This is a genomic window from Thioalkalivibrio sp. ALRh (assembly GCF_000381425.1).
In the GTDB taxonomy this organism is placed as follows: domain Bacteria; phylum Pseudomonadota; class Gammaproteobacteria; order Ectothiorhodospirales; family Ectothiorhodospiraceae; genus Thioalkalivibrio.
The window spans coordinates 627,440-716,257 of sequence record NZ_KB906519.1 but is presented as its reverse complement, the minus strand read 5'-3'; the positions used below and the strand labels follow the sequence as shown (position 1 = coordinate 716,257).

General features: G+C 67.2%; 80 protein-coding genes (1 of these 80 running past the window's edge). 42 read left to right on the top strand and 38 right to left on the bottom strand.

Annotation, left to right across the window (positions count from 1 at the left end; translation table 11 throughout):
• Positions 1–210 precede the first annotated feature (210 nt).
• The 6 genes from F791_RS0103395 (at position 211) to F791_RS0103370 (ending at position 4,523) form a co-directional block, all read left to right on the top strand.
• On the top strand, positions 211–462 hold the full coding sequence (locus tag F791_RS0103395; protein WP_051075330.1) for an energy transducer TonB: 252 nt from the start codon (positions 211–213) through the stop codon (positions 460–462).
• Between the two features lie 57 nt (positions 463–519).
• The gene (locus tag F791_RS0103390; protein WP_018993785.1) at positions 520–1,278 is read left to right on the top strand and encodes a MotA/TolQ/ExbB proton channel family protein; all 759 of its coding nucleotides are present in this window, start codon (positions 520–522) and stop codon (positions 1,276–1,278) included.
• A 2-nt stretch (positions 1,279–1,280) separates the two neighbouring features.
• Complete coding sequence (locus F791_RS0103385) at positions 1,281–1,697, top strand: biopolymer transporter ExbD (RefSeq protein ID WP_018993784.1); 417 nt, start codon at positions 1,281–1,283, stop codon at positions 1,695–1,697.
• The gene (hemP, locus tag F791_RS13410) at positions 1,694–1,867 is read left to right on the top strand and encodes a hemin uptake protein HemP (RefSeq protein WP_018993783.1); all 174 of its coding nucleotides are present in this window, start codon (positions 1,694–1,696) and stop codon (positions 1,865–1,867) included. The genes F791_RS0103385 and hemP overlap by 4 nt, the downstream gene beginning before the upstream one ends.
• Positions 1,868–1,969: 102 nt before the next feature.
• A complete protein-coding gene (locus F791_RS0103375; RefSeq protein ID WP_019592178.1) occupies positions 1,970–4,141 on the top strand; it encodes a TonB-dependent receptor domain-containing protein in 2,172 nt (723 codons plus the stop codon).
• 190 nt (positions 4,142–4,331) lie between these two features.
• Positions 4,332–4,523, top strand: a complete 192-nt coding sequence (locus F791_RS0103370; protein WP_018137664.1) for a hypothetical protein — start codon at positions 4,332–4,334, stop codon at positions 4,521–4,523.
• Between the two features lie 144 nt (positions 4,524–4,667).
• Here F791_RS0103370 and F791_RS0103365 read toward each other — a convergent pair whose 3' ends face one another.
• Entirely contained in the window at positions 4,668–4,931 is a 264-nt protein-coding gene (locus F791_RS0103365; RefSeq protein WP_018137665.1) for a hypothetical protein, read from the bottom strand.
• Between the two features lie 237 nt (positions 4,932–5,168).
• Between F791_RS0103365 and F791_RS0103360 the strand changes: the two genes are divergently transcribed.
• The gene (locus tag F791_RS0103360) at positions 5,169–5,840 is read left to right on the top strand and encodes a tetratricopeptide repeat protein (protein WP_018137666.1); all 672 of its coding nucleotides are present in this window, start codon (positions 5,169–5,171) and stop codon (positions 5,838–5,840) included.
• Positions 5,841–5,870: 30 nt separating this feature from the next.
• Here F791_RS0103360 and F791_RS0103355 read toward each other — a convergent pair whose 3' ends face one another.
• The 3 genes from F791_RS0103355 to F791_RS0103345 are packed head-to-tail and all read right to left on the bottom strand — an operon-like array spanning position 5,871 to position 7,739.
• A complete protein-coding gene (locus F791_RS0103355; protein WP_018137667.1) occupies positions 5,871–6,314 on the bottom strand; it encodes a hypothetical protein in 444 nt (147 codons plus the stop codon).
• Positions 6,315–6,339: 25 nt separating this feature from the next.
• Positions 6,340–6,555, bottom strand: coding sequence for a hypothetical protein (locus tag F791_RS0103350; RefSeq protein WP_018137668.1), 216 nt, complete (start codon positions 6,553–6,555; stop codon positions 6,340–6,342).
• 59 nt (positions 6,556–6,614) lie between these two features.
• Entirely contained in the window at positions 6,615–7,739 is a 1,125-nt protein-coding gene (locus tag F791_RS0103345; protein WP_019592177.1) for a hypothetical protein, read from the bottom strand.
• An 89-nt stretch (positions 7,740–7,828) separates the two neighbouring features.
• On the opposite strand from F791_RS0103345, the gene F791_RS0103340 reads away from it, so the two are divergent.
• From F791_RS0103340 to F791_RS0103330, 3 genes are read left to right on the top strand one after another with little or no spacing between them, the layout of a single operon-like run.
• Positions 7,829–8,521 carry a hypothetical protein gene (locus F791_RS0103340; RefSeq protein ID WP_018137670.1) on the top strand — a complete coding sequence of 231 codons (693 nt, stop codon included), beginning with the start codon at positions 7,829–7,831 and terminating at the stop codon, positions 8,519–8,521.
• On the top strand, positions 8,514–9,026 hold the full coding sequence (locus F791_RS0103335; RefSeq protein ID WP_018137671.1) for a YcgN family cysteine cluster protein: 513 nt from the start codon (positions 8,514–8,516) through the stop codon (positions 9,024–9,026). Before F791_RS0103340 ends, F791_RS0103335 begins: the two co-directional genes overlap by 8 nt.
• Before the next feature lie 8 nt (positions 9,027–9,034).
• On the top strand, positions 9,035–9,517 hold the full coding sequence (locus F791_RS0103330) for a gamma-glutamylcyclotransferase (RefSeq protein WP_018137672.1): 483 nt from the start codon (positions 9,035–9,037) through the stop codon (positions 9,515–9,517).
• Positions 9,518–9,695: 178 nt separating this feature from the next.
• Here the strand turns inward: F791_RS0103330 and recN are convergent, their stop codons facing one another.
• Positions 9,696–11,357 (bottom strand): DNA repair protein RecN, encoded by a 1,662-nt coding sequence (recN, locus tag F791_RS0103325; RefSeq protein WP_019592176.1) that lies wholly within the window; start codon positions 11,355–11,357, stop codon positions 9,696–9,698.
• 7 nt (positions 11,358–11,364) lie between these two features.
• A complete protein-coding gene (locus F791_RS0103320) occupies positions 11,365–12,243 on the bottom strand; it encodes an NAD(+) kinase (RefSeq protein ID WP_019592175.1) in 879 nt (292 codons plus the stop codon).
• Positions 12,244–12,355: 112 nt separating this feature from the next.
• On the opposite strand from F791_RS0103320, the gene hrcA reads away from it, so the two are divergent.
• From hrcA to dnaJ, 4 genes are all read left to right on the top strand, one after another.
• Positions 12,356–13,411 (top strand): heat-inducible transcriptional repressor HrcA, encoded by a 1,056-nt coding sequence (hrcA, locus tag F791_RS0103315; protein ID WP_018137675.1) that lies wholly within the window; start codon positions 12,356–12,358, stop codon positions 13,409–13,411.
• Positions 13,412–13,536: 125 nt separating this feature from the next.
• Complete coding sequence (gene grpE, locus F791_RS0103310) at positions 13,537–14,118, top strand: nucleotide exchange factor GrpE (protein ID WP_018137676.1); 582 nt, start codon at positions 13,537–13,539, stop codon at positions 14,116–14,118.
• A gap of 139 nt (positions 14,119–14,257) precedes the next feature.
• The gene (gene dnaK, locus F791_RS0103305) at positions 14,258–16,189 is read left to right on the top strand and encodes a molecular chaperone DnaK (RefSeq protein WP_018137677.1); all 1,932 of its coding nucleotides are present in this window, start codon (positions 14,258–14,260) and stop codon (positions 16,187–16,189) included.
• A 121-nt stretch (positions 16,190–16,310) separates the two neighbouring features.
• Positions 16,311–17,462 (top strand): molecular chaperone DnaJ, encoded by a 1,152-nt coding sequence (dnaJ, locus tag F791_RS0103300; RefSeq protein WP_018137678.1) that lies wholly within the window; start codon positions 16,311–16,313, stop codon positions 17,460–17,462.
• A 320-nt stretch (positions 17,463–17,782) separates the two neighbouring features.
• Here the strand turns inward: dnaJ and F791_RS0103295 are convergent, their stop codons facing one another.
• The 3 genes from F791_RS0103295 to epmB form a co-directional block, all read right to left on the bottom strand.
• Positions 17,783–19,855, bottom strand: a complete 2,073-nt coding sequence (locus F791_RS0103295) for an EAL domain-containing protein (RefSeq protein WP_018137745.1) — start codon at positions 19,853–19,855, stop codon at positions 17,783–17,785.
• Entirely contained in the window at positions 19,852–21,699 is a 1,848-nt protein-coding gene (locus tag F791_RS0103290; RefSeq protein WP_018174587.1) for a hypothetical protein, read from the bottom strand. The genes F791_RS0103295 and F791_RS0103290 overlap by 4 nt, the downstream gene beginning before the upstream one ends.
• 94 nt (positions 21,700–21,793) lie before the next feature.
• On the bottom strand, positions 21,794–22,858 hold the full coding sequence (gene epmB, locus F791_RS0103285; RefSeq protein WP_019592174.1) for an EF-P beta-lysylation protein EpmB: 1,065 nt from the start codon (positions 22,856–22,858) through the stop codon (positions 21,794–21,796).
• Between the two features lie 61 nt (positions 22,859–22,919).
• Between epmB and efp the strand changes: the two genes are divergently transcribed.
• The 3 genes from efp to dacB all read left to right on the top strand — a co-directional run bounded on the left by efp (position 22,920) and on the right by dacB (position 26,055).
• Positions 22,920–23,483, top strand: a complete 564-nt coding sequence (efp, locus tag F791_RS0103280) for an elongation factor P (protein ID WP_018137742.1) — start codon at positions 22,920–22,922, stop codon at positions 23,481–23,483.
• 19 nt (positions 23,484–23,502) lie between these two features.
• Positions 23,503–24,468, top strand: a complete 966-nt coding sequence (epmA, locus tag F791_RS0103275; protein WP_019592173.1) for an EF-P lysine aminoacylase EpmA — start codon at positions 23,503–23,505, stop codon at positions 24,466–24,468.
• Positions 24,469–24,588: 120 nt separating this feature from the next.
• Positions 24,589–26,055: a D-alanyl-D-alanine carboxypeptidase/D-alanyl-D-alanine-endopeptidase gene (gene dacB, locus F791_RS0103270; RefSeq protein ID WP_019592172.1), complete on the top strand. Its 1,467-nt coding sequence runs from the start codon at positions 24,589–24,591 to the stop codon at positions 26,053–26,055.
• 29 nt (positions 26,056–26,084) lie between these two features.
• Here dacB and F791_RS0103265 read toward each other — a convergent pair whose 3' ends face one another.
• Positions 26,085–26,690: a DUF2459 domain-containing protein gene (locus F791_RS0103265; protein WP_018993774.1), complete on the bottom strand. Its 606-nt coding sequence runs from the start codon at positions 26,688–26,690 to the stop codon at positions 26,085–26,087.
• A gap of 195 nt (positions 26,691–26,885) precedes the next feature.
• On the opposite strand from F791_RS0103265, the gene F791_RS0103260 reads away from it, so the two are divergent.
• Positions 26,886–27,377 (top strand): YhcB family protein, encoded by a 492-nt coding sequence (locus F791_RS0103260; protein ID WP_019592171.1) that lies wholly within the window; start codon positions 26,886–26,888, stop codon positions 27,375–27,377.
• Between the two features lie 114 nt (positions 27,378–27,491).
• Here F791_RS0103260 and F791_RS0103255 read toward each other — a convergent pair whose 3' ends face one another.
• The 13 genes from F791_RS0103255 to F791_RS0103195 all read right to left on the bottom strand — a co-directional run bounded on the left by F791_RS0103255 (position 27,492) and on the right by F791_RS0103195 (position 38,405).
• Complete coding sequence (locus F791_RS0103255; protein ID WP_018174591.1) at positions 27,492–27,887, bottom strand: hypothetical protein; 396 nt, start codon at positions 27,885–27,887, stop codon at positions 27,492–27,494.
• A gap of 110 nt (positions 27,888–27,997) precedes the next feature.
• A complete protein-coding gene (locus tag F791_RS0103250; protein WP_018174592.1) occupies positions 27,998–28,738 on the bottom strand; it encodes a glycosyltransferase family 2 protein in 741 nt (246 codons plus the stop codon).
• 9 nt (positions 28,739–28,747) lie between these two features.
• Positions 28,748–29,470 (bottom strand): 3-oxoacyl-ACP reductase FabG, encoded by a 723-nt coding sequence (gene fabG, locus F791_RS0103245; RefSeq protein ID WP_019592170.1) that lies wholly within the window; start codon positions 29,468–29,470, stop codon positions 28,748–28,750.
• Positions 29,467–29,922, bottom strand: coding sequence for a hypothetical protein (locus F791_RS0103240; RefSeq protein WP_018993773.1), 456 nt, complete (start codon positions 29,920–29,922; stop codon positions 29,467–29,469). The genes fabG and F791_RS0103240 overlap by 4 nt, the downstream gene beginning before the upstream one ends.
• Before the next feature lie 48 nt (positions 29,923–29,970).
• On the bottom strand, positions 29,971–30,747 hold the full coding sequence (locus F791_RS0103235) for a beta-ketoacyl synthase chain length factor (RefSeq protein ID WP_019592169.1): 777 nt from the start codon (positions 30,745–30,747) through the stop codon (positions 29,971–29,973).
• A complete protein-coding gene (locus F791_RS0103230) occupies positions 30,744–31,928 on the bottom strand; it encodes a beta-ketoacyl-[acyl-carrier-protein] synthase family protein (protein ID WP_019592168.1) in 1,185 nt (394 codons plus the stop codon). The genes F791_RS0103235 and F791_RS0103230 overlap by 4 nt, the downstream gene beginning before the upstream one ends.
• Positions 31,929–31,966: 38 nt before the next feature.
• Positions 31,967–34,357: an MMPL family transporter gene (locus tag F791_RS0103225; RefSeq protein WP_019592167.1), complete on the bottom strand. Its 2,391-nt coding sequence runs from the start codon at positions 34,355–34,357 to the stop codon at positions 31,967–31,969.
• The gene (locus tag F791_RS0103220) at positions 34,358–34,912 is read right to left on the bottom strand and encodes a LolA-related protein (protein WP_018137730.1); all 555 of its coding nucleotides are present in this window, start codon (positions 34,910–34,912) and stop codon (positions 34,358–34,360) included. It lies immediately after the preceding gene.
• A 46-nt stretch (positions 34,913–34,958) separates the two neighbouring features.
• The gene (locus F791_RS0103215; protein WP_019592166.1) at positions 34,959–35,858 is read right to left on the bottom strand and encodes a lipid A biosynthesis acyltransferase; all 900 of its coding nucleotides are present in this window, start codon (positions 35,856–35,858) and stop codon (positions 34,959–34,961) included.
• Positions 35,855–36,181 carry a hypothetical protein gene (locus F791_RS0103210; RefSeq protein WP_018174596.1) on the bottom strand — a complete coding sequence of 109 codons (327 nt, stop codon included), beginning with the start codon at positions 36,179–36,181 and terminating at the stop codon, positions 35,855–35,857. Before F791_RS0103210 ends, F791_RS0103215 begins: the two co-directional genes overlap by 4 nt.
• A gap of 3 nt (positions 36,182–36,184) precedes the next feature.
• Positions 36,185–37,525, bottom strand: a complete 1,341-nt coding sequence (locus F791_RS0103205) for an AMP-binding protein (RefSeq protein ID WP_019592165.1) — start codon at positions 37,523–37,525, stop codon at positions 36,185–36,187.
• Positions 37,522–38,136: a hypothetical protein gene (locus F791_RS0103200; RefSeq protein ID WP_018137726.1), complete on the bottom strand. Its 615-nt coding sequence runs from the start codon at positions 38,134–38,136 to the stop codon at positions 37,522–37,524. Before F791_RS0103200 ends, F791_RS0103205 begins: the two co-directional genes overlap by 4 nt.
• Positions 38,133–38,405 carry a phosphopantetheine-binding protein gene (locus tag F791_RS0103195; RefSeq protein WP_012981895.1) on the bottom strand — a complete coding sequence of 91 codons (273 nt, stop codon included), beginning with the start codon at positions 38,403–38,405 and terminating at the stop codon, positions 38,133–38,135. The genes F791_RS0103200 and F791_RS0103195 overlap by 4 nt, the downstream gene beginning before the upstream one ends.
• A 236-nt stretch (positions 38,406–38,641) precedes the next feature.
• Here F791_RS0103195 and F791_RS0103190 point away from each other — a divergent pair, with 236 nt between their 5' ends.
• Complete coding sequence (locus F791_RS0103190; protein ID WP_018137725.1) at positions 38,642–39,316, top strand: YdcF family protein; 675 nt, start codon at positions 38,642–38,644, stop codon at positions 39,314–39,316.
• A gap of 29 nt (positions 39,317–39,345) precedes the next feature.
• Here the strand turns inward: F791_RS0103190 and F791_RS0103185 are convergent, their stop codons facing one another.
• Together F791_RS0103185 and F791_RS0103180 are read right to left on the bottom strand one after the other, a co-directional pair.
• Positions 39,346–42,123, bottom strand: coding sequence for a valine--tRNA ligase (locus F791_RS0103185; protein WP_019592164.1), 2,778 nt, complete (start codon positions 42,121–42,123; stop codon positions 39,346–39,348).
• Between the two features lie 929 nt (positions 42,124–43,052).
• Positions 43,053–43,898, bottom strand: coding sequence for an SDR family oxidoreductase (locus F791_RS0103180; RefSeq protein ID WP_018138603.1), 846 nt, complete (start codon positions 43,896–43,898; stop codon positions 43,053–43,055).
• Between the two features lie 132 nt (positions 43,899–44,030).
• Between F791_RS0103180 and F791_RS0103175 the strand changes: the two genes are divergently transcribed.
• Both F791_RS0103175 and F791_RS0103170 read left to right on the top strand, forming a co-directional pair.
• Positions 44,031–44,438: a YchJ family protein gene (locus F791_RS0103175; RefSeq protein ID WP_018174601.1), complete on the top strand. Its 408-nt coding sequence runs from the start codon at positions 44,031–44,033 to the stop codon at positions 44,436–44,438.
• Positions 44,435–45,043 (top strand): DNA-J related domain-containing protein, encoded by a 609-nt coding sequence (locus F791_RS0103170; RefSeq protein WP_019592163.1) that lies wholly within the window; start codon positions 44,435–44,437, stop codon positions 45,041–45,043. The genes F791_RS0103175 and F791_RS0103170 overlap by 4 nt, the downstream gene beginning before the upstream one ends.
• On the opposite strand, the gene F791_RS0103165 is transcribed toward F791_RS0103170, so the two are convergent.
• The 3 genes from F791_RS0103165 to queG all read right to left on the bottom strand — a co-directional run bounded on the left by F791_RS0103165 (position 45,040) and on the right by queG (position 49,623).
• Entirely contained in the window at positions 45,040–45,831 is a 792-nt protein-coding gene (locus tag F791_RS0103165) for a ferredoxin--NADP reductase (RefSeq protein WP_019592162.1), read from the bottom strand. The genes F791_RS0103170 and F791_RS0103165 overlap by 4 nt on opposite strands.
• 115 nt (positions 45,832–45,946) lie before the next feature.
• A complete protein-coding gene (locus F791_RS0103160; protein ID WP_018138599.1) occupies positions 45,947–48,379 on the bottom strand; it encodes an EAL domain-containing protein in 2,433 nt (810 codons plus the stop codon).
• A gap of 101 nt (positions 48,380–48,480) precedes the next feature.
• Positions 48,481–49,623, bottom strand: coding sequence for a tRNA epoxyqueuosine(34) reductase QueG (gene queG, locus F791_RS0103155; protein ID WP_019592161.1), 1,143 nt, complete (start codon positions 49,621–49,623; stop codon positions 48,481–48,483).
• An 18-nt stretch (positions 49,624–49,641) separates the two neighbouring features.
• Here queG and F791_RS0103150 point away from each other — a divergent pair, with 18 nt between their 5' ends.
• From F791_RS0103150 to hflX, 7 genes are all read left to right on the top strand, one after another.
• The gene (locus F791_RS0103150) at positions 49,642–51,168 is read left to right on the top strand and encodes a bifunctional ADP-dependent NAD(P)H-hydrate dehydratase/NAD(P)H-hydrate epimerase (protein WP_019592160.1); all 1,527 of its coding nucleotides are present in this window, start codon (positions 49,642–49,644) and stop codon (positions 51,166–51,168) included.
• A complete protein-coding gene (gene tsaE / locus F791_RS0103145; RefSeq protein ID WP_020146341.1) occupies positions 51,165–51,629 on the top strand; it encodes a tRNA (adenosine(37)-N6)-threonylcarbamoyltransferase complex ATPase subunit type 1 TsaE in 465 nt (154 codons plus the stop codon). The genes F791_RS0103150 and tsaE overlap by 4 nt, the downstream gene beginning before the upstream one ends.
• Before the next feature lie 214 nt (positions 51,630–51,843).
• Positions 51,844–53,187: an N-acetylmuramoyl-L-alanine amidase gene (locus F791_RS0103140; protein WP_018138595.1), complete on the top strand. Its 1,344-nt coding sequence runs from the start codon at positions 51,844–51,846 to the stop codon at positions 53,185–53,187.
• A 153-nt stretch (positions 53,188–53,340) separates the two neighbouring features.
• A complete protein-coding gene (gene mutL / locus F791_RS0103135) occupies positions 53,341–55,221 on the top strand; it encodes a DNA mismatch repair endonuclease MutL (RefSeq protein WP_019592158.1) in 1,881 nt (626 codons plus the stop codon).
• Between the two features lie 6 nt (positions 55,222–55,227).
• Positions 55,228–56,172: a tRNA (adenosine(37)-N6)-dimethylallyltransferase MiaA gene (miaA, locus tag F791_RS0103130; RefSeq protein WP_018174606.1), complete on the top strand. Its 945-nt coding sequence runs from the start codon at positions 55,228–55,230 to the stop codon at positions 56,170–56,172.
• Between the two features lie 94 nt (positions 56,173–56,266).
• Positions 56,267–56,521 carry an RNA chaperone Hfq gene (gene hfq / locus F791_RS0103125; RefSeq protein ID WP_018138592.1) on the top strand — a complete coding sequence of 85 codons (255 nt, stop codon included), beginning with the start codon at positions 56,267–56,269 and terminating at the stop codon, positions 56,519–56,521.
• 24 nt (positions 56,522–56,545) lie between these two features.
• Positions 56,546–57,871, top strand: coding sequence for a ribosome rescue GTPase HflX (gene hflX, locus F791_RS0103120; protein ID WP_018174607.1), 1,326 nt, complete (start codon positions 56,546–56,548; stop codon positions 57,869–57,871).
• 46 nt (positions 57,872–57,917) lie between these two features.
• Here the strand turns inward: hflX and F791_RS0103115 are convergent, their stop codons facing one another.
• A complete protein-coding gene (locus F791_RS0103115) occupies positions 57,918–59,504 on the bottom strand; it encodes a LysM peptidoglycan-binding domain-containing protein (RefSeq protein ID WP_018138590.1) in 1,587 nt (528 codons plus the stop codon).
• Here F791_RS0103115 and F791_RS0103110 point away from each other — a divergent pair.
• The 3 genes from F791_RS0103110 to dnaQ are packed head-to-tail and all read left to right on the top strand — an operon-like array spanning position 59,503 to position 61,436.
• The gene (locus F791_RS0103110) at positions 59,503–60,264 is read left to right on the top strand and encodes a hypothetical protein (RefSeq protein WP_018138589.1); all 762 of its coding nucleotides are present in this window, start codon (positions 59,503–59,505) and stop codon (positions 60,262–60,264) included. The two genes, F791_RS0103115 and F791_RS0103110, sit on opposite strands and share 2 nt — an antisense overlap.
• Complete coding sequence (gene rnhA / locus F791_RS0103105; protein WP_018138588.1) at positions 60,257–60,718, top strand: ribonuclease HI; 462 nt, start codon at positions 60,257–60,259, stop codon at positions 60,716–60,718. The genes F791_RS0103110 and rnhA overlap by 8 nt, the downstream gene beginning before the upstream one ends.
• Position 60,719: 1 nt before the next feature.
• On the top strand, positions 60,720–61,436 hold the full coding sequence (gene dnaQ, locus F791_RS0103100) for a DNA polymerase III subunit epsilon (protein ID WP_018138587.1): 717 nt from the start codon (positions 60,720–60,722) through the stop codon (positions 61,434–61,436).
• A gap of 315 nt (positions 61,437–61,751) precedes the next feature.
• Here dnaQ and F791_RS0103095 read toward each other — a convergent pair whose 3' ends face one another.
• Genes F791_RS0103095 through F791_RS0103085 form a run of 3 tightly spaced genes read right to left on the bottom strand, consistent with a single transcriptional unit; the run spans position 61,752 to position 65,742 of the window.
• Complete coding sequence (locus F791_RS0103095; protein WP_019592157.1) at positions 61,752–63,614, bottom strand: SLC13 family permease; 1,863 nt, start codon at positions 63,612–63,614, stop codon at positions 61,752–61,754.
• A 15-nt stretch (positions 63,615–63,629) separates the two neighbouring features.
• Positions 63,630–65,342 (bottom strand): proline--tRNA ligase, encoded by a 1,713-nt coding sequence (locus tag F791_RS0103090; protein ID WP_018993760.1) that lies wholly within the window; start codon positions 65,340–65,342, stop codon positions 63,630–63,632.
• A gap of 58 nt (positions 65,343–65,400) precedes the next feature.
• Positions 65,401–65,742, bottom strand: a complete 342-nt coding sequence (locus F791_RS0103085) for a phenylpyruvate tautomerase MIF-related protein (protein WP_018138584.1) — start codon at positions 65,740–65,742, stop codon at positions 65,401–65,403.
• A gap of 229 nt (positions 65,743–65,971) precedes the next feature.
• Here F791_RS0103085 and F791_RS0103080 point away from each other — a divergent pair, with 229 nt between their 5' ends.
• The 5 genes from F791_RS0103080 to F791_RS0103060 all read left to right on the top strand — a co-directional run bounded on the left by F791_RS0103080 (position 65,972) and on the right by F791_RS0103060 (position 74,965).
• The gene (locus tag F791_RS0103080) at positions 65,972–67,021 is read left to right on the top strand and encodes an efflux RND transporter periplasmic adaptor subunit (RefSeq protein ID WP_018138583.1); all 1,050 of its coding nucleotides are present in this window, start codon (positions 65,972–65,974) and stop codon (positions 67,019–67,021) included.
• Complete coding sequence (locus F791_RS0103075; protein WP_018138582.1) at positions 67,014–70,319, top strand: efflux RND transporter permease subunit; 3,306 nt, start codon at positions 67,014–67,016, stop codon at positions 70,317–70,319. Before F791_RS0103080 ends, F791_RS0103075 begins: the two co-directional genes overlap by 8 nt.
• Before the next feature lie 245 nt (positions 70,320–70,564).
• Positions 70,565–70,783: a hypothetical protein gene (locus F791_RS0103070; protein WP_012981920.1), complete on the top strand. Its 219-nt coding sequence runs from the start codon at positions 70,565–70,567 to the stop codon at positions 70,781–70,783.
• A gap of 32 nt (positions 70,784–70,815) precedes the next feature.
• Entirely contained in the window at positions 70,816–71,022 is a 207-nt protein-coding gene (locus tag F791_RS0103065; RefSeq protein WP_012981921.1) for a hypothetical protein, read from the top strand.
• A 163-nt stretch (positions 71,023–71,185) separates the two neighbouring features.
• On the top strand, positions 71,186–74,965 hold the full coding sequence (locus F791_RS0103060; protein ID WP_018138580.1) for a PAS domain-containing protein: 3,780 nt from the start codon (positions 71,186–71,188) through the stop codon (positions 74,963–74,965).
• Here F791_RS0103060 and F791_RS0103055 read toward each other — a convergent pair.
• From F791_RS0103055 to F791_RS0103045, 3 genes are read right to left on the bottom strand one after another with little or no spacing between them, the layout of a single operon-like run.
• On the bottom strand, positions 74,956–76,329 hold the full coding sequence (locus F791_RS0103055) for a nucleoside recognition domain-containing protein (RefSeq protein WP_018138579.1): 1,374 nt from the start codon (positions 76,327–76,329) through the stop codon (positions 74,956–74,958). The genes F791_RS0103060 and F791_RS0103055 overlap by 10 nt on opposite strands.
• Before the next feature lie 28 nt (positions 76,330–76,357).
• Positions 76,358–77,212, bottom strand: coding sequence for an SDR family oxidoreductase (locus F791_RS0103050; protein WP_019592156.1), 855 nt, complete (start codon positions 77,210–77,212; stop codon positions 76,358–76,360).
• A 10-nt stretch (positions 77,213–77,222) separates the two neighbouring features.
• The gene (locus tag F791_RS0103045) at positions 77,223–77,600 is read right to left on the bottom strand and encodes a DsrE family protein (protein ID WP_018138577.1); all 378 of its coding nucleotides are present in this window, start codon (positions 77,598–77,600) and stop codon (positions 77,223–77,225) included.
• A gap of 181 nt (positions 77,601–77,781) precedes the next feature.
• Between F791_RS0103045 and F791_RS0103040 the strand changes: the two genes are divergently transcribed.
• The 4 genes from F791_RS0103040 (at position 77,782) to F791_RS0103025 (ending at position 81,250) form a co-directional block, all read left to right on the top strand.
• Entirely contained in the window at positions 77,782–78,060 is a 279-nt protein-coding gene (locus tag F791_RS0103040) for an FmdB family zinc ribbon protein (RefSeq protein WP_018138576.1), read from the top strand.
• A 3-nt stretch (positions 78,061–78,063) separates the two neighbouring features.
• A complete protein-coding gene (locus F791_RS0103035) occupies positions 78,064–78,714 on the top strand; it encodes a DUF502 domain-containing protein (RefSeq protein WP_018138575.1) in 651 nt (216 codons plus the stop codon).
• Positions 78,715–78,814: 100 nt separating this feature from the next.
• Complete coding sequence (gene aspS, locus F791_RS0103030) at positions 78,815–80,599, top strand: aspartate--tRNA ligase (protein WP_018174613.1); 1,785 nt, start codon at positions 78,815–78,817, stop codon at positions 80,597–80,599.
• Between the two features lie 21 nt (positions 80,600–80,620).
• On the top strand, positions 80,621–81,250 hold the full coding sequence (locus tag F791_RS0103025; RefSeq protein WP_019592155.1) for a triacylglycerol lipase: 630 nt from the start codon (positions 80,621–80,623) through the stop codon (positions 81,248–81,250).
• A 22-nt stretch (positions 81,251–81,272) separates the two neighbouring features.
• Here the strand turns inward: F791_RS0103025 and F791_RS0103020 are convergent, their stop codons facing one another.
• From F791_RS0103020 to F791_RS0103010, 3 genes are all read right to left on the bottom strand, one after another.
• Positions 81,273–82,355 carry a DUF3524 domain-containing protein gene (locus tag F791_RS0103020; RefSeq protein WP_019592154.1) on the bottom strand — a complete coding sequence of 361 codons (1,083 nt, stop codon included), beginning with the start codon at positions 82,353–82,355 and terminating at the stop codon, positions 81,273–81,275.
• Positions 82,356–82,357: 2 nt separating this feature from the next.
• On the bottom strand, positions 82,358–85,576 hold the full coding sequence (locus F791_RS0103015) for an EAL domain-containing protein (protein WP_019592153.1): 3,219 nt from the start codon (positions 85,574–85,576) through the stop codon (positions 82,358–82,360).
• Positions 85,577–85,838: 262 nt separating this feature from the next.
• Positions 85,839–86,162, bottom strand: coding sequence for a high-potential iron-sulfur protein (locus F791_RS0103010; protein ID WP_018138570.1), 324 nt, complete (start codon positions 86,160–86,162; stop codon positions 85,839–85,841).
• Between the two features lie 327 nt (positions 86,163–86,489).
• Here F791_RS0103010 and F791_RS0103005 point away from each other — a divergent pair, with 327 nt between their 5' ends.
• Complete coding sequence (locus tag F791_RS0103005) at positions 86,490–87,041, top strand: outer membrane beta-barrel protein (RefSeq protein ID WP_038038639.1); 552 nt, start codon at positions 86,490–86,492, stop codon at positions 87,039–87,041.
• A 115-nt stretch (positions 87,042–87,156) separates the two neighbouring features.
• Positions 87,157–88,818, top strand: partial view of a cation-transporting P-type ATPase gene (locus tag F791_RS0103000; protein WP_019592152.1) — the 5' portion only. 1,089 nt of this gene lie beyond the right edge of the window; 1,662 of the gene's 2,751 nt are visible here — the first part of the coding sequence; the start codon lies at positions 87,157–87,159; its stop codon lies beyond the right edge, outside the window.

Below are 88,818 nucleotides of genomic sequence, written 5' to 3'. Positions count from 1 at the left end.
CCAGAACCAGAACCAGAACCAGAACCAGAACCAGAACCAGAACCAGAACCAGAACCAGAACCAGAACCAGAACAGACCAAGGATTCGGGAGCGGACTCTCGCGAGGACACGGACTTTGAAGATGCGGCGGACGCCGCCTCAGAGGGCGCGGCGGGTGAGCTCGACGCAGAGGATGAGCCGTTCGAGGAGCCTGGGTTCGGAGCGGATTATCTGGATAACCCGCCGCCCGACTATCCGCGTATCTCGCAGCGTCGTCGCGAGGAGGGGACTGTGATGCTGAGGGTTACGGTGTCCCCCGAAGGCGAACCGGTCCGCTGGGAGGTCGAGGAGTCCAGTGGTTACGACCGCCTGGACGAGGCCGCGCTGTCGGCCGTCGAGCGCTGGCGATTCGAGCCGGCGCGCCGGGGTGGTCGTGCCGTCGAGGCCGAGGTGGTGGTCCCGATGGAATTCCAGCTGCGCTAAGGCGGCCTGCCTCTTTTCAGCCGCACCCATCAAACGCAATGCCGAGTGCCAAGAGCCATGAGTGATTTCGACGTCTTTTATGTATTCCGTCACGGCGACCCGCTGCTGGTCGGGGTGTTCCTGACCCTGCTGGTGATGTCCATCGCCACCTGGGCGATCGCGGCCGGCAAGTTCTTCACATTGCTGGGCGTGCGCCGGCAAAACCGCCGGACGCTGGCCGCGTTCGAGGAGAGCCAGAGCGCTCGGCGCTTTCGCAACGTCGCGGGCGATTGCCGGGGGCCGCTCGCCTCGATTGCGCAGGATGGTTACCACGCGTTCGACCATTATCGCGGCGTGCGCGACGGCAGCGACAAGGCCGAGCAGCAGCTGGACGATCACGTGGTGCGCATGATCCGCCAGTCGATGGATCGCGAAAACCTGCGCATGCAGGCGGGCAATACGATTCTGGCCTCGGTCGGCAGTCTGGCACCGTTCGTGGGGCTGCTGGGTACGGTCTGGGGTATCCACGCGGCCCTGATCGATATCTCGACGGAGGCCAGTGTCTCCATGGACCTGGTCGCCGGCCCGCTTGGCGAGGCGCTGATTGCGACGGCGGCGGGCCTGGCGGCCGCGATCCCCGCCGTGGCGTTTTTCAATGTATTCAACCGCGCCCAGAGGCTGCAGCACCAGACGCTGGAGGCCTTCGCCCACGATCTGCATGCGCTGCTGATGCATTCGGATCTGCAGCCGGGACAGGCGCGCCGCTCAGATACGGCACCTGACCACCATGCCCAGGCTGGCACGTCCGCCGGGGCCGGGCTGCCCCAGGGGGTATAAGCGTGGCCTTCGGACGTCTGGGCGACAGCAACGAGCCGATGTCGGATATGAACGTGATCCCGCTCGTGGACGTGATGCTGGTGCTGCTGGTGATCTTCATCATTACCGCGCCGGTAATTACCCACTCGGTGGAGCTGGAGCTGCCCCAGGCGACCAGCGAGCCCGCAGACGAGCTGCCGGACAGCGTTACGCTCTCGCTGGACGGGGATGGCGAGATCTACTGGAACAATAGTCCGGTCTCGTTGAGCCGCCTGCCGGAACGCCTGCGCGAGACGGTCGATCAGCAGCCCGATGTCGCGATCTATCTGCGCGCGGACCAGGACACGCGCTACGAGCGGCTGGCTCGGGTGATGGCCGAGGTGCGCCAGTCGGGCGTGACCCGCATGGCCTTTGTCTCCGAACCGGAGGCTGAGCGGTGAACACACGAGACGGAACCATCGGCTCATCATCCTCGCGCCTGGCCGCCGGCCCGCGCGAGGTGGCCAGCGAGGACCTGCTCGGTGCCGCGCGTCAGATCCGTATCCGGCACCGGGGCGAGTGGTACACCCTACGCCAGACCGCCAACGACAAGCTGATTCTGACCAAATAGGTCTTTTCACAACCCGAACGCCAGCCAGCGAGAACCCGGTTCGAGCCAGCCAGCCTCCCGGCCCCGCGAAGGGGTCGACCTTGATACCAGGGAGACTGCGTCATGCTCGAAACCACCCGCAAGACACCGCTGCTGGCCGGGATCGCCAGTGCCGCCCTCGGCTTTCCGTTCGTTGTTTCGGCTGTCCACGCCCAGGAGGCGGTGCAGGCCAGCCCGCCAGAGGAAGAACAACGCCTGGCACCGGTCGTCATCACGGCGGGCGGTTTCGAGCAGGATCTCGAACAGGCGCCGGCCAGCATCTCCGTGGTGACGCGCGAAGAGCTGGAGCGCCGCGAGGTCACCAGCCTCGCGGATGCACTGCGCGGGGTCGAAGGGGTGAACGTGCGCTCGCTGGATGCCCGCAGCGGCAAGACCGGCAATCAGACGATCAGCCTGCGCGGCCTGCCCGAGGAATACACCCTGGTGCTGATCGACGGTGTGCGCCAGAACGTCTCCGGCACCGTGGCCCCGAATGCATTTACGGATGCCTCCAGCGTGTTCATTCCGCCGGTCGCAGCCATTGAGCGGATCGAGGTGATTCGCGGCCCGATGTCCACCCTGTATGGCTCCGACGCGATCGGGGGCGTGGTCAACATCATCACCCGCCAGCCGGGTGACGAGTGGGAGGGCTCCGCAACGCTGGGGCATACGTTCCAGTCGGATTCCGACTTTGGCGGCTACTCCACCCTGGAAGGCTATCTTGCCGGCCCGCTGGTGGACGAACGCCTGTCCATGCAGCTGTATACGCGTCTGTACGAGCGCTCGGCCTCCAGCATCGACATCCCCGGCACCGAGCCCAGCCTGACCGACAACCGCACCATGGGGCAGAACCCGACGAGCGCGAATGTCGAGACCTTTGGCGGTCGCCTGCTGTTCACACCCAATGCGCAGGATGAATTCTCCCTGCGGCTGGATACCACGCGACAAAGCTATGACAACTCGCGCGGACAGCTCGGGCGCCTGACGGGCACGGGCGATTCACGCGAGGACTTCCTGCGCGGCTATTCGCGCGACCTCGAGTTCCAGCGGGATCAGGTGCGTCTCGGCCATCGGGGCGATTACGACTTCGGGACCTGGGAGACCACCCTGACCCAGGATCGGGTGGAGACGCTCGGGCGTACGATCAACGAGGGGGCCGTTCCGGATGCCTCGCGCGAAGGCGCGCCGCGAACGCTCCGGCTGGACACCACGATCCTGGATACTCAGGTGGTCACGTATCTGGATGACCACGTGCTGACGGTCGGGGGGCAGTATCTGCGTCCGAAGCTGGAAGACGGCATCCTGCCGGATTCGCTGTCTTTCTGGCAGTACAGCCTGTTCGTCGAAGACGAGTGGTTCATGACCGACCGGTTCACCCTGACCGGTGGTCTGCGGTTTGACGACAATGAAAACTTCAGCAGTCAGATCACGCCGCGCCTGTACGGGGTGTTCAGTGCGACGGACACCGTCACGCTCAAGGGTGGGATCGGTCAGGGCTTTCGCGCCCCGTATATCGAGCAGATCACCGGCGGGGTGATCGGCTATGGCGACGGTGGCTCCACGCCGCTGTTCGGCAACCCGGACCTGGAGCCCGAGCGCAGCACCAACGTCGAGTTCACTGTCGCCTATGACAACCGCCAGGATTTCTCGGCCCAGGCGACCGTGTTCCGCAACGAGCTCAAGGACAAGATCGAACGTGGCACCGGGGCCAATGAAGGCATCGACGTAAACATTGGCGAGTCCGTAGTGCGGGGGCTCGAGCTCTCGACGCGCTACCGCTTCGCACCCGACTGGGCGTTCTCGGCCAACTACACCTGGACGGACAGCGAGGTAAAACGGGGCGGGACCGCCGCCAGCAACGTCGGCGACCCGCTGGCCAGCGTGCCCGAGCACATGCTCAATGCCCGACTGGACTGGCAGGCGACCCCGCGGGTCGAGGCCTTCGCCGAGGCCGAGTACCGCTCCAGCGCCTTCCGCCCGCGCAATTATCACGAGCCGCAGGACGGTGGCAGCGCGCAAGGCGCCTACGATGCCCTGGGAGATTTCCACGGGTTCACGATGGTGAACGTCGGTGCGGCCTACCACATCTCCGAGAACGTCACGCTGAACGCGACGATCTACAACCTCTTCGACAAGGACTTCAAGGACTACCGGCCGTATGCCCGGGAGGACACCGGAGAAACCACCTTCAGCAATGTCTACAACAACATCTACGAGCCCCGGCGGCTGTTCGTTTCGCTGAATGCCCGTTTCTGATCGGTTGCCACCGGGCCCGCCGAAAAACCGGACGTCGATCACAGTGTGGCAGGGCAGGTGCCTGGAGCGGCGATCATTCCGGTTTGCCGATGGTCCCAACGCCCGAGTCCAGCAAGCGGCGGTCCTCGACAGAGGTCGCCGATTGGACTATCTACGAGAAGGATCCATTTTCCGGTAAAGGAGCGAACCGATGCTCAACAAGTCTCGACTGACGATTTTCTTCCTGGCGCTGATGCTGGCGCTGGGCGGTGCCAGCCTCGCCGGCTGTGACAACCAGGGCCCGGCCGAAGAGGCGGGCGAAGACATTGATGACGCCATGGATGATGCCGGCGATTCGATGGAAGATGCTGGCGAAGAGATGGAAGACACCTTCGACAACTGATCGTTAGTTGTCAGGTTTTCTGATCCAGAAGGGCAGCGGCCATTGTCGCTGCCCTTTTTGTTTGCGGTGTTCGATGCAGTCGGTCGGACATAAAAAAGGAGGGGCCTGGCCCCTCCTTTTGCGTGCTTCAGGCAGGTGACAGGACTAGAAGTCCTGTTCGCCACCCTCGTCCGCGGGCGGTTCCATGCTGCCTTCTTCATCCGGCATCTGGCCGCCTTCCTGCGGGGGTTGCTGCTGTTGCATGCCCTCATCCGCCGGCGGTTGCATCGGCTCGCCACCACCTTGTTCCTGCTGCTCCATTTGTTGCTGCTCGAACTCTTCCATGTCCATGTCGCCTTCGCCGCAGCCGACCAGCAGGGCGAACGGGGCGATTGCGAGCGTCGCCAGAATTCCAGTGGATCGTTTCATAATGCCTCTCCTCGTTGTCCGAAGGCTTTGGGTGAGTCGTGCGTGAAAACACTCTGCTTTCCGTGCAGGGGACAACAACCGTTTTTATGAGTTCGACCCGATTTTTCGGCGCGTCCCTGGCTGTGCCGGCCGTCACGAAAGACTGTGTGCCAAATCGCCCTCTACATGAGGGGGCGTTAAAGTGAACTCACTACTACCCGGAGGGTCCCGGACAATACCGGGTTCGCAGGACAGACGATGGCTGATACTCCAGAACTGGAAAACCTCGTGGAGCAGGCCCGCAAGGCCTGGGGGCGCGGCGATATCGAGGCCGCGATCGACGGCTGGCGCGCCGGTGCCGCAGCTGGCGATGCCCGCTGCGCCTATAACCTGGGCGTCCTGGCCGACGAGGGGCAATATCAGCCGCGCGATCCGGAAGCGGCCGCGCGCTGGTACCGCCGGGCAGCGGAGGCCGGCTTTCCGGATGCGGCCTTCAATCTCGCCGTCCTCTACGAGCAGGGCGATGGCGTCGCCCCCGATGCCAACGAGGCCGCCCGCTGGTTTCACGTAGCGGCCGAGCGCGGCAATGCCCAGGCGATGTTCAATCTCGGGCTCAAATTCGACGAGGGGCGCGGGCTGCCTCAGGACGCCGAGCAGGCCGCGCAGTGGTATCTGCTGGCAGCCGAGGGCGGCGAGGGCCGGGGTGCTGCGAATCTGGGGCGGCTGTTCGCGATGGGCGAGGGCGTGGAGCGCTCGGACGTATCGGCGTTCAAGTGGTACGCGATCGCCGCCGAGATGGGTGTGGCCAACGCAGCCCGCTATCGCGAGCGCGTGGCCCGGGAGCTGTCTCCCGACGAGCGTTTGCATGCGGGCGAGAAGGCTCGCGAGTGGTTACAAAGCCAGGGGCAGCCGGTGACGCGGCTGCAATAATCGGCGGGGTTGGTGCTTCAGGTGGCGTTACTAGACCACCACGTTAAGTTCGCGCCGTGGCTCCTCGGTGGGGCCTGCCAGGCGCACGGCCAGTTCCACCCGGCGGCGCAAGGCCTCGACGCCGTCCTGTCCCAGCGAACTGCCATCACGAATCGCTGAATCGTCCTGCGTGTCGCCATCGCGGCGCATGCGGGCCGCCTCCTGCTCGGCGCTGATGCGCGCTCGGCTCGACAGTTCCTGTTCGGAACGCGCGCCGAACTCCAGTGAGCGGTCACTCTGATCGCCACCGCGGCGATCGCTATCCTGCTCCGCATCGTCCTCGATCGGGCGGCGGGCCTCGCCGGCCTCGGGGTCGTTCAGCGGGCGGTCAAACTCCGCGGGTGCCGAGGTCTGGCCGAGTCCCAGGCGATCGGAACCGGTCGGCCGCGTGCCGAGCGGGACTGCCGCCGAAGGATTGCTGACTGGGACTTCCATCGTCCGCCTCCCGGATTCCGCCGTCTCAGGCGCGCACGTCCAGCAGCGAGCCGATCATGCGATCTTCGGCCTGAAGGGTTTTCACCGAGGCCTCGACCTGATTCTGGCTCGCGATCATGCCGACCTGTGCGGTTGTGCTTTCGCGCCCGCCGGCCGGTTCGGTGGCCACCGTATGCGCCTGCTGGCGCAGGCTGGTGACACCGTTCTGGATGCCCGTCAGGGACGCGCTGCCATCGATCATCGGGTGAATCCGTTAAATGAACGTCTTGAAGATTATAGATCAATTACTTGGAAGACGCTTCATGCGTTGGCGAGACTGCCGGTCAGGGCATCGCGAACGGTGGAGCGGGCATTGGCCTGGCGCTGCTGCCATTGCGTCAGATCATCGCGTCGATCCTGTGCGGTCCGGCCCTCGGCCAGGCGTGCGAGTACCTCGTCGGCCACCTCTTCCGGCGTGCTGCCGCGCGAGACCAGGCCGGTGTGCTCGGCGGCCATCCGCAGGCGGGTGGCGGCATCCGGCCGAGCCGGGTCGTCCGCCGGGCCGCAGACGACGGCACTGCCGTGGGCCAGGGGCAGCCCGAGGTCCGGCGGCGTCTCGCTGGCGGCCAGTGTGCCGCCAGGCAGGGTGATGTGCGCGCAGCCATAGGCCGAGTGCAGGGTCTCGGGATCCTCGATGTAGTACACCCGGTTCTTGCGCGGCACAAAGGAGGTCATGAAGCGGTTGTGGCGGATGATCGGGAGTGAGTACTTGATCGCGTCGCGGTACACCGGCTCGTGGCGTTCGCGGTCTGCCGGCGCCAGCAGCAGGATCGCGGCGGTCTTGCGCAGCACGGCGAACAGCACCGCGAACGCAAAGGCCTCTTCGCCGGGCCCCGTGTTGGGGGCGAGCAGGATGGGGTGCCCCTTCTCGTGGTATTCGCGAAAGCGTTCGCAGAAGTCCGTGTCGGGCGCCGGGGCCGGGGGCAGCTCGACAGCCCCCGCGATCGGGTCGCCGATCACCTGTGTCCCGGGCGCGTTACAGGCCTGATCGCGCGCGGCGAAGATCCCGGCCCACTCGACGCCGGCAGGTGCGTCGCCCTCGGCGTTCATCCAGAGGCGAGGCGCGGTGATCGCGGCGAGTGGCGAGCCCAGTTTGCCAACCGGGCCGATGACGACCACGGCCCGTGGTTGCAGACGTGCCAGGCGCTCCCGGGCCAGGTCCGGTGGCAGCGCCACTGCGGGCCGGTCATCACCCGGGTCGGACAAGTCTCCATCGCGTTCGGCATCGGTTACGCCGAGCGTTAGCGGGCCCGCCTTGCTGGCCAGGTCGTCCAGCCAGTCGCCGGCGGCCAGCAGGGTCTGTTTCGGGGCCAGCACGACGATGCGACCGGCACTGCCGGCAGGCACGGAGCGGGCGGTGATCCAGGCGGACAAACGTGAGAACATGGCGGGCTGTCATCCGGTGGTCAACGGGAGGGCCGGCATTATACGAGAGCCGGCGCGTCGGGGCCGCCTCGCGTCGGGGAGTGCAAGGCATGCAGATACGCTGGATCGTGGGACTGATCGCGATGGCCGTGATCATGGCGCTGGCGATGTGGGTCTATTCCAACCCGGGCGGTCAGCGTACCCAGCAGTTCACCGACCTGCCCTGGCAGGTACAGGTGATCGACGAACAGCGCACCCGCGTGCTGGGCATTACGCTGGGTGAATCCACCATGGCGGACCAGATGGGCCGTCTGCCGGTGCCGGATATCCGCCTGTTCGTGGACCCGGACGGCAGTCGGTCAGTCGAGGCCTATTACGTGAACGCGCGCATCCCGCCATTCGAGACGAACCTGGTGCTGCGCCCGGATCTGGACGAGGCCGACCTCGATCGCATCGAGTCCCAGACGACCTCCGATCGGCCGATGCCCAGCGGGGCATGGCGCTACGGGCTGAGCGACGAGGCACTCAGTTCACTGGGCAATGTGCCGATCGTCGAGATGAGCTACATCCCCCGCGCGCGCTGGACCCACGACGTCCTGGAGGAACGCTTTGGCGAGCCGGCCGAGCGCATGCAGATCGATTCCGACCACAGCTACTGGCTTTATCCGGATCGTGGCCTGGCCATCATGGTGCCGCGCCGAGGACGTGTATTGATGCACTTCGTGACCCAGGAGCGCTGGGCCCAGACGGTGAGTCGCTTGCGTGATGAAGGACGGCGCATGCTCGGCGAGGATCATGAGTGATCCAGTCGACGGGGCCCCGGTCCCGTTCTGGGAGCGCCCGCTCGAGACGCTGAGCCACGCCGAGTGGGAGGCCCTGTGCGATGGCTGCGGCCGCTGCTGCCTGCACAAATTGGAAGACGAGGACTCGGGCGAACTGGCCTTTACCTGGCTGGCCTGCGATCTGCTCGACTGCGAGACCGGCGCCTGTTCGGACTACGTGAACCGGCGCAACTTCGTGCCCGACTGTATCCAGCTCACCCTGGAAGACCTGCCCAACTACCACTGGCTGCCGCCCACCTGCGCCTACCGGCTGCGCTTCGAGGGCCAGCCGCTGCCCACCTGGCACCCTCTGCTGACCGGCGATCCGGAGACGGTCAAGCGCGCCCGCGTCTCGGTGGCCGGAAGGGTCATCCGAGAGTGTGATGCCCCGGATCTCCCCCTGATCGACTACGTGGTCGACTGGCCCGGCCAGGTGCCGGAGTCCGCGCGCCTGTGGCGCCCGGTGGTACGGCTCTCGCAGGAGTAGGCATCGGTATGGCGGCGTTTGTTGACCTGTTCGTGTACGGGACGCTGAAGCAGGGCTTCGCCAACCACCGCGCATTCTGCGCGCGGGCCCTCCGGATTCGTACGGCCAGCATCGCGGGGTCGATCTATGACCTGCCCGTGGGCTATCCCGCCGTGCAGGTCCCTGGCAGCAGCATTCTCCTGAAGGCCGGTCAGGACCCGGCCCGTGACGCGGGGCGTCAGCACCGCTTTCGGGGTCTGACGCAGCCAGTCCCGGAGGGGACGCAGGGGCTTGTGCACGGCGAGTGGATTCGCCTGCCCGATCCGCCACGGACCCTGCCACACATCGATGCCCTCGAGGGCGTGCGCGCGGACGGCCGCGGGGAGTATCGCCGTGCCCTGGTGCCCGCCTGGACCGAGGAAGGCCCGGCGGCCCTCTGGGTCTACTGGATGCCACGCCTGCCGCCCGGCGCGCGCCATCTGGCGGACGGCACCTGGCCGGCGCGGCCCTGAACCGTATGGCCCACTCACTGGTGGTGATTCTGTAGCGTCCGCTCCACGATCCGCGCGGGGTGTAGGATGCGGATGAGCGCAGCGAATCGCATCATTGGGGCTGAAGCAGGTTCCACGCTTGAAGCGATTCGCTGCGCTCATCGCATCCTACGCTTTGCCTTGTGGTCTGAGTGCCGGATTATCCAGCAGCGGCGAGGAGTTCGCGGGCGTGGGTGCGGGTGGTCTCGGTGAGCTGGGTGCCGCCGATCAGGCGGGCCAGGGCCTCCACGCGGCGCTCGTCGTCCAGGGGCTGGATGGCGGTGCGGGTGCCGTCCTGGCCGTGCGACTTCTGCACCTCCAGCTGCTGGTGGGCCTGGGCGGCGACCTGCGCCAGGTGCGTCACGCACAGCACCTGATGGCGCTCGCCCAGGGTGCGCAGCTTGCGCCCGACGACCTCGGCGACCGCGCCGCTGATGCCGCTGTCGACCTCGTCGAAGATCAGCGTGGGCACGGTCTGCTGCTGGCTGGCCAGCACCTGTAGCGCGAGCCCGATACGCGAGAGCTCGCCGCCGGAGGCGACCTTTGCCATCGGCTGGGGGGCAGCGCCGGGGTTCGCGGCGACTCGGAACTCGATGTGATCCACGCCGTGCGCCTGCGGCTTGTCGGCGGGCTCGATCGCGATCTCGAAGTGGCCGCCGGCCATGCCCAGCTCCTGCATGGTGTCGGTGACTGCCTGACCGATGCGGCTGGCGGTCTGCTGGCGGGCCTGGCTCAGCGCCTTGGCGGCCGCATCAAAGGCGGTACGGGTCTCCTGTTCGCGCGCCTCCAGGGCCTCGAGGGTCTGGTCGCCGTTCTCCAGGGCGTCCCGCTCGGTCTGCAGTTCGTCGTGCAGGCCCGGTAGGGCCTCGGGATCGACGCGGTGCTTGCGCGCCAGGCGCAGGTACTCGCCGACGCGCTGGTCCAGCTCGGCCAGGCGCTCCGGGTCCAGTTCGATGCCGTCGGCCAGCCGGCGCAGGGTGTCGCCAGCCTCGTCGATCTGGATGCGCGCGGATTCCAGTAACTCGACAGCCGGGTTGACCCGTTCGTCGTGCTGCGCGGCGTCCTGCAGTGCGTGCAGCACATGGCCGATCTGGGCATCGAGTCCGGCGTCGTCCTCGATCTGCTGGCTGGCGGCCTGCAGCGCGCTCAGCACCTCGGTGCCGTGGGCGAGCTGGTTCTGCTCGACCAGCAGTTGTGGGTACTCGTCCTGTACCGGGGCCAGTTCGGCCAGCTCGGTGGTCTGGAAGCGCAGCAGATCGAGGCGGTCGGAGGTGTCGGCCTGGCTCTCGCGGGCCTGCTCCAGCGCCCGGGCGGCCTCGCGCCAGGCTTGATGGGCCTCGCGCACGCGGGGCACGCGGTCGCCTTCGAGGAAGCCGTCCAGCCAGTGGCGCTGGGTGTCGCGCTGCAGCAGCTGCTGATGGGCGTGCTGGCCGTGGATGTCCACCAGCCACTCGCCCAGCGTGCGCAGCTGGCCGACCGCGACCGGGCGGCCGTTGATCCAGGCGCGACTCTTGCCCTGGCGGGTCAGGACCCGCCGCAGGAGCACCGCGTCGTCATCGGGGTCCGCCAGATCCTGTTCCGCCAGCCACGTGCTGGCCGGGCCCGTGTCGGGCAGGGCGAACTCCGCGGACAGGTCGGCCTGCTCGGCCCCCTCGCGCACCATGCCCGCATCCGCACGGTCGCCCAGCAGCTGGCCGATCACGTCGATCAGGATGGATTTGCCGGCCCCGGTCTCGCCGGTCAGGGCGCTCAGGCCCGTGTCCAGCTCCAGTTCCAGCCGGTCGATGATCGCGAAGTCGCGGATGCTGATCAGTCGCAGCATGGCGGGATCAGGGCTGCTCGCCCCAGCGCAGCTTGGTGCGCAGGACGCGCAGGAAGTAGTGCTCGCGCGGGTGGATCAGGGTCAGGTTGCGCTCGCGGCGGCGGATGCGCACCAGATCGCCGGGGGCAAAGTCGATGTTCTCCTGGCCATCCAGCGCAATCTGGGCCGGCGACCGGCTCCCGCTGGACAGGCGAATCTCCACCGTGGAACGGCCGCTGACCACCAGCGGGCGGTGGTTCAGGCTGTGCGGGCAGACGGGGACCATGACCATCGCGTCCAGCTGCGGGGTCAGGATCGGGCCGCCAGCGGAAAGGGCGTAGGCAGTGGAGCCGGTGGGGGTGGCCACGACCAGCCCGTCGGCCCGCAGGCGGCCGATGTCCATGCCGTCGATCGCGGTGTCGAATTCGATGATGCGCACCACGCTCAGCACGTGCAGCACCACGTCGTTGAGCGCGATGCCTTCGTGGATGGTGACACCGTCGCGGATCAGCTCGGCCTCGAGCATCGCGCGCGGTTCCAGCTCGTACGCGCCATCAAGGACCTCGCCCAGCTCCTCGCAGGCCGTCTCCGGCGAGACGTCCACCAGGAAGCCCAGCCGCCCGAGGTTGATGCCGAGTACTGGGGTCTCGTTGTCGGCAATCCGCCGGGCCGTGGCCAGCAACGTGCCGTCGCCGCCGATTACGACCAGCAGATCGGCGGCCTCGGCGAGTTCGACCAGGGGGAGCAGGGCGATGTCGTCCGGACGGTCGAAGCCGGGGATGTCCTGCTCCATGTGGACCTGGCGGCCGCGCGAGCGCAGCAGCTCCACTAGCCGTGCCACCAGTGGGCCCGTGCGCGAGTCGCTGGTCTTGCCCACCAGCCCGATCGTCTTGAATTCCGGCATCATGGCGGCATTATCCGGAAAAGGGCGGGGGACTGCATCCGCGGTTTCTTGACGTCTCCCGGTGCGGATCGAACACTGGGCATTGTTACTCGCCCCCATGGAGCGCTGATCACCGATGGAAAACGCCGCGATCAATCTGGATGCCAGGGCCCGTACCCTGCTGCGGACCCTGATCGAGAGCTATATCCGCGACGGTCAGCCGGTCGGCTCGCGCACCCTCGCGCGCACCTCCGGGCTCAAGGTCAGCGCGGCCACGGTGCGCAATGTGATGGCCGATCTCGAGGACCTGGGCCTGATCCAGGCGCCGCATACCTCCGCCGGGCGGATCCCGACCGCGAGCGGCTACCGCCTGTTCGTCGACAGCCTGCTCGAGGTGCGCGAACCAACGGTCGAGGAGATCCGCGCGATCCAGTCGGGTTTCGACCCGAACGCGACCACCCAGGACTTGATGGGCGCGACCTCCAACCTGCTGTCGCAGGTGACGCGCATGGCGGGCATGGTGCGTCTGCCGCGCCACCGTAACGTGGCGCTCAGCCAGCTCGAGTTCCTGCGCCTGGGCGAGCGCCGGGTGCTGGCGATCCTGGTGATCGACGGCAAGGAGGTGCAGAACCGCGTACTGGAGCTCGAGCGCGACTTCGATCAGGACGACCTCCAGCGCATGGCCAACTACCTGAACGCACACCTGGCTGGCAAGAGCCTGCACGCGGTGCGCGATGCCCTGCTGCGCGAGATGCGCGACGTGCGCGAGAACCTCGATGCGATGATGCTGGCGGCCATTGATCTGGGCGAGAAGGCCGTGGCCGGCGAAGACCCGGACGATGTCGTGGTGGCGGGCCAGACCCACCTGCTCAGCTACGAGGAACTGGCGGACATCGATCGCCTGCGCCAGTTGCTGGAGGCATTCAACGAGAAGCGCGAGATCCTCGGGATTCTGGATCAGTGCATCCGCAGCGACCGGGTACAGATCTTCATCGGGCGCGAGTCCGGGCTCGACTGGTTCGAGAACTGTTCGGTGGTCACCGCCCCCTACAGTGTCGACGGGGAAGTGGTCGGCGTGCTCGGGGTGATCGGGCCTACGCGCATGTCCTACGATCGCGTGATTCCGATTGTGGATGTGACCGCGCGCCTGCTGGGTTCGGCGCTTGGCGACCCGGTCCACGACACGAAATAGTCGGACGCCCTTGAAACCGCGCAGGGTGCCCCCAGAGTCCCGATAGTAAAACCGAATTGATCCGCGTGTGCCGCCCGTAGGGTCCGGCATGCGTTTTACTTTTTCACCGATTCTACGAGGCAGACATGTCCGATCAGCGTGAACCCCAGGAACCGGCGGAAGCATTCGAGGCCGCGGATTCGGAGCACACCCAGCCCGAGGGCGACGAGGCCGTTGAGGGTGTCGATGCCCGCCTCCAGGAGCTCGAGGCCCTGGCCGAGGAACGCCGCGACCAGGCCCTGCGCGCTCAGGCGGAGCTGGAGAACCAGCGCCGGCGCTTCGAGCGCGAGCTGGAGAACGCGCACAAGTACGCGATGGAAAAGTTTGCCTCCGAGATGCTGGAGGTGGGTGACTCCCTGGAGATGGGCCTGCAGGCCGCCCGCGAGTCCAAGGATGTCGAGCGCATCATCGAGGGCGCCGAGCTGACCTTGAAAAACCTGAACCGGGTGTTCGAGAAGTTCGGCATCCAGGCCGAGGACCCGACCGGCGAGCGTTTCGACCCGGAACGCCACCAGGCGATGTCCATGCAGGAAGATCCGGAGAACCCGCCGAATACCGTGGTGGCGACCATGCAGAAGGGCTACCTGTTGCAGGACCGTGTGCTGCGCCCGGCGATGGTCGTGGTCTCCAAGGCGCCCACCTCGCCCAACATCGACGAGAGCGCCTGACCCGGTCTCTCCGGGCCGTTTTCGGGGCGCGTGACACGGCGTCCCTTGAAAACGCGGCCCGGGGCCCCAGATTCCCGTACAAGTTGGCAGAGAGTCGTTCTCTGCCGAGCAAAAATTTTCGCATCAGGAGAATTCAGCCATGGGCAAGATCATCGGTATCGACCTCGGGACCACCAACTCCTGCGTCGCCGTCATGGAAGGCGACCAGGCCAAGGTCATCGAGAACGCGGAAGGCACCCGCACCACCCCGTCCATCGTCGCGTTCAGTGAAGATGGCGAGGTGCTGGTCGGCCAGTCCGCCAAGCGCCAGGCGGTTACCAATCCGCAGAACACCATCTTTGCGGCCAAACGCCTGATCGGGCGCAAGTTCGATGAAGGCGAGGTCCAGAAGGACATCAAGCTCGTCTCCTACAACATCGTGAAGGCCGACAACGGTGATGCGTGGATCGAGGTGCAGGGCAAGAAGATGGCCCCGCCGGAGATCTCCGCGCGTGTGCTGCAGAAGATGAAGAAGACCGCCGAGGACTACCTGGGCGAGACGGTGACCGAGGCGGTGATCACCGTCCCGGCCTACTTCAACGACTCCCAGCGTCAGGCGACCAAGGATGCCGGCAAGATCGCCGGGCTCGAGGTCAAGCGCATCATCAACGAGCCGACCGCGGCCGCGCTGGCTTACGGCATGGACAAGCAGCGCGGGGATCGCAAGATCGCCGTGTATGACCTGGGTGGCGGTACCTTCGACGTCTCGATCATCGAGATCGCCGAGGTGGACGGCGAGCACCAGTTCGAGGTGCTGGCGACCAACGGCGATACCTTCCTGGGTGGCGAGGACTTCGACAACCGCCTGATCGACTACCTGGTCGAGGAATTCAAGAAGGACCAGGGCATCGACATCAAGGGCGACCCGCTGGCGATGCAGCGCGTGAAGGAGGCCGCCGAGAAGGCCAAGATCGAGCTGTCCTCCAGCCAGCAGACCGAGGTCAACCTGCCGTACATCACGGCCGACAACACCGGGCCGAAGCACCTGGCGCTGAAGATTACCCGCGCCAAGCTGGAAAGCCTGGTCGACGACCTGGTCAAGCGCTCCATCGAGCCGTGCAAGGTCGCGCTGAAGGATGCCGGCCTGTCCGCCTCCGAGGTGGATGACGTGATCCTGGTCGGCGGTCAGACCCGCATGCCCAAGGTGCAGGAAGCGGTGCAGTCCTTCTTCGGCAAGGAGCCGCGCAAGGACGTGAACCCGGACGAGGCCGTTGCGGTGGGTGCCGCGGTGCAGGCTGGCGTGCTGGGTGGTGACGTCAAGGACGTGCTGCTGCTGGATGTGACCCCGCTGTCGCTCGGGATCGAGACCATGGGCGGCGTGATGACCAAGCTGATCGAGAAGAACACCACCATCCCGACCCGGGCCAACCAGGTGTTCTCCACCGCCGACGACAACCAGACCGCGGTGACCGTGCACGTGCTGCAGGGCGAGCGCGACATGGCCAGCGCCAACAAGTCGCTGGGCCGCTTTGACCTGCAGGACATCCCGGCCGCGCCGCGCGGTGTGCCGCAGATCGAGGTCACCTTCGATATCGACTCCAACGGTATCCTGAACGTCTCGGCCAAGGACAAGGCGACCGGCAAGGAGAACAAGATCGTGATCAAGGCCTCCTCCGGCCTGTCCGATGAGGAAGTCGAACAGATGGTCAAGGATGCCGAGGCCCACGCCGAGGAAGACAAGAAGTTCCAGCAGCTGGTCGGCGCGCGCAATCAGGCCGATGCCCTGGTGCACTCGGCCGAGAAGTCGCTGAAGGACCTGAGTGACCAGGTCTCCGACGACGAGCGTTCCGCGATCGAGGCGGCCGTCGCCGAGGTGAAGAAGGCCATGGAGGGTGACGACGTCGAGGCCATCGAACAGTCCACCCAGAAGCTGGCCGAGGCCTCCGGCAAACTGGCCGAGAAGGCCTATGCCCAGGGCGCAGATGCCGCAGGCGAGGCCGGGGCCGAGCAGGCCGGTGGCGAACAGCAGGCCGACGACGTCGTGGACGCCGAGTTCGAGGAAGTCGACGACGACCAGAAGAAGCAGGGCTGATGCCGCAGCCGGCGGGGCTTCGCGTCCTTCCGGTCCTGTTTGAACGCCGCGCCCGGGGTACTCGTGACTCCGGGCGTTTGCGTGAAGGCATTCCGCGTTCGCGCGAACGATCTACCTGGAAATGACCATGTCACAACGCGACTATTACGAGGTGCTGGGCGTCGCCAAGGACGCCTCGGCCGCCGACATCAAGAAGGCCTTTCGCCGCCTGGCGATGAAGTACCACCCCGATCGCAATCCGGGGGACGAGGAGGCCGAGGCCAAGTTCAAGGAGGCGCGCGCTGCCTATGACGTCCTCAGTGACGACCAGAAGCGTGCAGCCTACGACCGCTACGGACATGCCGGCGTCGATGGTGGGGCCGGGGGCTTTGGTGGTGGTGCCGGGGCCTCCAATTTCTCGGACATCTTCGAGGATATCTTTGGCGACATCTTCGGGGGTGGCGGTGGCCGCGCGCGCGGTTCGCGCGCATTCCGCGGCTCCGACCTGCAGTACAACCTGGACCTGACCCTGGAGGAGGCCGTATTTGGCACCGAGGTCAAGATCCGCATCCCGACCACCGTCTCCTGCGAGGCCTGTGACGGCTCGGGTGCCGAACCGGGTACTTCGCCGGAGACCTGTCCGACCTGTAACGGCGTGGGCCAGGTGCGCATCCAGCAGGGCTTTTTCTCGGTGCAGCAGACCTGCCCGCGCTGCGAGGGCTCGGGCAAGATCGTCGCCAGCCCCTGCAAGGCCTGTAATGGCAACGGCCGGGTGCAGGAGCAGAACACGCTGGACGTGAAGATCCCCGCCGGGGTCGACAGCGGTGACCGCATTCGCCTGGCCGGTCAGGGCGAGGCCGGGGTCAACGGCGGCCCGCCGGGGGATCTCTACGTGCAGGTGCGGGTCAAGCCGCACAAGCTGTTCCGCCGCGACGGATCGGATCTGCACATCGAGGTGCCGATCTCGTTCGCCACCGCCGCACTCGGTGGCGAACTGGAGGTCCCCTGCCTGGACGGCCGGGTGAAGCTGAAGGTGCCGGCCGAGACGCAGACCGGCAAGCAGTTCCGCGTCGGTGGCAAGGGCGTGCAGTCCGTGCACGGGGGGGGTGTCGGCGATCTGATCTGCCGGGTGACCGTGGAGACCCCGATCAACCTGACCAAGGAACAAAAAGCGCTGCTGCGCCAGTTCGAGGACTCGACTCAGGCGGGCGGCACCAAGCACAGCCCGCAGGCGCACTCCTGGCTGGATGGCGTGAAGGGCTTTTTCGAGGACCTGAACTTCTGGTCGAAATAGGCTAGGGAAACACTGATTTAATCGCACGTCCGCGCTCGAGTCGCTTTTGCGTGCGAACAAGGCGCGGTGACTGCGGTGCAGTCGTTCTGCACAAGGGAACCGCAACGCCGTGCGCGCGCCCGTTTTTGATAACAACGGGCGGCCGAGCCCCTGCCTTCAATGGCTTGTGGGGTTGGTGCCCCCTGTTCCCCGATCCTGCGTTGCGCCCCGCATTCATCAAAAACGGGCGGGTAGAACCACTACCCGCTGCACGACGCGCCTTGTCTCGGAAAACAGGGGGCACCAACGCGGACGTGCGATTGAATCAGCGTCTCCCTAGGTCAGGTCGCCTCGAAGTCGAACGTCGGTTTGGCCAGGGGCGACTGGATGAAGTACCCCTGCACCAGGTTGACGTTCAGCCCGTACAGTACGGCGAGCACGCTGGCATCCTCGACGTGCGGCACGATCACCTGCTTGCCCTTGGCGTGCGCCGCGTCGACGTACTCGCGGATCGCCTCCTGGTTTTCCTCGTTCTCCGCCAGCCCCTCGACGAACGAGGGGTCGAGCTTGATGTGATCGGCCTCCAGGTGCTGCAGCAACTGGAAAGGGTTCAGGCCATTGCCGAAGTCGTCGATGCACAGGTGGCTGTGCATCTCGACCAGGCCGCGCGATACTTTCATCGCCGGCTTCAGGTTGGTGACCACGGTCGGCTCCTTGAGCTCGACCACGACGTTGTCGGCCGGGATGCGCAGGGCGTGCAGGTCATCGTTGAGCCAGCTGACCACAGTCGGGTCGCCCATTGAGCCGGTGCCCAGCTTCAGGAAAAACTGGGTCTTGGGCTGAGCCTTCAGGCACCCGGCGAGTTCGCCCAGCGCGGTCTTGACGATCCAGCGATCCACCGCCGGGGCCATGCCCGTGCGTTCGGCCGCAGGCAGGAAGGCAGATGGCTCGTGCAGGTGGCCGTCGGCGTCGCGCAGGCGCACGAACACCGAATAGCGCGGCCGGTCGTTGCCGTGCAGATGCACGATCGGCTGGAAGCGAAGCTCCAGGCGGTCATGGTCCAGGGCGTCCTGGATGCGCAGCTTCCACTGCTGGTCGGCCTGGCCCTGGGTCAGCTCGCCTTCGGCCGGGTGGTAGAAGCGATGGACGCCGCCGCCGGCCTCGACCGCCTCCTCCAGCGCCCGGTGGGCCTGGTCGAGCAGATCCTCCGTGCTGGGGGCGCTTTCGTCGGCGATCACGGCGCCGGCCGACAGGGTGCAGTTGGTCGACGACTGGTTGAGTTCGAAGACATGCCCGGTGACGGCCTGCATCAGGCTGTGGATGCGCTCCTCGACCTCCTGGCGGCGGGTCTCCGGCGCCAGGACACCGAAGTGTTCGCCCTCCAGACGTGCGGCAATGGCGGGTTCGGGGAAATGATCCTCGATGACTTTGCCCATGTCGGCCAGGAGCAGGTCGGCGGCCGACATCCCGACCTTCGCGCGGATCTCCGCGAAGCGGTCGACTGCCAAGGTCAGCAGGGCGAAGGGTTTCTCCGTCTCCTCGGCCCGGGTCTGAGCGCTCTCGATTGTGGACAGGAAGTGCTGGCGGTTGTACAGACCGGTGACCAGATCGCGCTGCGATAGGAAGTCGATTCGCTCCGCCAGCTCGGGGTCTTCCTGGCTGGCTTCCAGCTGGAGCTGGGTGCAGGCCTCGCCCTCCACGCTTGCGGCGGACAGGCGCAGGTCGGCCTCGAATGGCAGGCCATCGATACTCTGCAGGTGGAAGTGGGCGCGAGCCGTATCGCCTTCCTCGCCATTCTGGAAGCGGCGCAGCAGCGCCTTCATCTCGCCGCGGTTATCGGCCGTGACCAGGTCCATCAGTGGCAGCCCGTCGACCTCGTCCGGATCCTCGATACCGAAGCGTTCGCGCCAGGAGGCGTTGGCGTACAGGTGCATGCCCTCGTGGACATACGCGATCGCGTCGCGCGAGTTATCGAGCAGCAACTGGCAGCGGTTCTCCGACTCGTGCAGGGAGGCCTCAAGACGCTGGACACGCTGGCGCAGGCGCCGTTGTTCGGCCGCGCGGATGGCCATCAGGCTCGCCAGTTCCACCTGTTCGTGATCGACCACGGCGAAACTCCCGGCCTCGTAGTCCAGGACACGCTCGGGCTCCGGACGCTCGGTCAGCAGGACCAGCGGGATGCGGCGCCCACTGTCGCGCAGGGCCGTATCGACCACCTCTCGCGAGAGCACGAGACCGGGCTCGATCAATACGACCACGTCGTGTCGCGTGTTCTCCAGCGCGTTGATCAGGTCGTCCTGGGTCTCGACCTGCTCCGGGCGTACCGCGCTACCCCGCGTACGAATGCTGCTGATGACTTGCTCGGCGAGGTTCGGATTCGCCGTGACAAAGAGGATTCGGATGGTTTCGCTCATGCGGGTCCATTATTGCGTTCGCGCGGTGTGAGCGACAGCCCGGGCTGGGCCTGGTCAGTCACCGCTTCATTGGCTTCCATGTCATCGGGAGGCGGTTCTCCCAGCGTCAGATCGGTCATCCGGCAGCCAGTTTCGGTAAACAGTGTCGTACCGGTACGCTCGCTGTCCAGTGCCAGGACACGCGGGCGGCCCGCCAGCCAGCATACGACGCGGCTCTCGTGGTCGAACACCTGGGCCGGCATGAACAGCGCCGCCCCGCCACGATCCCTGCGCAGCGAGGCAAACAGACCCGGGTGCGCCGGGCCGGCCGCGCGGCCATTGCGGTACTCCTGCAGTTGCACCGGCAGGCCGCGCTCGGCGAGAAATTCCACCCCGATGCTGATCTCGATGTCGCTTTCGTAGCGGATCCAGCGCAGGACCCCGATGGTCCAGTAGTGGTCGTCGGGGTGGCGCAGGGCGGCCAGGTCGCCAATCAGTAGTGACTGGCGGGGCTGGGCCAGCCGCAGGCGCAGTCCGCCCGCCCCGATGTCGTCCACGGTCCATTGCTCGGGGGGGTGCCGCTTGGTGATCGGGGTGCGGGGTTCGTCCGGACGGTCACTCTCCAGCCCGCGGCCGACGTTTTCCCAGGCGGCTGCGGCCGTATCGGGCGGTCCCTCAGCCAGTTTGCGCAGTTCCGACGGTGGCCGGTGTGGGCTCGCGGCATCCACCAGGGCGAAGTCCGAGCCGCGCTCGGCGGCGGTGGACATGTGGTAAACGCCCACCCGATCCGTGTCCCGGGTGACCCCGCTGGGGAGGGGCGTATGCGATGTGTCGCGCTTTCGTTCCTCCAGTTCCTCGCACAGGAAGTGCTGGATGCGCTTGATCCCCAACAGGCACAGGCGGTGCTGGCCCTCGGTGGTTTCGCGCGAATGCTGGCGGGTGGGCAGCTGCGACCAGAGCCGCAGCAGGCGTTCGGTCAGGCTGCGCTCGTCCGGGCGCCGGTGCGGTTCCAGGCGGCGAGGCGCCTCTCGCAGCTGCTCCAGCACCGGCCCGAGTTCGACACAACAGTCACCGTGCAGCCGCGCGTGCTCGCGCAGTGTCAGCCCCGGAGGGTGGGCGCTGTCGAGGGCCGCACACAGGACCGGGAGGTCGGGGTGCGGGGTCGCGGACAGCCCTTCGGCGCAGGACAGCGGCAGACGGTCCAGCCAGCGAGCCAGCAGGTCGACCTCGCCCACCTCCAGGGCATTGGGGTCGCTGCCGCCCAGCAGCATCAGACGTGCCGCCAGGGTCTCGACCGGGGACATGGACAGGGGCCCATAGCGAGGCTCGTCGCGCGGCTGTGCCTGCGCGAGGTTCTGTGCGCGTGCCCATGACAGGAGGGCGTAGGTACGCTGCCAGAAGTCATCCGGGAGCGGTTGATACAGGCGCCAGTGGTGTACGGCCTGGGCGGCGCTCAAGGCCAGGGCGGCCTGCAGCGCACGCGCACTGCGTTCGCTCTGCCCGTGGTGTTCACGGGCAATCAGGAGCCAGGCGGTAAGCAGGCTGTCCAGTGCCTCGGCCTGTTCGCGCGCGCGCTTCAGGCTGCGCGCTCCCAGGGGGAGCATGCGCTGGGAAAGGGATTTCCCGGTCCGCTGTAGCAAGGGCAGCAGGGGCTCCTCCAGCAGGGTGATCAGCGAGTAACGAACCCCGGGTTGCAGCGCGAAACTGTTCAGTTCTCTCAGGGCCTGACGCAGATGGGAAAAGGCCGAGTCCGGGTCGGCCGACGGGAGCGCTCGACACCACTGGCGCAGGCTGCGCGGCTGGCGATGCGGGAAGCTCTCGGGGCCGGCCGTGCGGGTGGGCAGTTTGGGCAGGGTGTCGGTCATGAGTGGGTCTGGAGGTTGCACCGTTAGTGGCCGGGCATCCGTTCACTGTAGCACCTCCCGAGGGGGCTGCTAATCAAGGCCTCTGTGCGCGCCTTCATAGCCCGGCCCAACGGGGCGTCTTGCCGGGCTCGCCCGGGACCTCGCGGACCAGGCGGGGCACCAGGTAGCCGGGCAGCCGGGCATGCAGGGCCTGGTGCAGCTCCAGCGCGCGCTGTTCCGTGACCTCGAAGTGGGCGGTGCCCCGTGTGCGGTCTAACAGGTGGAGGTAGTAGGGCAGGATACCGTGGCGAAAACCGTCCTCCTGGAGCTCGCACAGGGTGTCCGGGTCATCGTTGATCCCGGCCAGCAGTACCGCCTGGTTCAGCAGTGTGATGCCGCGCGCGCGCAGACGCGCAAGGGCGGCGGCGGCCGGGTCGGCAAACTCCCTGGGGTGGTTGGCGTGCAAGACCAGTACATGATGCAGGCGTCCCTTGCCCAGCCAGTTGAGCAGCTGGTTGTCCACCCGCTCCGGCAGGACGACCGGCAGCCGCGTGTGGATGCGCAGGCGCTCGAGGTGGGGGATGGCCTCCAGCCGCCGGACCAGATCGGCGAGGCGGGGATCCGACAGCGACAGGGGGTCACCGCCGCTCAGGATCACCTCGCGGATGGAGCTGTCGGCGTGGATGTAGGCAAGCGCTGGCGCCCAGTCCTCCTGGGACGCGTTGTGCTCGGCATACGGAAACTCGCGGCGGAAACAGTAGCGACAGTGCACCGCGCAGGCCCCGGTCGTCAGCAACAGCACGCGACCGTGGTACTTGTGCACGAGACCCGGGGCGGCCAGGGCGTCGTGGTCGCCCACCGGGTCCGCCACGAAGCCCGGGTGTTCCTCGCTCTCCTGCTGCTGCGGGAGGACTTGCAGCAGCAGCGGGTCTTGCGGGTCCGCCTTGCGCATGCGTGCGAGGTAGCTCCTCGGCACGCGCACCCGAAACAGGGTATGGCCCGCGTGCAGGCCGGGCAGGTGAGCCGGGTCCAGTTCCAGTTCGCGGGCCAGGGTGTCGGGGTCGCGGATCGCGCGGGCGAGCGCCTGCTGCCAGGCCGGGGTGGTGTCCCCCGTGTGGGTTCGGTCGCTCGGCTGGGTTCCCCGCGGCGGGCGCGTTATCATGATGGGCTTTGTGGGCATGGCGGACTCGTTAGTGGGCGGTCATGTCCGCGCCACGCAATCGCTTGAGGACTGACGCGCAATGGCAACCTACAGTACCAACGAATTCAAGGCCGGTCTCAAACTCCTGCTGGATGGCGACCCGCAGGCCATCGTCGAGAACGAATTCGTCAAGCCGGGCAAGGGCCAGGCCTTCAACCGCGTCAAGCTGCGCAACCTGCGCACGGGGCGGGTGCTGGAAAAGACCTTCAAGTCCGGTGAGTCGGTCGAGGCGGCCGATGTCATGGATACCGAGATGCAGTACCTCTACAACGATGGCGAGTTCTGGCATTTCATGGTGCCGGACACCTTCGAGCAGTACGCGGTCGGCGAGGCCGCGCTCGGTGGCTGCGGTCAATGGCTGAAGGAGCAGGACGTCTGCACCGTAACCCTGTGGAACGGCGAACCGCTGTCGGTGGTGCCGCCGTCCTTTGTCGAGATGAAGATTACCCAGTGCGACCCGGGCGTGCGCGGTGATACCGCCCAGGGCGGCACCAAGCCCGCAACGCTCGAGAGCGGTGCGGTGGTCAAGGTCCCGCTGTTCGTCGAGGAAGGCGAGACGGTCAAGGTCGACACCCGCTCCGGCGAGTACGTCTCGCGCGTCTGATTGCCGCGGGCGGCCGGGCATGACTGACTGGCGACCGGGCGCCGCGGCGGCCCGGGAGGCGCGCGCGCGGCTGCTGGCCGGCCTGCGCGGGTTCTTTGCCGCACGCAATGTGCTCGAGGTGGAGACCCCGATCCTGAGCTGCGGCGCGCCTCTGGATCCGATGGTCGAGAGCTGGACTGCAACCAGCCCGGACGGCGCCAGTGGCTATCTGCAGACCTCGCCGGAATACCCGATGAAACGCCTGCTGGCGGATGGCGCACCGGACATCTACCAGCTCGCGCGCGTCTTTCGCGGTGGCGAATCGGGGCCCCGTCACAATCCCGAATTCACACTGCTGGAATGGTACCGCCACGGGATGGATCATCACCGTCTGGCGCGCGAGGTGGTGGCCCTGATCATGAACCAGGCGGCGCTGGATACGCGCTGGAGGCGTCCGGCCCGCCTGCGCGAGATCTCGTATCAGGCGTTGTTTCAGGAGCATCTGGGTGTGGATCCGCTGGTGGCGGATGCCGACGAACTGCAGGCCGTCGCGGCACGGCAGGGGCTGGATATCGAGGGCGAGCTGGATCGTGATGCCTGGCTGGATCTCCTGATCAGTCTGGCGATTGCACCGGCGTTTCCGGGCGACCGGCTCACCGTGGTGCACGACTACCCGGAGAGCCAGGCGGTGCTGGCACGTCCCTGCGAACATGATGCCCGGCTCGCGGCGCGCTTCGAGGTGTACTGGGGTGCGCTGGAACTGGCCAACGGCTACCACGAGTTGAGCGACCTCGCCCAGTTTCGCGAACGTCGCGATCGCGACCAGGCGCTGCGCAGGCAGCGTGGCCAGGTCCTGCCCCAGCCCGATGCCCATCTGGAGGCCGCGCTGGCGTCGGGGCTGCCCGAGTGTGCCGGGGTGGCACTGGGGGTCGATCGTCTGCTGATGCGGCTGCTGGGGGTGGAGCGTATCGAGCAGGTGATCGATTTCCCGTTCGAGTCCGCCTGAGGCGGTTTGCGGGTTTGTCCGGCAGGGCCGGCGTTGCGCCGATCCGGGGCTTGTCAGCCCCCCCGTTGCGGGTGACTATTGTGGCGTCGATCCGGTGTCTGCTTCGGGATGGTAGCTTCGATGCGCAAGTGTTTTTTCTGGTTCTCCCGACGGTCGTTCCGCCGGGCCTTGTCTCCCTGGACGCTGTGTGTCGCGCTGTTGCTGGCCGTGCAGCCGGCGCAGGCGCAGTTCGAACACCTGCCTGCGCCACTACAGCGGGCAATCCAGGCCCAGGGGCTGTCCCCCGACTCGGTGGGTCTCTGGGTGCAGCGGGTCCCGGACGGGGCCGTGCTGGCCCGGCTGAATGCCGATACCCCCTATAACCCGGCCTCCACGGTCAAGCTGGCCACCTCGCTGGCGGCCCTGCACGAACTCGGCCCCAACTACACATGGACGACCGAGATCTGGGCCACCCGCCCGATCCGGGACGGTGTACTGCGTGGGGACCTGGTGATCCGCGGGACTGGCGATCCGGGTATGGTGAGCGAGGAGTACTGGCGCATGATCGGCGAGCTGCGCCGAACCGGGCTCAAGCGCATCGAGGGCGATGTGATCCTGGATGCAAGCCACTTCCAGCTCCCGAATGGGAACCCTGGAGACTTCAACCGTCAGCCACTGCGGGCGTACAACCAGCTGCCGTATGCCCTGCACGTGAATTCCAATTCCCAGCGCTTCCACGTGCGTCCCGAGCGCCGCGGCAACGGCATCGACGTGGTGGTCGATCCGCCGCTGCCCGGGCTCGAGGTCGTCAACCGTCTGCAGCCGACCCGAGGGGGGTGTGGCGAGTGGCAGCGGGGTATCCAGTTCAATGTCGATCAGGACGCCCAGCGGGTGACCTTTTCCGGTCAGTACCCGGTGAATTGTGGCAACTACGAGATGTTGCGCTCGGTACTCTCGCCGGAGGCCAATCATGCCGAGATGTTTCGCATGGCCTGGGATCAATGGGGCGGCGAACTGACGGGCAGGGTGCGTACCGGCGTGCTGCCCGTGCTGCATGACGAGCCGATTGTGCGCCATCGCTCGCGGCCCCTGTCCGATCTGATCCGGGTGTCCAACAAGTGGAGCTCGAATGTCATGAGCGATCACTTGCTGCTGACCCTGGGGGCGCGCAAGAACGGCCCGCCCGCGACGATGGACAAGGGGCGCGAGGCCCTGGTCGACTCACTGCGCGATCTGGGGGTGGATGTCGGCGGTATGGTGGTCGACAACGGTTCGGGCCTCAGCCGCGATGCCCGCATGACCGCGCGCCAGCTCGGCGAGATCCTCGAGGCGGGCTGGAAGCACCCGCATCGGCCCGAGTTCCAGTCGTCCCTGGCCCTGTCGGGGCTGGACGGTACCCTGCGCAACCGTTTCCGCAATGGCGACCTGCGCGGGCAGATGCACCTGAAGACCGGGCACATCAACGAGGTCTCGGCGGTGGCGGGCTATGTCCGCACGTCCAGCGGCGATGACGTGATCGTCACAGTGCTGGTGAATGGGCCGCGTGCGCATATCGGGCATGGGCGCAATCTCCAGGATGCGGTCCTGGAGTGGGCGCACGGGCTCTAGGGAAACACCGATCTCAGGGTTTCCCTGGTTTAGCGGGTTTCGACCTGCCAGTTCGAGAGCACCGGTTTCTTCGATACCTCGACGTCGAGGCTCTCCAGCCACTGGGCGACCACGCGGTTCGAGTTGTGGCGCAGGGTGTAGGCATCCGGATGGTGGACGAAGCTCATGCCCCAGGCCGCGGAGTCGACGCGCTCGTCGGCCCCTTCTTCCCATATGGCCTCCAGCTTTTCGATCAGCGCCTGCGCCCGCGAGGCGGGGACCTCGATGTGGTGGATGTCCTCCAGCGGGACCCGCAGACCCCCGCGCACGGCAGTGTTCAGGTCGGCGCCCTCAAGTTCCTGGCGCCCCAGTGCTGCACGGGTCGAGGCGAAGACGGCCGCGAGCATCGCGCCCGGTCCGGTATTGCGTTCGACATAGAACGACCAGTCGCCATAGGAATAGCGCAGCCAGTGCCCGGGCGGTTCGGTCGGCAGCACCAGGCTGGAGTGGCGGCCGTGGTCGAGCACGGCCACGGTCACCGGGTCTTCGGGCTCCGCCGGGGCCTTGAGGGTGGTCGGGGCGCAGCCGGACAGCAGCCCGGCCAGGCCGATGCCCAGGATCAGGTATAGCCAGTGTGTGGTCTGCCTTGGGCGCATGGTTCGGGGGCCTTTGGCTGTGTGTGTCGACGATCGCGACAGCCGATCGCATCGTTGTCCGTCACCCGTTCGGGCGGGTTCCATTGACGCGGTTCGCGTTGAGCGAGATTAGCATGGCCGGGAATGGGGACGGCGAGTGCGTTCGCGACGGTCGTACGGCACAATGGCGGCCGTGTTTCCTCGCGGAAGGTGACAGTGGAAGATCAAACGGCAGTCGGGCTGTGGACGGCCCTCGGGATTCTGGCAATCGTGGTGGCCGGTCTGGTGGGCTTCTGGGTCGGCCGCGTGACCAGTGACGAACGCAAACTGATCCGCGAGCTGGAGGAAGAGCTGGATCGGCGCATGCAGGAGCTGACGCGCTATCGCGGTCAGGTCAACGATCACTTCGATCGCACCGCTACCCTGTTCGCCACCATGGCCGGTTCCTATCGCGACCTCTACCACCACCTCGCCCAGAGTGCGGAGGAGTTGGCGGACAAGCCGACCCGGGACCGTCTGGAGGATCGTGCAGGACGTCTGTTGTCGAACGTGCCGAATCGTGATTACGGCGACAGTCCGAGTGAGAGCCGCGGTCACCGTGAACGCGACTCGGAGCCGGAGGGCGATGCACCCGACCGGCGCTACGAGAGCGACTACCGCGAGTCCTCCGACACCGAGCAGTCGCCGTCGCGTCCGCGGGTCGATTAGGCGGGCGAATACTCCTTCCGCTGGCGAGGTGTAATCGCGGGAGCGGACGAAAGAAAGGCCGGGCGTATGCCCGGCCTTTCTGTTTGTCGGGGTGGCTATACGGGGGTAACGGGATTAGAGCGCCGAGATTTCCGCGCGGATCTGGTTGTCCAGATTCTGCACCCAGTTGTTGTAGTTCGGGTGAATGCGGCCATCCTCGTAGTCGAGGTTCGAGCTGTCCTTGTAGCGGATGCTGTACGCCCCGTCGCTGTAGGGGATCTCGACCACTGCAATATGGTCGCGCAGCGACAGCCGACCTTCGAGCAGGCCGGGCTCGGTTTCGCTCATCTGCCAGCCCAGTGCCGCGCCGGCATTGCGGATCGCCTGTTGCATCTGCTCAGCGTTCGGGCGCTCGCCGTGCACATCGGTGACTGTGGTGTCGCTGACATCATGCACCGGTGCGGTACCGCGGCAGCCCGCGAGTACGAGTACGCTGGCTATGAGCAGGATCAGCAGGAGTCTTGCAGACATTGGTGTCGTCCTTGATGGTGGATGATCACCTCGCAGTGTAGGCAGCGTGACCGCGAATTGCTATGCCCGTCCTGGAAAAAGGTTTGTGAATCCGACCCTTGCGGTGATTTTCAGGGTCTGCGCAGCAGTCCCAGATGCCTCAATAGACCGAGCGGGTGCAGGCCACGTGCCAGCAGGCGCAGGGCGACCATCTGGATAATGCGCAGGGTGTCGGTGGCGGCCCGAAAATGGCTGGCGCGGTGCTGGTCCGGATAGATGCAGCGCACGGGCACCAGGGTGACCGGGAAGCCCAGGCGTTCGGCCTCGATCAGGGCCTCGCTCTCGAATACGAAGCTGCGGCGCGCGCCATGGGGTAGTTGCAGTTGCTGCAGCAGTGCTGCCGGATACAGACGAAAGCCGGACTGCGAATCGCGCAGGGGTTGCCCCGAGGCCCAGCCTATCCAGAAGTCGGCGGTGCGGTTGCCGAACAGGCGCAGAGGGGGCGTTGTTTCCCGGCCCTTGAGCCGTGCCCCGATCACCAGATGATGGGGATGAGCGTGCCCGGCGGCGATCAGGTTCGGGATCTCCGAGGCATCGTGCTGGCCGTCCGCATCCAGCGTGATGATGGCATCCGCTCCCTGTTCCAGGGCGTACTGCATGCCCGTCCACAGCGCGTTCGCCTTGCCACGGTTTTCCGGCAGCCGCAGGACTTCAATCACCCCGGGTTCGGTTGGGACGCGGTCGGCAGTGCCGTCTCGCGAGCCGTCGTCGACCACGATTACCCGGTCGACATGGGCTCGCGTGGCCGCGACGACCGCGGCGATCGTGGGGGCCTCGTTATGGGCCGGTATCAGTGCGTGGACGGCCGCCATCGTCTCGGGTCAGGCCAGCGCGCCATTGATGCCGATCACCTGGCCGGAGACATAGCCGGCCTGCTCGGAGGCCAGATACGCCACCAGTCCGGCGACCTCCTCGGGGCGTCCGGCGCGCTGCGCGGGCACCATGCGCCTGATCGTCTCGGCGTCGAAGCTGGACTCGCTCATCGCGGTCTCGATAATCCCCGGCGCGACCGCATTGGCCGTGATGCCGCGCGACCCGACCTCCTGCGCCAGCGAGCGGATGGCCCCGTGCAGTCCCGACTTGGCCGCGGCGTAGTTGGCCTGGCCGCGGTTGCCGACCACGCCGGCCACCGAGGAGATCGCGATCACGCGCCCCCAGCGGGTCGTGATCATCGGCAGCAGCAGTGGCTGGGCCACGTTATAGAACCCGTTCAGCGCGACATCGATCGGGCGGGCCCATTGTTCCGGGCTCATGCCGGCCAGCGGGGCGTCGTCGTGCACGCCCGCGTTGTGCACCAGGACCTGCACCGGCTGCGCAGCCGCGACGGGCTCCAGCTGCGCCCGCGCGGCATCGGCGTCGGTGATGTCGAAGACCAGGACATCCGCCTGACCGCCGTCGGAGTGAATCTGTTCGGCCAGATCCCAGGCGGGGCCCGGGTTGCGGTGTGCGTGCAGCAGGACCTCGCAGCCGCTATCGGCCAGAGCCCGCGCGATGGCCTGGCCGATGGCGCCGCTGGCGCCGGTGATCAGTGCGCGATGGCTCATGTCGGGGTGTCCTCGGTTTGCAGGATCACGGTCGCGCGCGCGGACAGGACGGGCTCGCCGTCGGCCGATACCTCGAGATCATAGATGGAGCTGTTGCGATCCGACATCACGCTGTGGGCTGTGATGTCGAGGTCCGCGTTCAGGTCGTCCAGCAGAGTCCGGTGCACGCGCAGGTTGCGGACCGCGGCCAGGAAGCCGGCCTTGGGTGGTCCGGCATCGGCCAGCAGGGCTCCATGCACGGCCATCGCCTGGGCGCCGTACTCCAGCGCCGACAGGGCCGGGAGCCCGGTGGTGTTGCGCAAGGGATTTTCGGGAGCGCGGTGGCTGATGGCGCGGCAACGGATCGCCTGTTCGTCCCATTCGACCACGGCCTCCAGCAGGCACATCGCGCCTGCATGCGGCAGCAGGCGGCAGATTGCCTCGTGGTTCAGTTGGGGGCTGGCGGCCTTCATGCGGGATCGTCCTGATCCGTTGTTAATGAGAGGCGAACCACCGGGAGATCAGGGCGTGACGCGGATCTCCAGTGATCGTCCCAGCGGCGCGGCAAGCGTAACATGACCGCCTTCGCCGCGCGCGAGCACCTCCAGCAGGGGCAGGGCGCGGGCGGCGGGGTTGGTGCCGCGCAGGGCCTCGAGTGAATCCTGGCGGCAGGGGGTGGGATCGCCGCCTTCTCCCAGCGCCAGCTCGAGTGTGGGCCGCCCGGCGCCCGCGGGACTCAGGCGCAGGCCGACGGCAAACGGCTCGGTGATGGGGCGTACACGCCGGAATGTGACCATGGATGCGACATCGTAGGCGGCCAGCAGGACGTCGCCACCCTCGGCCTGCAGTAGCGTGGCGGCCTCCAGCAGCCCTGCCGCCAGCGTCGCATTAAACCCGGAGATGGCCGTTGCCGGGGCCGGATTCGCGGTCGCGATCGACCAGTTGCCGGCCGGTGCGTTGTGGACTGAGTTATGGAACTGCACGGGCGAGACCATGGGCTCCGCCTGTGTCAGGGCCTCGCAGATACGGTCGATGATATCCATATCTCCAGAGGACGAGGCGAACACCGAGCGCAGCTGGCTGCGGTCGCAGTCGGCCGTGGCCTCCTCCGCGACCTTCAGCGCCAGGCGAATCGTGTCCGTCGTGCGGCGGCGCTCGTTGGCCGGCAGCAGGGTGGTCGGCGGGATGGCCACCGGCGCCCGCTTATGGGGTTCCTGCCCGGCGAGGATGTGGCGCGCCGAGGCGAAATCGGCCAGCCCCGGGCCCAGCAGGCCGATGGCCGCAATACCAACCTTCATACGGCCTCCAGCAGCAGGCTGCAGTTGTTGCCGCCAAAGCCGAATGCGTTCACCAGTACGTGCCGGATGTCGCGTTCCTCCGCGGCCCCTCGGGCGTCCAGTTCAAGCCCCGGGTCCAGGTGGTCGAGCCCCGCCGTAGCGGGCACGAAGCCCCGCTCCAGGCTGGCCAGTGCCTGCGCGACCCCGACGGCGCCGGCCGCCCCGAGGGTATGGCCGGTCAGGCCCTTGGTGCCGGTGGCGCGGCTCTTTGCGCCAAACAGGCGCGCCAGGGCGCGCGCCTCGGAGCGGTCGTTGGCCGGGGTCGCGGTGGCATGCATGAGCACATAGTCGATGGCCTCGGCGGACCGCTGTGCCCGCGCGAGGGCCTGCTCCATCGCGCGCGCTGCACCGAGTCCTTCCGGATGCGGGGCAGACATATGGTGGGCATCGCTGGATTCGCCGTGGCCGACCAGTCGAGGGCCGGCGGCGTGGCTGTCGGCCCTCTCCAGCAGGAAGAATCCGGCGGCCTCGCCGATCGAGATGCCGGCGCGTTCGGCATGCAGCGGGCGGCAGGGTCCCGGTGCCACGAGTTGCAGCGCGTTGAACCCGTGCAGCGTCATCCCGCAGAGGGTGTCGACACCGCCGACCACCGCGGCATCGCAGAGCCCGGCCGCAATAAAGCGTTCGGCATCGGCAAAGACCTTGGCGCTGGACGAGCAGGCCGTGGAGACCACCATCGCTGGTCCCCGCAGTCCGAGCCGGGTGCCGACGAAATCGGCCAGCGAGAACATATTCTGGGTGTGCTGGTAGTCGTAGTCCGGTGGCAGGTCCCCGGTGTCCGGGTCGCGGCGGTGGTAGGCCTGCTCCGTCGCGGCGATCCCCGAGGTGCTGGTCCCCATCAAGACCGCAATGCGTCCGGCACCGTAGCGTTCGCGCGCGATCTCGACGGCCTCGATGAAGCCATCCTGGCGCAGCCCCAGCTCGGCCAGCTGGTGGTTGCGGCACTGGAATGGGGCCAGGTGATCCGTCAGCACGATGTCCTCCACACCCGCCACGCGCCCGATGTGGGTGTCCAGCTGTACGGAGTTCAGGTCGCAGGCGCGCAGCCCGCTATGCCCTTTTTGCAGTGCGTCGGCATTGGCCTGGCGGCCAGTTCCGGTGGCGGCGGTCAGGGTGTGGGCGGAGATTACGAGTGGATTCATTCGGCGGGCTGCGATTGGCGGGACTGTTGGCGGTGGGGTCAGGGATTGTTAGTGCCTACTGTACGGCGCGACAGGGGGGGCTGCGCCAGAAGCGCGGCTGCGAGAAAGGAAAATACCACGCCCAACACCACGGTGAGCCCCATGGCCCGCAATACCGGAAGACTGGAAAGGGCCAGCAGGCCAAACACGGCCACGGTGGACAATGCGCAGATGCTGACCGAAGCGGCCGTGTTCTGCCGTGCCTTCAGGTCTCTCAGCGGACGGCTGAAAAAAACGGCGTAGTCCAGGCACAGGCCAACGATCAGCAGCAGCGCGATCAGATGGAAAAGGGACAAGGGAATCCCGAGCAGGATCAGCGCAGCCACGGTCAGGACCAGCCCGCTCCCTACCGCGGTCAGGATGCGCAGGCTGCGCCCGGGGGCGCGGGTGACCAGCAGTAGCAACAGGGCGACGGCCACCACGCCGAGGGCCAGCCGCTCCAGTGCCTGATCGCGGAATCCGCTGACCAGGTCCTCCGAGGCGCGCAGGAAATCCACGTGCTGCACGCCCACATCGGCCAGGGCGGGCAGATCCGTCAGCGGTTCCCGCTGCAGCCATTGCCTCACCGCGGTCGCATCCTCCACGCCGCTCAGCCGCACCCAGGCCATCCAGTCGCCGCGGGCCTCGTCCGGCATCAGCAGGGTGCCTGTCGTCTGACGCAGCGGGCCTTCCGGCAGCGTCGCCGGTGTGAGCGGCTCCAGGTCGCGGGTCCGGGCCACATCTTCCAGAAAGGGTTCGAAGGCATCCGCGCGGAAACCCAGCCCGTTGACCGCGGTGTCCAGCCGCTCGCGCAGGGTGTCCGTGGCGGGCAGGGAACCCTGGCGTGCGCGCTGCAGTGCCTGGCTCGGCAGGGCCTGGGCCGCATGGTCGTAGGCGGTCAGCGCCCCCTGGTTGCGCAGATCTTCAAGGCCCGGGGTCAGTGCCTCGGCGGCCTGCAGCGCCCGTTCGGGGTCGGGTGCGGTGATCAGCAGGGCATGGCGGATATCCGGAAGCCCCAGGGCGTGGCGCAGTTCGCGGTCGCGGTCGATGTGTTCCTGCGGCACCGGGTGCAGTGCGCCCAGGTTGTCCTCCCAGGGGAACGGGTCGGCGCTGGCGATGACCACCAGCGCCCCCAGCACGGAGGCGGCCAGGATCCAGCGCGCCGTCACCGGAGGCTGTGTCAGGGCGGACGGTACCGGCAGGCGGGCCGGGGGTGCCCCGTCACGCTGCAGCGCCTGCGGCATCAGGCGGGGCAGTACCCAGCGCGTGGTGATCGCGGCCACGCCGACGCCGGTCAGCACGAACAGCCCGAGCTGGGCCATGCCGGAAAACCCCGTGATCGCCATCAGCGCGTAGACCAGTACCGTGCTCCCGGCACCCAGGCCAATCGCCGGCCACAGCTCGCGTGCCACGCCGCGCATCCCGTCACTCGGGGGCTGCCGGCTGTGCGCGAACAGGTGCAATGGGTAGTCGAGCGCGATGCCCAGCACGGTAATGCCGAACGCCAGTGCGATCCCGTGCAGGTGGCCGAAAACCACGGTCACGACCGCCGCCCCGGCCAGGATGCCGGTGGCCAGCGGAACGGCCGCGAGCCAGACCGGGTGGGGGTGGCGGAATACGACCAGCAGGAGTGTGGCCAGGGCCAGGCTGGCGGCCAGGCTGAAGGTGGTGATCTCGCCGCGGATGCGCCCGCGTGATTCGACCGCAATCACCGCGGGCCCCGCGACGAGCAGGTCCAGATCGTCCGTGTAGTCGGCAAAGGCCTCGTCAAGTGCCTTCAGGAGCGACTCCTGACCGTCCAGGTCCATGCCTTCGGCCGCGCTGTGCAGGACCAGCAGGGCCCGATCGCGCTCGGGGTCGACCCAGACGCCGTGGCTGTCGCGTTCGCCCCCGCCATCGGCCTGTCCCAACTGCTCGAGCACCACCAGTGATTCGCCCGTGGGGTCGCGGCCGATCAGTTCCCGGGGCATCAGCGGGGCGGCACTACTGAGGTCCTCCCGGCGTTCCCCGAGCCGGTCGCGCAGGGTGTCGACCGAGAAGCGCTCCGGGGTGACCTCGGGGCTCAGGAGATAGCGGTGCTCAAGCAGGAAATCCAGGGCGGGGTCATCCGGGTCGAGACGCCCGTTACGGATCTCCGCGACCGCGGGGTGGTCGCGCAGCGCCTGGACCAGATGGTCGCTGGCATCCGCGCGTGCCTGGCTGTTCCCGCCTTCGATGCCCAGCAGCAGGACCTGTCCGGCCGGGCCGCCCCCGGGGTCCAGCGCAATCCCGGTCTCGGTGACCGGCTCCGGGGTGAAGCCCTGGAGGTCGGTGACCAGTTCGCCCCGCCACAGCAGGATGCTGGCTGCCACCAGCAGCCCGATCAGCCAGAGTGCCGGTCCCGGTGACAGGGGGAAGCGATTCGGCACCAATCAGTCGCCGTCTTGCGGATCGAGCTGCATGCGGCTGTGGCGCCCTCCGGATTCCTCGGTGTCCAGACGCAGGAGGGCACCGCCCTCGCCCTGGAGGTCGAGTCCGAGGATCATGCGACGAAGGGCGCGGTCACGCGGGGTGAGTTCCAGCCTCCAGGCCTCCAGGTCGCCTTCGGTCTCGACCTCGAAGTGTTCTTCCAGTCCCTCGCGTTCCCCCTTGGCGAGGGAGCGGAACAAGGCGGCAAACGCGGCCAGGCCCGGCTGCTCGTCCAGGTCCACCTCGCGGCTGGAGCCTCGGCGCTCCACGATCACTTCGCGCCCCTCGATCCGCACGCGTTCGCCGCCGTCGCCATCCATCCGGCGCTCCAGGGTGTCCGGTGGCTCGAACACCAGCGTGCCGGTCCGGGTCTCCGGGAATTCGAGCAGGGGGTCCTGGCGGGTTTCGCGAAAGTCGATACGTGAAGGCGGATTGTCGGCCAGTGCCTCCAGGATCTGGTCCAGTGTGTCGCCGGAGGTCTCCGCCTGTGCGAACAGCGGGCAAGTCAGCAGGAGCACCGCCAGGGCCAGTGCCCGGACCCCGGGCAGTTGCCGGAAGCAAGGCTTAGCGGGACGAGTCATTCCAGAAATCATAGAAGTTGAACCAGTTGTACGGGGCCTCGCGCACGCGTGCCTCGAGGCGATCGGCGTAGCGTTGCACCCATTCGGCCAGGGCCTCTTCGCGTCGGCCGCGGGGCGCCTCGATGACGTCGGCAAAGCGTTCAAAGACGATATCGTAGCGATTGCCGCCGCGATAGAGGCCGAAGCACAGGATGACCGGGACCTTCAGAACGGCGGCCATTAGCAGGGGGCCCTGGGGAAAAAAGGCCCGTCCCCCGAGGAAACGACATTCGACCATCTTGTCGCTCTCGGCCACGCGATCGGCCAGGGTGGCCACAATCCCCCCTTGTTCCAGGCAGTCGCGTGCGTGCAGCAGGGTCTCGGTATCGCCCAGGGGGATGACCGTCGCGGCGATCTCGGGGTTGAGCGCCTCCAGCAGTTGGGTGATGCGCTGATTGTGATTGCGGTACATCAGCACGCGAACGGGAAAGTCGTTTTTGCCGACCGCGAGTACCCGCAGGGCTTCGAAACTGCCCAGGTGTGCCCCCAGCAGCAGGGCCCCGTGGCCACTTTCGACATGTTCGAGGAAGATCTCGCGATCGTGAACCTGAAGATCCAGGCACTCGTCCTTGCCGGCCAGCAGGAAGACGCGGTCCAGGATCACGGCCGCGAAGCTGTGGAAGTGCCGGGCAATCTCGCGCAGGCGCGGTTCGCGTCCGAGCACGCGGCGCAGGTAGTCCCGGCTGGACCCCCGGGACTTGGGAGCGAACAGAAGAAAATAGGCGGTTATCGGGTACAGCAGTACGCGCCCGGCCGGTCGCCCGAGATGCAAGGCAACCCACAAGATGATGCGCAGCGCCAGGGGGGGCCCTCGCTCCCCCTGGCTGAACCACCCCCGGCTCACGCCGGTTGTCCGGCGTCGTGCAGTTTCAGTTGCCCGCTACACAGGAGTTCGGGGGGCTCCGTACCGTCGCGGATAACGCGGAATGCGCGCAGGCCGCTGGTACCAGGGGGGTCAATCTCCACCCGGAAATCGACCTCCGGGAGCAATGGCGCCAGGAACTTGGCCCGTGGCAGGGCGGCCACCGGCCCCAGGCCGCTTGCGCGCGCGACGGCGACCACTGTGTCCAGGATGACCACGCCCGGTACGACCGGCTGACCGGGGAAATGCCCGGGCAGTGAGGGGTGGCTGGCCGGGATGCGGCGCGTGGCAATGATTGGGGCCATTGTTCAGGCGCACTGACCGTGCTGATCCAGCAGGTCCAGCAGGACCTGGCGCGGGAGCTTGCCCGTCGCGCTGCGGGGGAGGGCATCCACCATCACCAGGGGGCGCGGAAGGAACAGCGGGTCCGTGGTTTCGGCCAGGGCCGCCAGGATCTCGGCCTCGGAGCGCTCCGGGGCGACCACGATCGCAGCCAGACGGGCAGTCCCGCTGTCCTGTCCGGGGTTGGGCGGGATGAACACGCCGTCCAGTACGCCGGGGATGGCGTTCAGGCGCCGGTTCAGCTCGGCAAGAGAGGCGCGCTTGCCGGCGATATTAAGCTGATCCGCCAGGCGCCCGCGCATGCGGAAGCGCCGGGCATCTTCCCGTTCGATGCGGTCGGGCAGGGGGACTGGTGCCGGGTGCTGGGGCCCCTGTACTGCCACCCGGTCGCTGTCCTGGGTTGTCAGGGCAATCCCGTCATAGACCGTCCACAGGAGCTCCCGGGCCGTCTCGCGGCTGGCGATGGCCCCGGCCTCGGTGCAGCCGTAGATCTCGCGGACGGTCGTGCCAAACAGTGTTTCCGCGGCCCGTGCCCGGTCTTGTTCCAGTGGGGCGGTGGCGCTGAGGATGCGCGCCGCTCTGGGCCAGGTCAGCCCCGCCCGCAGGCAGGCGTCCAGGTGAAACGGGGTCGTGACGAGGTTTGCCGGGGCATGCTCGGCCAGGGCCTGGCGGATATCGTCCGGGAAGAACGGGCGCTCGGCCAGCAGCGTGCAGGGGCCGAGCAGGGCATACAGCACCGTGGACTCCAGGCCGTACATGTGTTGTGCGGGGACCGTTCCCACCAGTGTTCCCCCGTCGGCATCCAGCCCGAAGCGGCGCAGGGCCTGTGCGGTCACGACGTGAAGGCTGTTCCAGCTCCTGCTGTGGGCAGTGGGCTGTCCGGTGCTGCCCGAGGTATAGGCATGCACCGCCATCTGATCCGACGGGATCTCGGGGGTCGCACCCGCATTGTGGGCGTGCCCTGTCCCGTCCGCGGTGACGGGAATGACGGGGATGGTGACACTGAGGTCGCGCTCGTCCACCAGTGCGTGCGCGCCGGGATGATGCTCGGCGATCTCGCTCAGGGTCGTCCGGGCGCGGTTCGGGGGGAGGATGTTAGTGCCCCCGCGCAGCAGGATCGCGGCAAACGCGACGGCAAAGCGATAGCGATCCTCGCACAGGTTGAAGTGGGCTCCACCGGCCGGGATTCGCCGGGCGAGGGTGCGGACATCCGCCAGAAACGCGGTCCGCGAGACACAGCGTCCTGCCACCCAGGCCAGTGGCGTTGGGTGGTCGGCAATCAGCGCTTGCGTGTTCGAGTCCCTCATCGTTGTCTCAGGATGTGGCGGTGGTCGGCGCGTGCCAGCGCGGCGAGGTAGGGCAGGAAACCCGCCCGTGGTTCGTCGCACAGGAGCCAGCGCCGTAACGGATATTCCAGCATGAACAGCGCCGCCAGGAACAGATAGTTGATCCCATTTGCGAACAAGGCCCAGGTGGTGGTGGATACCGCCACCGCCAGTACCGCCGACAACAGGGCGAGTCCACCGCACAGCAGGGCCCAGGCGGCCGTCAGCCGCCGCGTATAGCGATGCACCGGCGTGCTGTCGGAGGCGCCCATGGCCAGCGCATACCGGGTAATCAGGGGTGTGGAACCCGGGCGCAGAGAGCGGGCAAACAGCCATGCCAGGCCCCCCTGGATAAGCACCGGTACTGCATAGATCAGCCATTTCCCGGCCGGCTCGGTACCCAGAAGCAACACTAGCACGGCCAGCACCAGGGCTATCACCCCCCGGCCGAGCACGGGCAGGGCCGGCCAGGCGAGGACCAGTATGAGCAGCGCCAGCCACGCCAGTGGCAGTCGCGGCAGCTCCAGGAAGCTGCCCGCGATCACGGCCACCGGGTAGCCCAGGGCTACCACAGCGGCGATCCGGGTACTCACGACGTGGCTCGGTGCGCCTCGATATGGGCGGTCAGGGCCCGCAAGGATGCGAAGATCTGGCGGTTGTTCTCGTCATCGGAGCGGATCTGCACGCCATAGGCACGCGAGATGGCCAGCGCCAGCTCCAGTGCATCGATCGAGTCCAGCCCAAGCCCCTCGCGGAACAAGGGGGCCTCCGGCTCGATGTCCTCGGGGCTGACCTCTTCGAGATTCAGACTGTCGACGATCAGCCTGGCGACTTCCTGTTCCATTGCGGTTTGTGCTGCCACGTCTCTCCCCTAAATAGCGGCGTAATCCGAAATCGGCTCTCCCTGTGCGAAGGTGCTGGGCTTCCCGCGCACCTTCCAGCCCGGGGCCGATGATACGCAACCCCAAGGGGGCGTGGTACCCTCCAAATGCAGGGAACAAGCGGTTTTGCGGGGCGGGCCGGCAGAGTGGGCGCTCTCATGGGATGAGACGACTCGGCCGCCAGCGAGCCGCCAGGGGGGGATATGGAGGGCAAGTCGTGATCGGCGGCCGAGTAGGACTGCGGCGCGTCGGGCCGGATGGGCTGCTGACGTTTGGGTTGTCCAATCTGGTCATTGTGCTGACGGCGGGGCTTAGCTGGCTCGCGCTGTGGGGTCGCATGCAGCTCTGGGTGCGCGGTCTGCACTGTCCGGGGCGGGCACCCTGGATCATTGTCCTGGGGCAGCAGTTACAAGAGGGGCGTCCTGGGCCGGGTTACCGGCTGCGCCTGTTGCGGGCCCTGCGCTTGCTGCGGCGTGACCCGGAGGCCCGCGTTCTGCTGTTGGGGGGGTATACCTCGCCGGAGGGGCCCAGCGAGTCAGCCGCAGGGGCGGCCTTCCTGCGCCAGCGCGGCATCCGGGCCTCTCGCATCTTCTGTGAAGAGGACTCGCGGCACACCCTGGAGAACCTGCAAAACGCCCGCGACCTGCTCGCCCAGCGTACCGGCGGCAGCCTGCCGAGCTGCGTGCTCGTGACCAGTCGCTTCCATCTGCCCCGGGCGGTGGCCATCGCGCGCGGGGTGGGACTCGAGGTCTGTCCCTGCCCTGCCGAGCACTCGCCGCGAGTGCCGCAGCTGCGGCTGGCACGCGAGATCTGGATGTTGCACTGGTACCACACCGGGCGGCTGTTCGCCCGGCTGATCCGCCATCAGGGGATGCTCGACCGGATCAGCTGACCCGCCCTTTGCAGTAGCGGTCGCAGCCGCTACATCGCGCGGATGCGTTCGCGCTGGGCGGCGAGCTGGTCGCGGGTGGCCTGCATCTCGGCGACGCGGTCGCGTTCCTTCTGCACCACCTCGGCCGGGGCGCGGTCCACGAAGCTCGCGTTGGCAAGGCGCTTTTCGCTCTGCTCGAGGTTCTTGTCGAGCTTGCCGATCTCCTTGTCCAGGCGGGCCAGCTCGGCATCCTTGTCGATCAGCCCGGCCAGCGGGATCAGCAGCTGCATCTCGTCGACTAGGGCCATCGCCGATTCCGGGGCCTCGTCGGCGGCGTCCAGCCAGGTGACGCTCTCGGGTTTCGCGAGGAACTCCAGCAGGCCGCGGTGGCGCGTGTAGCGCTCCTGGTCGGCCTCGCTCCAGTTCTTCACCAGCACCGGCAGCGGCTTGCCCGGGGCGATGTCCATCTCCGCGCGGATGCGGCGCAGCCCGGTGATGAAGTCCTTGACCCAGTCGAGCTCGGCGGTGGCGGTGGCGTCATTCGGGAAGCCGTCCTGCGCCGGCCAGCGGCACTGCACCAGGAACTCGATGTCATCGCCGATCCCCGCATGCGGCTTTACATTGGTCCAGATCGACTCGGTGATGAACGGCATCACCGGGTGCAGCAGGCGCAACAGGGCCTCGAGCACAGTGGCCAGCGTATTGCGCGTGGCGCGCTTGACTGCATCCGGGGTGGTGTCGTCGTTCAGTACCGGCTTGGTCAGCTCCAGGTACCAGTCGCAGTAGTCGTGCCAGGTGAATTCGTACAGCGTCTGCGCGGCGAGGTCGAAGCGGTAGGCATCGAGCTGCTGCGTGGCGGTCGCGGCGGTGGCGGCCAGGCGGTCGAGGATCCAGCGATCGGCCAGGGTGCGGTGTTCCGCCGTGTCGGTGGCCGCCGAGCAGTCGTGGCCCTCGACGTTCATCAGCACGAAGCGCGAGGCGTTCCACAGCTTGTTGCAGAAGTTGCGGTAGCCCTCGATGCGGCCGAGGTCGAACTTGATGTCGCGCCCGGTGGTGGCCAGTGCCGCCAGGGTGAAACGCAGGGCGTCGGTGCCGAAGGCGGGGAAGCCGTCGGGGAAGGCCTTGCGCGTGGTCTTCTCGATCTTCGCGGCCATCTGCGGCTGCATCAGGCCCCGGGTGCGCTTGGCCACCAGGTCGTCGGCGCTGATGCCGTCGATCAGGTCAATCGGGTCGATCACGTTACCCTTGGACTTGGACATCTTCTGGCCTTCCGAGTCACGGATCAGGCCGGTGACGTAGACCTCGCGGAAGGGCACGTCGCCCATGAAGTGCTCGCCCATCATGATCATGCGGGCGACCCAGAAGAAGATGATGTCGAAGCCGGTAACCAGCACGCTGGTCGGGTAGAAGTCGCGCAGTTCCGGCGTCTGCTCCGGCCAGCCGAGGGTAGAGAACGGCCACAGCGCGGAGGAGAACCAGGTGTCCAGCACGTCCTCGTCCTGGGTCAGCACCACATCGGCCGCCAGGACGTGCTTCTCGCGCACCTCGTCCTCGGAACGGCCCACAAAGACATTGCCATCGCTGTCGTACCAGGCCGGGATGCGGTGGCCCCACCAGATCTGGCGCGAGATGCACCAGTCCTCGATGTTGCGCATCCACTCGAAGTAGGTCTTCGACCAGTTCTCCGGCACGAAGCGGATGCGCCCGTCTTCCACCGCCTTGATCGCCGGCGCGGCCAGCGGGCCGGCCTTCACGTACCACTGGTCGGTCAGATAGGGCTCGACCACGGTGCCGGAGCGGTCGCCGCGCGGGACCATCAGCTTGTGGTCGTCGATCTTCTCCAGCAGCCCCAGGGCGTCCAGGTCGTCGACGACCTTCTGCCGCGCCTGGTAGCGGTCCAGGCCGCGATAGGCCTCGGGTACGTTGTCGTTCAGGCAGGCGTCGATGGTCAGGATGTTGATCACCGGCAGGTCGTGGCGCTGGCCCATCGCGTAGTCGTTGAAGTCATGCGCCGGGGTGATCTTTACGCAGCCGGAGCCGAACTCGGCCTCGACGTAGTCATCGGCGATGATCGGGATCTCGCGCCCGACCAGCGGCAGCTTGATCGTCTGGCCGATCAGGTGGCGGTAGCGCTCGTCCTCCGGGTGCACCGCGACGGCGGTATCGCCCAGCATCGTCTCGGGGCGCGTGGTCGCGACGGTCAGGTGCCCGGAGCCGTCGGCCAGCGGGTAGCGGAAGTGCCACAGGTGGCCGTTTTCCTCCTCCGACAGCACCTCGAGGTCGGACAGCGCGGTGTGCAGCACCGGGTCCCAGTTGACCAGGCGCTTGCCGCGGTAGATCAGGCCCTCTTCATGCAGGCGCACGAAGACCTCGCGCACCGCCGCGGACAGCCCGTCGTCCATGGTGAAGCGCTCGCGCGACCAGTCCACCGAGTCGCCCAGGCGACGCATCTGGCGGGTGATGGTGCCGCCGGACTGGTCCTTCCAGTCCCAAACCGCCTCGAGAAACTTCTCGCGTCCGAGGTCGTGGCGGCCCTTGCCGTCGGCGGAGAGCTGGCGCTCGACCACCATCTGGGTGGCGATCCCGGCGTGGTCGGTGCCGCCCTGCCACAGGGTGCGGTCGCCGTGCATGCGCCGATAGCGGATCAGGGTGTCCATCAGGGTGTGCTGGAACGCATGCCCCATGTGCAGGGTGCCAGTCACGTTCGGCGGCGGCAGCAGGATGCAGTAGCTGGCTTCGCCCGATTCCGGCGGCGCGAAGATGTTCGCGGCCTCCCAGCGTTCGTACTGGGTCTGCTCGATGCTTTTGGGGTCGAAGCTCTTGTCCATGATCGCGGGCGCGCTCGGGTCGGAATGGGCGAAAGCCGCGCATTATAACGGCGCGGCGCGCGCGCCGCCCGGTGCCCGCTCATGTGTTTACATTGGTTTTGTCTGGCCGCCTGCCCAGTAGTGGCTGGGCCTGGTTCGGCCTCGGGTGTTCCGAGTGCCTTCGTCCGGCCGCCTGCCTGCGCTGTCTCGGCAGCGCGCCCCGAGTTACTTCTTTGCTCGTGCAAAGAAGGAACCAAGAAACACGCCCGGGATTCGCCCGGGGACCTTGCTCCGGACGCGCCAGGCCGGCGGCGCTGAAACTCGCTACGCCTTTGGCTTCGCTCAGACAGTCAGCGCCTTTTCCCGGCCTGTCGCGCCCTCCACAATGGGCTCATATCGGGAGGGTAGGTCAAAACCGACGGTGTTCCCGCACCTGTCATGAGCCCAAGGCTGTAGGGTGCGTTGAGCGCAGCGAAACGCACCAGCCAACGTCGGGGCAACCCTGATGCGATTCGCTGCGCTCATCAGCATCCTACCTGCCCCCTGGCGCCCGCTCGCGGGCGCGGCACGCCAGGGCCGTAGGCCGCGCGTGCCAAGATGTTGGAACATCTTGCCTCCATCCACTCGCACGAACCTCTGGGTCGCCGTTGTCTTGACCTTCTCCCCCCGTATGAAGCCCCTTGCGGAAGGGTCCTCGGGACGGACGATTCAAAATAGAAACGGGGGCGCTGACTGTCTGAGCGAAGCGAGTTTCAGCGCCGCCGGCCCGAGGGCCCTGGAGCAAGGTCCCCGGGCGGAATCCGGGTGCGCCTCGACGGGTACTTTCTTGGGCAAGCAAGAAAGTACCTCGGGGTGCGCTGCCGAGACAGCGCTTGGCAGGCGGCCGGACGAAGGCACTCGGAACACCCGAGGGCGAACCAGGCCCAGCCTGAAAGCGGTGAGAGCTTGGCTCAGGTGGTGGCGAGCCGGTGGAGCAGCTCGCGATAGCCGGTGCGGTAGTCGGGGTAGCGCAGGCGATACCCGCTGGCATGCAGTCGCCCGTTGCGGCAGCGCTTGCCGCGGACGTCGCCGGCCGGCATCGGCGGCGTCCCCGGCGGATCGAGCTCCATCTCCTGCGCCAGCCAGCCGAGCAGCTCGTGGCGCAGGGCCGGTTCGTCATCGACGCCCAGATAAAGCGGCTCGGGGTCGTCCAGATGAAACAGGTGGGTCAGCAGGCCCACGCAGTCCTCACGGTGGATGCGGTTGGTCCAGACCGGTGCTTCGTGCTGGCCACGCACGCCCTCGCGGACCTTGCGCAGGTGGTACTCGCGCCCCGGACCATAGATGCCGCCAAAGCGCACGACCACGCCGGCAAACGGGCTGTCGGCCAGCAACTGCTCGGCCTCCAGCAGGCAGTGCCCGGAGAAACGGGTGGGCTCGGCCGGGCTGGTCTCGTCCACCCAGCGCCCGTCGTCGGCGCCAAAGACCGAGGTGCTGGAGACGAACGCGATGCGGCGCGGATTTTGTTTGGCCTGCTCCAGAGCGGCCAGAGTGTTGCGCAGGCCGTCGACATAGGCGCGGCGGTACGCGGCCTCGGTGAACTCGCCCGGGGTGGCGATGAAATAGACGGTGTCCAGAGCCGCGGGGAGCGGCGGCAGCGCGTCCGCGCGGGCGAAGTCGCCGGCCAGCGGCTGGATCGGTTCCGGGATGCGCTCTGGCTGACGGCGCAGGCCCCAGACCGCGTGCCCGGCTGCGGCGAGCTGTTCTCCGACGCCGACGCCGAGATCGCCGCAGCCCATGATCAGGATGTTGGCCATGAATCAGTATCTCTCTGGGTGCTTTCGCAACCTAACGTTTCGGCGTACGGAAGACCAGTCCCAAAGTATGGGTTCGACCCGGGGCAATGGCTCGGGCATGCTGGCGGCGACGTCGATCAGGGGAGGTATCGCTTGGGCAAGGCCAGCCGCAGGAAGGGGAATATATGCGCCTGTGGATCCGGGCTGGACCGGGCGGCCTGCTGCGGGCAGTACCTGGACGGCGCGGCTGCGGCCCCGACGGCGCAGGCGCTGATGCGCTCGCGCTATGCCGCCTTCGTGGAGGGGCGCGAGGACTATCTGCTGGCCACCTGGGCCGCCGCGACGCGACCGGAATCCCTGGTGCTGGAGCCGGGCCAGCGCTGGCTCGGTCTGGCGATCCGCGCGACCGAGGCGGGCGGGCCGGAGGATCAGGAGGGCTGGGTCGAGTTCGTCGCCCGCTCGCGGGTACGCGGCCAGGGGGTGCGCCTGCACGAGCGCAGCCGCTTTCGCCGCGAGGACGGGCGCTGGGTCTATGTGGACGGCGAGTTCCCGGGCGCATGATCGATGGGGATCGCCCAGCCGGTTCGCCGGTGGATACGGCACTGCTGGAGCGGGTGCTGGAGGCGCTGCGCGGACATCCGTGCGGATGTACGGAGCATGCGCTGATTGCGCAGCTGCGCGATCTGGAAGTGGAGCCGTTCGCCGCGGCGCGCCTGCAGGAGCCGTTGAGCCTGTTCCAGACCCACTTTGTGCTGTTCCACTGTCTTTACCGGCTGCGCGACATGCTCGCGGGGCAGGGCGAGTGGCTGCGTATCCATTGCCTGGATATCGGGATCGAGCCGCTACAGGCGGCGGACATGGGGTCGGACCTGCCGGCGCGGGGTGATCCACTGCGGGCCTACTACCTGGATCTGACGCGGCTGGAGGGGATGGATGCGGCCGCGGTGGAGGCGCTACTGGGCGAGTTCTGGGCGCATCTGGCGCGTGACGAGCGGCGCGAGCAGGCGCTCGAGGTGCTGGGGCTGGAGGATCCGGTTGATGCGGCGGCGATCCGGCAGCAGTACCGGCGTCTGGCGCAGCGTCACCACCCCGACCGGGGTGGTGACACAGCCGTCCTGCAGCGGATCAACGCGGCCCGCTGGGTGCTGCTGGCTCAGGGCAGTTAGTCGTCCGAGTCGGACATCGTGGTCACGAAGGCCTGTTCCACGGTGAAGTTGCCGACCCCCTTGTAGTTGGTCTGGGTCCAGCCGTGGTCGACCAGCCACTCGCTCATCTCGCGGTTCATCGCCGGATTGCCGCAGAGCATCACGCGGTCGTGCTCCGGATCCGCCGGGGGCAGGTTCAGGATCTGAAACAGCTCGCCGGAGCGGAACATGTCGGCGCCGCGCTGGTTGTTGTCGTACGGCTGCTGCGCGATCGGGCAGGCGAAGTCGTGGTTCTCGCGGGTCACCGTCGGCACGTAGCGCAAGCGATTGCTGATGCGCGACTCGATCTCCTGGCGGTAGGCCAGCTCCTCGACGGTGCGCACGCTGTGCACCAGTACCGCGCTCTCGAAGTGCTCGAACAGCTCCGGGCTGCGGATCAGCGAGATGAACGGGGCCAGACCCGTGCCGGTGGCCAGCATGTACAGGGTCCGCCCGGGCTGCACGTAGTCGAAGGTCAGTGAACCGGTGACCTTGGTGTTGATCCAGATCGAGTCGCCGGGGCCGACCTGGGCCAGGCGACTGGTCAGCGCGCCGTCGGGAACGTGGATGCTCAGGAACTCCAGTTCCTCGGCCTCGGGTTCGGAGACGATCGAGTAGGCGCGCGGGATCAGTTTGCCCTCGGGGCGCAGACCCAGCGTGACGAACTGCCCGTTCTTGAACTGCAGGCCTTCGGGGCGCGTGGTCTTGAAGCTAAAGGTCTTGTCCGACCAGCGATGGGTCGAGGTGATCTGTTCTTCCGAATACGGCATGGGGTCCCACGGTTGATCAGTTGAGATGGGCCGCACGCTAACAGCTTGCCGCTGGCAAGGCGAAAGCGTCGGCTATCTCAAGGGTTGAGGCGCGCGAGCCGGGATTCAAGCCTGATCAGCGGCCGGCAATTTCCGCGAGGTAGTCGGCCAGCGGAATCGGCCTGGCCAGGTGATAGCCCTGGACGAAGTCGAGCCCGATCTCGCGCAGGTGGTGCATGGTCTCCTCGGATTCCACGCACTCGGCGATGGTGCGCAGCCCGAGCACATGGCCGACGCGGTGGATCGCGGTGACCATCGCCGCATCGACCGCGTTGGTCGCGATGTCGCGCACGAAACTGCCGTCCACCTTGAGGAAGTCGACCGGCAGGTTCTTCAGGTAGCCGAACGAGGACAGCCCGCTGCCGAAGTCGTCCAGGGAGAAGCGGCAGCCCATGTAGCGCAGCGCGCGGATCAGGCCCTGTGCGCGGTCGTGATGACTGATCGCGGCGGTCTCGGTGATCTCGAAAATGATCTGCTGCGCCTGAATGCGGAACTGGCTCATGCGGCTGGTGATGAATTCGAGCATCCCGTCCTGCGCCAGCGACTGCCCGGACAGATTGATCGACACCACGACTGGGGCATGATCCGGGTTCTGGTCCCGGTGATCGGCCAGCTGGCGGAACACGAGTTCGACCACATGGCGATCGATCTCGGGCATCAGGTGGTAGCGTTCGGCAGCCGGGATAAAGGCGCCCGGGGTGATCAGGGTTCCGTCTTCCCCGTGCAGGCGCAGCAGGATCTCGACATGGTCCAGCGGCAGATCGGCGCCGTTCAGGGGCTTGACCGGCTGGGCATAGGCGACAAAACGGGCATCCTCCAGGGCCGCACGCAGACGGCCGACCCATTCCATCTCGCCATGGCGTCGGCGCAGGATCTGGTCGGAGGGCTTCCAGGTATAGAGCCGGTTGCGCCCGAGATCCTTGGCCACGTAGCAAGCGGAATCCGCCTGGCTGAGGACCTCCGGAAGGTTCCGGCCGGGGCCCTCGATCGGGACCAGGCCGATGCTCATGCCCACATCAAAGCGGCGGCCCTCCCAGGAGAAGCGCAGACCCTGCGCGGTCGCCAGCAGTTTTTTGCCGATGGCCTCCGCGCGTTCCACCGGGCAATGCGTCAGTAGCAGGCCGAACTCGTCACCACCGAGACGCGCCAGGGTGTCGCTGTCGCGAATATGGGCGGGCAGCAGGTCGGCCAGTTCGCGCAGTAGCGCGTCCCCGGCCTGATGGCCGCAGGTATCGTTGATGATCTTGAACTGGTCCAGGTCCATATAGAACAGCGCGTGGGGCGTGTCGCCCTCCTCCAGGGTGCGCAGGGCCTCGTCCAGGCGCCGTTCGAACTCGCGGCGGTTGCACAGGCCGGTGAGCTCGTCGTGGGTGGCCTGGTGGTTCAGTTGCTGGGTCATGCGCCACAGCTCGGTGTGGTCATGCAGCACGACCACGACCCCCTCGCTATGGTGGTCCGGTCGCCGCAGGGGCGAGACCAGCAGGCGGACCACGCGGGCCGCACCGTCCGGGCGGCGCAGCACGCGCTCCGGCGACTCCAGCGTCATACCCGTCTCCAGGCACTGCGTGACCGGGTTCATGACCCGGTGGCCGGTATGCGTGTCCTCGAGCTCCAGCACCTCGTCGAGACGCTGGCCCTGGACCGCCGTGGCGTCCACGCCCAGCAGGTCGCGCGCCGACGGGTTGAGATAGGTCAGGCGCCCGGTGGTGTCCGCGGTCAGCACGCCGTCGCTGATGGAGTGCAGCGTGGTCAGGAGTCGGTCGCGCTCCGAGGCCGTGGTCGCCTCGGCCGCGCGCAGCGATGTGATGTCCCAGGCGACGCCGAGCACGCCCGGCTGAAGTGACTGGGCAATCTCCGACGGCATCCATGAGATGGAGAAGTGGCTGTCGCCGACCTTGACCTCGGTTTGAAAGCGCTCTCCGGCGAGTGCGCGATCGATTGCAGACAGGATGGCCGGGTGGTCGGCGTACAGCCGGCGTGCGTCCTGCCCGACGACCTCGCCGGGTTGCAGCCCCAGGCTGTGCAGTGCAGCCCCCTCGGACAGAGTGAAAACACCATCCGGCCCCAGCCCGAACAGGATCAGCGGCGCGTGGCGGATCGTGGCCGAGAGCTGGGTCTCCAGCTCGTGCAGGGCCTGCTCGGATTGCTGCTGTCGGGTGATGTCGCGGACCGTAGTCAGGACCTCGATATCCTCCCCGGTATGAATCGCGTTGATATTGATCTCGGCCGGAAATTCGCCCCCGTCTCGTCGGCGGTAGCGCGTTTCAAAGCGGGCCGGCAGGCGCTCGTCGGGCTGGCCGTGCGCATGGTCGACGTCGGCTTGCGTGGCCTCGAGGTCGATCGCGGTGATGTGGATGCCGTCGGTCAGTTCGCCTTGGGCGTAGCCGAGCAGGCGCGATGCGGCCTGGTTTGCCGCGACGACATGGCCCGCTCGATTGAGCACCAGCTGCGCCTCCGGTGCCTGGTCAAACAGGCGCTGAAAGCGGGTGCTGTCCGGGTGATCGGGCATGGCGACAGGATGAATCCTTTCGTAGGGTGCTGGGGTCGCAAAGTGGATCCCGCTCCCGAGTGTCACCTGTCGTGCGGGTGCTGGCAAGCGTTAGTCGCTGGTTATTGTCCGGGCGCCTGGGTGAGACGGGAGAGGTGGTCTGCGGTCGGCGCTGGCGAAGGGTTGCGCAATCGTTCGAGTGCCCAGCCGACGTGTTCGCGTACCAGGGCGGAGGGGTGGTCGGCGCGGGCACGAAGGGCCGCCTCGGCCTCGGCGGAGGCCGGACCATTGCCCAGGGCGACTGCCAGATTGCGCAACCACTGCTCGTGGCCGATGCGGCGGATGGCCATGCCCTCGGTGCGGTGCAGGAAGGTGGTCTCGTCCCAGCCGAACAGCTCCACCAGGCTGGCGGCATCCAGCCCGTGGCGGGCGACGAAGTCGGGCTCCGCGGAGACCTCGGCAAAGCGGTTCCACGGGCAGACCAGTTGGCAGTCGTCGCAGCCGTAGATGCGGTTGCCGATCAGCGGGCGCAACTCTTCGGGGATCGACCCCTTCAGCTCGATGGTCAGGTACGAGATGCAGCGTCGGGCATCCAGATCGTAGGGCCCGCGGAAGGCCTGAGTCGGACAGATGTCGAGGCAGGCGGTACATGCCCCGCAGTGTTCGCCAACCGGGTCGTCCATCGGTAGCGGCAGGTCCGTAAACAGCTCGCCCAGAAAGAACCAGGATCCACTCTCGCGGGCGAGCAGGTTGGTGTTCTTGCCGATCCAGCCGAGCCCGGCACGGGCGGCCAGGGCCTTTTCCAGAATGGGTGCGCTGTCGGTGAAGGCACGATAGCCGTGCGGTCCTGCTGCGGCCTCGATGCGCCGGCCCAGTTCGGTCAGGCGCTTGCGGATCAGCTTGTGGTAGTCGCGGCCGAGGGCGTAGCGGGAGACATAGGCGCGGTCCCGTTCGGCCAGCTGGATCGCCGGGCGCCGGGTGCGCGGAGGAAAGTAGTCCATGCGCACGCTGATCACGCGTTGTACGCCCGGCATCAGTTGTGCGGGATCGTGGCGCAGTGCGGCGCGTTCGGCCATCCAGCCCATCTCGCCGTGCGAGCCTTTCTGCAGCCAGCGGTCCAGGTGCTGGCGGTCCGCCTCCGGGACTGTGGCCGGCGCGATGCGCAGGGCCTGGAAGCCCAGCTCGCGGCCCCAGGCCCGAATCTGTTCGGCCAGTGCGTCACATTGGCGTGGATCGAGAGGCTCAGGCACGATTTCGGCAATCATACGATCGGGGCAAGAAACGTGAATGATGGACCCGGGGCGATCCCCCTGACCAGCGCGCTCTACGACAGCGAGGGCATGCGGGCCCTGGATGCGGCCGGCATGGCCCTGCCGGAGATCGCGCCCGGGGAATTGATGGAGCGCGCCGGGGCGGCCCTGCTGGCGGCTGTCAGGGCCCACTGGCCCGAGGTGCGCCGGCTCGGCATCCTCTGCGGCCCCGGCAACAACGGGGGCGACGGCTATGTGCTGGCGCGACTGGCGGCACAGGCCGGCCTCGATGTGCGGCTCCACGGCGGCCCGTCGCGCGCGCGCCCGCAGTCGGACGGCCGTCAGGCGCATCGACGCTGGATTGAGCACGGGGGGGCGATGGCGCCGCTCGAGGCCTTCGACCCGGCGGACGCCGAGCTGTGGGTCGACTGCCTGTTCGGTATCGGGCTGGAGCGCCCGCTGCACGATGCCTATGGCGAGGTGGTTGAACGCCTGAATGCCTCCGGGCGGCGCGTGCTGGCCGCGGACATCCCCTCGGGCGTCAATGCCGATTCCGGCGCGGTGCCGGGACCCGCGGTGCGCGCCCGGCATACCGTGACCATGATTGCCGACAAGCTGGGGCTGCACACCGGCGCGGGCGTGGACTACGCGGGCACCGTCGAGGTGGCGCGGCTGGATTTGCCCGAGCAGATTGCCCGGGGCGTGATGCCGCGGGCCCGGCATCTGGGCCCGGAGGACTGGCAGGATCGTCTTCCGGCCCGCCGGCCGGGGGCGCACAAGGGTAACGCCGGACATGTGCTGGTCGTCGGGGGCGCGCCGGGATTCTCCGGGGCGGCCCGCCTGACGGCGCTCGCGGCCCTGCGTGCCGGGGCCGGGCGGGTGACGCTGGCCACGCACGAGGACCATGCGGCCTGGGCCAATGCCGACCGGCCCGAGATCATGGTGCGGGCGGTGCGCGAGCCGACCGATCTGTTACGCCTGGCCCGTCAGGTGGATGTGATCGCGGCAGGCCCGGGTCTGGGCACGGAGGAGTGGGGGCGCCGCCTGTGGCACGCGGTCGCGGATGCGGGGGTGCCCCTGGTGGTGGATGCCGATGCCCTCAACCTGCTGGCCGCGACACCCCGTCAGATGGATTCCTGGATCCTGACTCCGCATCCAGGCGAGGCCGGCCGCCTGCTGAATCGTCCGGCGGCGGAGGTGGAGGCAAATCGACCGGCGGCCGTGCTCGAGCTGGCGCAGCGTTTCGGCGGCGTGTCGCTGCTCAAGGGGGCCGGGACGCTGGTCGCCGACGCCGATCCCGGTGTTGAGGTCGGGCCACTGACCTGTGTGACCGGGGGCCACGCCGGCATGGCGGTCCCCGGGAGCGGGGACGTGCTTACGGGGATTATCGTCGCGCTGCGGGCGCAGGGGCTCGAGGCACGCGCCGCGGCCGAGATCGGGGCAGCCTGGCATTGTGCCGCTGGTCGGGTCCTGCGCGCGCGGCTCGGCAGCTGGCGCGGGCTGCTGGCGGGCGAGCTGGCGGATGCGCTGCCGGCCGCCGCCGGGGAGGAGGGGGTGTGAACGAGGGGATCCGGCTACCGGACGCCGCGGCTACAGAGCGGGCCGGTGCGGCCCTTGCGGGGATGGAAGGCCTGCAGATCGTCTCCCTGGAGGGGGATCTCGGCGCGGGCAAGACGACCTGGGCGCGTGGCCTCCTGCAGGCGCTGGGGCATGCGGGCAACGTGCGCAGCCCCACCTACACGCTGGTGGAGTCCTACGAACTCCAGGGACGCAGCGTGCTGCACTTCGATCTGTATCGCCTGGCGGACCCGGAGGAGCTGGAGTATCTGGGGGTGCGCGAGGCCTTTGACGGGCAAGCGCTCTGGCTGGTGGAGTGGCCGGAGCGCGGGGCCGGCTGGCTGCCGGAGCCGGATCTTCGGGTGCGGCTGGAGCCGTGCGAGCCGGACGGGCGCATGCTTTACGTGTCCGGGCCGGCCGCCGGCGACTATCGCACGCGCCTCCAGCGAAACGCCCCACCCTGATAACCCAATGAAAAGCCGGAATAAATCCAGCCCCCAAGAGGGATTGCGGTTCTTGTGGGGCGAGGTATCAGTTGCAATGCCACACACAAAAACCTCGATATCTCGCTCATAAAGAAAGAATTTTGCTATTGCTTTTCCAGAAAAAGCGTCCACAATGGAGTCAGACCCCCTGAATTAAAAGGGATTCGCCGTGGGCCAAAGCACGATTCCGGATATGCGCCGCCGCCAGGTGCTGCGCGCTCTGACTGCCCTGGGGCTGGTCGGGCTGCCGCTGCCCGCACTGGCGCGCACGGGTGTCGAGCGGGTGCGCATGTCCGTGGATGGTGACACCACGCGCCTGGTCTTCGACATGGATGGCGATGCCGAGTACTCGATGTTCAAGCTCGAGTCGCCCGATCGCCTGGTGGTGGATATCAAGAACGCTCGCGCGGTGGACGAGCTGAAGCTCAGCTCCAATCCGCGTTCGGTCGTGGAGTCGATCCGTCACGCCCCGCGCGACGGCGGTGATCTGCGCGTGGTGTTCGACCTGCGCAAGCCGATCGAGCCGCGCAGCTTCAAGTTGATGCCGGCCCAGGATTCCCCGCATCGTCTGGTGCTCGACCTGACCAGCCGCGAGGGTGCCCCCACGCAGTCGGCCCGGGAGGAATCCCGCGACAACGGCGAACCTCGCCGAGGCCGCTCGCAGGAGGATCTGCGTGATGTGGTGGTGGCCATCGACGCTGGCCATGGCGGGCATGACCCGGGCGCGATTGGCCCTGGTGGTACCCGCGAGAAGGACGTGGTCCTGCAGATCTCCAAGCGGCTGGCCGAGCGCGTCGACAACGAGCGCGGCATGAAGGCGGTGATGATCCGCACCGGCGATTATTTCCTGCCCCTGCGCGAGCGCATCGAGCGTGCCCGCGAGGCGGACGCTGACGTCTTTGTGTCGATTCACGCCGACGCGATCGCCAACCGCAACGTGCAGGGTTCCTCGGTATACATGCTCTCCGAACGCGGGGCCTCCAGCGAGGCCGCCCGTTTTCTGGCGCAGCGCGAGAACCAGGCCGACCTGCGGCTGGGCGGTGTACCGATCAACGGCAAGGATGACTCCCTGACCAACGTGCTGCTGGATCTGGCTCAGAGCGGCAGTCTCGAGGCGAGCAACACCCTGGCCGAGCGCATGATTTCCGAACTGCACCGGGTGGGCAAGGTGCGCAAGCCGGAGGTCGAGCGGGCGAACTTCGCGGTGCTGCGCTCGCCCGATGTCCCGTCCATCCTGGTCGAGGCCGCGTTCATCTCCAACCCGTCCGAGGAGCGCAAACTGCGCAGCACGGACTTCCAGAATTCTCTTGCGGATGCCCTGCTGACCGGGCTGCGGTCCTATTTCTCGACGCATGCCCGCCCGGGCACGCTGATCGCCGATGGTCAGCCGGACCAGCACATTATTCGCCCCGGCGAGACCTTGTCCGGGATCGCCGATCGTTACAGCCTGTCGCTGGCCGATCTGCGCTCGGCGAACGATGTCAGCGACGATCGCATATACGCCGGCCAAGTCCTGCGCATCCCGCGCGATTCCTGACGCCCATCGGCGCCTGTCCGTCCCGGAACGGGTGCCCGTCACGGATTCGGACTTTGTACCCACCGCGGTCTGTGCAGGGGCGCCCACCGGCGCGTGCAAATCGAGCTGCGTTTCCCTAGGCTTGTGGGCCCATTCCGGCCCATGGATTCGCGTGTGTCCATCGAGAAACTCTCCGAGCAACTGATCAACCAGATCGCAGCAGGCGAGGTGGTCGAGCGCCCGGCCTCGGTGGTCAAGGAGCTGGTGGAGAATGCCCTGGACGCGGGTTCGACCCGCATCGAGATCCGTCTGGAGCAGGGCGGCATCCGTCTGATCCAGATCAGCGACAATGGTTGCGGCATCCATCGCGACGAGCTCCCGCTGGCACTGTCACGCCACGCGACCAGCAAGATCCGCTCGATGGAGGACCTCGAGGCCCTGCACACCCTCGGCTTTCGTGGCGAGGCACTGCCGTCGATCGCATCCGTCTCGCGCCTGTCCATGACCTCGGCGGTGGAGGGCGAGCGCAATGGGTGGCGTCTGACCGGGGATGGTTCGGATGTCTTTCGCGAGGCGGCCCCTGCCGCGCACCCGGTGGGCACGACGGTCGAGGTGCGGGACCTGTTCTTCAATGTCCCCGCAAGGCGCAAGTTCGTGCGCACCGAGCGCACCGAGTTCAACCACTGCGAGACCGTCATCCGTACCCAGGCGGCGGCCTGCCCGGAGGTCGCCTTCATCCTGCGCCACAACGATCGTGTGGTGTTGGACCTGCCCGCCGCAGCGGACCCTGCCCAGCGCGTGCGTGCCCTGCTGGGCGAGGCCTTTATGGACGCGGCGACGCCGGTGGACGAGCAGCGCGCCGGCCTCAAGCTTTCGGGCTGGCTGGGCGCCCCGACCCAGTCCCGGGCCCAGCCCGATCAGCAGTTCTTCTTCGTTAATGGCCGCGCGATTCGCGACCGCGTGCTGGCGGCAGCCGTGCGCAAGGCCTATCAGGATGTGCTCTACCACGGGCGTCACCCGATGTTCGTGCTGGAGCTCGAACTGGACCCCGTGCAGGTCGACGTGAACGCCCACCCCACCAAGCAGGAGGTGCGTTTTCGCGAGTCGCGGATGGTGCACGACTTCATCTTTCATGCCCTGCACAAGGCGCTGGCGGATGTGCGTCCCGGGGATGGCGGGATGCCCGGGCATCTGCCGCCCGTGACCGGGGCCGCGCGGCCGTCACAGGAGCAGGCTGCGCCGGGGTTCCCACGCGAGCGGGCGCTGAGCGGACTGGGGGTGCCCGAGTACCGCGCCGAAGCCCGGTCGCCTGCGGCCGGGTCGGGTGACCGCCGCGAGTATGCGTCTGGAACATCATCGGAGTATGCGGCAGCCTGGGCCGAGTTCCGCGGGCCAGCCGCGGTGGCCGAGCCCGCGCCCCGGGCATTCGAGGCGGCCGCCCGCGCGGATGAGGACGCTGGCACGGAAGGCACGCCCCCGCTGGGCTTCGCGCTGGGGCAGGTCGCGGAGACCTTCGTCCTGGCGGAGAATGCAAGCGGCCTGATCGTGGTCGACATGCATGCGGCCCACGAGCGCATTACCTACGAGCGGCTCAAGCGCGAATGGGGTTCGCAGGGCATTACCTCGCAGCCCCTGCTGGTGCCAGAGACACTGGACGTGACGCCTGCCGAGGCCGCGCTGGCCGAGGAGCATGCCGGTGTGCTGGGCGCCCTGGGGTTCGAGCTGGATCGCGCGGGACCCGAGACGCTGACCTTGCGCGCGGCCCCGGCGCTGCTGCGCGGGCGTGACACGGCCCAGCTGGTGCGCGATGTGCTCGCGGATCTGGCGGCCGTGGGCTACAGCCACCGCGCCGAGGGCGAGATGAATGCCGTGCTCGGCACCATGGCCTGCCACGGCTCGGTGCGCGCCGGGCGTCGTCTGACGCTCCCGGAGATGAACCAGCTGCTGCGCGACATGGAGGCGACCGAACGCTCCGGGCAATGCAATCATGGCCGCCCGACCTGGGTGGAGCTCGATCACCAGGCGCTGGATCGCTTGTTTCTGCGAGGCCGCTAGCGATCAATGGACGCATTCGGACCCGGCCGCCCGCCGGTGGTGATCCTGGCCGGACCGACGGCCTCGGGCAAGACCGCGTTGTCGCTGGCGCTTGCCGAGGCGCTGGAGGGCGAGATCGTCAGCGTCGACTCCGCGCTGGTCTATCGCGGCATGGATATCGGCACCGCGAAACCGACTGCGGAGGAGCGCGCCCGCGTGCCGCACCATCTGCTGGATATCCGCGATCCGGAGGACACTTACAGTGCCGCCGACTTCGCGCGCGACGCCCGGGAGGCGATCGCCGGGATCCACGCGCGTGGCCGGGTGGCGCTGCTGGTGGGTGGCACGCTGTTGTACCTGCGTGCCCTGCTGGATGGTTTCGACGAGATCCCCGAGGTACCGGATGCGGTGCGCGAACGGGTGCGGGCGCGCCTGGACGTGGAGGGTGGCCTGGCCTTGCATCGCGAACTCGTCAAGGTGGATCCCGAGGCGGCGGCGCGTATTCACCCGAACGACCCGCAGCGCATCCTGCGGGCACTGGAGGTCTTTGAGGCGACCGGGCGGCCGTTGTCCAGCTTCCAGCAGGGTGCGGCGGCCCGCGTGCCGGAGGGCTGGGTATCGCTGGCCCTGTGGCCGGAGGATCGCGACGTCCTGCGCGACCGGATCGCCCGTCGCTTCGACGCGATGCTGGAGGCCGGGTTTGTCGACGAACTGATGGCCCTGCAGCAGCGCCCCGGGCTGACGGCGGAGCATCCCTCCCAGCGCGCGGTGGGCTACCGTCAGGGCTGGCAGTGGCTGGCGGGAGAGCTCGACTTTGCGCAGTTCCGCGAGCGGGCGATCGCTGCGACGCGGCAACTGGCCAAGCGCCAGCTGACGGGCTTGCGGCGATTCCCGCTGCATGCGCGATTGAACGCGGCCACGATCGATCGGTCGGAAGTGTTGAACGTGATTCGCCGCGCAGACTTCCAGTAGTGATGTGCTACTCTCTGAGAGCGCGCCGCCGGGGCTTGGTGGAGGAGCTTTTGGCGTGTGGCGAGATGAAGAATAACAACCAAGGAACGCACTGATGGCCAAAGGGCAAATGCTGCAGGAACCCTTCCTGAACGCGCTGCGTCGGGACCGTGTGCCGGTCTCGATCTATCTGGTCAACGGCATCAAGCTGCAGGGGCAGATCGAGTCCTTCGATCAGTTCGTGGTGCTGCTGCGCAGTACCGTTTCGCAGATGGTGTACAAGCATGCGATCTCGACCATCGTCCCGTCCCGCCAGGTGCGCATGAATACCGAGGGCGAAGAGGTCACCACCGCTGAGGCGGAGGCTTGAGCGTGCGCGGGAGGTTCGTCTTTTTTGTTTGAGCGTCCCGACAGCGCCGGCGATCGCGCCGTGCTGGTGGCACTGGCCATCGGCGAAAACCCCGATATCGAGGCCCAGGTCCAGGAGTTCGACGAACTGGTCCGCTCCGCCGGCGCGGATGTCCTGGAACTCGTCCGTGGTTCACGCGACCGCCCGCATCCCCGCTTGTTCGTAGGCGCCGGCAAGGCCGACGAGATTCGTGCCGCGGTCGAGGCCCATGGCGCCGATGTGGTGATCTTCAACCACGCCCTCTCGCCCAGTCAGGAACGCAACCTCGAACGTCAGCTGCAATGCCGTGTGCTGGACCGTGCGGGGCTGATCCTCGACATCTTCGCCCAGCGCGCGCGTTCGCACGAAGGCAAGCTGCAGGTCGAGCTGGCCCAGTTGCGGCACATGGCCACGCGGCTGGTGCGCGGCTGGACTCACCTGGAACGGCAGAAGGGCGGGATTGGTCTGCGCGGCCCGGGGGAAACCCAGCTCGAAACCGACCGCCGCTTGCTGGCGGCGCGCATCAAGCACATCGAACGGCGTCTGGAGAAGGTCGAGCGCACCCGCGAGCAGGGGCGTCAGGCGCGCCTGCGCAACGAGATCCCGACCGTGTCCCTGGTGGGCTATACCAACGCCGGCAAGTCCACGCTGTTTAACCGCCTGACGCACTCGGATGTGTACGAGGCGGATCAGCTGTTCGCGACCCTGGACCCGACCCTGCGGCGGCTGGACCTGGCCCCGCACCAGTCGCTGATCCTGGCGGACACGGTCGGGTTCGTGCGCGACCTGCCGCACGAACTGGTGGCGGCCTTCAAGGCGACCCTGACCGAGACCCGCGAGGCCGCGCTGCTGCTGCACGTGATCGACGCCGCCGATCCCGAACGCGAGGCGCGCATCCGCCAGGTCGATGCGGTGCTGGAGGAGATCGGCGCGCAGGATGTCCCCTGCTGGCGGGTCTACAACAAGATCGACCGACTGGAGTCGGCCCCGGATGCCGCCGAGGCCCGCTTCGGCTCCGGCGATGACGTCTTCTGGGTGTCCGCGTATACGGGCGAGGGGATCGCCACGCTGGAAGAGCGCCTGGCCGAGACCTTTACCGAGTCGATGATGCGGGGCTGGGTGGAACTGCCGGCCAGTGCCGGCCGTTTGCGCGCCCAGCTGTACGAGGAGAAGGCCGTGGAGGCGGAGCAGACCACCGCGGACGGTCAGATCCAGCTGCGCTTGAGTCTGCCGCAACGGCGCTTCCAGCAACTGGTGCGCGATGCCGGTCTGAATCCGGAGCAGATCGAGGTCGTATTCGACGCGCCCTCATCGGCCGCGGTGGGACAGTAGGTACCCGGACGGGCGCGCGGCATCAGGGGCCGCGAGCGCCGGCGCGTCAGGCGTCGCGGGCTCGCGCAATGGCCTCTTCGTCGGCCTCGGCCACGTAGAGCGTCAGGGTCTCCCCCGCGCGGATGCCGTCGCCATTGAGCGAGTTCCAGCGGCGCAGGTCGCTTACCGAGACCTGGAACTGACGGGCAATGCTGGACAGGGAATCCCCAGGCTGGACTTCGTAGGCCACGCTGCGGCCGTTATCCGACGCGCTCCCCCCATTGGCTTGGGCGACCTGCAACGTGTCGCCCGGACGCAGGATGGCGTCGCGCTCCAGCTCGTTCGCCGCGCGCAGTTCGCTGATGGTCATGCCCGTACGTTCGCTGATGGTCCACAGGCTGTCGCCTTCCTGGATCTCGTAGGTGTCGAGCTCGCCCGCCTCGGCAGCGGCCGCGACCTGGATCTCGGCGTCTTCCTGTCCGGTTACCGGCAGTTTCAGCGTCTGTCCGGCGCGGATGTTGTCGCCGTTGAGACCATTCATTTCGCGCAGCACGGCCACGCGGGTACCGGCGCGCTGGGCGATGGAACCGAGGTTGTCACCACTGGCCACGGTGTATTCGCGGAAGCGGATCAGCGGGTCGTCGCCGTGTTCGGCCAGGGCGACTTCCAGGGTCTCGGCCGCATCGTGCGGAATGAACAGGTGCTGGGCATGAGCCGGATGGGTGGCGTGGCGCTGATACCCCGGGTTCAGGCGCTTCAGGTCATCCGCCTCGAGCCCGATCATCTCGGCGATCAGGGCGAGATCGGCCTGGCGACCGGGCTCGATCCGCTCCAGCGCCGGTTCGTTGGCGATCGGGGTGATCTGTGTCCCGTGTTCGTCGGGCTTCAGAAACAGCTCGCGCAGGGCCAGGAGACGGGGCACGTAGGCGGTCGCCTCGGCCGAGAGTTCGAGGCTCCAGTAGTCGGTCGGCTCCCCGCGAGCGGCGTTGCGTTCCATTGCCCGCGTCACGTTGCCCTGGCCGAAGTTGTAGGCGGCCAGGGCCAGGTACCAGTCATCGAAGCGCTGATACAGCGCCTCCAGGTAGTCCAGCGCGGCGAGGGTGGACTGATAGACATCGCGGCGCCCGTCGTACCAGTGGTCGCGCGTCAGGTCGAAATGGTCGCCAGTCGCCGGGATGAACTGCCAGATGCCGGCTGCACGACCGCTGGAGGTCGCCTCGGCGGCAAAGCCACTCTCCACGATCGGCAGCAGCAGCAGCTCGGTTGGCATGTCGCGCTGTTCGATCTCCGAGAGGATGAAGTACGCAAACGGCTCGGCGCGCTCGGTCGAGAGCTGGATGATGCGCGGGTTGGCGCGGTAGTGCTCGATGTACTGCTCCACGCGCTCGTGGTGCAGGTCATCTTCAAAGCCGAAGCCCAAGCGGGTGCGCTCCCACAGGTCGTCGGTCTCCGCGGCCTGGTCGGCGGCCTCGAGGGCCTGCCGCTCCATGGCGGCCTGGACGTCGGCCTGGGTCGGACCCTCCACCACGGGCTTGTCGACCTGGGAGGTATCCAGTGCGCGTTCGGAGTCGTGTAGGCTACAGGCAGAGGCCAGCAGGGTCGCCAGGCCCAGGATAATGCCAAGCGGCAGTCGGGAGCGGGGTCGGATCATCATGGCGCTGAAGGATAAACCACACTCGGAGTATCACCAAGACCCTTTTTTGCGCTGGCTTTCTCACTGGTACGAGAAGCCGCAGGGCCGGCGCGTTCGCGAGCGGCTTTTGCAACGGATTCGACAGCACGCCGCCCCCGGCCCGGGGGAGGTCGCGATCGAGCTCTCCCCGGTCCCGATGCTGGAAGATTCCGACACCCTGGGCGGTCCAGTCGTGCGCATGGACTCCTCGCGTCCAGGCCTGTTGATGGAGCCGGAATCCTGGCCACTGGAGTCGGATTGCGCGCGCCGCATCGTGCTGGCCCATCCCTGCTCTTACAGCGATCTGCCCGCCGCCGTGGTCGCCGAGGCCGCGCGCGTGCTGGAGCCGGAGGGCATGGTCTTCATGCTCGAGGGCAACCGCCTGCAACTGGGCGATCAGGGTGGGGTGCGCGTGTCTCCGCTGCCGGAGGGGCTCCGGCGTCGCCAGTACCGCGAGTTCATGGAATCGGCCGACCTGGAGGTGCTGGAGCAGTGGAGCCTCAGCCTGCTGCCGCCCGGACTGTCCGAGGCCTGGCAGCAAAGGTTGGCCCCGGTGGACGCCTGGACCCGCCGGGGGCTGCCGCCGCTGGCCAGCGTGATCCTGACCGTTGCCCACAAGCGCGTGGATCTGCCCTTGCGCCCGGCGCCGCAATATCGCTTCGCCACCCCGGGTCCCCGCCTGCGGCCCGGACTGGTATCCTCGCGCTCCCCTCATTCCGGAGTCCGCCGAGCGCATGGCTGACGAACGCGTGTACATCTATACCGACGGCGCCTGTCGCGGTAACCCGGGCCCTGGTGGCTGGGGCGCAATCCTGCGTTACCAGGGCACTGAGCGGGAGTTGTACGGGGCAGAGGCCGAGACCACCAATAACCGCATGGAGATGACCGCCGCAATCCGCGCCCTGGAGACGCTCAAGCGCCCCTGCAAAGTGGAACTGGTCACGGATTCGAAATACGTCAAGCAGGGGGTGACCGACTGGCTGCCCGGCTGGAAACGGCGTAACTGGAAATCCGCCAGCGGCTCCCCGGTGAAGAACCGCGACCTGTGGGAGGCCCTGGACGCCCAGGCCGCGCGTCACGACATCGAGTGGTACTGGGTGCGTGGGCACAGCGGTCACCCGGAGAACGAGCGCGCCGACCAGCTGGCCAATGCGGGGATCGACGCCCTGCTGGCGGGCGAGCCGACGGAGAACTGAAATGCGACAGATCGTGCTGGATACCGAGACCACCGGCCTGGAGCCGGCCGAGGGGCACCGCATCATCGAGATCGGTTGCCTGGAGCTGGATAACCGCCGGCCGACCGGACGCAAGCTGCACGAGTACCTGCAGCCGGATCGCGAGATCGATGCCGGCGCGATCGAGGTCCATGGAATTACCAACGATTTCCTCGCGGACAAGCCGCGTTTCGCCGATGTGGTCGGCCAATTCATCGAGTTCGTGCGCGGCGCCGAGCTGATCATCCACAATGCCCCGTTCGATGTCGGCTTCATCAATCATGAGTTGCGTCTGCTGGGTGCCGCCGCGCCGGTGACGGAGCTGGCGGAGGCCTGCACCGTGCTGGATTCGCTGGTGATGGCGCGGCGCATGCACCCGGGGACACGCAATTCGCTGGACGCGCTGTGCAAGCGCTACGAGATCGATGCCTCCGGGCGCACGCTGCACGGCGCGCTGCTCGATGCCGAGCTGCTGGCGGATGTCTATCTGGCGATGACCGGTGGTCAGGTTGCCCTGGGCCTGGACGCCGAGGGCGAGGGCGGTGCCGAGGCCGGTGCCCCGGTGCGCGCGCAGCGCTCCGGCAAGCCCCTGCCGGTGATCGAACCGAATGCCGACGAACAGGCCGCGCACGAGACCCTGTTGCGCACGCTGGACGAGGCCGCGGGCGGGGCCTGCCGCTGGCGCGCGACGACGTCCTGACGTAGGGAAACACTGATCAATGTACACACTCGCGTTGGCACCCCAGGTTTTCCGAGACAAGGCGCGTCGGGCAGCGGGTAGTGGTTCTACCCGCAAGCGGCGCAACGCAGAATCGGGGAACCTGGGGTGCCAACCCCTACAAGCTACTGAGAGACGGGGCTCGGCCGCTTTTGCGCGCGCACGGCGTTGCGGTTCCCTTGTGCAGAATGACTGCACGGCAGTCACCGCGCCTTGTTCGCACGCAAAAGCGACTCGAGCGCGAGCGTGTACATTGATCAGTGTTTCCCTTTGGCCTTCCGGCGCGGCCGGTCGCGGTCAGAAGATCAGATTGATCACCACCAGCGAGACGACCATGAACAGCAGGGTCATCAGCGCGCCGGCGCGCAGGTAGTCGGCTACGCGGTAGCCGCCCGGGTCCATGATCAGGGCATTCACCTGGTGGGTGGGTAGCAGGAACGAGTTGGACGCGGCAATCGCGACGATCAGGGCGAATACCCGCGGGTCGGCGTCGATGCCCACGCCCTGGGCGACGGTCGCGAAGCTGACGGCCAGTGGCACCAGCAGCACGGTGGCCCCCACGTTCGACATCACCAGTGTGAAGAAGGTGGTCAGCAGGAACACCGCGACCTGCAGGATCCAGACCGGCATCCCCTCCAGCTGCGCCATGCCGTTGGCCGCGATCCACTCGCCGGCCCCGGAGTTCTCCACCGCGAGCCCCAGCGGGATCAGCGAGGCCAGCAGAAACACCGTCTTCCAGCTGATGCCCCGGTAAGCCTCGTCCATCGCGATCACGCCGGTCAAGATCATCCCCAGCGCGCCCCCCAGCAAGGCCAGCGCCAGTGGCAGATCGGTGAACAGCACCAGCCCCAGGCCCAGCGCCAGCGAGCCGAGGGCCGCCAGTGGCCGGTGAGTCGCGGGCTCCTCGCGCCGGCGGCGCGGGTAGCGGCTGGTGACCACCACGAAGTCGCGGTCGTCCTCCAGCGCCTGCAGGTTCTCCCATGGGGTGTGCACGACCAGAGTGTCGCCGGCCTTGAGTGGGGTCTCCGGGACCTCGTCGACGATGCGGTCGTCCCCGCGCTGGATACGCAGCACCGAGATCCCGTAGGTACGGCGCATGCCCTTGTCGCGCACGGTCTGGCCGATCAGGTCGGAGCCGGGTGGGATGATCACCTCGGCAATCCCGCCGTAACGGGCCGACATCGCACGCGCGAACACGTCCAGTTCGTCCTTGAGGATCGTGCCGGTGCTGTCGCAGGTCTTCTCGATGGTGGTGACCGGACCGAGGATCGCCAGATGCGCGCCGCGTTCCAGTTCGATCTCGCGGTTCGGTTCGATGCGCGTCTCGTCACCCGTGGTCACCCCCACCACATGCACCCCGAAGGCCGCCTCGAAATCCCCCACCCGCATACCGGCCAGCGAGCTGTCCTCGCCCAGGCGCGCCTCGCGCACGCCGAAATCCATACCGTAGACATCACGGAACCAGGCCGAGGTGGTCTGCACCCGGCTCTCCTCCGGGTCCTCGGCCTGCGGATCGCGGGCCGGCAGGACCCAGTGCCCGAGAATCGCGAAGTAGAGGATCAGGGTGGCCAGCAGCGCCAGCCCGATCGGGGTCACGTCGAACAGCCCGAAGTCGTCCAGATGCCCGGGCATCAGGTCATTGAGCAGGATCAGCGGGCTGGAGGCGACCAGCGTCAGGGTGCCGCCGACGATCGCGGCAAAGCCCATGGGCATCAGCAGCCGCGAGCGCGGGATGCGCGCGGCCGCGCCGATGCGGTTAATCACGGGCATGAACAGGGCGGCGGCCCCGATGTTCTGCATGAAGCTGGTGATCACCCCCACCGCGCCGGAGGTTGTGGCCATCACCCGGCGTTCGGTCTGACCGCCAAAGCGCAGGATCAGGTCCGCCAGGCGGTTCATGACGCCGGAACGGTCGAGGCCCGCGCCGATGATCATCACCGCGATGATCGCGATCACCGCGTTCGAGGCAAAGCCCGAGAACAGTTCGTCGCCCTCGACGATCGGGGCCACGCCCGGTACCAGCGCCACCATGCCGAGCAGGAACAGCACGCTCAGCGCCGCCAGGTCGATCCGGATGATCTCGGTGACGAACAGCAGGATCGTCAGGCCCAGCAGGCCGAACACGATCCCCATCTCCAGGGTGAAGGCGACCTCGTCCATCGTGGTCGCCCGGGTTCAGCCGAGCAAGCGCTCGCGCAGGGCGTCGAGCAGGCCGTCCATCGGGAGGTGTTCGGCTTCGCTGGAGGTGCGCGCCTGGTATTCGAGTTCGCCGGCGTCGAGGCCGCGTTCGCCGATGACCAGGCGGTGCGGGATGCCGATCAGCTCCATGTCGGCGAACATCACGCCGGGGCGCTGTTCGCGATCATCCAGCAGGACCTGGAAGCCGGCGGCCTCCAGCTCGTCGTGCAGTCTCTCCGCGGCCTCGCGCACGCGCTGAGACTTCTTTGCGCCGATCGGGCACAGGGCGATGTCGAAGGGGGCGATCGCCGTGGGCCAGCAGATGCCGCGCTCGTCGGAGTTCTGCTCGATTGCGGCCGCGACCACGCGCGAGACGCCAATGCCGTAGCAGCCCATCGTTACCACCTGTTCGCGGCCGTCCTCGTCCAGTACGCGGGCGCCCAGGGCCTGCGAATACTTGTCGCCGAGCTGGAAGATGTGGCCGACCTCGATACCGCGGCGGATCTCGATCGGGCCGGAGCCGTCCGGGGCCGGTTCGCCCTCGGTGATGTTGCGCAGGTCGGCGCTCTCCGGCTGCGGCAGGTCGCGTTCCCAGTTCACGTGCTTCAGGTGGTGGCCGTCCTCGTTGGCCCCGACCACCATGTCCGCCATGCCCAGCACGGCCTGATCGGCCAGCACGGGAATCGGGCTGTCCACCGGCCCCAGCGAGCCGGGCTCGGCGCCGAAGGCGGTACGGATCTCGGCCGCCTCGGCCATGCGCAGGGGGTCGGCTACCCATGGGTGCTTCTCGGCCTTCACCGCATTGAGTTCGTGGTCCCCGCGCAGGACCAGCGCGACCAGATCGGCATCGATCGCGTCGGAGGCGGCCACGACCAGGGTCTTGACGGTCTGTGGGGCCGGGATGTCGAGGAAGTTCGCCAGATCCTCGATGGTATGCACCCCGGGGGTGGCAATTTTTTCCATGGCACCGCTGGGGGGCGGGGCCTGGGCCGGCTGCGGACACATGGCCAGCTCGACATTGGCGGCATAGCCGCCCGGGGAGAAGGCGATCGCGTCCTCGCCGGAGCTCGCGAGCACGTGGAACTCGTGCGAGGCGTTGCCGCCGATCGCGCCGGTGTCGGCCTCCACCGCGCGGAAGTCCAGGCCGCAGCGCTCGAAGATGCGGCAGTAGGCGTCGTGCATTTGCTGGTAGGTCTGCCCCAGCGACTCGGCATCCAGGTGGAAGGAGTAGGCATCCTTCATCAGGAACTCGCGGGCGCGCATCACGCCGAAGCGCGGGCGGCGCTCGTCCCGGAATTTGGTCTGGATCTGGTAGTAGTTGACCGGCAGTTGGCGGTAGCTACGGATCTCGCGGCGCACGAGATCCGTGATGACCTCCTCGTGGGTCGGGCCGAAGCAGAAGTCGCGTTCGTGGCGATCCTTCAGGCGCAGCAGCTCGGCCCCGTAGAAGTCCCAGCGACCGGACTCCTGCCACAACTCGGCCGGCTGCACTGCCGGCATCAGCACCTCCAGCGCTCCGGCACGGTTCATCTCTTCGCGAACGATGTTTTCCACCCGGCGCAGCACACGCAGCCCCAGCGGCAGCCAGGTGTACAGCCCGGCGGCCAGGCGCCGGACATAGCCGGCGCGCAGCATCAGCTGGTGGGAGATGATCTCGGCGTCGGCCGGGGTTTCTTTCAGGGTGTTCAGCGGGAATTGCGAGACGCGCATCGGGGCAGTCCGTTATCAAGTGCGTGAGAGAAGTGACGGCCCACCGGGCCGCGATGATTCAGAACGTCGTGCTGTTGGTGCCCCAGAAGTGGCGCGGGGCGTCGGAGAATTCGATATAGACCCGGGCTGGGTCCAGGCCCAGCTCGGTTTGCAGGGCGTCGCAGAGTTTGCGTGACAGCTCGCGGGTCAGCCCCTCGGGCAGGTCGATGCTTTTCAACTCGCAGTAGGCGAGTGGGTCGGTGCTGCCGGCGAAGCACATCGCCGGGTTGTGCGTGCAGGTGACCATCACGTAGCCCTCGGGCTTGCCCAGCCAGTCGGCCACCTGTGCGGACAGGTGCTGGCACAGCCCCGAAGGATCGTCGGGCAGGACGGTGTTGGTCTCGACTCGCAGCAGCGGCATCTCGGTTCCCCATCGGTTAGCTACGGCGCCACATGATACGGCCAGCGGACGGACCGTGCAGTCCGGGGTGCGTTGGCTGACGATATAGCTATACTCACCGCAAGGTATTTCCGGGCGTCGGCGTTGCCGTCGGCGCGCAATCGGCGTATAAATTAGAAAACGCTAATATATGTCGAACCCGCTTGATCCCGACCCAATGGGCTCGATAGCACGCAAGGAACCGAAGCCGATGACACTCAAGTGGATGCGCCCGGCCCTCTGGGGTCTGTTGTTGTTGCCATTTTCCGCCCAGGCGGACTTCCCGTTCGACACGGCGACCGCGGAGCGACAGACGCTCGCGCAGGAGCGCATCCTGGATGGCCGAGTCGAGGCCGTTCAGCGTTCCACGATCTCGGCGCAGACCTCCGGCCGGGTGCGCGAGATCTACGTCGACGTAGACGACTTCGTCGAGGCGGACGAGCTGCTGTTGCGCATTAGCGATTCGGAGCAGCAGGCGCGTGTGAGTCAGGCCGAGGGCGATCTGGCCGAGGCCCGTGCCCGCTTTGGCGAAGCACGCTCCGAGTTCAATCGTATCCAGGACGTATTCGATCGCGGCGTGGTATCGCGTTCGGAGTTCGAGCGCGCGGAGGCCGAGCTGGAATCGGCCCGGGCGCGTTTGCGCTCGGCCGAGGCCCGCGTCGAGGAGGCTCGCGAGCAGCTCGGTTACACCGAGGTGTTCGCGCCGTTTTCCGGAATCGTTACCGAGCGCCACGTGGAGTTCGGGGAGTCGGTCAGCCCCGGCTCGCCGCTGCTCTCGGGGATTAGCCTGGACCGTCTGCGCGTAGAGGTGGATATCCCGCAGCGGCTGATCCACGCGGTACGCGAGCGCCGCGAGGCCGAGGTGCTGCTGAATGACGACCGTCGCCTGGCGGCCGAGAGCCTGACCATCTTCCCCTATGCCGATCCGGCGAGCTCCACCTTCCGTATCCGCGTGAATCTGCCGGAGCAGGAGGACCTGGGGCTGTTCCCCGGCATGTTCGTGAAGACGGCGTTCTTCCTGGATGACGTCGAGCGCCTGACGGTCCCGCGCGAGGCCGTCGTCTATCGCAGTGAGGTCACCGCTGTGTACGTGATCGACGACGAGGACCGGGTACGTTTCCGTCAGGTCCGTGTCGGGCGCACGCATGACGGATACATTGAGATCCTCGGTGGCCTGAGCGAGGGCGAGCGCGTGGCGCTGGACCCGGTGCATGCGGCGATCTACCTGAAGGAACATCAGCAGGTGGGCGCCGATGAGTGATGCCAGCACGGACGCGGCATCCGGCCGCATGGGGATCTCCGGGCGTATCGCCAAGGCTTTTCTGACCACCCAGATCACGCCGCTGCTGGCCCTGGTGGGGCTTCTGCTGGGGCTGTTCGCGATCCTCGTGACCCCACGCGAGGAAGAGCCGCAGATCAACGTGACCATGGCGGATGTGTTCATCCCGTTCCCCGGGGCGAGCGCCGAGGAGGTCGCGCAACTGGTGGCGACACCGGCCGAGCAGGTGCTCTCGGAGATCGAGGGCATCGACGACATCTATTCCACCTCGCGCCCGAACATGGCGCAGGTCACCATCCAGTTCGAGGTCGGCGAGGACCGCACCGCGGCGCTCGTGCGCCTGTACAACCAGGTGTTCTCCAACCAGGACTGGTTGCCCGAGGGCCTGGGGGTCGGCGAGCCGATCATCAAGCCGATGGGCATCGACGACGTGCCGATCGTCAACGTGACGCTGTGGACCGAGGACGGGGATCGCGGCGGTCATGACCTGCTGCGCGTGGCACATGCGCTGGAATCGGAACTCAAGCGCGTCCCCGGGACCCGTGATATCTATACCGTCGGTGGTCCGGATCATGTAGTGCACGTACGCTTCAAGCCGGAGACGCTGGCGGCCTACAACCTGTCGGTGGACGACCTGCGCGACAGCCTGCAGGCCTCGAATTTCTCGCGCGATGCCGGCCGGCTCTACCAGGACGACCAGGAGATCCTGATCCAGGCCGGCGATTTCATCACCGAACCAGAGGCCTTCGCTGGCCTGGTGGTCGGGATGCACGACGACCGCCCGGTCTACCTGTCCGATGTCGCCGAGGTGATACAGGGCCCGGCATATGCGACCGAGCATGTGCGCTTTGCCCATGGCGCGGCGGCCGGGGATCACGCGCGTGTCGGCGAGAGCCACCCGGCGGTCACCGTGGCGATCGCCAAGCAGCCGGGCACCAACGCCCCGGACATCGCCGATGCCCTGATCGAGCGGCTCGAGCAGCTGCGCGGGACGTACATCCCCGACGGCATCGAGACCACGATCACCCGCAACTATGGCGCGACCGCCGACGACAAGGCGAACACCCTGATCCAGAAGCTGATCCTCGCGACGGCCTCGGTCGTGATCCTGGTCTGGATCGCGCTCGGCTGGCGCGAGGCCTTCATCGTTGGCGTGGCGGTGGTGATCACGCTGGCGATCACGCTGTTCGCCTCCTGGGCCTACGGCTTCACGCTCAACCGCGTGTCGCTGTTCGCGCTGATCTTCTCCATCGGGATCCTCGTGGACGACGCGATAGTGGTGGTGGAGAACATCCACCGGCACATGGTCCAGGGCGGCAAGAAGTTCCTCGAGGCGATCCCCCATGCGGTCGACGAGGTGGGCGGGCCGACGATCCTCGCCACCTTCACCGTGATCGCGGCGCTGTTGCCGATGGCCTTCGTCACCGGTCTGATGGGGCCGTACATGAGCCCGATCCCGATCAACGCCTCGATGGGGATGATCATCTCGCTGGCCGTGGCTTATGTGGTCACGCCGTGGCTAACCTACAAGGTCTTGCGGCGCCAGGCCGAGCAGTATGAACACGCGGCCCCGGCCGCCGGCGGCCACGCCGCGCAGGGCGAGAGCGCCTCCGCCGGGCTAATGAAGATCTTCAACACCCTGCTGCTGCCGTTCCTGGGGACCGGTGGGCGCAAGAAGGCCAATCGTCTCGCGCTGTGGGTCGGCACGCTGGTGCTGATCCTGGGCTCCGTCTCGCTGGCGTACTTCCAGCTGGTGGTGATGAAGATGCTGCCCTTCGACGACAAGTCGGAGTTCCAGGTGGTGCTGGACATGCCGGAAGGGACCAGCCTGGAGCGCACCTCCATGGTGCTGTCCGAGATGGCCGACTACCTCAAGACCGTGCCCGAGGTCGACAACGTGCAGACCTATGCGGGTACGGCCGCACCGATCAACTTCAACGGCCTGGTACGGCAGTACTACCTGCGCGAGGGTTCACATGTCGGGGACATCCAGGTGAACCTGACCCATGAGTCCGAGCGCTCGCGCAAGAGCCACGACATTGCTCTCGGCGTGCGCGAGGCGATCAACGCGATCGCCGACCGCCACGACGCGGCGGTGAAGGTGGTCGAGGTGCCGCCGGGGCCACCGGTGATGTCGCCGATCGTGGCCGAGATCTACGGCCCGGACTATGCGGGCCAGATCGAGGTCGCCAAAAAGGTGCGCGAGTTATTCGAGAACACCGAGGGCATCACCGACATCGACGACTCGGTGGAATACCCGGGGCCGAAGAAGATCCTGCAGGTGGACCGCGAGCGGGCTGCACGCCTGGGCGTGTCGCAGCAGGCGGTGGTCAAGGCGATCGAGACTGCGCTGTCCGGCGAGGACGTGACCTACCTCTACGGTTCCAACGTGAAGTACGCGGTCCCCGTGCGGCTCGAGTTCGAGCAGGCCGAGAAGGGCAGCCTGGACCCGGTGCTGGGGCTCAAGGTGCGCTCGCGCGACGGCGCCCTGGTGCCACTGTCCGAGGTCGTCAACGTGGTGGACTCGACCCTCGAGCACTCGATCCACCACAAGAACCTGCTGCCGGTGGTCTACGTGATGGGCGACCTGGCCGGCGGGCTGGACAGCCCGTTGTACGGCATGTTCGACATGTTCTTCGGCCTGCGCGACACGCCGATGGCCTACGACGAGCCGCTGGAACAGCTGTTCATCAACCAGCCGGACAACCCGTACAACTTTTCGCTGAAGTGGGATGGCGAGTGGCAGGTGACCTACGAGACCTTCCGCGACATGGGTATCGCCTACTCGGTGGGTCTGATCCTGATCTACCTGCTGGTGGTCGCGCAGTTCCGTTCGTACATGGTGCCGCTGATCATCATGGCGCCGATCCCGCTGACGGTGATCGGGGTGATGCCGGGCCATGCGTTCATGGATGCCTTCTTCATGGACGCCAAGTTCACCGCGACCTCGATGATCGGGATGATTGCGCTGGCCGGGATCATTGTGCGCAACTCGATCCTGCTGGTGGACTTCATCAACGACGAGATCCGCCGTGGCGTGGAGGTGATCGAGGCGGTGGTGCACGCGGGTGCGGTGCGCGCCAAGCCGATCATCCTGACCGGGCTGGCGGCGATGGTCGGCGCCGGGTTTATCCTCGACGACCCGATCTTCTCGGGCCTGGCGATCTCGCTGATCTTCGGCGTGTTCGTCTCGACCCTGCTGACGCTGGTGATCATCCCGGTGCTGTACTACCTGTACGTGCGCAACCGGGTCGATCTGATCCGCGCCCAGACGGCGTAGGCCGGCCCCTTCATTGCGAGGAGCGTAGCGACGAAGCAATCGCCATGGTGGACTCCGGGCCCCAGCGCGCTGCCAGCGTCAACCGATTGCCGCGACGCCTTCGGCTCCTCGCAATGACGCCGGCCGGGACGGGCGCTGTGTCTCGGCGCGTTGCTGCACGGCAATGCCCGAGCCCGGGTCCGGCGTTTTCGCTGCGGGCGCGCGAGCCGCTACAATCCCGGCTTTGACCGAACTGGAGTGACCCGATGGATGTCGAGATGGGAGAAGAGGGCCTGAACGTCCTCGGGATCAGCCGCGAGCAATGCGCAACGCTGGTCGAGGTGCTGAAGGCCAGCGAGGACCAGCGCTTCATGGACGATCCGGAGCTGCGCAAGCTGTTCAAGCTGCTGGCCGTGCTGCAGAGCGACCTGTGGGACGACATGACCGCCGGGCAGTTCGACTTCGCCCCCTACAAGAAACAGTAGCGACTCGCGCGCTGCCCCCTCAGGAGCCTCGAATGTCCGACAACGGATCCCGCCGTCCCTCGAACTTCGTAATCGGCAATATCTTCCTCGGCGCGGCCGCGCTGATGCTGTTCTTCTTCGTCACCCTGTGGGAGATCCTGGGCGTGGTGGCCCTGGTCCTGTGGATGGCGCTGGCGGCCATCGGGGTCTACTTCATCGTGAAGGACAAGGACATCAATCCCGGCGGCCCGCCCAATTAGGGAAACACTGATTTCAGTGTTTCCCAAGGGGAACCTGCTTCCCTGGGAAGGTGACCGCCATGCCCGTCCGTTTCGGTACGGGATGTGATTCGGCCGGTGGCTGTGCCCGGCGTCCGACCTCCCGTCAACCGGGTATGTGACCCGACCACCGAGGACAGCCGCCATGAACCTGCGTGAGCAGCACCCGACCGGCGCGCGCCTGCAGGCCGAGTTTTTGCAATCCCTTCCGGAACACGTCACCCGCCTGCGCGAACTTGCCCGGAACCTGGAGGAAGCCGCTTCGCCGGCCCAGGCACGCGACCTACTGGGGCAGCGGATCAGCGAGCTCCGGCACTCGGCCGAGGTGTTCGGGATTCCGGTGGTCGGGGCAGCGGTGGCAACCCTGGCCGACTCGCTCGATGCCTCCACCGGAGACTCGGATCTGGTCGATCGTGACCAATGGGACAACGCCCTGGACCGGCTCGCGGCGATTGCCGCCCAGCATGCGCGTGGCGACGCCCTCGCCATCGCCAGCCGGGTGCAGCCGTTGTCCGGCGCGCGTGCGGACGGGCGGGTGCTGGTCGTCGTGGATGATGACGCCCTGGCGCGCGATATCGTGCTGATGCTCCAGGACCACGGGTTCCGGACGGACCAGATCCCGGTCCGTGATTCGCAGGCCCCGCAGCCCCCCGACGACGACCCCTACACCGCGGTCGTCCTCTGCGCCGGTGTGGTGATGCCCGGCACCGTGATTACGAATGATTTTGCTGGGTGCCTGGCGCCGGGGCACGCGCGCCTTCCGGTGCTGGCGGTAGCGCGGGAATGGAATCCCGGTGCACGGCTGGATGCCGTGCGCCAGGGGGTGGCCCGCTGCCTGGATTATCCACTCGACGGGGATACCCTGATCGAGCAGTTGGTCCAGATCGGGGGTGTGATAACCGAGAGCGACTACCGGGTCCTGTTAATCGCCGGTGCCGAACAAGAAGGCGTGGAGCGCACGCTGCTCGATGCAGGCTATCGTGTGGAGCGGGCGGAAGAGCCGGACCGCCTGGTGGAGGTCATGGACGAGCTCGACCCCGAGGTGGCCATCCTTGATGTCGAATCCCTGGACTGCTCGGCGCTCGAGGTGGCCGCGGTTCTGCGGACCCGGCAGAGCGGGGGCTCGATTCCACTGGTGATCCTGACCGCGGATGCCTCGCGTACCAATGCCCTGATGACGCTTCATCCGGGCGTGTGCGGTGTACTCCTGAAGCCGCTGGAGGCCAGTCGGGTCCTCGCGGTGGTGACCAATCGGGCGCGCCAGTTGCGCGAGATGGACAGTGTCAGCCGTTCCTACCGCGAAACCCTCTACGAGCGCGAACGGGAGCATCTCGCCGTCAACGAGCATGCCCTCGTCAGCATTGCCGATGCCCGGGGCGACATCATTTATGCCAACAGGCGGTTCGCCGAGGTCAGCGGATACATGGTCGAAGAGCTGCTCGGGCAAAATCATCGAGTGGTGAAGTCCGGGCAGCATCCGCCGCACTTCTACACCCGCATGTGGGAGACCATCACGGCGGGCCAGGTCTGGCAGGACGAGATCTGCAATCGGGCACGTGACGGTTCGCTGTACTGGGTCGACACCACGATCGTGCCGTACCTGGATGCCGAAGGCGTGCCCTATCAGTTCGTGTCCATCCGCACGGAGATCACCACGGTCAAGCGCCAGGAACAGCGCCAACGCTCGAGCCAGATCTTCGCCAATATGGGCACTTGGGAATGGACGCCCGACCAGGAGCGCCTCGAATGGTCCGAGCGGATTCCACCGCTGCTGGGTTACCGCGACGGTGCGGTCGAACCGACGGTTACCAACTTCATGCACGCCGTGCATCCGGAGGATCGCGATCGGATGCGCAACGCCATCTCGAGCAGCCTGCGTCGGGGCGCGCACTTCGAACTGGAGCACCGGGTGCTGTGGCCCGACGGCTCCGAACACTGGCTGCTACAACGGGGCGACGCCGTTCGGGACGCCGATGGCAGCGTGCTGTACATGCTGGGCGTGATGCAGGACATCACCAAACGCAAGCACTCCGAGCTGGCGCTGTCGGAGCTGTCGACACGGTTGCTGGAGGCACAGCGACTGGCCCGGCTCGGTCACTGGGAATACGAAGTGCGCAGCGACCGACTGACCTGGTCGAAGGTGATTTACGAGATGTTCGAGATGATCGCCGGGAACGGCCATCTCGCCCGGGATGACTATCAACGCCTAGTGCATCCGGACGACCGCGAGCGGGTGCAGGCATTCGAGGCCGGTCTGGCCGACTCCGGACACGGCGAGATCACCCATCGCGTGCAGCTCCCGGACGGCATGGTCCGCTACGTTCATCAAATCGCTACGGCTACGTTCGACGACGGCGGTGAGGTGGTCCGCCTCTCGGGCACGCTCCAGGATCTGACCGAATTGCACGAGGCTCAGGATCGGCTGACCCTGTTCGGGCGAATCATCGAATCAGCCGAACAGGGCGTTGCGGTGGTGGACCGGGAAGGTTGTTTCGTGTACGTCAATCCGGCAGCGCTGGATCTGGTCGGTTATCGCCTGGATGAGATGGTCGGCCGCAGCTTCCGCGCAATGGGCATTATCCCCGAGGAGGCGCGCGAGGAGGCTCAGGAGATCGATCGGGTGCTGGCGGAGGGCGGGGTATGGACTGGGCTGTTGCCTCACCGCTGCGCCAACGGGGCCGTATTCGTCACCGCAAGCACCATCAGTGTTGTGCGCGACGAGCACGGTGATCCGCAGTATGGCTTCAATATCTTCAGTGATTACACCGATGAGTTGCGGCGGCGCGAAGAGCTCCGTCAGGCGCGTGATGCCTCAGAGCGTGCGAACCGGGCGAAGTCGGAATTCCTGTCCAGCATGAGTCACGAGCTGCGCACGCCAATGAATGCCGTGCTCGGCTTCGCCCAGTTGCTGGAGCGCGACCCCGGACTGGGCGAGCGCCAGCATTCGCATGCGACCGAGATCCGCCGCGCCGGCTCGCACCTGCTGGACCTGATCAACGAGGTCCTGGATCTGGCCCGGATCGAGGCCGGGCGGCTGAAGATCGACCTGCAGCCGGTCTTCGTGGCGCCGGTGGTCACCGACTGCCTGTCCCTGACCCGTGCCCTGGTCGATGAACATGCGGTGCACTGCGAGGCCGAAGTGGCTGATGATGTGCAGGTGCAGGCGGACCCCCTGCGCCTGAAGCAGGTCCTGCTGAACCTGGTGGGCAACGCGATCAAGTACAACCGCCGCGGCGGCGAAGTCCGTGTCGGTGTCACGCCGCAGCGGGATGTCGTCGAGATCGCGGTAAGCGATAGCGGACCCGGGATCGCGCTGGAGGATCAGGCGCGGCTGTTCGAACCCTTTGAGCGGCTGCATGCCGATGGCGGTCGCGTCGAGGGTGCGGGCGTCGGACTCGCGGTCTCGAACAGCCTGGTCAAAATGATGGGGGGCGAGCTTGCGGTGGAATCGGAGCCGGGTGTCGGCAGCCGCTTCTGGTTCCGGCTGCCGCGTGCCGGGGCGGAGCCCCACGTGATGGATGACTCAACCGTCGAGTCCGGCGTGGACAAGGACCCGCATGTCCTGTTGATCGAGGCCGACCCCGAACACCTCGCGAGGCTCCAGACCATGTTCGAGGGGCAGGTGGGGCTGCAGCCGTTGTGCGCGACCTCGGCGGTGGAGGGTCTGGACCTGGCGCTGCGCCATGTGCCGGCCCTGGTGGTGCTGGCACTGGACCTGCCGGTGATGGATGGCTTCCAGGTCCTGCGCGCGCTGCAGGCGGACCCCGCCCTGGCGCCAATCCCTGTAGTTGCGGTCGGGGGGGGCGAGGATTCAGAGAGGACTGAACGCGCCCGCCATGCACCCTTCCGGCGCGTGCTGACCCGGCCGGTGTCGGCGGACGATCTGGCCGCGTTGCTGGACGATCTCGCGATCTGTCAGAGGTAGAGGAAGCCGACGATCGCGACCGCCGCGATCACGGCCACCGCATCGGCGCTCAGCGCCGCGGCCAGGGTGTGGCGTACGCGCTTGACGCCGATCGCGCCGAAGTACACGGCGAGCACGTAGAAGGTCGTCTCGGTCGAGCCCTGCAGGGTGGAGACCAGGATGCCGACATGGGTGTCCGGGCCGGTGGCCGGGTCCTGCATGATGCCGGCCATGATGCCGTAGGCGCCGGAGCCGGACAGCGGACGCAGCAGGGCCATCGGCAGGGCCTCGGCCGGCAGGCCGAACGGGGTCGTCAGTGGCCCGACCAGCCCGACGAACATGCCCAGCGCACCACTCTCGCGCAGCATCCCCACCGCGACCAGGATCGCCACCAGATAGGGGATGATGCGCAGGGCCACGTTGAAGCCCTCCTTGGCCCCCTCGACGAAGACCTCGTAGACCGGCACCCCGCGGATCACCCCGTAGGACAGGAACCCCACCACCAGCCCGGGGATGATCCAGGGGGCGATTGCCTGGCCGTACACGATCGTCAGCGGGATGATCGCCAGCACCCCCAGCAGGACCAGGATCGAGACCCAGGCCGGGTAGCCCTCGGTGGGGACCTCGATGTTCATCGGCTGCTGATCGGGCTGGGCGCTGTCCTGCTCGCGATTCTCGGCCTTCGCCGGTTCGGTGCTGTCCTGGCTCGCTTCCCGGATCGTGTCTTCCAGTTCGTCGGAGCCGGCGGAGGCATCCGCGTCGATCGAGCGGGTGGGGGCCGGGCTGCGGAAATAGCGCTGCAGGATCAGGGCACTGGTGATGCCGGCGATGGTCGCGAACAGCGTGGCGAACAGCGTGGTCGGCAGGATCGCCGCCGGGGCCTCGGAGCCGAGCGAGGCACGCAGCGCGATCACCCCGGTGGGCAGCAGCGTAATGCTGGAGGTGTTGATTGCCAGGAACAGCGCCATCGCATTGGTCGCGGTGCCCGGGTGCGGATTCAGCTTCTCCAGCTCCTGCATCGCGCGGATGCCGAACGGGGTCGCGGCGTTGCCCAGCCCCAGGATGTTGGCGGAGAAGTTCAGGATCATCGCGCCCATCGCCGGGTGCTCCGGCGGGACCGACGGAAACAGGCGGGTCATCAGCGGGCGCAGCAGGCGGGCGAGCACGGTCAGCAGGCCGCCGGCCTCGGCGATCTTCATCAGCCCGAGGAACAGCGCCATTACCCCGACCAGCCCCAGCGCCAGTTCGACCGCCGAGCCGGCGGCATCGATCGCGCCCTCGGACAGGGCCTGCATCGGCTGTTCGTCGGGGTCGGTGGACTGGAACTCGCGGATCGCGGCCGTAGCCACGGCGATCACGATCAGCGCGAGAAAGATCAGATTCATGCGGCGCCCGCCCCTGGCCGCGCGCGCATCAGCGGTTCTCCCCGCGCGATACCCCGCGCAGCACGGCGTCCATCGCGCGCGCCGGCAGCAGCCACTTCAGGAAGGCGAACAACTTGGTCGGGAAGGTGATGCGGTAGCGCACCCGCGGGCGGCGGGCCTCCAGGGCATGCATCACGCAGCGGGTGACGGCCTCCGGGCCGAGGGTGAACGGGGCATCGGACTCGGAATTGGCCATGCGCGCCTCGGCCGCGCGGTAGGTCTCGGCCCAGGGGCTGTGCTCGCGGTGGATGTGGCGGCGGAAGGCCTTCAGGGCGTTGGCGCGGAAGGCACTGCGGATCGGGCCGGGCTCGACCAGGCTCACATGGATGCCCGTGCCGTGCAGCTCCTGGCGCAGGGTGTCGCTCATGCCCTCGATCGCGAACTTGGACGTCACATAGGCCCCGCGCAGGCGCAGGGCGGCAAAGCCCAGCACCGAGGAGTTCTGGATGATTCGTCCCTCCCCGGCACGGCGCATCGCGGGCAGTACCGCATTGGTCAGCTCCAGCCAGCCGAGTACGTTGGTCTCGAGCTGGGCGCGCAGGGTGGCGCGCGAGAGGTCCTCCACCGCGCCGGGCTGGCCATAGGCGCCGTTGTTGAACAGGCCGTAGAGATGCCCGTCGGTGCGGTGCAGGATCTCGGTGACCGCGCTGTGGATGCTGGCGGAGTCGTCCAGATCCAGCTGCAGGGCCTCGAAGCCCTCCTTCTTCAGGCGCGCAACATCCTCGCCGCGACGGGCGGTCGGGAACACGCGGTAGCCGCGCTCGCGCAGCGCACGGGCGGCGTGCAGTCCGATCCCGCTGGAGCAGCCGGTAATCAGGACGGCACGGGGCCAGGACTCGCTCACCGGTCGCGGCTCAGTAGGTCAGGGTGGCCACATCGTCCTCGACCACCTCGCCGATAAAGGCGCCCCCGCCGCGCATGCCGTCCAGTTCGGGGATCGCGTTGTCCAGGGTCAGGCCGTTTTCGTCCATTGCGCCGGCGCAGGCGTAGAAGCGGCAGCCGGCCTCGTGGGCATCCTGCATGAAGCTGTAGACCGATTTCTCCTTCGCCTCGCCGGGGTAGATCTTGTCCGCCACGCCCTGGCGCAACAGGCGCGTGGTGCCGGCGGCGAAGTACATCTCGACTTCCAGATCCATCGCGGCGGCGACGGTCGCCTGGAAGAACGGGGCCCCCAGCGTGCCGGGGCGGTCCAGGTCCAGGTTCAGCAGCATGATCACGATCTTTTCGGCCATGACGGGTCCTTGCGGGCAGTACGTTCGGGTATGGGGCGAATGATCGGCGCTGCGGCCTCGCGGCGCAAACACGGATTGCCACCGGGGAAAGCCTTTTATTCCCGGGAAACGCCCGCATAATACGCCTCGAACCGTTTTGTTGCGGCCGTTGTCGCGGACGCGAAGCCTGAGGAATACACGCATGCCCATTTACGAGTATCAGTGCAAGGACTGTGGCGAGATTTCCGAGATCCTGCAGAAGATCTCCGATCCGCCGGCCACCACCTGTCCCGAATGTGGCGCCGAGGCCCTGACCAAGCAGGTCTCCGCTGCCGGCTTTCGCCTGGCGGGGGGCGGCTGGTACGAGACTGACTTCAAGAAAGACGGCAAGCGCAATCTGAAGGATGGCGGTGGTGCTGGCAGCGGTTCCGGCAAGGGCGATTCCACGGCGACCTCGAAAGCGGCAGCGACCGGAACCTGATCGATGCTGGTCTCCCTGCGCCGCTACCTGATTGCAGGGCTGCTGGTCTGGCTGCCGCTGATCGTCACCGGCTTCGTTATCAAGCTGCTGGTCGATCTGCTGGACTTCACCATTCTCCTCCTGCCGCCGGCCTGGCGGCCGGAGGCCTTGCTTGGCTTTTCGATCCCCGGTGCCGGGATCGTGGTCGCGATCGTGGTTGTGTTCGTCACCGGCGTGATCGTGGCCAATATTGTCGGGCGCAAGCTGGTCTCGGTGGGCGAATCCATCGTGCACCGCATCCCGCTGGTCAGCTCGATCTACGGGGCGGTGAAGAAGGTCACCGAGACGGTGCTGACCGATGGTGGCCAGGCCTTTCGCAAGGTCGTGATGATCGAGTACCCGCGTCGCGGGCTGTGGTCGGTCGGTTTCATGACCGGCGTTGGTTACGGCGAGGTGCAGGAGCGTACCGAGCGCGAGGTGATTACCGTGTTCGTCCCCACCACCCCCAACCCGACCTCCGGCTTTGTGCTGCTGGTTCCGCGCGACGAGGCGGTCGAGCTCGACATGACGGTGGAGGACGGGCTCAAGTTCGTGATGTCCATGGGCGTGGTCACGCCGCTGTCGAGCCCGTCCGAGGCCCCGGCTCCGGTTGCGCGAGAGCAGGGCAAATCGTAAGATTTCCGGCCTTTTCGCGGGCGCAGGCGCGACGTTTGCCCCGTTTTCCCGACTAACCGTGCAGGCCCTTTCGGGCGTGCCCTTCGGCTGGAACAGCGTAATGCGAACTCATCTGTGTGGACGTGTCACCGAGAACGAACTCGACTCGGAGGTGACCCTTTGCGGCTGGGTGAATCGCCGGCGTGACCACGGGGGCGTGATATTCGTCGACCTGCGCGACCACACGGGGCGGGTGCAGGTGGTGTTCGACCCCGACCGCGAGGACGTCTTCGCCCGCGCCGAGCAGCTGCGTAGCGAGTTCGTGATCCGCATGACCGGCCGCGTGCGCCGCCGCCCCGAGGGCACCGAGAACCCCGACCTGTCCACCGGCGCGGTGGAGATCCTGGGTCTGGAGCTCGAGGTCCTGAACGCCGCGAAGACCCCGCCGTTCCCGCTGGACGACGAGGACGTCGGCGAGGACACCCGCCTGCGCTATCGCTACGTGGACCTGCGCCGCCCGGTTATGCAGGAGCGCCTGCGCCTGCGTGCGAAGGTCTCCGCGGCCATGCGCCGCTTCCTCGAGGAGCGCGACTTCCTCGACCTCGAAACCCCGATGCTGACCAAGGCCACGCCGGAGGGCGCACGCGACTACCTGGTGCCCAGCCGTACGCATCCGGGCAGCTTCTTTGCCCTGCCGCAGTCGCCGCAGCTGTTCAAGCAGCTGCTGATGATGTCCGGCATGGACCGCTACTACCAGATCACCCGCTGCTTCCGCGACGAGGACCTGCGCGCCGATCGCCAGCCGGAGTTCACCCAGCTGGATATGGAGATGGCCTTTGTCGACGAGGCCGACGTGATGGACGTGACCGAGGGCCTGATCCGCCACCTGTTCCGCGAGGTGCAGGGTGTCGAGTTGCCCGATCCGTTCCCGCGCATGGCCTACGCCGAGGCGATGGCCCGCTTCGGGTCGGACAAGCCCGATCTGCGCATCCCGCTGGAGTTCACCGAGCTGACCGAGGTGATGCAGGCGGTGGAGTTCAAGGTGTTCAACGGCCCGGCGAACGACCCCGAGGGCCGCGTGGCCGCGCTGCGCGTGCCGGGCGGGGCGAAACTGACGCGCAAGGAGATTGACGTCTACACCGAGTACGTCGGTCGCTACGGCGCGAAGGGCCTGGCCTACATCAAGGTCAACGACCCGGCGGACCTCGCGGGCGGGCTGCAGTCGCCGATCCTGAAATTCCTGCCGGAGGATGTGACCCGCCAGATCCTGGAGAAGACCGCGGCCGCCGCCGGCGACCTGATCTTCTTCGGTGCGGACAAGGCCTCGGTGGTCAACGAGGCGATCGGCGCGCTGCGTGTGAAGCTCGGCCACGACCTCGAGCTGGTCGAGGCGGGCTGGCAGCCGCTGTGGGTGGTCGACTTCCCGATGTTCGAGTACGACGACGAGGACAAGCGCCTGTACGCCCTGCATCACCCGTTCACCGCCCCGGCGGTGGACAGCCCGGACGCGCTGCGCAATAACCCGCGCGAGGCCCTGTCCCGTGCCTACGACATGGTGCTCAACGGCACCGAGGTGGGCGGTGGCTCCATCCGTATCCACAACCCCGAGATGCAGCAGGCCGCGTTTGAGGCCCTGGGCATCGGCGAGGACGAGGCGCGCGAGAAGTTCGGCTTCCTGCTGGATGCGCTGGAGTTCGGTGCCCCGCCGCACGGCGGCCTGGCCTTTGGCCTGGACCGCTTGGTGATGCTGATGAGCGGCGCCCACTCCATTCGCGACGTAATGGCCTTCCCCAAGACCCAGACGGCCGCCTGCCTGCTGACCGATGCCCCGGCGCCGGTCGGCGAGAAGCAGCTGCGCGAGCTGGGCATCCGTCTGCGCGCCAGCGCCACACAACAGGCCGGGTAGGCAACGGGCCGGTCGTTTACCATGGCCGGCATGCGCGCCAGCGTGGTTACGGTCCATGGCTGGCATATGCCGGGCCTGGAGCTGGCGCTGCTGGAACGCCGGCTGCGTGCGGCCGGGCTGGAGGTCCATCGCTTCCACTATGCCTCGCGCCGCCAGACCCCGGAACAGGCGGCGCGCGCCCTGGCCGCCTTCATTGAGGCAGTGCCCGGCGACCTGGTGCACCTTGTGGCCCATAGCCTCGGCGGCATCATCGTCCGCCATCTGTTTACCGTTGCCCCGGTCCAGCGCCCCGGTCGGATCGTGATGCTGGGCTCGCCGCTGGCGGGCAGCCGGGTGGCCGCGCGTCTGGCGCGCAACCGGCTCGGCCGCTGGTGGTTGGGGGCCGCGCTGGACCGCGGTCTGCTGGGGGGCAGCCCTGTCTTGCGCGGACGCGAAATCGGGATGATCGCCGGCAGCCGCCCACTGGGTCCGGCACCGCTGTTCGCGCAGATGCCGCCCCCGCATGATGGCTTCGTCGCCGTCGACGAGACACGCGGCCAGGATGTCACGCGCCACCTGACACTGCCGATCTCGCATACGGGGATGCTGTTCGATGCCACGGTGGCCCGCGAGACCCTGCACTTCCTCGATCGCGGCGACTTCCTTCCCTGAGCGGCCCCGTTCAGCGTTTCCCTCAGGCGGCGCCTCGCCGGGTCTCCAGCAGTTCTTCGATCTGACGCCGCCATTGCGGTTCCACCCCCTTGCTGTGCCACTGGCCGACGTCGGGGACGGGCGGTCGCGCGCCGGTCAGCCATGCGCCGAGACGCGTGGCCAGTGCTTGGGTATCACCGGCGGGGTAACGGCAGGTGGCCGGGTATTGCTCGGGGTATACCAGGGCATCCGGCACCAGTGGCAGTACGCCCGCGCGGGTGGCCTCCAGCAGCGAAAGACCCTGGAACTCGTGGCGGGCAGTGCTGACCACGATCCCCGCCCGGCACAGCCAGTATTCGTATTCCTCGCGCGAGCACTTGGCGTCCACGATGATGTGGTCAGCCAGATGCGTGCGGAGTCGTGTGAGGGCGTCCGGAATCCTGGCGGGCCGAGGGCCTAGCAGGGCCAGTCGGAAATCGATTCCCTCACGGGCCAGTTGCAGCAAGGCTTCCGCGAAGTCGTCCGGGGCCTTGTCGTACTCCCAGCGGTGATTCCACAAAATCAGGTTCGGGTCGCATTCTGCGTGGTCGGTGGTGGTGATGGCCTGGATCGGAACGGGCAGGATCTCGCTGCGCTCGTCGAGCGTCGTGCGCAGACCCGGGGGTACCTTGTCTGGCATACGTGCAAGCAGGCGGTCGACGCCATCGAGAAACGTATCGCGGTTGTAGCGCGAGTTGAACGCGATGCGGTCGGCCGCCAGGGCGCCGTAGAGCTGGACCATCTGCGGATCCACCGAGGGGTTCTGGCCGGGGCTGGTCGGGTAGGCGAACTGGTTTTCGTGGAAGTAGTACAGCGCAGGTGATTGCGCGAGTGCCGGGTGCAGGCCGCGCAGTGTGGCGAGATCGACCATGGAGGTCGCAACCATGGCGTCGGGTTGGGCGTCGCCGAGGCTGCGGAGCCAGGAGAGCGGGTTGCCCCGTATGCGCCAGCGGAAGTGGCGCCCCGGTAATTCCCGGCGATCCCAGTCGAACTCGGGGAATTGCCGGGTCAGCCAGTCGGCCCAGGCGGCATGGCTGTCCGCACGGTAGGCGGACAGTAGCAGGATGCGGGGTGCCGCGGGCTGCACACCTACGGGGCCCGGTCCGGCGGGAAGTCCGGCGAGGGGCGATTCAGATGGTAGCCCTGGACCATGTCGACCCCCAGGTCGGCCAGCATCGCAAGGGTGTCGCCGTCTTCGACGCACTCGGCCACGGTCCATTTTTCCAGTCCGCGAGCGACGTCGACCATCGCGCGGATGAATGCCTGGTTGTCGCGGTTGTTCGGCAGATCCCGCACGAACATGCCGTCGATTTTGAGCACCTGTACGCCCAGGTACTTGAGGTAGGCAAAGGTGGAGAAGCCGGAGCCAAAATCGTCCAGGCAGACGAGGCAGCCGGCCTGCTGCAACGCTTCGATGAAGCGCTGGGCGTCCTGCATCTCGGAGACGGCTGCCGTTTCGGTCAGTTCGATGATCAGCCGCCGGGGATTGACACCCTGCTGGCTCAGCTCGTTGGTGATGTATTGCGGCAGCCCGGGTTCGTCGAAGCTGCGACCGGAGATGTTGATCGCGATCCCCGGGAGTTCAGGGTGGCCGGCCAGGTGCGCGATGCTCTCGCGGATCACCCAGCGGTCGATATCGAGGATCTGCCCGGTCTTCTCGGCCACAGGGATGAACTGCCCTGGCATCACGACCTCGTCGGACGTCAGCGGGTCGCGCATGCGGACCAGGGCCTCCATGTGATTGAGCGCCCCGCTGTCCAACTGGTAGATCCCCTGGAAATGCAGCTCGAACTGCCCGCCCTCCAGCGCGTTGCCAATGCGCTGGCTCCAGCTCATTCGCTCGAGCATGCGTTCGGCGGTGTTGCGGCTGGCGTCGAATACCGCCCAGGTGTTTTTGCCCGAGTCCTTGGCCTGGTACATCGCGGCATCGGCATGCGCCACCAGGTCTTCGACGTTGTCTCCGTGCTCGGGGTAGCGGGCGATCCCGATGCTCGCGGTCAGGCGGTAGTTTTGGCCGCGGAAGCGGAACGGAATCGCGGAGATCGCGCGGGCCACGCGTTCGGCCAGCCCTTCAGGTTCCCGTTCGGATGCCTGGTCGACGAGGATCGCGAACTCGTCGCCGCCAAGGCGGGCAAAGATCTCCTCCTCGCGTACGAGGCTTGCGATCTCGCCCGCCGCGCGCACCAGGACCGTGTCCCCGGCGCGGTGGCCGAAGGTGTCGTTGATGGTCTTGAACTCGTCGAGGTCGAAGTAGATCAGTGCGAGCTGGGTCTCGCGACGGCGGGCGTTGTGGATCGCATGCTCCAGCTGGCGCTGGAAGCGGTGGCGGTTGTACAGGCCCGTGAGCGGGTCGTGCTCGGCCAGATAGACCAGTTGCTGAGCGGTCTGACGCTCGTGGGTGACATCCTCGTACAGCCACAGCCGGCCAATGGAGCGCTCGTCGGCATCGTGTACCGGATAGGACAGCTGCGTGAGAATCCGGCCATCGTAGAGATCCACCTCGAAGCGTTCGCTGATCTCGTGGGTGTCGAGGACGTGCAGCACGTGGCGCGAGGCGTGATCAGGCCGGGCAAAGCGATGGGTGGAATGTTCCAGCATTGCACGCGAGGGCTGGCCGACCAGGTCGATTTCGTCGGCGATCGCCCACATGCGGCGAAATGCCGGGTTCACGTACTCGATGTACCCCTCGCGATCCTCGAACAGGATGCCGATGCTCATGGCCGACAGCAGCGAGGCCATGCGTCCCTGCTCGCGCCGCGTAAGTTCCAGCAGCCGGGCCTGCTCGTCGCGCGAGGTCTCCAGGCTTTCCAGTGCCTCCAGAAGTGCTTCTTCATTGCGCCTGCGCTGGCTGATGTCGTGCACGATGGCGACATAGCGCGGGCGTTCACCCCGGGGGGCGACCAGCTGCAGGGAGATGTGTACGGGGATCAGATGGCCGGCGATGTGCTGGTGCGTGGTCTCGAACAGCAACTGGTCGCGCTCCCCTCGCCGCAGGGGTTCCAGCATGCTGCGGAAACGGGTCTCGGGGAACTCCGGTTTGATGTCGTAAGGGTGCAGTTGCAAGAGCTCGTCGCGAGTACGCCCGGTCTGGTCCATTGCGCCCTGGTTGACATAGATGAACTGCAGGCTGTCCACGTCGAACAGGAAGACGCCATCCAGCGTCAGGTCCAGCGTGCTGCGAAAGGCCTCGAGCTCCTCGCTGCGGCGTTCGAGTTCGTGGGAGGTGGTGACCAGCTCGTGGGCGTCGATCACATGACCCTGAAGATAGATGAGCCGCCCGTGTGCGTCGTACACGCCGGTCCCGCGTTCGAAGACCCAGCGCAAAGATCCGTCCCGGTTTACCGCTCGATACTGGATCTGATAACTGCCGTCTCGCTTGAGCCCTTCCTGCACGCCCTCCCAGGTATAGTCGGTATCGTCCGGGTGGACCCAGGCGGCGAAGGTGATGTCGCCACGATAGAAGTCGCGGGCCTCGTAGCCGGTCAGCTCATGCACCCCACCGTCGACGAAGATCACGTCCCACTGCGGGTTGTTGCGGCAGCGGTAGACAAAGCCATTGACCGTGTCCAGCACCCGTAGCAGGTCGTCGCTGTGCTGCGCGCCGAGACTGCGTGCGAGGCTGATCAGCGCCAGGGTGAAGAGCATCGCGGCACCGGTGCGCAGTGACTGGATCGGGACCCCGGTTGCGGCCAGGAAATCGCCCTGCGTGGGCAGCCATGGGGGGAGGCCGAAATCAACCTGTGCCGGGAAAGGCAGAAACGCGGCATAGGCCAGGAACGCGAAGGCTGCGATCCCCAGCGCCGGGATATGCCGCTGCATCTCCGGCTGCGCCTCCGGGGGGCGAACGTGCAGCAGGAACGCGAGCCCTGTGAGGAGCGCGCCGGGGAATCCGATCAGGTAGCGGGCGCCATTGGCGAGGCCCGTTGCCGGCTCAACGACGACCAGGAGCATTGTGCTCAGGCCGATAGCGAGACCCCCGTATATCCCCCAGGCTGGCAGGTGCAGGCCGGGGCGGATATCGAGCAGCGCGCGCCGACCGAACTCCAGCAGGGGCAGATAGGAGATCGCGAGCCAGGTGGCCATGAACCAGCGATCGGACACTATGCCCAGTTCTTGATGCAGGCCGATCGCGTTGAGGAAACCATAGGTCCCGTGCAGCAGACCGAACGGCACCAGCCACCCGACATGAGCGGCGAAAGGTACAAACCGTTCGCGGCGCGGCAGCATCAGCGCCACGATGCCGAGGGTGAAGAACGCGAGCCCGTTGAGCGCGTACAGCAGCGTCAGTGGCGTGGTGTCCAGGCCCACTGGCTAGAGGGGGGCTCTGATTGGAGAACGATGTTGCTCGGGGCCGGGGCAGGCGCTCGAACGGGAGTGGGGCACGCGGAGCTCCTTAAACGGGCGGTTCATCGTCCGATAACGTCCAGAAGGCCAAAAATTTGAGGCGCTGCGGCGTAAGCGTGACCGGTTTGTGACCCAGTCCGCAAGTCGTACCGTTCAATTGCGGAGGCTATAAACGTGAACACCGCCCGGAGGCGGTGTTCGCAGGTGCCGTCAGGCGGTGTGGTGATCAGCCGCCACGGACATGGGCATCGCACCAGCCGTCGGCGTTGACCAGGACGTCCTGGAAGGCCTGGTGGTGGCAGCCACCCCAGCCGTTGTCCTCTTCGCCCGCCCAGAAGGCGCAGTTGTCGCACACGGCACCGTCTTCGTAGGCGTCGTGGCCGGATGCGTCGGACGCATCGTTCACGTAGTCATGGGCGTGACCGTCTTCGGCCTTCGGCTTGGCATAGGCAACGCCGAAGGTGGTCAGACTTGCGAGCGGGACGGCTGCCACAGCCATGGAGGCGCGGCGGAGAAAGGCTCGGCGGTTCGCGTTCGGTTGATCGGACATGGAGTGACCTCCGTAGATCATATGAATTTTTTAGCGCTTAATTTGACCCGAGGCATGGTTGAAGCATGCCGGACGGATCGCTGGATTAGAGCGAGGGAATATCCAGATGTTCCCGTGGTGGGCAACTTCTGCCTGATTCAAAGACACGCTCCGCACCCTTCGATGCATCGGGCGGCGAAAAAATTCCGTTCCCTGGTGGCCCGCCCCGGTTTCTATGGGCTCGGGGATCAACTAATATCAGCAGGTGCTGAAGTTCCTGCTGGCGGTGGCGGCACGACGCGCCAGCGGAGCTTCAGGTCCCCGTCAATGACTCACTGGAGGTGTCCCATGCTCAAGCTACGTACGTCCCTTGCTATGTTGGCCGCTGGTTCTCTTGCGCTGGCCGGAACGACGGTCCAGGCGCAGGAACGCGTGGGCATGGAACCCAGTATCGCCGTCATGCTCGGCTCGGTCTCGCCGGACGCGTCGGGGGCCTCGACGGACTGGGGCTATGGCATCGAGCTGGGTGCAAATTGCCAGCTGCTCCAGCCGCGCACCGGTGTCCTGCGCCACCAGCTGAGCGTTTCCCGATACTCCGAGAGCCCGCTGCGCATGACCAGCACCGAGCTGAATACCCACTGGATGTTCGAGACCGCACCGAACCTTGAGCTGGGTTTCGGTCCCGGCCTGGGCTATGTGCGTGCGGAATTGGGTGATGACACCAACGGCCTGTGGGCGGCTCAGTTCGGCGGCAGCCTGAAGTACACCATGGACAACAATATGTTTCTTGGCGTCGAGGCCCGCTATCAGTTCACGGAGAGTGATCGCTTCCGTAGCGGCCGCGGTCGCGAGGACGTCGACAATCTGCGGGTGATGGCCAAGCTGGGCGTGCATTTCTAGCCGGCCACCGGCTGAACGGCGGGGCTGAATCAGGCCCCGCGCCCTGCCCGCCGAGGCTTGCCGGTCGCGGGGTCTTGTTCGAGGATGGGGGTTCATCTCTCGGCACCGATACCGAATGGACGAATCGCAAAACGCGCAGTCCCCCAGGGACGAGACCATCGCCTGGCATGCCCTTGATCCCGATGCCGCCCTGAGCGAGCGCAACAGTCGCCGCGAGGGGCTGTCCACTGACGCGGCCCGGGAACGCCTGGACCAGTACGGCAGGAACCAGCTGCGCCCGCCGGAGCAGGCGGGCCTGATCCGGCGTTTCTTTCGCCATTTCCACAACATCCTGATTTACATTCTGCTGGCCGCGGCGGCCGGTACGGGCCTGCTCGGTCACTGGGTCGACACCGGCGTGATCCTGGCCGTGGTCCTGATCAACACGCTGATCGGCTTTGTCCAGGAGGGCAAGGCGGAAAAGGCGCTGGATGCGATCCGCAAGATGCTCTCGCCGCACGCGCTGGCCCTGCGCGATGGGCACCGGCGCGAGATTCCGGCCGAGGAGCTGGTCCCGGGCGATATCGTCTATCTGCAGGCGGGCGACCGTGTGCCGGCGGACCTGCGCCTGCTCGAGGTCAAGAACCTGCGGGTCGAGGAGGCGGTGCTGACCGGGGAGTCGGTCGCGGTGGAAAAATCCCCCGAAGCCGTGGACCGCGAGGCGGACCTGGGGGACCGCACCGGCATGGCCTTTTCCGGCACGCTGGTCGCCTTCGGGCGCGGGCACGGCGTGGTGGTGGCCACCGGCGAGCACACCGAGATCGGTCGCATATCTTCGATGCTGGGCGAGGTCGAAAGCCTGCAGACGCCGCTGGTACGCCAGATGGAGCAGTTCGGCCGCTGGCTGGCCGGCGTCGTCGTGGTTATCTCCGCTGCGACGTTCGCCTTTGGCTACTGGGTGCGCAGTTACCCGCTGGACGAGATGTTCCTGGCAGCGGCCAGTCTGGCGGTCTCCTCCATCCCCGAGGGTCTGCCGGCGATCATGACCATCGCCCTGGCGATCGGCGTGCAGAAGATGGCGCGGCGCAATGCCATCATCCGTCGCCTGCCGGCGGTGGAGACGCTGGGCTCGGTCTCCACGATCTGCTCCGACAAGACCGGCACGCTGACCCGCAACGAGATGACGGTGCAGACCGTGTGCACGGCGGGCGAAGAGTACGGCGTCTCCGGCGTGGGCTATGCCCCGCACGGGCATTTCTCCGTGGGCCAGCAGGAAGTGGAGGCCGACGAGCAGCCGGCGCTGCTGGAGGTGCTGCGCGCGGGCCTTTTGTGCAACGACGCCCAGGTGTTCGAACGCGAGGGCGAGTGGGTGATGGAGGGCGACCCGACCGAGGGGGCGCTGGTGGTGGCCGCGCGCAAGGCGGGGCTCGACCCGCACCTGGAGGCGGAGCGGCTTCCGCGTGCCGATGTGATCCCGTTCGAGTCCGATCATCGCTACATGGCGACCCTGCACCATGATCACGATGGGCATGCGCAGATCTTTCTGAAGGGGGCCCCGGAGCGGGTGCTGGAGCTGTGCGACCGGGTGCGTGCGGGTGAGGATACCGATGACCTTGACCGCGAAGCCTGGCACCAGTCGCTGGAAGCCATCGCGGCTCGCGGCCAGCGCCTGCTGGCCATTGCGAGCCGCGAGGTGGGGCCCGATCAGCGCGAACTGAATTTCGATCATGTCGAGCAGGGCGGGTTCGCCCTGCTCGCCCTGGTGGGGATTATCGACCCGCCGCGGGACGAGGCAATT

What these genes read in the sequence shown, in the direction of transcription:
- F791_RS0103390 (WP_018993785.1), top strand. Translation starts at nt 520, where the DNA reads ATGAGTGATTTCGACGTCTTTTATGTATTCCGTCACGGCGACCCGCTG.
- F791_RS0103375 (WP_019592178.1), top strand. Translation starts at nt 1,970, where the DNA reads ATGCTCGAAACCACCCGCAAGACACCGCTGCTGGCCGGGATCGCCAGT.
- F791_RS0103370 (WP_018137664.1), top strand. Translation starts at nt 4,332, where the DNA reads ATGCTCAACAAGTCTCGACTGACGATTTTCTTCCTGGCGCTGATGCTG.
- F791_RS0103365 (WP_018137665.1), bottom strand. Translation starts at nt 4,931, where the DNA reads ATGAAACGATCCACTGGAATTCTGGCGACGCTCGCAATCGCCCCGTTC.
- F791_RS0103360 (WP_018137666.1), top strand. Translation starts at nt 5,169, where the DNA reads ATGGCTGATACTCCAGAACTGGAAAACCTCGTGGAGCAGGCCCGCAAG.
- F791_RS0103355 (WP_018137667.1), bottom strand. Translation starts at nt 6,314, where the DNA reads ATGGAAGTCCCAGTCAGCAATCCTTCGGCGGCAGTCCCGCTCGGCACG.
- F791_RS0103350 (WP_018137668.1), bottom strand. Translation starts at nt 6,555, where the DNA reads ATGATCGATGGCAGCGCGTCCCTGACGGGCATCCAGAACGGTGTCACC.
- F791_RS0103345 (WP_019592177.1), bottom strand. Translation starts at nt 7,739, where the DNA reads ATGTTCTCACGTTTGTCCGCCTGGATCACCGCCCGCTCCGTGCCTGCC.
- F791_RS0103340 (WP_018137670.1), top strand. Translation starts at nt 7,829, where the DNA reads ATGCAGATACGCTGGATCGTGGGACTGATCGCGATGGCCGTGATCATG.
- F791_RS0103335 (WP_018137671.1), top strand. Translation starts at nt 8,514, where the DNA reads ATGAGTGATCCAGTCGACGGGGCCCCGGTCCCGTTCTGGGAGCGCCCG.
- F791_RS0103330 (WP_018137672.1), top strand. Translation starts at nt 9,035, where the DNA reads ATGGCGGCGTTTGTTGACCTGTTCGTGTACGGGACGCTGAAGCAGGGC.
- recN (WP_019592176.1), bottom strand. Translation starts at nt 11,357, where the DNA reads ATGCTGCGACTGATCAGCATCCGCGACTTCGCGATCATCGACCGGCTG.
- F791_RS0103320 (WP_019592175.1), bottom strand. Translation starts at nt 12,243, where the DNA reads ATGATGCCGGAATTCAAGACGATCGGGCTGGTGGGCAAGACCAGCGAC.
- hrcA (WP_018137675.1), top strand. Translation starts at nt 12,356, where the DNA reads ATGGAAAACGCCGCGATCAATCTGGATGCCAGGGCCCGTACCCTGCTG.
- grpE (WP_018137676.1), top strand. Translation starts at nt 13,537, where the DNA reads ATGTCCGATCAGCGTGAACCCCAGGAACCGGCGGAAGCATTCGAGGCC.
- dnaK (WP_018137677.1), top strand. Translation starts at nt 14,258, where the DNA reads ATGGGCAAGATCATCGGTATCGACCTCGGGACCACCAACTCCTGCGTC.
- dnaJ (WP_018137678.1), top strand. Translation starts at nt 16,311, where the DNA reads ATGACCATGTCACAACGCGACTATTACGAGGTGCTGGGCGTCGCCAAG.
- F791_RS0103295 (WP_018137745.1), bottom strand. Translation starts at nt 19,855, where the DNA reads ATGAGCGAAACCATCCGAATCCTCTTTGTCACGGCGAATCCGAACCTC.
- F791_RS0103290 (WP_018174587.1), bottom strand. Translation starts at nt 21,699, where the DNA reads ATGACCGACACCCTGCCCAAACTGCCCACCCGCACGGCCGGCCCCGAG.
- epmB (WP_019592174.1), bottom strand. Translation starts at nt 22,858, where the DNA reads ATGCCCACAAAGCCCATCATGATAACGCGCCCGCCGCGGGGAACCCAG.
- efp (WP_018137742.1), top strand. Translation starts at nt 22,920, where the DNA reads ATGGCAACCTACAGTACCAACGAATTCAAGGCCGGTCTCAAACTCCTG.
- epmA (WP_019592173.1), top strand. Translation starts at nt 23,503, where the DNA reads ATGACTGACTGGCGACCGGGCGCCGCGGCGGCCCGGGAGGCGCGCGCG.
- dacB (WP_019592172.1), top strand. Translation starts at nt 24,589, where the DNA reads ATGCGCAAGTGTTTTTTCTGGTTCTCCCGACGGTCGTTCCGCCGGGCC.
- F791_RS0103265 (WP_018993774.1), bottom strand. Translation starts at nt 26,690, where the DNA reads ATGCGCCCAAGGCAGACCACACACTGGCTATACCTGATCCTGGGCATC.
- F791_RS0103255 (WP_018174591.1), bottom strand. Translation starts at nt 27,887, where the DNA reads ATGTCTGCAAGACTCCTGCTGATCCTGCTCATAGCCAGCGTACTCGTA.
- F791_RS0103250 (WP_018174592.1), bottom strand. Translation starts at nt 28,738, where the DNA reads ATGGCGGCCGTCCACGCACTGATACCGGCCCATAACGAGGCCCCCACG.
- fabG (WP_019592170.1), bottom strand. Translation starts at nt 29,470, where the DNA reads ATGAGCCATCGCGCACTGATCACCGGCGCCAGCGGCGCCATCGGCCAG.
- F791_RS0103240 (WP_018993773.1), bottom strand. Translation starts at nt 29,922, where the DNA reads ATGAAGGCCGCCAGCCCCCAACTGAACCACGAGGCAATCTGCCGCCTG.
- F791_RS0103235 (WP_019592169.1), bottom strand. Translation starts at nt 30,747, where the DNA reads ATGAAGGTTGGTATTGCGGCCATCGGCCTGCTGGGCCCGGGGCTGGCC.
- F791_RS0103230 (WP_019592168.1), bottom strand. Translation starts at nt 31,928, where the DNA reads ATGAATCCACTCGTAATCTCCGCCCACACCCTGACCGCCGCCACCGGA.
- F791_RS0103210 (WP_018174596.1), bottom strand. Translation starts at nt 36,181, where the DNA reads ATGGCCCCAATCATTGCCACGCGCCGCATCCCGGCCAGCCACCCCTCA.
- F791_RS0103205 (WP_019592165.1), bottom strand. Translation starts at nt 37,525, where the DNA reads ATGAGGGACTCGAACACGCAAGCGCTGATTGCCGACCACCCAACGCCA.
- F791_RS0103185 (WP_019592164.1), bottom strand. Translation starts at nt 42,123, where the DNA reads ATGGACAAGAGCTTCGACCCCAAAAGCATCGAGCAGACCCAGTACGAA.
- F791_RS0103180 (WP_018138603.1), bottom strand. Translation starts at nt 43,898, where the DNA reads ATGGCCAACATCCTGATCATGGGCTGCGGCGATCTCGGCGTCGGCGTC.
- F791_RS0103170 (WP_019592163.1), top strand. Translation starts at nt 44,435, where the DNA reads ATGATCGATGGGGATCGCCCAGCCGGTTCGCCGGTGGATACGGCACTG.
- F791_RS0103165 (WP_019592162.1), bottom strand. Translation starts at nt 45,831, where the DNA reads ATGCCGTATTCGGAAGAACAGATCACCTCGACCCATCGCTGGTCGGAC.
- F791_RS0103160 (WP_018138599.1), bottom strand. Translation starts at nt 48,379, where the DNA reads ATGCCCGATCACCCGGACAGCACCCGCTTTCAGCGCCTGTTTGACCAG.
- queG (WP_019592161.1), bottom strand. Translation starts at nt 49,623, where the DNA reads ATGATTGCCGAAATCGTGCCTGAGCCTCTCGATCCACGCCAATGTGAC.
- F791_RS0103140 (WP_018138595.1), top strand. Translation starts at nt 51,844, where the DNA reads ATGCGCCGCCGCCAGGTGCTGCGCGCTCTGACTGCCCTGGGGCTGGTC.
- miaA (WP_018174606.1), top strand. Translation starts at nt 55,228, where the DNA reads ATGGACGCATTCGGACCCGGCCGCCCGCCGGTGGTGATCCTGGCCGGA.
- hfq (WP_018138592.1), top strand. Translation starts at nt 56,267, where the DNA reads ATGGCCAAAGGGCAAATGCTGCAGGAACCCTTCCTGAACGCGCTGCGT.
- F791_RS0103110 (WP_018138589.1), top strand. Translation starts at nt 59,503, where the DNA reads ATGGCGCTGAAGGATAAACCACACTCGGAGTATCACCAAGACCCTTTT.
- F791_RS0103115 (WP_018138590.1), bottom strand. Translation starts at nt 59,504, where the DNA reads ATGATGATCCGACCCCGCTCCCGACTGCCGCTTGGCATTATCCTGGGC.
- rnhA (WP_018138588.1), top strand. Translation starts at nt 60,257, where the DNA reads ATGGCTGACGAACGCGTGTACATCTATACCGACGGCGCCTGTCGCGGT.
- dnaQ (WP_018138587.1), top strand. Translation starts at nt 60,720, where the DNA reads ATGCGACAGATCGTGCTGGATACCGAGACCACCGGCCTGGAGCCGGCC.
- F791_RS0103095 (WP_019592157.1), bottom strand. Translation starts at nt 63,614, where the DNA reads ATGGACGAGGTCGCCTTCACCCTGGAGATGGGGATCGTGTTCGGCCTG.
- F791_RS0103090 (WP_018993760.1), bottom strand. Translation starts at nt 65,342, where the DNA reads ATGCGCGTCTCGCAATTCCCGCTGAACACCCTGAAAGAAACCCCGGCC.
- F791_RS0103085 (WP_018138584.1), bottom strand. Translation starts at nt 65,742, where the DNA reads ATGCCGCTGCTGCGAGTCGAGACCAACACCGTCCTGCCCGACGATCCT.
- F791_RS0103080 (WP_018138583.1), top strand. Translation starts at nt 65,972, where the DNA reads ATGACACTCAAGTGGATGCGCCCGGCCCTCTGGGGTCTGTTGTTGTTG.
- F791_RS0103075 (WP_018138582.1), top strand. Translation starts at nt 67,014, where the DNA reads ATGAGTGATGCCAGCACGGACGCGGCATCCGGCCGCATGGGGATCTCC.
- F791_RS0103070 (WP_012981920.1), top strand. Translation starts at nt 70,565, where the DNA reads ATGGATGTCGAGATGGGAGAAGAGGGCCTGAACGTCCTCGGGATCAGC.
- F791_RS0103065 (WP_012981921.1), top strand. Translation starts at nt 70,816, where the DNA reads ATGTCCGACAACGGATCCCGCCGTCCCTCGAACTTCGTAATCGGCAAT.
- F791_RS0103060 (WP_018138580.1), top strand. Translation starts at nt 71,186, where the DNA reads ATGAACCTGCGTGAGCAGCACCCGACCGGCGCGCGCCTGCAGGCCGAG.
- F791_RS0103055 (WP_018138579.1), bottom strand. Translation starts at nt 76,329, where the DNA reads ATGAATCTGATCTTTCTCGCGCTGATCGTGATCGCCGTGGCTACGGCC.
- F791_RS0103045 (WP_018138577.1), bottom strand. Translation starts at nt 77,600, where the DNA reads ATGGCCGAAAAGATCGTGATCATGCTGCTGAACCTGGACCTGGACCGC.
- F791_RS0103040 (WP_018138576.1), top strand. Translation starts at nt 77,782, where the DNA reads ATGCCCATTTACGAGTATCAGTGCAAGGACTGTGGCGAGATTTCCGAG.
- F791_RS0103035 (WP_018138575.1), top strand. Translation starts at nt 78,064, where the DNA reads ATGCTGGTCTCCCTGCGCCGCTACCTGATTGCAGGGCTGCTGGTCTGG.
- aspS (WP_018174613.1), top strand. Translation starts at nt 78,815, where the DNA reads ATGCGAACTCATCTGTGTGGACGTGTCACCGAGAACGAACTCGACTCG.
- F791_RS0103025 (WP_019592155.1), top strand. Translation starts at nt 80,621, where the DNA reads ATGGCCGGCATGCGCGCCAGCGTGGTTACGGTCCATGGCTGGCATATG.
- F791_RS0103010 (WP_018138570.1), bottom strand. Translation starts at nt 86,162, where the DNA reads ATGTCCGATCAACCGAACGCGAACCGCCGAGCCTTTCTCCGCCGCGCC.
- F791_RS0103005 (WP_038038639.1), top strand. Translation starts at nt 86,490, where the DNA reads ATGCTCAAGCTACGTACGTCCCTTGCTATGTTGGCCGCTGGTTCTCTT.